This is a genomic window from Christensenella timonensis (genome assembly GCF_900087015.1).
Taxonomy (GTDB): domain Bacteria; phylum Bacillota; class Clostridia; order Christensenellales; family Christensenellaceae; genus Christensenella; species Christensenella timonensis.
This window is the reverse complement of the sequence record NZ_FLKP01000002.1, coordinates 1,031,080-1,146,422: the sequence shown is the minus strand read 5'-3', so window position 1 is coordinate 1,146,422 and position 115,343 is coordinate 1,031,080. Positions and strand designations below refer to the sequence as shown.

Genomic DNA, 115,343 nt, shown 5'->3' with positions numbered 1-115,343 from the left:
GCCCCACAAACTGCGTCATGTACTCCGTCATTTTGAGATCCGCTGCCGCGCGTTCCGCCTCGATCGCGTTGCGTTCCCTCGCACTCGTCTGCGCAGCCACTTCCGGCAGTATTTTATTTAAATGGCGGATATAATTATCGTCCATCCTGCCGTCCAAAACCGCCTTTATGATACGGTGCACCTGCAAATCCGGATAGCGCCTGATGGGCGAAGTAAAGTGGCAATACCTGTCCGCCGCCAGCCCAAAATGCGAGACCGGCTCCGTCGCATACTTTGCCTTTTTCAGGGCGCGCAACGTCACACGGTTTACGATGGCCGCCTCATCCGTCCCTTCCACCTTTTCGAGCACCTCCTCAATGGCGTGCGGGTGGATATTCTGGAAGCCTTTGAGCTTGATACCGAAGTTGCCGAGGAATACCGCCAACTCCTTCATCCGGTCGCTGTCCGGCTGCTCGTGGATGCGGTACAAAAACGGCAGTTCCATATAATAATACTGTTCCGCCACCGTGATATTTGCGCGCAGCATGAATTCCTCGATCAACTTTTCCGCGTCGCCGCGCTCACGGACGCGCACGTCTACCGGTATACCCCTGTCATTTAAAATAATGTCCGCCTCGTCGATATTGAAGTCAATACTCCCCTTCTCAAAGCGGCGTACGCGCAGCTGTTTTGCCAGCACATCCATCTGCCGGATCGTTTCCACGATCTCCGCATACTTCCTCGTTTCCTCCTCATCCCCATCAAGGATACGGTTCACACCATCGTAGGTCAGGCGGTAAGACGAACGGATCAGCGTATTCTCGATCGTATGCGAGACCGTCTCGCCTTTGCCGCTTAACTCCATGATGCATGAAAGCGCCAGCTTATCCTCGCCCGCGTTCAGCGAGCAAAGGTCATTGGACAGCTCCTTAGGGAGCATAGGCACCACCCTGTCCACCATGTAGACGCTCGTACCTCGTTTTAGCGCTTCCTTGTCCAGCGGCGTAGATTCCCGCACGTAATGGCTTACGTCGGCAATGTGCACGCCCAGCTCATAGTTTCCGTTATCAAGTAGCCGCAGGGAGACCGCGTCATCTAAATCCTTGGCGTCCGCACCGTCGATGGTAAAGACCAACCTGTCCCGCAAGTCTGTCCGGCCTGCGGTGTCTTGCTTTTCGCGGGTCAGTTCCTGCGCTTGTTTTTTGCACTTGTCATCGAATTCCGCGATCAGTCCAAACCGGCGCGCATAGGCAAGGATGTCCACACCTTTTTCCCCTGTGCGGCCCAATACTTCCGTTACCTTCCCCTCCGCACTCTTTCCGCGCCCTGCGCGGCGCGTGATCAATGCAACGACCTTCTGCCCGCTCCTAAGCCCTTTGGCCTTCTCCTTCGGGATATAAATATCATCGACATTGCGGTCGTCGCTTACGACAAAAACCGTACCGTTTTTCTTATCGACCGTACCCACCGTGGTGATGGGAAGCTGCGAGAATATCTTGACAACTGCGCCTTCCAGGCTTTTGCCTTCCTCCTGGTGTCTTGCGAGCTTTACAAGGACATCTTCGCCGTTCATCGCACCGTTCTTTTTGGACGGCGGAATAAAGATATCATCCATCCAATCCGGCGTGCGCAAAAAGGCAAAGCCGCCCTGTTTGCAATCGATCTGCCCGCGGAAAAGCCCCACGGTAGACGCAAGCGTATATTTCCCATGCTTTGTTTTTGCGATCCGGTATTCTGCTTCCAGCTCACCAAGCACAGGCAGGAGCGTTTCTATTGGAACATCCAGCGCGTGCGCCAAATCCTCCGGCGTACTGTATATTTTGTTTTCTATGGTCTCCAAGACCCGTTCGCGTATATCCAAATATTTTCCTTTCTTCATCAAAAAAGCACCCGGACATGCGGGTGCTTTCCAAGTTATCCCTTTGTTTACATCCAGTATTTCTGCATCACGCAGAGAAATACGGATAAGATCATAAAGCCGACTGCCGCGAATTTTGTCAGACGCTTGAGCGTCGCATCCAGACCGCGCGCCTTCTTTTTCCCCCACATTACTTCCGCACCGCCGCCGATCGCACCCGGGACGCCTGTTTTTGCGCCCGACTGGAGCAGTACGACTACGATCAGGAATACCGAGAAAGCTACCAACACTATTTTAATTATCAGAGACAGAATCTCCATAACGATACCTCCATATAGAATACGTAACAGCAATATATTAGCACATAGGGGGCATAAAAGCAACTACTTTTTTAATCCGCATCGCAGCAACTCCTCAAGCTGCGCATAGGTGCTTACGCGCACGACCTGTTCCCTGATCCGGGAAGCGCCGCGTATCCCTTTGATATAATCCGCTGCATGCGTACGCATTTGTTTCAAGGCCAGTACCTCGCCTTTGTGCCTGACAGCGATACGCGCTTGCAGCAGGCACATGTCGATGCGCTCTTGCTCCGTCGGCTTCCTGCCGGCTGTCCCTGTTTCCAGCAGTTCGGTGACCTGCCTGAACAAAAACGGGTTTCCGCGCGCACCGCGTCCTATCATGACAGCATCGCAGCCCGTCTGCTCCATCATGTCCACGGCATCCTGTGCGCAGAAGATATCGCCGTTGCCGATCACGGGGATCTGTACTGCCTCCTTGACCCTGCGGATCATGTCCCAGTCCGATTTCCCGCTGTAATACTGTTCACGCGTACGTCCATGGATCGTGATGATATCCGCGCCCGCTTCCTCCGCCATCTTGGCAAAAGCCACGGCATTCTTATCCTGCTCCGAAAACCCGGAACGGAATTTGACGCTCACCGGGACGCTGGCTGCTTTTTTCAGTGCGGAAATGATCTTTCCCGCGAGAAGCGGTTCTCTCATCAGCGCGCTGCCTTCGCCATTTTTGACGATCTTAGGCGCAGGACAGCCCATATTCACATCGATGCCGAAAAGCCGTTCCCCGAACATCGCTTCCACCGTTTGGGCCGTTTGGGCCATCACCTCCGGCTCGCTTCCAAAAAGCTGGACGACCGCTTGCTTTTCCACATCGCTCAACCCCAGCAGCCCGTGCGTATGCGCATTACGATAAGCGATCCCCTTGGCACTGACCATTTCCGTGACCGTCATCTGTGCGCCGCACAAAACGCAGACTTCACGCATCGCAGCATCCGTCACGCCCGCCATTGGCGCAAGATAAACCTTTGGTAACATAAATCCCTTTCAAAAAAACAGGCGCATACCTTTGCGCCCGCAAAATTATTCTTCCGCACCTTCCGCAGTATCCGCCGGGCTCGCCATATCGGACGGCTCACCTGAAGCGGAAACCTTCGGCGATGCACTTGCACTTGGCTGCAGCGCGCCGGTGGGTTCCGGCTCAACTTCCTTTAACAACTTTTGGGAAGTGACCATCCACGCGTTCCCCCTCTTTAAAAGCTTGACCTCGTATTGCCCATTTTTCCACTCCGGCGGCTTTTCGGACGCCTCTTCCGAAGAAATGATCGTCCCGTCTTCCGCGATCATATCGAGCGGGGTACCCGTGATTTCCGTCACGATATCCGTCACCTTAACGGTGGCCTCGTCTTCCCACGGCCATATGATAAACGAATCCACTTCCGTCCGCTGGTAATAATTCAAGATGTCGAATTCGCTGTAGCGGTCTCCGTTCAACTCCGTATCGTTGGCAAGGAAATCGGCAGTGAATAAGCGCTGCAAAACAGCGTCTTCGCTGCCGTCCTTTGAAGGGAGCAAGACCGCCTGCGCACGCGCCGTATAAGCGTCCTTTAAGACCATTTCCACGTTCATCGTATGCATTGCGGTATAAAAGGCAATGACGGCAATCACAATGATCACCACCACAATGGCGATCCGCGACAATACATAAAGGATTCCCTTTGCAGCTTTTACTCCGCTTTCTTTTGCCATACATATTTACGCAGCATTGCTGCTTTACGGGCGGAACATACTGTTCGCCCGTATTCCCCCTTTGTTCAAAGTTGTTTTGCTTTGGCTTCCACCTCGCAAAACCGATTGATTCCTGACGGCCTGAATATGCCAGAGTTTATATTATTTGCTCTCTTTTGGCTTCATCGTTGGGAACAGCAGCACGTCGCGGATAGAAAAGCAATCCGTCAGCAGCATGACCATACGGTCTACGCCGATCCCCATCCCGCCTGTAGGCGGCATCGCATATGCAAGCGCGGTGACAAAATCCTCGTCCATCATGTTGGCCTCGTCGTCGCCTTCCGCGCGCTTTCTCGCCTGCTCCATGAAACGTTCGCGCTGGTCGTCCGGGTCGTTGAGCTCCGAAAACGCATTTGCGAGCTCGCGGCCCGTGATAAACAATTCAAAGCGCTCGGTGAGCCAGTCGCTGCCCGGTTTTTTCTTGGCGAGCGGCGATACCTCGATCGGGTAATCGTAAATAAAGGTCGGCTGGATGAGGTTTTCTTCCACTTTCTGTTCAAACGCTTCATTCAAAAGCACCCCGCGCGTAGGCGTCCCCTCAAACGCGATCCCCGCTTCCTTAGCCAGGCTGCGCGCTTGTTCGTCCGATCCGCAGGCGGCAAAATCAACCCCCGCATATTCTTTGACCGCTTCGTTCATGCTCATGCGCTTCCACGCGCTTCCGAGGTTTATTTCCACGCCCTGGTAAGTGATAACGTCCGAATCGTTTACCTGCTTCGAGCAGTAACGGAACAGCTCCTCGCACAGGTTCATCATGCCCTCATAATCCGTATATGCCTGGTAAAGCTCCACCGTCGTAAATTCCGGGTTGTGCTTGGGATCCATCCCTTCATTGCGGAAGATACGTCCGATTTCGTATACGCGTTCAAAACCGCCTACGATAAGGCGCTTCAAATGCAGCTCCGTCGCGATGCGCAAATACATGTCGATGTCGAGCGTATTGTGGTGCGTAACAAACGGCCGCGCCGCCGCGCCGCCCGCGCTCGTTTGCAGCACCGGCGTTTCCACCTCGATATATCCCTTGCCGTCCAGAAAATCGCGGATGCCCTTGATGATCTTGGAACGCGCGTAAAATACATTTTTAGCCTCCGGGTTTACGATCAGGTCGACATAGCGCTGGCGGTACCGAAGGTCTGTGTCCTTAAGCCCGTGCCATTTTTCCGGCAGCGGCAAAAGCGATTTGGAAAGCAGCTGAACCGTGTGGGCTTTGACAGAAATCTCACCGGCATTGGTCTTGAATACTTCGCCTGTGATCCCTACGATATCGCCGATATCGAATTTCTTATATTCCGCATACGGATCATCCCCCATCACGTCGCGCCGCGCGTAAATCTGTATTTTACCGCGCCCGTCCATGATATGGAAAAAGCTCGCTTTACCCATGACCCGTTTGGAAATGATCCTGCCCGCGACAGATACTTCCTGCCCTTCGAGCGTTTCAAAGTTACTTAAGATATCTTCCGAGGAATATGTTTTTTCAAATACCGTGATCTCGTATGGGTCGCGTCCCGCATCCTTTAACGCCTGCAGCTTTTCGCGGCGCACGCGCAATATTTCAGATAACTCCTGCTGGGTATTCTGTTCCTGCTCTGCCATTTCCTGCTCCTTCTTATCTGTGGATATCGAGAATCTTAAGCCTTACAATGCCCCCCGGCGTTTCCACTTTAACCGTGTTGCCTACTTTTTTACCAAGTAATGCACGTCCAACGGGCGATTCATTGGAGATTTTATTCTGGCTCATATCCGCTTCCGCAGAGCCTACGATCATATATTCGACTTCTTCGTCAAACTCCTTGTCAAAAACCTTTACCGTCGTACCCACATTGACGCGCTGTACGTCTACATCGTCCTGGTCGACGACCGTGGCGTTACGCAGCATCTTTTCCAGCATGACGATCTCGCCTTCGATTTTGGCCTGTTCGTTTTTCGCTTCGTCATACTCCGCATTCTCCGACAGGTCGCCGAATGCACGCGCTGTCTTGATCTCTTCCGCGATCTCCAGGCGCCGTACTGTTTTCAGATATTCCAGCTTTTCTTCGAGTTCTTTTACCCCTTGATGCGTCAAGACTACATCGTCATTTGCCATTCGTCCTATCCTCCTGTTGAGCGCTTTAAAAGCGCACAATTTTCCATTTTTTACATGACATCTATTATATAGAAATTCCGCGCTTTGTCAAGTTTTCGCCTTGGCCCCGGCCAGGAACCTGTCAATTTTTCCCTTCGCGCGCTGCAGCGCATTATCGATCGATTTCTCATGCCTGCCCATGATCCGGGCGATCTGCTGGTAAGACTTTCCCTGCAAATAATAACCCAGCACCTGTTTTTCCAGCTCCGAAAGCATTTTCGTGATCTCTTCTTCTATGTTTGCGTAATCTTCTTTGTCAATGATGATGTCTTCCGGGTTTGTGATCTTTGTCGCCGCGATCAGGTCTACAAGCGTTCGCTCAGATTCCTCGTCATACACCGGTTTATTGAGCGATACATAGGAATTGAGCGGCTTATGCTTCTGGCGCGTCGCCGTCTTGATCGCGGTAATGATCTGCCGCGTAATACACAGCTCCGCAAATGCCCGGAACGATGCCTTTTTCTCCGCATCGTAGTCGCGTACCGCCTTATAAAGGCCGATCATCCCTTCCTGGACGATATCTTCCCGATCCGCGCCGATCAAAAAATAAGAACGCGCTTTGGATCGCACAAAATTCTTGTATTTATGCAGGATGTATTCGAGGGCGTCCGGGTCTTCGTCCGCCTTTAAGACCGCTTCTTCATCGCTGAAACGGGCGTACTTCCCGAAGCCCTGTTCAAGCGCCATTTCCTCCCCCTGCGTATCCCCGCCATGCAATTCATTTTCATCGAACACTTCGTCTTTACGCAAAAAAGTTCTCCTTATTTTCCCGCCATATCCTGCCGGCGCTTTTCGTACATCAGGATGCTTGCCGCACAAGCCGCATTGAGCGACGTGGTCTTTCCCGGCATCTCGATTTTTACGACGACGTCGCATAACTCCTTCGTGAGCCGTGCGACCCCTTCGGATTCCCCGCCGATCACCAGCGCATATGGGCCCTTAAGATCCGTCTTTGCAAGCGGCTGGCCGTCCATATCCGCCGCTGCCATCCATACGTTTTTCTTTTTCAGGTCTTCGATGGTATGGTTGATATTCGTTACCTTGACCACCGGGATATATTGTGCCGCGCCGCACGATACCTTGAACGCCGCCGTTGTCAGGGAGGCCGCCCGCCGTTTCCCGATAACAACGCCATGCGCGCCCAGCGCTTCCGCGCTCCTGATTACCGCGCCTAAATTGTGCGGATCCTGTATGCTGTCAAGAATGACGATAAACGGCGGTTCCCCGCGTTCCTCCGCCAGCGCAAAGATGTCTTCCATCTCGCTGTATGCAAACGCCGGAACCTGCGCCACCACGCCCTGGTGGTTGCCCATATGCCCTTCCGCGCCCATTCCGGCACACAACTCGTCGAGCTTGGCGCGCGGAACCTCCACGATCACCAGCTTACTTCCGCGTGCAAGCATCAAAAGCTCACGGATACTCCCGTCCGTGAGTCCCTGCTGGAAAAAAATCTTATCGATCTGTTCGCCCGAGCGGATCGCTTCGCGTACACTGTTGCGCCCAATGATAAATTCCCTTTGTTCATCCATTGCTTACGTCCTCCAACAGCTTTTTTTGCTTTGCGCGTACTTCTTCCATCTTTCCGCAGCTCATACGCCCTTCTGCGCATTTGCCGCCCACGCACGACGGCCCCGCGTTTTTGAACAGCCCCGGCGCCACCGGCGCCACAAGCGCGAGCATCTGCCACGCAAGCTCGCGTATCTCCCACTGTGCCCGGTTGCAGCAGCGGAGCTCAAAAAAATGCAGCAGCTCGCGCGCGTTCATGGTAATGATCATCTTGGTTTCGCATGCATTGGGCAGTACGAAACGCGCATCCTCATTGGATTTTTCCCCGTTTGCCCCGAGCGCCAGCACCCACTGCTCATACCATTCCTGCATGGTCTCCATCTGCTTTTCAAACCTTGCTACCGCATCTTCTCCCAGAGCCTCGATACTCGGCGGGATGATATAAGAGAATCCCTCCTTTTTCTCGCTTTGGTTTACATACCGCTGCGACTGTACGGAAAAGCTCGCAATGCGGTGGCGCGTGATCTGCGCGAGCAACGCGCGCGAAACGCCTTCCACCCCGAACGAAAAAGACGCATGCTCGATGGGCGACAGGTGTCCCATCTGCGTCAGCCTGTCGATAAATTCCCCGCTTTTGGCTGTTTTTTGTAATTGCTCGATATCCGCGCGCGAATAACAAAGCTTCGCTCCCATGGAGACGATCAGCTCCGGATCGGGCGTGGCCATCAAAAGCACTGTCTTCAACGTCGTTTTTGGCATATCTGCATCCTCTTTTCCCAAAATCTATAAATCAAATTCCAGCGTCCCCAGTATTTCATTTACACGGGCCATCTGGCCGCTTAAGTACAAATAACCGATCACCGCCTCCATGGCTGTCGCGTATTTATAGTCCGCAATGCTCATATTCTTGGGCACGGTCGGGCTTTTGGCATTGCGCCCGCGCATGAACACCTCTTTTTCCGCCTCCGTAAACCGCTCCAGCCAACTGTGCGCAAACGCCGCCTGCGAACGCGCATTGACGAGCCGGATACTCATGGAATGCAGTTTCCCCGCATTTTTTTGGCTGTTTAAGGCGTATTTGGTGCGCACATACAAATCAAAAACACTGTCTCCGATGTATGCAAGCGTCAACGGCGCGACCTGTGCCGCCTTATCTTCGCTCAATCGGTATCCATCCTGCAAACTACCCAGCATTCGCTTTACTCCACTCAAAATATTTGATCCCGTCCACGATCCCGGCTACCACTTGTTCCTGATAAGAAGCATCCTGCAGCTTCTTCTCCTCTTCCGGATTGGTGAAAAAGCCGCATTCCACCGTCACGCTCGGCTGTTTGCCCGGCTTTAATAGGCGGTACCTGCCGCAATTCGGCTTACGCGGCTCTTTTGGCTGCAGCTGTTCGTTCATCACCGTCTGGATACACCGTGCGAGCATCGCGCCCATACTGGAATCCGTATGGTAAAAAATCTGCGGGCCGCAGGCATTTTCGTCCTCAAAGCTATTCTGGTGCACGCCGACGTACATATCCGCCTGTGCATCCGTGATGATCTGCTCGCGCTTTTGCATATCCGCTTCCTTGCGCTTTGTGATATCCGTTTCTTCCGCCGCCGCGATGGGGTCGTCCGTTTCCCGCGTCATCACAACCGTGACGCCTTCCTTTTCAAGGGCGGACTTTAGCTTTAGGGCTATCTCTAAATTGACTTCCTTTTCGTATCTGCCCGTCGAAACGCCGATCGTTCCCACATCCGTATCCCCGTGCCCCGGGTCGACGACAATCCTGAGCCCTTCAAGACTCACCGCGGCAAGGTCAGGCAAGCCTGTCTGCGTTTCCCCCGCGTCATCCGCGCTGCAGGAAACGGACGCAAACAACAACACCCCCGCAAGGAGCAACAGCATGAGTCCTTTCAGCCGCATTTTCGCCTCTCTTTCCGATACGTTATAATTCCATGACGGGCCGTGCGTTCAGATCGAGCCCGGCCCGCGTCCCCTTTTCATATTCATAATACGCACATGACGCGATCATCGCCGCGTTGTCCGTACAATATCTAAGCTCCGGAAAATAAAGGGCGATTCCCGCTTCCCGCGCTCTTTTTTCAAATGCCGTGCGTATCTGCTCGTTTGCCGATACGCCGCCCGCGACCGCAAGTATTTTCGTATCCGTGCGCCGCGCAGCCTCGAAAGTATTTTTCACCAGCGTATCCGCCACATTCTTTAAAAACGAAGCGGCAACATCCGCCCCGTCGTACGCTTCGCCCTTTTGCTCAAAACCGTGCAGCAGGTTGATCACCGCTGTTTTAAGGCCGCTGAATGAAAAATCCAGATGGTCTTCCCCTCGGAAGCTGTGCGGGAAACGGTATTTGTTTTCGTCGCCTTGCTTTGCTAGCTCCTGCAAATTCGGCCCGCCCGGATAGGCGAGCCCCAACACGCGCGCGACCTTGTCGATCGCTTCCCCCGCCGCGTCGTCGCGCGTGCGTCCCAGCGTCTCATAGGTCGTCTCATCTTTTACCCATACGATCTGCGTATGTCCGCCCGATACCACAAGGCACAAAAACGGCGGCTTCAAATCCGGATGGGAGATATAGTTTGCACAGATATGTCCGGCGATATGATGCACCGGGATCAGCGGTTTTTTTGCTGCGTATGCAAGCCCTTTGGCATAGGAGACGCCCGTCAGAAGCGCGCCTACGAGCCCCGGGCCGTTTGTCACGGCGATCGCATCGATGTTTTCCATGCCGCCCGCGCCGCGGATCGCTGTCTCCACCACCTGCGGCAGCTTCAGGACATGGTTGCGTGAAGCGATCTCCGGCACCACGCCCCCGAATTCCTTATGGATCGCGATCTGTGTATACAGGGCCTGCGAAACGACCTGCCGTCCGTTTTTCACAACGGCTGCCGCAGTCTCGTCGCACGAGGTCTCTATTGCCAGTATATTAACGTCCTTCATGCTTTGCCATCCTTTTGTTGATGATTCCCGCCGCTGCTGCCGCACCGACCACGACCGCCAGGAATATGGCCAGGATACGTCCCACCATATCCGCAAAGAAATCCTGCTCAAACATTCGTATCATGCGTGAGCTGGCCGGATCCAGCATCCAGAGGTCGTTGGTGAAAAATACGTGGTGGAAGCTGATCCAGAAGTTGTAAAAATCAGCGGCAGCCCAAATGCCGATACACACAAAAAAGACGAGGATCCCCACCGTCGTCCAAAAATATGCCTGCAATGTCTGGCGCATATACGCCCGCTTTTTCCGAAGGAGACAATACAAAAGCAATGCGCCGCCCACGGAAAACCCGACTGCCATAAACGTGACCGCATGCTGGTAAAGCGCCTTTACATCCACCATATGGGCTTTTTCCCTGTCCGTATAATATTGTTCCCCGCTGCTTACGGGCATGTCGAGCGAAGCTGTTTTATCCTGCAGGTAATGAAGCAGCACGTCCGTCGCCGCATCGAGCTCCGCGCCCGAAACGCCGACATATCCGGCCGTTTCCATTTTTGTATATTCCTGCTTATAAAAAGAGGAATCGAACGCGATCCCCTGCACACATGCGACAATGACCGAAAATACGACCAGTATCGTTGCAATGACGGCAAAAACACGCATAAGAGCGTTTCCTTTTGGCGCCTGCGATTCCTCCATCTATTTATTCTCCTATTCCTTCGATCAGGCACGCACGGATCGGCGAACCGTCTGTATCGATTTTTAAAGGCAACGCGCACAGGAAATACGATCCCGGCTTTACGCGGTTGAGCTTTAAAGATTCCAGCACACAGATCTCCTCTGAAAGCAGGATCTTATGCACCGCATCGTTGCCGATGGAAAGCGCATCCGTACCGATGATACGGATGCCCGCATCCACCAGGATACGCGCGTGGCGCTCGGATATCCGCGCCTCTCCCTTTTCCGAACCTTTGATGAGCAGGCGCTTGGTTCCCTGGGGGATCTTGATCTCTGATTTTTCCACCACGATACAATCGCCCACCAGGTCGTTGAGCGGTATCTCGCGCACCGTTTTGCCGCCGCTTATGACGTGCGCCGGCGCATCGATATGCGTCCCGCTGTGCGATCCCATGCTCAATTTAGAGACTGCATACCCATAGTTATCCACCGTGAAAAACTTCTCCAGACGGATATGCGGATCTCCTTCATATATTTTTGTGTCTTTCCCCAGCTCCTGGGTAATATCTATTATTTTAATTTTTCTACACCTCATACATCTAAAATCTATACCGAATATATAGTACTATTATTATAATTATTTTCATCTTTGTTTTCAACCATTGCATAAATTATTCATAAATCGCCTGTCTCACATTTTCCATAAAAAAAGGAGCTTTCGCTCCCTTTTTGCGGTTTTCACGCACTAATCCCTGTTTGCCTTCTTATAAGCTTCCAGTTTTTCATTCATCTTCCTCCAGTGCTTTTTGTTGACTTGGTAGCAGATTGCCCAAATAAGCACATAAGCTGCGATGAACCCAATATAGTAAAACGCAAGCCACTCGCTGGGCGGCAGCCATCCAAACCATACCATGAGCAGCGTACAGCCCGTAAGCAGGACAACGAAGTGCAGGATCGTACGGATGAGGTAGGTCTTGTTGTTCCTGTCCGAACCGACCCAGATCAACTGGACGAGACCGATAAACAGCCCGAAGATCACATCGTTGCGCAGCTCGCTTAATGGCAGCGCGTCATAACCGAGCACGAGTGTGATACACGTTGAAATGAGCAGCGCGACCAGCAATGCGCTGCTGAACACGGTATAGAACAAATACAGCGGCCTTTTAATTCCTTCCTTTTTCAATCCGATCACCTCCCAATCCCCAATTTTTCCTTAAGCGCCGGTGCATATTGCCTTGATATGACCTGCCTTTCGCCATTTTCAAGCTCCACCTCGATCTTTCCGTTCAGGATCGGATTTAATATCCTCACCTTCGCCAGGTTGATAATCGTCGATTTGTTGACCCGCAGGAAGCTCGTGTTCTTAAAGCGCTCCTCAATTTCATATAAGCGCAGGGCGCAGTCGAACACCTTATCTTTGGTATAAATGAATACCTTGTCGTCCACGCTTTCAAAATAATAAACATCGCCCGGCTCGAATACAAAAGTCTGGTGGTCTATACTGCCGATCACTTTCCTCTGCGTACTGTTTGCAAACGACACGATTTTCAGAAGCTCGTCGTTCATCTGCGCACAGCGGATGACGATCTCATCCTGTTCGTATTTGGGATCGATATCCAAAATAACTTTCATCTGCGCTCCTTTCCTGCAGGTAAGGCCTTGCCTGTTTTCAGTATAGGGAAATAAAAAATACGCGTCAATGCATTTGGGGTAAGCTGCATGACGCGAGCGTTATGTTGCCTTATGCGGGCTTTTTATTTATTGCAGCAGGAATTTTTCCAACGCTTTGATATCCTGCGCGACATAGCGGCAGGTAAAGCCCTTAAGGTCCTGCATCGTTTCAAAGCCGAAGCCCCACAGGACTGCGCAAAAGTCGATGCCTGCTTCCTGCGCGCCCACCGCGTCGTAATCGCTGTCTCCTACCAGGATGCAGTCTTCCTTTTTGGAATCGGTACGCGCCACCGCCTCGCTCACGATATGCCCTTTGGTGGTGATATTGATATCCCCCGACGCACCGCAGATCGCCGCAAACTTGTTCGCCAGCCCCAGGTGTGTCAGCGTTTTGCGCACGATTTCTTCCCTTTTCACGGATGCGACCGCACATACGACGCCCGCGCCGTTCAATTTATCCAGCAGCTCACACATGCCCGGGTATACGTCCACCTCAAACATGCCTTCCCCTGCATATCTTTCCCGATAGATACGTACTGCTTCCGTCGCCATCTCGTCGCTCATGCCGCACGCGTTCACGAACGACAGCTTCAAAGGCGGGCCGATGAACTTTTTCATCATTTCCCTGCCCGGTACGTCCTGTCCCATATCGGTGAGCGTCTTTTGCGCGCAATGCAAGATACCGCGGCTGGAATCCACCAGCGTGCCGTCAAAATCAAATAGTACCGTTTTGTATTTCATATCCAGTTAATCTCCAAAATTTTAACGCTCTCCGGCTCCAGCGAAACGCTTATGAGCCCGGCGTTGATTTCACATTCTTCCCCATCCGGCAGGCAACAGGCGCTCGTAAATTCAAGCTGCCGGAACGTTTCCTGTGTTTCCGCCTGCACCAGCTGTTCCGGTGCGAACAAGTCCACGACCAGGGTCTGCGGCCCCGTGGAGCGGTTGAGCGCCGTCAAATACATGCCGTCGCGTACCACATTGGAAAACGCATCCCTGCCGTTCACGCAATAGCGCAGGATGCCGATCGTATCTTCCCCCTGCCTGTAAAAGGCACAGCTTCCCGTTTTGAGCGCATCCGTTTTGGCACGCAGGTTGGAAAGGTATTTATAATATTCCTGCATCTGCTTGTCGCGCTCGTGGAAGGGTTCCCGGTTGAACGGGTCTAACAACCCGTGCATGCCCGTTTCATCGCCATAGTAGATGCACGGCATACCCGGCAATGAAAACTGGATTGCCGCCGCCATCCTCTGCAGCTGCGCGCCCTTCTTGTCCTGTTCGTCGCTGACCACAAAATGCGCCTGCTGCTCGCGCGTCAGGGAATGTGGGTCTATACGCGTACCCAGCACCGTGCGGATACGCGCCGCATCGTGGCTGGATAAAAGGTTCATCAGCGCATAATACATTTCCTTGGGATAATTCTCATGCTGGGAAACGAGGAATTGCTTAAAGCCTTGTGCGTTGGTGCGCCCCAGCAGGAAATCGATCACGGCGTTTGTGAGCGGGTAATTCATCACGCTGTCAAGCCCCCGCCCGAGGGCGTAGCGCCTGTTCACGCCGTAGCTTTGCTTGGTGGTCGCGTCCTCCCACACCTCGCCGATCAGCGCGTTGTCCTGCGAGAGGTGCTTGAGCTCGCTCCGCATGCGTTCAATGGTCTCGTCGGGCAGCTCGTCCGCCACGTCCAGCCGATAGCCGGAGGCGCCGCGCGCAAGCCATACGTCCATCGCGCTGTCCTCCCCCTCGATCATGTCGCGCACCCAGTCTTCCTGTGTTTCGCGCACCTCCGGGAGCGTTTCAAACCCCCACCAGCTTTTGTATTTATCCGGATATTCGTCGAACTGGTACCAGCTATAGTAAGGGGAATCCTGGCTCTGGTAGGCGCCCAGCGAATCATAATGGCCGTATTTGTTGAAGTATACGCTGTCATCGCCCGTATGCGAGAACACCCCGTCCAATATGACCCTGATGCCGCGCTGCCGCGCCTGCTGCGCAAGCTGCACAAATTCTTCGTTCGTGCCGAGAATCGGGTCGGCGTTCTTATAATCGCCCGTATTGTAGCGGTGGTTGGAGGCAGCCTCCACGATAGGGTTTATGTACAGCGCCGTGATGCCCATATCCCGCAGGTAGTCGAGCGAATCTATGATTCCGCCGAAATTGCCCCCGTAATAATCGCAAGGCTGGTAATATTCCTTGCCGGGAAGCGCCTCATAAACCGGCGGTTCGTCCCAGCTTTCATGCACATATACGTCCCTGCCCATGTCCCGGTGAAAAGCGATGCCTTTTTCAAACGTCCCGTCTTCCCGCCTTCGGAAGCGGTCGGGGAATATCTGGTACATATTGGCGCACTTGAGCCAATGCGGGGTTGTGAACGCTTCGTCATATACCGTCAGCTGATAAGCGGGAGGTATATCCCAATAAGCCTCCCCCACGCCGCAGACCTGCCCCGTATGCGCGCCGTAATAGATTTTCGCACCGTCCGCAAGCTTGAGGCAGAACCAATACCAAAGAACCCCCGGCTCGCCCGGCACCGTATATTCCGTTTGCCACATCCCATCCTGCGGGTGCATTTCTACCGTATGCGTTTCCTGCCCGCAAGCTACCATCAGGTAAGCCGCTTCCAACGAAACGTTTTGGAGGGCAATACCAAGGCGCACCGTCGTCCCGCACGAAACAGCGCCGCCTGGGCTCCTGAAGGTTTCCTTAGCGGAATCGTGGAGGACCTGTTTTGAGAAATCTATGTTCATCATATCACATTTCTTTCAAATGCCAGATTTTATCATTATATTCGTGTATCGTACGGTCTGCCGCAAAATGGCCGGATTTCGCCGTGTTCATAGCCGCCATACGCTTCCATTCGTCCTTGTTGCGGTAAACGGACATCATCGTTTCGTATACCTGTGCATACGGTGCAAAATCGTAAAGCAGGTAGTAGCGATCCGCCCTGTCCATGTCGCCGAACAGCAGGGAGTGGTACAGGTCGGAAAACTGCCTGTCGCTTGCTACCGGCAGCGTGCCGTCTATCATGGCGTTCAGCGCATAGCGCAGGTCTGTGTTCTGTTCGTAATATTCGCCGGGCTTATACGTCCCGTAACGCTCCATCTTTTCAATATCCTGTTCGGATGCCCCGAAGATGAAGATGTTATCGAGGCCGACTTCCTCCGATATCTCCACATTTGCTCCATCCATCGTACCGATGGTGACCGCGCCGTTCATCATGAATTTCATGTTCCCCGTGCCCGACGCTTCAAAGCCCGCCGTCGAAATTTGTTCGCTGATGTCCGCCGCCGGGATGAGCACCTCCGCTTCGGAAACGCTGTAATTCTCAATAAACACCACGCGCAGGATATCCTTCGTATCCGGGTCGTTGTTCACAAGTTTTGCCACCGCTAAAATCAGCCGGATAATATTTTTTGCGCGCGCATACCCGGGCGAAGCTTTCGCCGCGAACAGGAATGTCGCCGGCTCGATCTGTACCTGCGGGTTCGTTTTCCTGAGATGGTAAAGGTGCAGGATATGCAGCGCCTTTAACAGCTGGCGCTTATATTCGTGCAGCCGCTTTGCGTGTACGTCGAAAACCGTACCCGGATCGATCTCGATCCCCTGCGTTTTTTTCAGGTGTGCGGCGAGCCGCTCCTTGTTTTTGCGCTTGACACACATAAAATCGTCGAGGAACGATTCCTTTAAGAGCAGGTCTCCGATACGGTCCATCTCGCGGTAATCCTTTAAGAATCCGTCACCGATATGATCCGCGATCAGCTCTGTTAAGGGCTGGTTGGCTTTTGCCAGCCACCTGCGGTGCGTTACGCCGTTGGTGATGCCCAAAAACTTATCCGGAAATACCGTGTAAAAATCACGGAAAGTACGCGTTTTGAGGATCTCCCCGTGCAGCCGCGATACGCCGTTCACTTTGCCGCACACCGCGATGCACAAATTCGCCATGCGTATCTCGCCGTATGCGACGATGGCCATACTGCCGATCTTGTCCCACTGCCCCGGATAGGCCTGCCACAGGCGGTCGCAGAACTTTTCGTTCAATACCTGTATGATCTGGCAAATACGCGGCAGCAGGGACTGGAACAGTTCCTCGTTCCAACACTCGAGCCCCTCCACCAATACCGTGTGGTTCGTATAGTTAAACATGCGCCCTACGATATCCATCGCCTCGTCCCAGCCCATGCCTTCTTCGTCCATGAGGATACGCAGCAGCTCGGGGATCGCCAATGTCGGGTGCGTATCATTGATCTGCACCGTGAAATAGTTAGGCAGCGTGTGCAGGTCGCCGTAATTTTGTTTGTGCTTGCGCACGATGTGCTGCATCGTCGCGGAGGTAAAGAAATAAAACTGCTTCAAACGCAGCTGCCTGCCCTGCTCGTGGTTATCCTCCGGGTAAAGCACCTTGGAGATGACCTCTGCGAGCTCCCGCTCCTGCATGGCCTGTGCATAGTCGCCCCTGTTGAAATAGTTCATATCGAGGCCGGTCTTTGCTTTGGCGCTCCACAGCCTCAGCGTCGCGGGCATTTTACTCATATAGCCGATCACCGGGTAGTCGTACGGGATCGCCAGTACGCTGTAGCTGTTTTTATAACGGATCTTTAAACCTGTTTCTGTCCAGATTTCTTCGATCTCCCCGCCGAAGCGGACTTCCACCTGTTCTTCGGGCCGCGGGATCTCCCAGACGTTGCCCGCTTCCAGCCAGTTGTCGTTGACCTCCACCTGTTCGCCGTCCAAAATGCGCTGCTTGAAAAGGCCGTATTCATAGCGGATGCTGCACCCGGTAACGGGCAGGTCAAGCGTGGACAGTGAATCCAAAAAGCAGGCGGCAAGCCGTCCCAATCCGCCGTTTCCGAGCCCTGCGTCGCGTTCCTGCTCCTCGATCTCGTCGGGCTTAAGCCCCATATCGCAGAGCACATCGTTATATTCCTTCAGCAGGTGCAGGTTGACCATGTTGTTGACGAGCGCACGCCCCATCAAAAATTCGGCGGACAGATAGTAAAGGCGCTTGAGTCCCTGGTTCAGGACTTGCTTGTTTGCATCCGTCCACTGCTCTACGATCACATCGCGGATGGAAAGCGCGCAGGATTTGTAAATCTGGTCTTTGGTGGCCTCTTCCAGCGTTTTGCCGAAATGCCGCTTCAGTTTGCCCAGTATTCCCTCTTTGATCTCCTCTTTTGACCGTTCATGCGCCATATACCGGCCCCTCCATCATTCTTCATCCCGCCTGCCGCACGGCCGCTTAAGCTCCGTGCTTAACATCTCTTCCGGTTCTTCCTCCGTTTCCGCAAGGCCTACGTCGAGCACTGCGAATACGTCCTGCTCCTCCTCGCCTGCTTCTTCGGGCCGAATATCCGGTTCCGGCACGGTATAATCGTCGACGTGGCTTGCTTCGTCTATCTTTTCTTCGCTGCCGTCCGTTTCCCGCGTGTCGATCTCTTCAGCGATCTGCTGGATCGCCTCTTTTTGCGTATCCTGCCTTTTCAAACGATCTTCTTCCTCCATACTTATCCTATAAAATACTCTTATATAAGCTCGCGTATTCGGCCGCAGACTTATCGAAGCTGTTGTCGATATCCATTGCCCCCCTCATAAGCTTTGCCAGGGCGGGTTTATCCTCGAATACCGTGAGCGCGAAACGGATCACGTTCAGCATGTCATGGGCGTTGTAATTCGTAAAGGAAAAGCCGTTTCCCTCCTGCGAATAGATGTTGTACGGCTGCACCGTATCCGCAAGGCCGCCCGTTTCACGCACGATGGGCAGCGTACCGTAACGCTGCGCGATCATCTGCGAGATACCGCACGGCTCGAACATGGACGGCATGAGCAGGAAATCGCTTCCCGCGTATATCCTGTGCGCCAGCGGGTCGCTGTAGCCGAGGCAAATGGCCGTTTTCTCCGGATAACGCCCCGCAATGTACTTGAAATAATTTTCATATTGCGCCTCCCCGCTCCCGAGCAGGACAAAGGCCACGTTTTCAAACAGCACCTCCTCCAGAACGGCGCGCACGAGGTCGAGGCCTTTTTGCTCCGTCAAGCGCGTAACCATACCGATCACCGGTGTCCCCGGGTTCACATGTACGTCAAGCTCGCCGAGCAATGCATTGCGGTCTTCATATTTACCGGACATATCGTCCTGCGAATACGTTTTTTCCAGGTGCGAATCGCGCGACGGGTCAAACTCCACCGCGTCGATACCGTTGAGTATCCCCACCAGGTCGTCCTTGCGCATATTGAGGATACCCTCCATGCCGCGGCCGTAATATGGGTCGAGGATCTCCCGCGCATACGTCGGGCTGACTGTCGTGATCTTATCGGAAAACAGCAGTCCCGCTTTCATCATGTTGGCGCTGCCGTAGGCTTCCAGGCAGTCGGACGTGAAATACCTGTCGTCCACCTGCAGGATATCGCGCGCCAGATCAAAGGATATCTGTCCCTGGTATTGCAGGTTGTGGATCGTCAGGATCGTCTTTGCCCTACCCTGCGGCGTATCGCAATACTGCGTTTTCAAAAGGAAGGGGATCATCGCCGTGTGCCAGTCGTTACAGTGGATCACGTCCGGCAGGAAATCAAGGTATGGGAGCGCCTCGATCACGGCGCGGCAAAAGTAGGCGTACTGCTCCGCCTCCGCTTCCCCGCCTTTATAGATACAGTCGCCGAAATAATATTCATTGTCGATGAAATAATAGGTCACGCCGTCTTGGACGAGCGTTTCCAGACCCATGTAAAGCGTGCGCCAGCCCATTTGGATGTTCATTGTGGCGATGACCTTCAGCCGATCCCCGTAATTCTGCTTGACGGCGCCGTGCTTGGGCATGATCACCCGGACGTCGACCCCTTGCTTTGCCAAACTGCGCGGCAGTGCGCCGATCACGTCCGCAAGTCCTCCCGTTTTGGCAAACGGCGTTGCCTCCGCGCCCGCGATCAGGACTTTTAAGCTGCTCACACGATCGCCCCCTTACGGATAATGACCGGGAATACCTCGTCGCCGATCAGGCGGCGGCCCTGCCGGATATTGACCGACTTGTCCAAAATCACGTATTCCAGGTCGGAATTGTTGTATATTTCGCTGTTTTGCATTATGATACTGTTTTTGATCTTCGTGCCCTTTCCCACGTAAACGCCGCGGAACAGGATACTGTTCTCCACCTCTCCCTCGATAATACAGCCGTTTGCGACCAACGAATTTTTTACGTTGGATGTCTTGGCGTATTTCGCAGGCACCTCATCCTTGATCTTGGTGTAGATCTGGTTGTCGCCATAGAAAAGGTTTTTTTGGATGCGCGTATCCAAAAAATCCATGTTCAGCTTGTAGTAGGAGGCAACCGAATGCAGGCGCCCCACATAGCCGTCATGCTTGTAGCCCATGATCTTGATGCGGTTTAGGTTGTTCATCAACAGGTCGCTCACAAAATTATATTTCCCGCGCGACATGCAGTCCTCCACCAAGTATTCCAGCAGGTCTTTGCGGATCACATATGTGTCCATGCCCACCTTTTTGGAATCGCTCAGTGCGGCGTTGATCTCCAGGTCTACCACCCGTCCGTCGTCGCTTAAGTGCAGGCGCACATCGTTGTAGCGCTCGCCTTTGAAGTCTTCCGCTTCCTCTTCGTTGTACAACATCGTGATATCCGCCCCGGTATCGAGATGGTAGTGCACCATGTCGTCAAACGCCATATTGTAGATCGTAAACGACCCGGAGAACACGCAATATTGCTGCTTGGAGCGCGAAATATAACTCATCACGCCTTTGATCGCGTCAACCACGCCGCGGTAAGAACCCATGTTTTCCGCGCTGGAAAAAGGCGGCAGGATAAACAGGCCGTCATTTTTACGCGACAAGTCCCATTCCTTGCCCGAGCCCAGATGGTCCATCAGCGAATGATAACTGCGTTGGGCGATCACGCCCACGTTGCGGATCCCTGAATTGACCATGTTGGACAAGATAAAATCGATCGCGCGGTAACGCCCGCCTACCGGCAATGCGCCTACGGTACGCAGGTATACGAGTTCGCGCAGGTTAATGTTTTGTTCGCCCGCATAAATGAGGCCGAAAGTATCCCTTAACATATGACTTCACCTCCAGCCGTATTTTTGACGATCCGCTTGGCGGATATGCTCTCCCCCGCTTCTACGACGGCGCCTTCGCGGATCACCGCTTTGCTGCCCACGACGGCGATGTCCCCGCCCCCGCCGACCACGGCGCACCGCTCGACCTTGACTTCCTCGTCTATGATGCTCATGATGATCTTACTCTTTTCGCCGATCAACGTTTCCTGCATGATGATACTGTCGCGTACCACAGCTCCCTTTTCTACCGTGACGCCCGCGGAGAGGATGCTGTTTTCCACTGTCCCATAGATATAACATCCTTCGGAGATCAGGCTATTCTTGATCTTCGCGCCCTTGTCCACAAAATGCGGCGGTTTATTCGGGTTATGCGAGAAAATACGCCACGGATCGTCATACAAATCGAGTTCGGGATGGTCGTGCAGCAGCTCCATATTGGCTTCCCAGAGGGAAGTGATCGTCCCCACGTCCTTCCAGTACCCTTTAAAGGGGTATGCATACAGCTTTTCCCCTGCGGCCAGCATTTTGGGAATGATATTTTTTCCAAAATCATTGGACGATTTTTCGTCCTTGGAATCCGCGACCAGGTATTCCTTGACCTTTTTCCAGCTGAATACATAGACGCCCATCGAAGCCATGTTGCTCTTCGGCTTTTTTGGTTTTTCTTCAAAATCGATGATACGCAGGTCATCGTCCGTATTCATGATACCGAAACGCGAAGCTTCCTCCATCGGCACTTCGATGACCGCGATCGTCGCATCCGCACCGTTTTCCTCATGGAAAGAAATCATCTGGCTGTAATCCATCTTGTAGATGTGATCCCCTGAGAGCACCACGATATATTCCGGATCGTACCTCTCGATGAAATAAATGTTCTGGTAGATCGCATTCGCCGTTCCCGAATACCATTCGCCCCTCTCGCCCTTTACATAGGGCGGCAGCACGAACGCTCCGCCCGTCATACTGTCGAGATCCCACGACGCGCCCGTGCCGATGTAGGCATTTAATTCCAGCGGCTCGTACTGTGTCAGCACCCCTACCGTATCGATACCGGAATGGATGCAGTTGGAGAGCGGGAAATCGATGATACGATACTTTCCTCCGTAGGTCACGGCCGGTTTGGCCCTGTGCTTTGTGAGCACCCCCAACCTGCTTCCCTGCCCCCCGGCAAGAAGCATGGCAACTACTTTTTTCTTTTTAATCATCGAGCGTCATCCCCTTTTCCTCTTCATTTGCGGCAAATTCGTAGTACAATGCCCCCAGCGGCGGCACTGTAACGACTGCGCTATATTCAAAACCGTTGATTCCTTTTTTCTGTGTAAAGCATTTTTTTGCGCTCTCCACGCCCGAGCCGCCGTATACCTGCCCGTCGCTGTTCAAAAGCAGCTTGAGCTCCCCTTGCGCGGGCATCGCGACCCAATAGTCCTCCCGCACGACAGGCGTAAAATTCACAATACACACCACATGCTTATCTCCTGCGTTGCGCATAAAGGCATATACGCTCCTGTCGCGGTCGTCCACGTTGAGCCACGTAAAGCCGTCCCAGCTGTCATCGATCTCATACAGCGCGCTTTTTTTACGATATATCTTATTCAGCTTTTTAACATACCGCTGCATCCCTGCGTGGGAATCGTAATCCAGCAAAAACCAGTCGAGCTGCTTTTTAAAATCCCATTCGATGAATTGGGCGAATTCGTCTCCCATGAACATCAGCTTTTTGCCCGGATGGGCAAACATGAAGGCATATAGCGTCCGCAGTGCGGCAAACTTCTGCCAATAATCGCCGAACATCTTATCGATCATGGATTTCTTGCCATGTACGACCTCGTCGTGCGAATAGGCCAAAATATAATTTTCCGTAAACGCATAGTACATGGAAAAGCTCATTTTGGTATGCTCAAACTGCCGGAAGTAGTGATCCATTTCCATATACGCGAGCGTATCGTGCATAAAACCCATGTTCCATTTGAAAGTGAACCCCAGCCCGCCGTCGTAAGGCGGCTTAGTGATCATCGGATAGGCCGTGCTTTCTTCAGCGATGGTCATGGCTCCCGCGTAATTCGTCAGCACGACGCTGTTGACTTTCTTTAAAAATTTCACGGCATTGAGGTCGATATTGCCGCCCTCTTCATTGGGCACATAATACCCGTCGCGCGCGTAGTTTAAATACAGCATGGAAGTTACCGCATCCACACGCAGCCCGTCAACATGGTATTTGTCCATAAAAAACATCGCATTTGAAACGAGGAAGCTCACGACCTCCGGCCGCCCGTAATTGAAGATGAGCGTTCCCCACTGCGGGTGTTCGCGCTGTAACACGTTTTCGTGCTCAAAAAGGTGCGTACCGTCGAACTTAGCCAGGCCGTGCTCGTCCTTGGGAAAGTGCCCCGGCACCCAGTCCATAATCACGCCGATCCCGCGGGAATGGAGCTTGTCCACAAAATACATGAAATCCTGCGGCGTCCCGTAACGCGAGGTGATCGCATAAAACGCCGTGATCTGGTACCCCCAGGAACCGTCGTAGGGGTATTCCGCCACAGGCATGATCTCCACGTGCGTATAGCCCATCTCCGACACATAATCCGCCAGCTCGTCCGCTACCTCGCGGAAGCTTACGAAGCGGTATCCCTCTTTTGTCCGCCAGGAACCGATGTGCAGCTCGTAGATGGAAACGGCATCGCTCAACGGGTTTTTCTTGACGCGCCTTTTCATGTAAGCGCCGTCCAGCCACTCGTATCCGCCGATGTCCCATACCTTGGACGCGGTCTGCGGGCGCACCTCACAATGGAAAGCGAACGGGTCGCTTTTGAGAACCCGGCTGCCGTCGTAGCCATGAACCGCATACTTGTAATTTTCCCCGTCCTTCAGCCCTTCGATGAACGCGACCCATACGCCGTTTTTATAAAGCTCCATCGGGCTTGCCGCCACGTCCCAGCCGTTAAAATCCCCAACGACACTTAGGGCACGGGCATTTGGCGCCCACACGCAAAAGCGGTGCATGCCGATTTCTTCCACATAGTGGCAGCCGAAGAAATCGTACGCGCGCTGCGCCTCTCCGGTATTGAACAAATATATTTCATGCTCCGGCAAATACTTCTTCCATGCGTCCCGCATCATGTCCACCTTTTTCGTTTTTATACAGCCTGCTGCAGTCTTTACACGTTATAGATAAACTGATCGTCCTTATCGGAAGCCTGATTTAATTCCTCCGCCTTTTTTTCGTACCCTTCACGTCCCATCAGGGCGAAAGTCGCGATCTTACCCTCCTCTACGCCCGGCTGGTCGAACGCATTGATCTCAAGCAGCTCGCCCGCCGCCGCCGTCGCCATTTCCAGCAAGAAAAACATGGCGCCGATATTGTATGCATCCATCCTGGAAAGCGTGATACGCATATTCATTTTCCCGGATTTTGTGACCGCATATTCCGTTGCCCGCATTTCAGACGCGATCAGCTTACCTAACGTCTGTCCCTGCAAATACGCCGCATCCATCACGTCGATGGGAACCATGGGGATTTTAAGCTGTGTATTGAACTCCTCCACATCCACAAAGGCGATGATCTTGTCAAACGGCCCTTCCGTGTAGAGCTGCACCTGCGAATGTTGATCCGTAACGCCCAGCGCGCGTACAGGCGTCTGCCCCGTATATACCTCGCTGCCGTCATTGCTGTAATGCTTGCCGAGGGATTCCGCCCAAAGCTGCGCATACCATTCCGCCATATTTAAAAGCCCGTCCGCATACGGCATCATAACTGAAATATTCACACCGCTTTCCATGGCCGCGCAATAGAGCAGCGCATACATGTATGCCGGGTTTTCCCAGAGGTTCTCCCTCGTGCACGCTTCGTCCATCGCCGCCGCGCCGCCGAGGAGGGCGTCAATATCGATATTCAGGACTGCCGCGGAAAGCAGGCCGACCGGGCACAGTACGGAAAAACGTCCGCCCACGCCGTCCGGCACGGTGTATGTCTTGAACCCGTACTGGTTGGATATTTTCTTCATGATCCCGTTTTCCTTGTCGGTAGTGATCACGATATTGTCTTTGTAATTGTCACCCAGTTCTTCCTTCAATTTTGCGAGGACGATCATAAACTGCGACATCGTTTCGACTGTATTGCCGCTCTTGGTGATCACGTGGAAGCACGTCTTTTTGACGTCGATCACGTCGAGCAGCGCGTTGATCCCGTCCGGATCCACATTGTCCACCACATAAAACCGTACGCCGCCGCGTTTTTCACGCGGGATTTCATTGTATTTCAGGTGCTTCGTCCCGGTAAACAGCGCCTTTGAACCGAGCGCGCTACCGCCGATCCCAAGCACGACAAAATTTTCAAAATCCGCATTGATGCGCTGTGCCTGTGCCTTCATATCCGCTACGATCTCTTTTTGGTTATACGGCAGCGAGCGCCATGCCATGGAAGCCTTCTTTTCATTCATATTGCGGTGCACCATGGGGATCTTTTCGCTCATCTTGTTGATCTGTTCCTCCGTAAGCCCATGCTTGCCCACGTTCTTTTCCAGCATATTGTTAAAATCAATTTTCATCTTTTATTCCTCCGTCATTTTTTCTTGAATTTACGCAGCCTGCAAGGGCTGTTTTTTACGCTTCCGTTTCGCACGCACGGCCATATATTTCTGTCGTTTCACGCAGGCGCTTTTTCACCTTATCTGTGAACGCCTCCGGTTTCATGCGCCATTTCCAATACCCGAGCGCGCGCCCCGGATAGTTCATGCGCGCCGATGTCCCCAGGTTCAAAATGTCCTGCATCGGGATGATACAAATATCCGCCACACTCATCATTGCCAAGCGGATCAATTCCCACGCCGCCTCGTTTTTTCCACACTCGTGCCCAAGATAGGCAAACAGCCGTTCCCTGCCCTGTTCGCCGAGATGTGTAAACCAGCCTTTTGTCGTATCGTTATCGTGCGTCCCCGTATAGGCGACGCAATGATGCGGATAGTTGTGCGGCAAATATTCGCTGTTTTGCTGTTCAAAGGCAAACTGGAGCACCTTATTGCCGGGGAACCCGCACCGCCCTAAAAAATCCCGTACTTCCTGCGTGATCAAGCCCAGATCCTCCGCGATGATCGCCGGATACGGCACCTCCCGCTTGATCGCTTCGAACAGGTCGTGCCCCGGGCCCTTGACCCAGTGCCCGTCCTTTGGTTTTTTATCCCGCGGGATCTGGTAAAATGATTCAAATCCACGGAAATGGTCGATGCGGATGATATCAAAGAATTCAAAACACCGTTTGACCCGCTCGACCCACCACGAAAATCCGTGCTCTTTCATATAATCCCAGTCATAAAGCGGGTTTTCCCACATTTGCCCCTGTCTGCTGAAGCAATCGGGCGGCGTTCCCGCCACCATACCGTTTGGCAGGAACAGCTCCGGGTGCGCCCACATCGCGTCCGAATCAAAAGAGACATAAATGGGGATATCGCCGATCAGACTGATCCCTTTTCCGTTCGCATATTCTTTTAAAGCACGCCACTGCTTTTCAAACAGGAATTGCGCAAAACGAACTGCTTCGATCTCTTCCTCGTGCTCCTGTGCCAGCTCCATCACCGCCGCCTGGTCACGCCGCTTTACCTTCTCATCCCAGTCAAAATAGCCCCGTGAACGGAATTGCCTGCGAAACACAGCGAAAAGCGAATAATCGAACAGCCAATCCGCGTTTGCATATTTATACCCAGTGAATTCGTCTTTGTACCTCTTGATCCCATTGCGGTAGGCTTTTTTCAGAATGTCGTCTTTGTACATCAGCTGGTTTCCGAAAAGCGCCTTGCCATGCTCATCCGTTACGAGCGGTGCGGCGTCCTCTTTTTCCAGCAGTCCTTCTTCGATCAGAAGGTCAAGGTCGATAAAATATGGATTGTTGGCAAAGGCGGAAAGCCCCTGGTATGGACTGTCGGCATAACCGGTGGGCGGCGTAGGCAGCATCTGCCAGTACGACTGCTTCGCCTCATGAAGCGCGTCGACAAAGTCGTACGCCGCCTTTCCAAGCGTACCGATCCCATACGGAGAGGGTAAGGATGTGATATGCAGTAAGACCCCGCTTCCCCTTTTCATAAGCCATTCTCCATCACTTGATTGGTTACTATTATTATATAGTTATCCCCGTTAAAAGTATAGGTCTTTTCATAAACTTTACATACGCGCCATCGCTTGACATTCGTAAAAAAGGGCGTAAACACTGATGTTTACGCCCTTTTCTTTTGGAAAAAATTGTCAGATTATTTCTATCCCGTCCCTGCTGCGCTCCTTGACAACATACAGCGCCGCATCCGCTTTCTTGTATACCTCTGTAAAATCCTGTCCTTTTTCTGTAAAAGCCGCGCCTACGCTGACCGTGAGTTCGCCGCCCTGCAGTTCAATCCTTTTGCGGAGCTCCGACCTGACCTCCTCGTACTTTTTTCTGACCTGCCGCGTTTCGTGCGCCCCCTTCATAAAAATACAAAATTCGTCGCCGCCCAAACGCCCGACCACGTCGTCCACCCGGAACACTTTCTTCAAAACTTCTGCCGTCTTGATCAGCACCTGATCCCCGACATAATGGCCATACCTGTCGTTGATGCTTTTGAAATGGTCGATATCCAGTATCAAAAGCGCGCCTGCACGGCCCTCTTTCGCCTGTCTTAAATATCCATCCACCTTTTCTCGGCAGGACGCGGCGTTGTAGATATTGGTCAGGCTATCGTTTTGCGCCTGGGCGAGCAGTCGGTCTTTTTCCTCCCGCTCTTCCTGTATGTCCACGATCTTACCGATCGCCATAATCAGCTTACCTTCCGAATCATAAACGGCCTTTGCGGTAATGCGTAGCCAGTGCAGCTTGCCGTCGGGCAGCTTCACCTGCACATCTTCCACGGTACCGCCCTCCTCTTTGAGCTTACCGAAAGCTTCGCTGATATCTTTCCCTTCTCCCGATGCCTCCTGCAGGTGTGCAAAATAATTCCCGACCACCCGTTCGGAATCAAACAAACGCGCGCTTCTCTCTGAGAAGATCATTTCATCCTTTTCGAAGTTGTATTCAAAGATATATTCGTTGGATAAGTCGTATAACTGCCTGAACCGTTCGTTTTCCAGCGCAACCTTCCTGCTGAGGCGCGCCCGCCGCCTGGAAAACAGCGCCAGCAATACGATTACGGCCGCTGCGAGAACGATGACCGCTGCAAGGACTTCCCACGGGTTCGATTCCACATAGTCCGTCCATGTGACTTTGTCCTGCGGCCGGATCGTATTACTGTTCATGATCGACTGCATCGTTTCCGTCGGAATACTGCGTATCGCTTTGTTGATCGTCGAAAGCAGGTTTGCGTCGGCTGGCTTTACGATGCCGAAACATAGCTTCTGCGTCTGGCTGGACTGCGGAATAAGCACGACATTTTCATACCGCGACTGATTGACATAATACTGTACGGCATAACCGTCCCCATAGGTATAATCCACTTCTCCCTTATTGACTGCTGAGATGCATGCTTCCGGAGTGGTATACCATAAAACTACTACCTCTTCTTCGTATCCCTCCGGCAGGATCGTGCCCTCGACCACCGCTACTTTTTTGCCAGTCAAATCACTATTCTCCGCCTTCTTATTGAGGACAAGCACAGACTGCGATGTTATGAACGGCCGCGTTAACGCCGCTCCATATTCAGCGGCGGTATCGTAATCGTAGTTCATCCCTGCGATCATCTCCACATCGCCGTCATTCACCAATTGCATCAGTTCATCGTAATCCGATGCGGTCACGATTTGAAAGGAAAGCCCCGTGCTTTCTGAAATATAATCAAGCAAATCAATCGAAATCCCCTTTGCTTCACCGCTTTGCTCGTCCACATATTGAAAAGGCGCCCTCCCCGTCGTGACGCCCACACGAATGGTTCCGGCATTTTGCACATATTCCTGTTCTTCATCTGAAAGATACAGCTTACCCGTATCGTTTTTGAAGTATTTCTCATAAAGCGTCGTCGCAAAATACGGATCGGCGTCGTTGATCTTCAAAATTGCCGCGTTAAGGCCATTGACGATTTCCGTATCCCCTTTTGTGGCAATAAAATAATATGGCTTAGGCGCAAAATTTGCGACGCTGCGCATGCCCTCAACCGGCGTCAGGTCATTCCCGATCATCGCATCGGCCTGCCCATCGCGGACCGCGTCTTCCGCCCCTTTGAGCGAATCAAAGGAAATAATCTCGGGAGAAAGTCCATTGGCCTCGCAAAATTGCTGCAGCTCGGCATTGCGCGTGACCGCTTTCTCATAGATTGCAATCCTTATATTATCCAGTGTTTTCAGGTTGGTCTCATTGATCTTCGTGTTATCTTCCAGCACATTCAGTGTCGAATATCCCGTCCCATAATTATAGCTCGGATAATCGTACATCTTCGCCAGTTCCTCATTGTAGACGATACCGCCCATCACATCCACTTCACCGCTTTGTACCGTTTCCAGGGCACTGTTGAGCTGCTCGTCGACTTCCCCTGCGAACTGCACGAATTCGAGATCCCAGCCGGTATACTGCGCGATCTCCTGCAAATATTCATAGGTATATCCGCTGTAATTCCCATTTTCGTCAAGCTCGGTCAGGCCGTGCTGGATCGGATACGCGACACGAATGGTATTCTTTTTTTCCTGAGCATGCCCTATAACCGGAAAAAATGCACCTGCCAAAAAGAGCAGCGCAACCATACATGCACATACCATATGTAATTTTTTGGGAATTCCAGTATACATTGGTTATCCTTGCTTTCCTGTACTGCCTCCCATTATATCCCATATAAGCCAAAAGCGCAATTTGTACATACATTTTTTACATCTTAAAACCGCACGTAAAAGTCGGACAAAAAACGGTTCCGCATTTCACTGCGGAACCGTTTTACAAGTCTTTGTTTACGGGATCATATTCCCTGCCGCCCGATACAGCTCGTACCATTCCTGCTTGGTGAGCGGTACCTGCGACCCTGCGCAGCAATCGGCAAGCCGCGCCCGCTTGGTCGTCCCCGTGACGACCTGCATCTTCGCCGGATGGCGCGTGATCCACGCGACGGCGATCGCCGTATTCGGTACGCTGTATTTTTCCGCCAGGCGGTCGATCACCCGGTTAAGCTGCGCATAGTTTTCCTTGTCGCCCAAAAACGGCCCGTCAAAGAATCCCTTCTGGAACGGCGACCATGCCTGTACCGTCACCTCATTCAGCCTGCAATACTCAAGGATACTGCCATCCCTGTCCGTGCTCTGGTCAAGCTTCATATTGACGGACATGCCCGCATCGATGAGCGGCGTATGGGCAAGGCTCAATTGAAGCTGGTTGAACGCAAGCTTCTGCTTCACCGATCCCTGGATCAACTGCATCTGCATGGGGTTCTGGTTGGAAACGCCGAAATAACGCACCATGCCCTTGGCATGCAGGTAATCGAACGCTTCCGCGATCTCGTCCGGCTGCATCATCGTATCCGGCCTGTGCAGCAGCAATACATCCAGATAATCTGTTTTTAACCGCTTCAGGATACCTTTGACCGCTTCTAAGATATGCTGCCTCGAAAAATCGTAATAGGCCCAGTCCCCGGGGCATTTTACGATCCCGCACTTGCTTTGGAGAATCATTTTCTCGCGCTTGTCGTCGTTCATTTCAACCGCTTCTGCAAACAGGGTCTCGCATTTGCCATCGTCGTAAATATCGGCGTGGTCAAAAAAATTGATCCCCTGCTCCTGCGCCGTCTCGATAAGCTTACGAGCATCCGCCTTTGAAAGCTCCGTTAAGTGCATACATCCCATGACGACATTGGATACTTCAAGGTTCGTATTCGGTACTTTAAAATATTTCATACACCGCTCCTTTTGGCCGCGGGCCAGCCGCATACCGCGCTATTTCCCGCAGCACTTCTTATACTTCTTACCGCTTCCACACGGGCACGGGTCGTTCCTGCCCACCGTTTTTTCGCTTTTTGCCTGCCCCGCCATGCGCCACTGCCGCGTGATATCGTCGCGTTTCTCCTGGCTAAGCACACCGTCCCATTCCTTTAGTGTGTATAACCACTTTGCCTTCGCGTCATTCATGTTGTAAAAAAGTTTTTCAAAATCGATGTCCAGCTTGATGGGCGTTTCTTCCTCCAGCTTTTCAACATCGACCTCTTTTTTCAGGCTGGTATTGATCCCGTCCATAAAGCCGCAGAAAACCACCGGCTCCATATCGAATTTGGCTGCAACCTCTCCCATCGTCCCCTCATGCAGGACGCTGGTGTCCGCCAGGATCGTTTTGTAGACCTGCGTTTCCGCCGCAAAATAATCATCCCAAAACGCCTGTTGCTGCTGCGGCGTCTGCGCCATCTGCGCAAGCTGCTGCCATTGTTCGTACAATTTCATTGCTTCTTAACCCCTCAATTCTTGATCCAGTCTCTTGGCTACTTCTTTGATAAAACCTTCCGTATTGACGACCGTCTTTTCTTCCTTTTCCCACAGGAGCGCTAAGTCCTTGGTCATCACGCCTTCCTCGATGGTACGGATGGACGCACGCTCCAATGCGTCGCCAAAGGCTTCCAGTTCCTTGTTGCCGTCCAATTCGCCGCGTTTTTTGAGCGCGCCCGACCATGCGAAGATTGTCGCCATGGAATTGGTGGACGTTTCTTCCCCCTCAAGATGCTTGTAATAGTGGCGCGTCACCGTTCCGTGCGCCGCCTCGTATTCGTAGTTGCCGTCCGGCGATACAAGCACGGACGTCATCATGGCGAGGCTGCCGAACGCCGTTGCCACCATGTCGCTCATCACATCTCCGTCATAGTTTTTGCACGCCCAGATATAGCCGCCTTCCGAACGGATCACGCGCGCGACTGCATCGTCGATCAGCGTATAGAAATATTCGATGCCCAGCGCTTCAAATTTTTCCTTGTATTCGCCATCATAGATCTCCTGGAAAATATCCTTGAACGTGTGGTCGTATATCTTGGAGATCGTGTCCTTCGTCGCGAACCAGAGATCCTGCTTGGTGTCGATCGCATAGTTAAAGCAACTGCGCGCAAAACTGCCGATGGACTTGTCTGTGTTGTACATCCCCTGCGCAACACCGCCGCCCTCGTATTCAAACACAGGCAGCCGCGTTTCCTTGCCGTCTGTTTCAAATACCATCTCGAATTTCGTATTTGCGCTCACGCGGTATTCCGTGTTGCGGTAAACGTCGCCGTATGCGTGGCGCGCGATGGTGATGGGTTTTTTCCACGTCTTGACAGAAGGAGAAATGCCGTCCACAACGATAGGGGCACGGAACACCGTTCCGTCGAGGATCGCACGGATCGTCCCGTTGGGGCTCTTGTACATTTCCTTGAGTTTATATTCTTCCACACGCTGTGCGTTGGGCGTGATGGTCGCGCACTTCACGCCAACCCCGTATTTCTTGATCGCGTTCGCCGCATCATAGGTAACCTTGTCGTCCGTTTCGTCCCTGTATGGGAGCCCTAAGTCGTAGTACTCCGTATTCAGGTCGATATAGGGGGTAAGCAGGTTCTTTTTGATCATGTCCCAGATGATCCTCGTCATTTCGTCGCCGTCCATCTCCACGAGAGGCACAGCCATTTTGATTTTCTGCATCGCAAACTCCTCCTGTTTTTTCGCCGGCGGCTTACTTCTTGATCCCTTTTAGCCCGCCCTGTTTCATCTTGTCCAATATATTGGAATCGAACGCATAGCTGTTGTCATGTTTGTCGCGCATTTGCATCTCCGCGCAGCGTACACACTCGTCGATCAGCTCCTGAAAAGGGATGCCCATCGGTTCGTACAAATAATATGCGAAAGATCCGGGGATCGTATTGACTTCGTTCACATAGACCTGGTTCGTATCCTTATCGATGATATAGTCGATACGCACCACGCCTTTTAGGTCAAGCGTCGTGAAAACCTCCTTAGACATCTGCACGATCTTGTCCGTCTGCTCCTTTTCGATGGGCGCCGGAATCTGGCGCGCAAGCGACTTCATTCCCTTGGACGCGCCCTCGCTGCGCAGGTATTTTTCTTCAAAGTCCAAAAATCCCTGCCAGGAAATCGGCTGCTCCAAAAGGCTCACCTTGACGTCGCCGCCATAACCAAGGACGGCGCTGTTGATCTCCACCAAATTTTCCACCGCATGCTCCGCCAGTACGCGCCGGTCATAAGAAAACGCTATCTCAAGCGCGTTTTCAAGCTCCTGTGCGTTCGTGGCTTTGGAGATGCCGATGGAAGAACCGAGATTCGCCGGCTTCACAAATACCGGATACCCGATCTCCTCCTCCGTCTTTTTGACCACCGCTTGCGGATCGGCGCGGAAGGCGCTGCGCTCGAAATACACCGCCGGCAATACCGGAAGCCCCGCGCCCCTAAAAGCGCACTTCATGACGATCTTATCCATGCCTGTCGCGCTTCCCGTCACGCCCGCGCTGGAATACGGGATGTCCGCAAGCTCCATCAGGCCCTGCAGCGTGCCGTCCTCGCCATGCATGCCGTGCATCGCCAGCATCGCCACGTCGATCTGCGCAAATACCTTTGTCCCGAATTTAGTCGCGTATTTCAGCTCCTTGGTCGGGTGCGGTTCCAAATAGACTTTGGTCAGCTTTTTGTCGTTCGGGTCAAAATCTTTATAGTACTGCGTATCGCGGAGCACATCGCCGCAAAACCACTGGCCGTTGCGCGCAATATAAACGGGAAACACGTTATATTTTTCCTTGTCCGCATTTTCGATGATCTGGTTTCCGGTGATGATGGAGACATCGTGCTCTACGCTCCTGCCTCCAAAGAACACCGCCATATTTTTTTTCATATATAAATTACCTCTCAGCAAATTTTATACTTCATGTCATTACCGTACCTGCCATGCACGTCTGACACAACGCATTCGCGTAGCATCTGGGCAGCAGGCTGTTCCCCTTCTCGCGCCGCCTGCGGCTTGCGCCCATGGGCATCCCTTGCCGTGGCGTCGTTAGCCGAACCATAGGTTCCAGCGACGCTCCCTATTCATTATAATGGTCGGGCAGGTCATTTTCAAACAAAATCACATCGCCCGGCTTTGTCAGGTGTCCCATGACATTCGTCGCTTCACCCAGCGTCTTTGCCACATAGATATTGTCCGCTGCGAAGCCGCTGCGCACAAGCCCTTCATAGATAGGCTTCGTATGCTTTGGCCCGATCAGGAACGCATACGTCGCTACCTGCGCCATCGCTTCGCCAAGCTCAAAATTTTCCTGTGCTTCGCGCTCCCCGAGCTCTACCAGTCCCGGCGTTACCACAAAGCGCTGTCCGCTGAAACACTTCAGCACATCGAGCGCCGCGCGCGTCCCTGCCGGATTGGCATTGAAAGCGTCGTCGATCACCGTGATCCCGTTGCTTGTGGGTACGATCTGCAATCTGTGCTCCACAGGCGGCGCCTGAAGCACACCCTGCCGGATCTGCTCCACCGTGAGCCCCAATTCCAGCGCGACCGCGATACATCCGCAGATATTGAGGATATTGTGCCGCCCCAAAAGCTTCGTTGTGCAGGTAAATTCCCCCTGCGCACATTCGACCGTAAACGTGCTGCCTTCCGCGGAAAACGCAATATCCTTTGCGCGCACGTCAGCTTCTCCTTCATAATCCATCGCGTACAGGATCTTCTTGTGTATCTCCGTATTTTCATAAAGCGCGCGGCAGTATTCGTTGTCGCCGTTGAAAAACGCAACGCCCGTGTCCTTGGGCAGCCCCGCGATCAACTCGTATTTTGTTTTGACGATATTTTCGATGTTGTAAAATGTTTCCAGATGCTGCGGCCCAACGGAGGTCAAAATACCCATCTGCGGATGCACAAGGTCGACAAGCTCCGCAATGTCCCCCACGTGCCGCGCGCCCATTTCCGCAATGAACACCTCATTTGCGTCCGTCATCTGCTCGCGGATCACACGCGTTAAGCCCATGGGTGTATTGTAGCTCTGCGGCGGCACCAGCGTATTGTATTTCTGTTTTAAGATCGTCCCCAAAATAAATTTCACGCTCGTCTTGCCATAGCTGCCTGTGATACCGATCTTGATTAGGTCGTTCCTTGCGTCGATCTTCCGTTTTGCCTCGCTTAAGAACCTGTTCTTGACCCTGTTTTCGGCGGGCGTCATGATCTTAACCGCCAGCGGCGTCATATAAGGCATCAGGATCATGAAAACCAAATACCCGAACGGCGGCAGGAAAAAGTTTATATAGGGGACAAACAGGATCACGCAGCAAATGACCGCATATAAAATGATTTCGCACAGGATCAGGCGCTTGACCCGCGCGGTAAAAACCAACGGTTTTTTGGCTTCCCCTTTGCGCGACTTGACGATATACCAAATTGTGAATACAAAGGCGGCGCCATAGCAGGCAAGGCAGGCGATAAAGAATCCAATATTGGCAGAGCCTGCCGTCGCGAGCAAAGACCAGAAGAAATAGCCCACCAGCGTGATCCATCCGAGAAACATCGGCGGCATCAAAAGCTTCCTGCGGTTTTCCTTCAGTCGGTTTAAGAACCCTTCGTTCTGATAGCTCTCAAGCTGCATGATATGGATATATTTCACCTGTGCTATCATAGATAGTACAGCCCCGGCGATGACTGATCCAAACACCAGATATGTCGAAATTACTACCCACGTCATATACATTGCATCCATTCGCGTTACCCCGTTATTCCCTGAAAAAACTGTTGATGACCGCCATGAACCGGCCAAACTGGTCCAGGTACGAGAAATGCCCCGCATCCTTTAATACGACCAGCCCCGCGTCAGCGATCTCCTTTTCCATCGTCTGCGCCATATAAAGCGGCGTATCCGTATCGTTTTCGCCATAGATCAAAAGCGACGGCGACTTGATATCCTTTAAATACGGCGTCAAATCTTCGTTCACCACATTGACAAACGTTTTCTTCATGCAGTCCGGCAGGTTTTTATAATCGTCGCTGCCCGCATTTTTGATACGTTTGTCCACATCCAGCCCGAAAAACATCGCCGCCTTCTTCATACCCGGCCTTTTGGCAAGCTTTTTGCACAGCTTGTAGGTATAGACCTTCGCATAATACTTAGCGCCGCGCTTTGGCTTGACGCCCGCCGCGTCCACAAAGGCGATCTTGCCTATAAGCTCCGGATACTTCGACGCCAGCAGCATCGTCACCCGCCCGCCGAACGAATGGCAGATGATATCCGTTTTCGCAAGGCCCATCTCACGCATCCATTTCGCGGTCAGCTCCGCATAGTCATAGACCGTCATTTCCTCCTGCGGCATTTCGCTTCGCCCAAAGCCGGGGAAATCCAGCGCGATCACGCGCCTGCGTACCTTTAGGGCATTGATAACAGGCGCAAAGCTTTCGATGCATGCGCCCCAGCCGTGCAGCAACAGGATATCCTTGCCTGTTCCCTCGATCTCATAATGCACCTTGAGTCCGTCTATCGTCTCAAACAATTCAGTAGCCCTCCAGTCCCGGGCCGCGCTCCGTCCACATGACGTAAGCGTCCTCGCCGTTGTTGGAGTAATACCGTTTGCGGATACCGTGGATGGTGAACCCGCATTTCTTATAAAGCCTTAAAGCCGCCTTGTTGGATACGCGCACCTCCAAAGACATCGCATCAGCGCCGTGTTCCTTCGCCGCATGGATCAGCTCGCGCATCAGCGCATAAGCATATCCCCTGCCGCGGTACTCCGGTAAAATACATACGTTCGTGATGTGCGCCTCGTCAAAGATGATCCACATCCCGCCATAACCGATGATTTTTCCGTCAAGCTCGACCACAAGATAGACTGTGTTTTCATTCTCGATGATATCATCGTAAAGCATCGCGTACGACCACGGAAGCTCGAAGCTTGTATTTTCACAGTAATGAATCTGCTCCAGATCCCCGATTTCTGCCCTGCGTATCGATATACCGTTATTTTCCACTGCCTTTTTTCCTCAATCTTTCCGCCTGGCTTTCCCGCAAATACCGCGGGCAAAGGGCATCATAGGCCAAAAGCGCACCGTTTTGCGCCTGTCCATAGGCGATCGCGCATACGGACGACGCCCGCTGCATAATGAACTGCGGCGGCAAAAAAACACTGTGCGGATTATACATCCGAATCTTATCTTCAAACCTAAGCGCCGCGTCACCTGCAAATACGATTTTTTCCTGCGGCAGCCGTTTTGTTACCAATTCCTTCAAGGGCATTGCGCATTCCCCCACAACCGTCTGCGTGCCCCGCTTAGCCGCGGTATATACTTCTTCCCTGCGCGCATCCATCACCGCACACACGATGCTCCCATCCTGCGGCGCGTTTGCCATCAGCGCGTCAAGCGTACTGACCGCTGCGACAGGCTTCCCGGCCGCATGCGCCATTGCGGCACATGCCGAAACGCCGATGCGGATGCCCGTAAAAGACCCCGGCCCCGCGCACACCGCAAACACGTCGATATCCGCGATATCCTTCCCGGCCGCGCGCAATACGTTGTCCACCGCCACCATCAGGGTCTGCGAATGTTTCTTTCCGCTGTCGATATATAATTCCGAAAGCAATAAATCATCTTCGCTTATGGCGACGCTTAATGTCGTCCCGGTGGTATCCATACCCAGTATATTCATGCATCCACCTCTTCAAGCGTGATCTTGCGCCGCGTGTCTCCCATGCGCTCTATTTTGATATCCAGCCTCTTTTGTGGCAGCGCGCCGGGGATCAGGTCTGCCCATTCGCACACGCACACGCCGTCACCTGCCACGTATTCGTCAAAGCCGATCTCAAACAGCTCGTCCTCGTCCGCAATGCGATACACGTCAAAGTGGTACAGCGGCATGCGCCCGCTCTCATATGCGCGCAGGATGGTAAAGGTCGGGCTCACGACCGTCTCCGTTACATGGAGCCCTTCCGCCAGTCCCTTCACAAAGGCTGTTTTGCCCGCGCCCAAATCTCCATAAACGGCAAGAAAGCTGCCTTTTACCAAACGGGAAGCCAGCTTTTTTGCAAAATCTTTTGTCATTTGTTCGTTATCGCTTAAGAACTCCTGCATGAACGCGTTTCATTCCTCATATTATATATCAAAATACTTATGTTATATAATATAGTAAAAACGCGAATTATGCAAGAAGCGCAACGTTTTCTTTGTACCGAAGCAGTTATTCCCCATGTATGCACTGTTTCTTCCCGGCTGCCTGCGCCCCGGGCATACGGAACAATCTTCCGACCGATTTATACAGCGCAAATGTCACCGTAGCGTTGATCCCCGCCTTGATCAGGTTAAAGGGCAGGATCGCCGGCACGATCAACAGCAATACCTGCTCCCGCGGAACGCCCATGAAAAGCGGCGTCATAATGATATTCCAAAGCACCATCATCGCCGTCCAGGCTCCTACGCCCGCTACCAATGCCGCAACAGCGTTTTTCCTCGTTTTATTTCGTTTATAGATGTTACCGGCTACCAGTACAAACGAGCCGGTTGCGAGGATATGCATCGCAATTCCAATCATGCCCGAGGACGCGCTCACAGTGACTCCCTGCAAAACCGATACGACCACTGTAAGCATAAAGCCGATACCCGGGCCAAAGGCGAAGGTCGTAATAAAAATCGGTATATCTGCCGGATCGTATTCGAGGAACGGCAGGAACATCGGTATCCGGATCAGATACACCAGCACGATCGAAAGCGCCGCCATGACAGCGATCGACGTTATATTCCGTGTCGTGAGTTTAGGTTTGTTTTTGTTTTCCAGTGTTTTCATAAAATAAGTACCTCCAATAAAAAATTTCCGCGAATGTAAGCATCCCCGGAAATCATATTGAAAACAATATTCTTCTTTCATCCAGACTTTAACTGTCGGCTGCGGAATTCCACCGCATCGGCTCCCGATAACAGGAGTTCGCAGGCTGTACTGCCGGTAGGGATTTACACCCTGCCCCGAAGATTACATTCACTTTTAAAAAATGATCTATCAAGCATCCACGCCGGAATACTTTACTTTCCCTATACGATCAAAAATACTAATTATGCAGGAAGCGCGCCAATTTCTTGTAGAGCAGGAAAACGACCACTGCGTCGACCGCGAGCTTGAAGGCCGTGAACGGCATCGCAAAGATCAATACATAGCCAAGAAGCGAATCCGCCGCCGGATTGATCGCCTTACATGCCGCGATGATCGCATCCATGGGCATGAGTCCGGTATTGGCATAAAATGGAATCAGTACATAATAATTGAGGATACCCGCTACTACTGCGGCCACCAAGATACCAATCAGGGTACCGATAATCGCAAACTTAAAATTATGCTTTTTCTTGTAAATGAATGCCGCGATGACCACAAACGCCACGCCGATCAAAAAGTTTGCCAGCTCACCCACGCCGCCCGACATGCTGCCGCGGATCAATAAAAACAGCAGGCATTTGATGCCCTGGATAATGATCCCTGCAACAGGCCCCAAGGCAAACGCCCCCAGGAGCACCGGTATTTCCGAGAAATCCAGCTTCAGCCACGGCGGGATGATGGGCAGCGGCAGTTCTACATACATCAGTACGAATGCGACCGCAGCCAAAATCGCTACGCGTGTGATGTACTGCGTTTTCGTGATTTTCCTCTTTAGTGTTGCGTTTTGTGCAAGTGTTTCCATGATAAGGCCTCCAATAAAAAATTTCCGCGAATGCAAGCATCCCCGGAAATCATATTGAAAAACAATATTTTTCTTCTCTCATCCAGACTTTAACTGTCGGCTGCGGAATTCCACCGCATCGGCTCCTGATAACAGGAGTTCGCAGGCTGTACTGCCGGTAGGGATTTACGCCCTGCCCCGAAGACTACATTCACTTTGTATTTATCATACCGCATCACCCGGTACCTGTCAAGGCGGCAAAATTGACAGTAAAAAGCCTTTTATTATAGAATGAATGGTATTGAAATGCAACAAGTCAGAGGATGGGGGTTTTTATGACATTTCCAGAGATTCTTAAGAGTATCAACGATTTTGTTTGGGGGCCTGTTATGCTTGCCCTGCTGGTAGGGACGGGCGTCTTTCTGATGATCCGCCTGCAGTTTCGCCCCCTGCGGAATTTGGGGTATGCGCTCCGGCAGGTTTTTTCAAAGCACAGCATCCGCAAGGCAGACAATACGGACAGCGGCGATATCTCGCCGTTCCAGTCCCTGATGACCGCACTTGCCGCGACGATCGGCACGGGTAATATCGTAGGCGTAGCGACAGCGATGACGCTAGGCGGCCCCGGCGCCCTCTTCTGGATGTGGGTATCCGCGGTTTTTGGCCTGGCGACCAAATACGGCGAATCCGTACTTGCCGTATTTTACCGCGAAAAAAATGCCAACGGCGAAATGTCCGGCGGGCCGATGTTCTCCATCAAAAACGGCTTCAAGGTAAAATGGCTGGGCACTGTCCTTTCCATTGCCTTTGCAGTATTTGCCGTCATCGCTTCCTTTGGGATCGGAAACCTGACGCAGATCAATTCGATCGCCGAGGCTGTTTCCAATACCTTTGCAGTGCCCACGTGGATCACCGGCATCGTGATCGCCGTATTGGTGGGTATCGTGCTTTTGGGCGGCATCAAATCCATTGGAAGCGTTTCTTCCAAGATCGTTCCCGTGATGGCCATATTTTACGCGGTCGGCTGTTTGATCATTATTTTTTCCAACCTCGATCACCTGCCCGCCGGTTTTGGACAGATCATGCAAAGCGCATTTGCCCCGCGTTCCATCTTAGGCGGCGTTGCCGGCTTTACCTTCGCGACCGCCCTGCGTTTCGGCGTTGCGCGCGGTGTGTTTTCCAACGAAGCGGGACTGGGCAGCGCGCCAATTGCTGCCGCAGCCGCCAAAACCGACCATCCGTGCCGACAGGGTTACATCAACATGACAGGTACGTTTTTTGACACGATCATCGTTTGTACGCTGACCGGCCTTGCCATCGCTTCTTCCGGCGTCCTTGGGAGCCTCGCAGCAGACGGCAGCCTCGTTACAGGCGCTTCGCTCACGATCCTCGCTTTCGACAGCGTCATGGGCCCTGTGGGCAGCGGTATCGTAACCATCGGCCTCATCCTCTTTGCCTTCTCCACCATCCTCGGCTGGAGCTATTATGGGGAAAAGAGCCTTGAGTTTTTGATCCCCTCCATGAAGGCAAAATATATTTACCGCGCGCTATTTGCCGCAGTTGTCTTTATCGGCGCGATCACAACGCTCGAGATCGTTTGGGACTTTTCCGACACCGCAAACGGGCTGATGGCGATCCCTAACCTGATTTGCCTGCTCGTCTTGTCCGGCGTCATCGTTTCCCAGACCAGGGATTTTGACGATAAGTTCCTGCAGTACGAAAAACGCGGCAGAAAAAAATCCTGACTGATTGAAAACGCCTGTTCGTTATACTATAATAAAGAGCAGATCAACCGGGATAACCCAGCTGTTTAAGGAGGTCTATTTTGAAAAAAATTACTGCTGTTATAGCATTCATCATTGCGATCATGGTTCCGGTATGCGCGTTCGCACTTCCCTACAGCGACCCCGCGGGGGATTTCAGCATAGAGATACCAGAGGGCAGCGGTACCTATTATTACACGCCCGGCGGGACGAACATGTCGCCGGAGCTGCTCGCATCCATACAGGATAAAAACGAAAACCTCGCGATTTTGATCGCGTCTTATGCAACGGAAACGGATAATGCGCTCAACTATTCCCTCGACGTTACGGAAACGCCGCTCGCCCTCACTGCTTCGACCGGAGCTGCGGGCGCCGACGCGATGGAAGGGATCTCTTCGGACACACCTGCGGAAAGTATGCCCCCCGTTACGGATATCTCCATGTTAAACGACGACCAGGTCAATTTCCTTGTTGCACAGAAGCAGGCTGAATTTGGCGCAGACTATGTCTTTGATCCCCATACGACCGAGCAATTGAACGGCAAAACCGCGATCGTGCTGACCGGCCGCCACGCGGAGGACAACGGATACACAACGAGGATTTATATGCTCGCGCAGAACAATACCAGTTTCAGCGTGACGCTACTCTATCAAAACGACGAGGCCGATACCTATTTGAACCAAGCCATGGTTCCGTTGAATTCCCTTCAATTCAGTACCGCCGCAGCCGCAGTGACCGCTGCCCCGTCGCCGAGCCCCGCGCCGACGCCACAGCCGACCACCGCTGTTGTTGTGACGCCCGCCCCGTCGCCGGAGCCAACTCCTGCACCAACCGGCTTTGCCGCGGTTGGTTCGTTTTTTGCGAACCTGGGCGATAACATCCAAAACGCCTATTATAACGATCCGAATTTCGTATTCTATGTGATCGGTGCGGCAGTCGTCATCGCCGTCGTGATCATCGTTATCCTCCTTATGAAGAGCCGTAAGAAAAAGAGCAGGGGTGGCGACACCAGCAAGCCTGCGCTTCCGGAAGACCATGTCGGCCCTGCGCCCGAAGCACCCAAAACCAGCGCGGAAGAATTCAACGACCGCTATCAGGCGGATATCAGCCGCTATACACAGCAGCCAAGCGGTTATGACCTTTCGGACGTCAGCCGCTATACGCAGCAGCCCGAAGGATCCCGGGTGCAGGAAGCTGATCCCAAAACGCCGGAGGGTTACGATCTTTCCGACATCAGCCGCTATACGCAGCAACCCAAGGGATATGACCTTTCGGATGTCAGCCGCTATACGCAGCAGCCCAAAGGATATAAAAAGAGCACTGCGGATATTTCTGACAGTACCGATGCTCCCGAGCATTACCTGAACCGTGCTTCCGCCGCCACAGACGATCCTGCAAAGACGGACGTTCCGCGCGACCCAAAAGCCCCGAAGGTCGGTTCCCGGGTGGCACGCCACAAAAAGAAATAACAGCAAAAAGAGCGGTGAAATACGCCGCTCTTTTTCTTTTGGAACGCTTGACTTAGCCCTTAAGGTATACTATAATATTTCTTGCTGATTCATTATTCATGCGGTAGTGCTGGAATCGGCAGACAGGCACGTTTGAGGGGCGTGTGTCCATGACGTATGGGTTCAAGTCCCATCTACCGCACCAGCTAAAAGGGGTTCAACCGCGATTGTGGTTTGAACCCCTTTTTTTATTTCCCCATTACATATATAATAAAATAAAACGTTCTGCAAAGGAGTGTAAGTGAGATGGGTAAAAAGATACTGGTACTGACAGGAAGTCCCCTCCGCGGAGGCAACAGCGACTTGTTGGCGGACGCGCTGATAAGGGGCGCGCAGGCAAGCGGGCATACTGCCGTAAAATTTGAGGCGGGAATCAAAAAGATCGGCGGCTGCACCGCCTGCGACCGGTGCTGGGAAGACGGGCATGCCTGCATCGAGAAAGACGATTTCCATGAGCTGGAGCCGCTTTTGGAAAGCTGCGACGTCATGGTTTTCTGCGCGCCGGTATACTGGATGGGTTTTCCTGCGCAGATGAAGGCGGCGATCGATAAGCTGTACGCTTACGGCGGTAAGGGCGGCCTGCGTCCATTGGCTGTGAAGGAAAGCGCTTTGCTGCTGTGCGGCGGCGATCCCACTGCACCGGAATACGATTATGTGTCCCAGGGATATCAAATGATCATCGAATACCTGGGCTGGAAAGACAAAGGCATTGTCTGGCAGGGCGGCGCCAATGAAACGGGCAGCATCGCCCCCGCCGCGCTGCAAAAAGCGGAATCATTGGGCAAAAGCCTCTGATGCTTACTTTACACTTTGTTCATACTTTTTTCATTTTGGCTTCATGAAAGCCGGTTATGATTAGATCATACAAATTCTACCTCGGCCCTACATCCCCACGGGGTTGGGGTAGTCAAAAAATAATGCTGCGGCGTTGACATAAATTTCTTCTCTTGGCTTCCGCTATGGAAGCCTTTTTTCTTCTTAGACTTTTTTCCTTGCATTTGTTACAATGGTTCTATGAACTATGTATACATTCTTCGCTGTTCCGACGGTACGCTGTACACCGGATGGACGAATAACCTTACGAAGCGGATCAGCCTGCATAATGCCGGCAGAGGCGCCAAATATACCAAAGCGCGCCGCCCCGTCTCGCTGTTTTATTTTGAGACTTTCCCCACCAAAGCAGAAGCGATGCGGCGCGAAGTCGCCATCAAGCGTCTACCGCGGGAACAAAAGCTTGCGCTGGCAAAGGATTTTAGCGTTTTACCATGACCGTATGCCTATGCGTTTTGCTTTCTATAATGGCTTTTGCGGCCAGTCCATCTGTTATTTATTTGCACAATATTTCACGCGTGTCTTATTGTAATACCCCTGCAATTATAGTATAATGAATAACGTCAAAATACGCTATTTATCAAAGAATAGCTTTTTTTGTATAACACAGTAAAACGTTTTAGAAGGAAGAAAAAGTATGCCAGCAAGCATAAAAGATGTTGCAAAACTGGCCGGTGTCTCGCAAGCCACTGTTTCCAATGTACGCACCGGTAATAAATATGTAAGGCCGGAACTCGTGAAGCGCGTCAACGATGCCATCGAGCAGCTCGGTTATATCCCAAACCCCATGGCAAGCCGCCTGCGCGGGAACAGGTCTTTTGTCGTCGGCGTCATCCTGCCGACTTTTTACCATCCCTTCCATGCGGGCATCCTCAAAGGGATACAAGACGTTGCCCTCGGCAGCGAATACCTGATCAACGTATATGCAACGGGAAGCGACCTAAAGAGGGAATACGATTCGCTCGTGCGGTTTTTATACAGTATGCCGGACGGCGTCATCCTCTCCTCCTACGCCAATGAACAGAACGATTATGGCCAGGAATGCCTTGATACCATAAGGGAACTTGTCAGCGGCAAAAAAAAGATCCCTGTGATCAGCCTGGAACGCCATTTAAAGATTCCGGGCGTCGAATCGATCCTGTCCGACTACGAGCAGGCCGCCTATGATACGGTGGAATACCTGATCGGCCTGGGCCATAAAAAAATCGCCCACATTTCCGGCCCTATGGCGCGGGATGTGAGTATCAAGCGCTATCAGGGTTATTTGCGGGCCCTCAAAGAGCACGGCATCCCCTTTAACCCCGCCTATGTCCGCGAAGGCTTGTTTACCCCTGAAAGCGGATATGCGTGTACGCGCGACCTGATGCTCAAGACGGACATTACCGCAGTATTTGCCGCCAATGATGAAACAGGGATCGGCGCGATCAAGGCCCTGAAAGATCTCGGCCGCCATATCCCGCAGGACGTTGCGGTGATCGGCGTCGATAATATTTACGCAGGAACGCTCATCGAGCCATCCCTTTCCACTGTGGATGTGCCGGGATACCAGATGGGGCGGATGGCTATGTCGCGTATGCTTGAGTTTACCGACGACCACCAATCCCCCAACTATAAAAAGCCGACCTACCTGAGCACCACCATCATCCCGCGCAAATCAACGGAAGCCGAGCGGGAGACGACCTGGGACTTATACGACTGGTGAGGATAGACCTGACGACAAAAAAGCCGCGGAGCGCTCCGCGGCTTTTTATGGCCTTGTTACATTTTCCCTGATGCATATTGGAGGATGCGCACGGAATTTGCTTCCTTGGAATCAAGCTCTGCGGCGATCTTGCCAGAGAACATGACATAGATGCGGTCGCACATCCCGATGAGCTCCGTCAAATCGGAAGACACCATGAATATGGATTTGCCTGTATGCGATATTTTATTCAGGATATTGTAAAGCTCCACCTTGGAGGCAATATCCAGGCTGATGGACGGCTCGTCCAAAACCATCACCTGCGCCTGTGCTTTCAGCCATTTGCTCAGCGCAACCTTTTGCTGCGTCCCGCGCGACAGCCACTGTACCGTCGTATGCGGCGACACCTTCCTTAAGTCAAGCTTGTCGATATAATACTTTGCATTTTTCTGGACTTTGTTGTGGCTGATGAGCGCCGTATGGATAAACTGGTCCAGCGACGACAGGGACATATTGTACTGTACATCCTGCTTTAAGATCAGGTTGCTCGCGCAGTCCTCCGCTAAGTAGATGATGCCGTCCTTTACGAATTGATCCAGCTTACTGGTCTGCATCGGTTTTCCTTTATAATAACACTCGCCCTTCTCGATGGGCTCAACGCCGGCGATGAGCTTGGCCAGGCTCGACTTTCCCGCCCCCACCAGCCCCGCGATCCCTACGATCTCTCCCTCGCGGATATACAGGCTCGCGTCCATCACCGTTTTCTGCGCGTTAGACACCTTATGCATCTTCATGACCACATTGCCGATCTTCGCCTTTGTTTTGGGATAACGGTTGATGTAATCGTCCCCTGCCATTTCCAAAAGAATATGGTCTACGTCGATATAAACGGAATTATTCTCGATCGGTTTGTCCTCGACCGTTTTCCCGTCGCGCATGATCACGATCCGGTCGGCGATTTCCAGCACTTCCTCGATCTTGTGCGAAATAAAGACGACCGCGATCCCCTCTTCCTTGAGCTTGCGGATGATCTCAAAAAGCGTCTGCCTGTCATAGGACGTAAAAGAGGCCGTCACCTCGTCAAGCACCAGCACTTTTACACTGTAGACAAGGGAACGGGCTATCTCGACCATTTTTTTCTGTGCGATGTTCAAACTCTGCACCGGCGCGTTGATATCGATATCCGTCTGCAGGAAATCGAGGATCTCCCGTGCTTTTTGGCGCTGCAGCTTTTTGTTGATAAACGGCAGGCCCGGATAACAGATCTCATTGCCCGAAAAGATATTCTGTTCTACATTGAATTCATTGATCAACTGGGACTCCTGGTGAATCATCCTGATCCCGTTCTTCTGCGCCTTCACAACACTGTCAACGGCTTCTTCCTGTCCATCCAAGCGGATGTCCCCCGTATAGCGCGGATAACTTCCCGTGAGCACTTTCATTAAGGTGGATTTACCGGCGCCGTTTTCTCCCAAAATTGAGCAGACTTCGCCCTTTTTCAGGTAAAAATCAGCATTGCTCAAGACGTTATTGGTATCCAGCGTCAATGAGATGTTTTTCATCTCTACTATCTTATCGTTCAATAGTATCACCCATCGTATTGTTAAATATCATAAGAAGTCAGGATTTTAATATCCCTTTCGAAAAAGTACTGTTTGTATTTTTCGTCCAACCTTTTATCTGACACATATATTTTGAATTGATCAAGATTTGCAATCTTATGTAACCCAATTTTATCACACTTCGTGTGTTCTGCCAATACCACAACTTCCCGCGAGATATCCACGATCTTCTCGATGATCTCGTAAAGCTCAAAATCGTTGACTGTCACGCCGATGGACATATCGATCCCATCTACGCCGATGAATGCCTTTTGCACAAAGATATCTTCCAGCTGGTTGATCGCTTTCGTCCCGCACGAATACATGTTCCCATTCTGGACGAGCACCTCCCCGCCGATAAAGAAAAGTTTTCTTACGTTGGGCAAGATATCCGGCACCGCATTGATATTATTGGTGATCACCGTCAGGTTGCTGACGGCATGCAATTTTTTTGCCAGCGCCAGACACAGGTTCCCCTGTCCGATAAAAATGGAATCCCCATCCTCGATCAGCGATACCGCAAGGCTGGCGATCTGTTCAATATCCTCTTTTTCCAGCATATCGTCAGATTCGGGCATCGTATCGAAAGCGATTTCGCTTTCCTCTTCCATCAGCATGGCGCCGCCATGCATCTTTTTCAGGAAGCCCTCCTGCTCTAGCTGGTCCAAATATTTCCGTACCGTAACATCGCTCACGTTGAGCGCCGAGCACAGTGTCGCAATATCCACCGTCTTTTGTTCCCGTACGATTTGTTTTAATGCTGCAATTCTTTGTGCTGGAAACACAGTTTTCTCCTTCAGTCCTTTCATAAAGCGGATTTTTTCCGCTCCACGTCATACTTTTATACCTATAATTATATCATTTATTAAACAATACACAATGATTTTAATGAAGCTGTTTTTAGTAAGACACAGGGGAACAGCCCTTGGCTATCACCCTGCAGCTTGCCGATCCAATCAGTTTTACGACAGGTATCAGACGCCGTTCATGCGCGCTACCTGCGGATCCGTATAGATATCCAGATCGTCCCGGTTGTAGGTGGCAAATTCGCTCACCACGCAGCCGTCCTTGCCCCCGCATATCCAGTGTGTCGTATTAGGAGGCATCGTGTACTGGTCTCCTTTTTTTAAGACGATCTCGTGGAAAACCGTAAACGTGTCTTCCTTCCCCGCCGGGATCCTGGCCTTCATTTTCGACTTTTCTACAGGTTCGCCCTCTGTATAGACATAGAGCTCCCCCTCCCTTACGCGGAAGGATTCTTCTTTGCCCGGATAATCTCCGAACGGGGGATGGCGCTGCTCCGGACAGATTTGGTAAGGGAACAGTACCATTTCTTTGGCGCTGCACCTGTCCGTATCCACATAGACATGTATCTGTATCCCGTACGTCTCCAGGTCGTCAAGCCCCATATCCGCGATCTCCAGATTCTGCCGTTCCTCTTCCTTTAGGTAGATGTGCGCTTTGTCGAAATACTCCAGCGCCCTTAACCTTGCTTCTTCCCGTGTCATAGCCTTCCCTTCTTCCCTTAAAGTTCGTGTTCCGTTCTCGCGATGATGCTGTCCTGTACCTCTTCGGCCAGTTCATTGAAGAATGCGCTGTAGCCTGCAACGCGTACCACCAGTCCCTTGTACTTGTCAGGCGTTTCCTGCGCTTCCCTTAAAGTATCTGCCGAAACGATGTTGAACTGTACGTGCCCGCCGCCCAGGTTGATATACGTCATGACCATATCCACCCATTTTTTCATGCCCTCGGGCGTGGATACCGCCATCGGTGAAATCTTCTGATTGAAGATCACGCCGTTTGCGCAGCGGATGTGGTCGATTTTGGAAACGGATTTCATGACAGCCGTCGGCCCTTGTTTGTCTACGCCATAATCCGGCGAGATGCCGTCTGCGAGCGGTTCTCCCGAAGGCTTGCCGTCCGGCAGCGCCGCCGTAGCCATGCCAAACGCCACGTAGGAAGCAACGGGCAGCAACGCAGCCACAAACGGGCCTCCGCGGTAGGTCTCGTATCCTTTCATGGAGTCGAAATAGATATCTGTCGCGATCTTGACCATCTCGTCCGGCGCCGCCAGGTCGTTGCCGTACTTCGGCACCTTGTTCGCCAAAAACTCACGCAGCGGCTGTTCGTTTTTGAAGTTGTCCTTCAAAGCGTCCAGTATCTGGTCCATCGTGTAAAGCTTGTCTTCAAATACGACCTTCTTGATCGCATACAGCGAGTCGCCTGCGTTCGCGATCCCTACGCCAAGAGGGCCTGTCCAGTTGTAACGCGCGCCGCCTGCCGTGACGTCTTTGCCGTTGGCGATACAGTCGTCCACCAGCATGGACGTAAGCGGTGTGGGCGACAGGTCTGCATGCACCATATCGATGATATTGTCCCATTTCACGAGCTTGCTCATGCAGTAGTTCATTTGCTTTTTATATGCTTCCAAAAATTCGTCGAACGTCTTGAACGTACGCGGGTCGCCTGTCGCGGGCGATACCTGCTTGCCGCTGATCCCGCACACGCCGTTGCCTAATGTCAGCTCCACAACCTTGCTCAAGTTGAAGTAACCGCCGTTGCAGCGCCCCCATGTGTTGAGCGGCGTCGTTTCCACGCAGCCCACCGGCACATAATCGCGCGCTTCCTCGAAAGGAACGCCCACGTTCATCATCGCCGGGACATATACCTCGTCGTTGACGAGCTGCGGCATACCGTTGCCCATGCGGATCGCTTCGCAGGTGCGTTTTACGAATTCAAACGGGCTGCCCCTGTGCAGGCGTACCGAGAAGTTTGGCTGCATCAAAAGGATATGCGAATGCGCCTCCAAACAGCGGTAGGAAAGGTCGTTCGTACCGTCCGTACCGTCGGGGCGGATCCCGCCGATCGCCAGGTTCTGGCCCATCGGGTAACCCGCATGGAAAGCGGCGTCCTTTTCACAGTAGATTTTGATCGGCTCCGTAAATTTGATCCAGAAACATTCCAAAAGCTCCTGGGCCTGGATCTTCGTCAGCTTCCCGCTTAAGATATCCTGTTCATAGTACGGATACACATACTGGTCGAAACGTCCGGGCGTGATGGATACGCCGTTGTCGTAAATTTGCACCGCGACCTGCACGAACCACATGCTCTGCAAGGCTTCATAGAAGTCGCGCGCAGGAAATTCCGGGACACGTTTGCAGTTTTCGGACATGCGCAGCAGCTCCGCCTTGCGCTTTGCATTCGTTTCTTTCGCCGCGAGCTCCGCCGTCAGGTCTGCATAGCGGTGTGCAAAAGCGATCATGGAATCGCAGATGGAAAGGCAAGCGTTGTAGAACTTGCGCTTCTGCATGTCCTCCGCTTTCCAGTCCACCAGTTGATCCATTTGTTCGTTGATATCGTTTTTGATGCCGTCAAAGCCCTTTTTGAGCAGCTTTTCATAGGTGAGCGCCACGTGGCCCAGGCCGCCGTCCTCATGCAGGCCAACACTGAAGAGCCCCGCGTCCTCGCGCAGTAAATTAACGTCTTCCGTCATATAGCTCATCATACGGTCAAAGAAAGTCTTGCCGCGCCAATACGATACGATGTTTTCACGGTAGTCCGCGATCTGTTCGGGCGTGATCATGAATTTATCCTGCGCCCTGGTGGGGAAGGTTTCGATCTCTTTATCTACCCAGTCTACAGCGAATTCTGGGAAAAGCGGCGCGCTCCTTCTCTTGCTTGCCTGGTGCCCGCAAATGAGCTCATCGTCAACAACGAACAGGCTCATTTCCTTTAAGACCGCGTCAAAAGCTTTCGCTTTCCTGACGTAAGCGTCTTCCCCTTCCGTTTCCTTGTAAACGCGCGTTACGATATGCGCACGCTCCAGACAGACCTCTGACTGTACGTTGATGAGACTGTCTTTTAGACGCTGGCATCTTTTATATTCCTCCGTATCCGGGGTCATTACATCCTGGATATTCAAAAACATTTCCGTGGTTCCCATAGCGATTGCCTCCTTATGGTTTGAGTATAATATCTATCTGAAATAATTGCCCCCTCTTTGGCAATTACCGTATATCCAAATTCTTCACTTTTATTTTTCCAAGATACAGCTTTGAGACAGGGAGCCTTACGTCCCTGCCTCAAAACCATATCGAACCAAATCTTACTGGTGTTTCTTATTTATAAGCTTCGATGTCTTTCTGGTTCTGTTCGTATGTCTTCATGAAGTCCGCGTATGTTTCCCTCGTCACAACCGTCAGGGGAGTAGCAACTTCGGATTCGTCGATCGTTTCGCCCTTTGCCGCCTTAACAGCGATCTGTACTGCCAGTTTGCCCATTTCGATCGGAGCCTGTACAACCGTTGCAGCCGTTACGCCGTTCTTGGAGATTGCGTTCAGGATTTCCGGATCGTCGTCCACGCCGATGATGTCATAGTCTGTTCTGCCCGCTGCTTCTGTCGCGGAGATAACGCCTACCGCATTCGTTGCGTTTGCGCCGTATACGATGTCCAGCGTTCCTTCCGGATAGGTCTGCGTCAGGTTCTCCATCAGTGTCTGCGCTTCCTGTACGTTCAGGTTCGTCGGATCCTGTTCAACCACTTCGATGTCAGGATACTGTTCCATGATTTCCTGGAAACCAGCCGCACGGTCGGAGATGGATGTGATCTGCGGATAGCCGATGATCAGTACTTTGCCCTTTTCGGAACCGTTTCTTTCTTTTAAGAGCTCTACAGCATATTTGCCTGCTTCACGTCCGATATCCATGTTGTTGGATGCTACATGGGCCACAACGTCGCCCTGCTCGGAACGAACGTCAACCGTTACAACCGGGATGCCAGCCGCATTTGCTTCCAGAGTCGCCGGGGAGATCGCTGCCGAGTCAACCGGGTTTAAGATAAGCGCGTTTACTTTCGTACCGCTGATCATATCTTCAACACCCTCGAGCTGCTTCTGGACATCGCCCGCACCGTCAAGGTCGATGAGCTTAACGCCCTGTGCTTCCGCTTCCTTCTTAGCTGCTGCCAGCATATCCTGGAAGAAGGGGAAGTTGTAGTCCATCAGTGTAAGGCCGATCGTGATGTCTCCATCCGCTGCCGGTGCTGCAGATTCTGCACCTTCGCTGGCTGCCGCGCTTTCGCTGGGAGCAGCTGCGCTCTCAGAAGGAGCCGCCGAGGATTCTTGAGCAGCCGGAGCAGCACAGCCAACAAAAGCTGTAACTGCCATAGCCACTGCAAGTACCAATACCAATACTTTCTTCATTTCTTTTCCTCCGTTTTATTTATATTGCGCACGGTTTCTCCGTGCAAACTTAACTTATTTATTCCCTTTTTCGTACAGGCTGACCGCCACAAGCAGGATGATACCTGTAAATACCTGCTGCCAGAAGGACGAAATACCCAAAATGTTGAAGCCGTTGCTCAACAGCTGCATGAACAGGCAGCCGATGATCGTACCAAAGATGTACCCCTTGCCGCCTGTCAGCGCCGTTCCGCCGAGGACGACCGCCGCGATCGCGTCGAGCTCCATGCCCTGTCCCAATGTCGGCTGGCCGGATGCCAGGCGCATCGTGAGCAGGATACCTGTGAGGCCGGCCGTAAAACCGCTGATCGTATAGACCGCGATCTTCGTCCAGTCTACCTTGATACCGGAAAGCCGCGCACACTCTTCGTTGCCGCCGGTCGCGTATACGTGGCGGCCAAATTTTGTGGAGCTTAAGACGATCCATGCAACCGCTACCACCACGATCATGATGATGACCGGGATCGGGATCGCCCCTACATAGCCCCTGCCGAGCTGCAATGCCGCTTCCGGGATATTCGTGATCGGACGGCCGCCCGTGTAAACGAGCGCCAGGCCGCGCGCCGTACTCATCAGCGCCAGCGTTACGATGAATGCCGGGATTTTTACCTTAGCGATGATGATACCGTTGATAAGCCCGATCGCTGCGCCTACCAACAGCCCCAACAGCAATCCCACCGGTACCGAAAGGCCGTTTGTGGTCATAAACCCTGCCGCGAGCGTTCCCGCCAGGCAGGCAACCGAACCAACCGAAAGGTCGATCCCGCCCAAAATCAGCACGAACGTCATACCGATTGCCACGATCAGCGACGGAGAAGCCTGCCGCACTACGTTGATCAGGTTACTTTCCGTAAGGAACGAATCCGAGGCAATTGAGAGTACTACGAACAATACGATAAACGCACATACGATACTGAGCTGCGGGAAACGTTTGATCTTCCCCCACACCGTATTTTCCTTTGCCAATGCTACTTCCTTGTCCATAATTAACTGAGTCCCCCTTCAATTTGTTCTGTGTTTCCCACCGAATATGACATGATCCTCTCTTGCGTCGCTTCCTGTGCATTCAGTACCGCCTTCATCTCTCCTTCGTGCATGACGATGATCCGGTCGGACATCCCCAGTACCTCGGGCAGCTCGGACGAGATCAGGATGATGCCGATCCCCTGCCGCGCAAGCTCCACAATGATCTTATGTATTTCTTCTTTCGCGCCGACGTCAACGCCTCTTGTCGGCTCATCCAGGATCAGTACGTCCACGTCCCGCGTGATCCATTTTGCGAGCGCAACTTTCTGTTGGTTACCGCCCGAAAGGTTTCCCACGAGCTGCATGATGGACGGCGTCTTGATCCTAAGCTGCCTGACCGCCTCGTTGCATATCTCCGTTTCCTTTTTGAAATTGAGGAAACCTGCCTTTGTGATCTTATCCATGTTCGTCACGCTGATGTTATTCCTGATTTTGCTGTTCAGGTCAACGCCCAGTACTTTTCTGTCTTCCGGCAGATATGCCAGTTTATGCTTCATCGCGTCGTACGGGTTCCTGATCTTTACCTTTTTCCCGTCCACGCTGATCTCGCCGCTGTCATGCTTCATAGCCCCGAAAATGGAAAGCGCCACCTCCGTACGCCCTGCGCCCACCAGCCCGGAAAACCCGAGGATCTCCCCGCGCTTCAGTTCAAAGCTGATATCGTTGAACACGCCTTTTTTCGTCAGCCCCTCGACCTTCAGTACGGTATCGCCGATGGGTACTTCCTGCTTGGGGAACATCTGCGTGATCTCGCGTCCCACCATCGAGGTGATCAGCTGGTCCTGCGTTACCTGCTCGATCGGCCATTCGCCGATGTATTCGCCGTCGCGCATGACCGTGATATAGTTCCCGATCTCAAACAGCTCTTCCATACGGTGCGAAATGTAAATGATCGTTACGCCGTCTTCCGTCAGCTGCTTGATAATGCGGAACAGGTGTTCCACTTCCTGCAGCGTGAGCGACGAGGTCGGCTCGTCCATAACAATGATCTTCGCATCCACGGAAAGCGCCTTGACGATCTCCAGCATCTGCTGCTTGGCAACGCTTAGTTTGCTCACCACGTCGGTGGGATTGATCCCCATCTCGTATCTTTTCATCAAATCCGCGGTGCGCTTCATTGTTTCCTTCTTATTGATGAGCATGCCCTTGGTGATCTCTTTTCCCAGGAACACGTTTTCCTGAACCGTCATATCTCGGCACAGGTTAAGCTCCTGGTAGATCATCGCGACCTTGTTGGCCATCGAGTCGTTCGGGTTGTGTATCTCTACCTCTTTCCCATCAATGAAAATTTCTCCGGAATCCTTGTGGTATGCGCCAGCCAGTATTTTCATCAGGGTAGATTTCCCTGCCCCGTTTTCGCCTATCAGTACGTTGACTTTCCCCTTGTACGCCGAAAAACTGACATCTTTTAACGCATGGACGCCCATGAAGCTTTTTGTTATATTCTTCATTTCAAGTGCTTTTGTGTCCGGCAATTCTTTTCCCTCCTTCAACCATCATTCTTCATCTATTTCACTTTTAAAATGATTACCCGCCAATCCTGACCGTAAGGCCGTAACCTTCCGCCAGCCCTTTTAACCGCTGCATTTCCTGGTCGTCCGGCGTATATGCGTCGTCGCAGTCATATACCATATGCATCTTCTTGTATTTGGACTCTCCAAAACGGTGATATGGCAGCAGGTGCATTTCCCCAACGCCGATCTCCTTTGCAAAGGCCGCTGTCTTTTTGATATTCTCGTCATCGCTGTTATATCCGCCGATCACCGGTAATCGCACGATCATGTCCTTTTTAAGCTGCGCCGCCTTGCGTGCGTTTTCCAGTATCGTCTCGTTGCCGAGGCCCGTCAGCTCCTTATGGGTTGCGCTGTCCATGTGCTTTATGTCAAACAATATCTGATCTACATAATCCAGTACTTTTTTGCCCTTTTCCCAGTCGAACTGCCCGCAGGTTTCCACCGCCAGATGGATGAAATTCCCTTTCAGGCGGATCGCCAGCTGCTCTAAAAATTCGCTCTGCGTGAGCGGTTCGCCGCCCGAGAAGGTAACGCCGCCGTCCGACGTCTGGTAAAACGGATGGTCTTTCATGACTTCTTGTGTCACTTCCTCGACGCTCATGCGTTTCCCCATGATCTCCCGTGCGCCAGTGGGACAGATGAATTCGCATTTTCCACAGCCTGTGCACAATGTCCTGTTCCATGCATCGGGCGTGAGCGCCTTGGTTTCGCAAACCTTGTAACAATGGCCGCAGCCCATACAGTTATCCGCCACAAGGCTCATTTCCGGAAAATAGTTCTGCGATTCCGGGTTTGAACACCATTTGCACTTTAGCGGGCATCCTTTCATAAAAATATTGGTACGTATGCCGTCCCCGTCGTGCAGGCTGTAGCGCTGTATATTAAAAATCATTCCGGTCGGTTCCATGAATAAATTGCCCTTTCGCGTTTCTGATATCGATCCACTCCAGCAGACGGCGTTACAAAAGACAACTGCTATCCTTTTTACCCACGTACACCGTTTTGTCCCGCTGCATATTTATTGTTGTAATCCTTTGTGATTGTTCTTAATGTGATCTGCGTTTCCTGCCGGAAATGTACCCCAGTCAGCCTCCGCTCTCTTTTATGTGCTTATCATAGCAGATTGATTATAGTATTTCAATAGTTTTTTATTATTTTTTAGATTTTTTTATTTTTTCTTTTAATTTAGGCAGGGCGACGGTTTGAATTTCTTTCCATCGCCCTGCCTAAAAATGAAAAAAGTAGTTGTAGGCTTTTTAAATCTGATGTTCTGTCCGCTCTATGATGCTGTCCTGTATCTCTTCAGCCAGCTCATTGAAAAACGCGCTGTAGCCCGCCACACGCACAACCAGCCCCTTGTGTTTTTCCGGATGCGCCTTAGCGTCGCGCAGCGTATCCGAATCGATGACGTTGAGCTGGATATGTGCGCCCCCCAGCGTATTGTATGTTGTGATGAAATCTACCATCTTCTTGTCCGCGCCCTCGCCCTTCAGGGTTTCCGCATTATATTTCTGGTTGAAGATGATTCCGTTCGCACACCGCACATGGTCGATATGCGCCACGGATTTTGCCGCCGCGGTCGGCCCGCTCACATCTACGCCGTTCTGCGGCGAGATTCCATCCGCAATGGGCTCGCGCGCATGCCGTCCGTCCGGCGACGCGCCTGTCATCCAGCCGAACGCCACATAGGAGGAAACCGGCAGCAGAGATGCCACAAACGGGCCGTTCCGGTAACAATTGTACTGTTCCAGCTCGTCTAAGAACATATCCACTGCCAGCTTAGTGATGTCGTCTACTTCGCTTTTGTCATTGCCGTATTTGTCAATCCTATTCCACAGGAAAAGCCGCGTATCCTCATGGCCTTCAAAATCTGTCCTCATCAGGCCGATTAGTTCCTCCATCGTCATCAATTTATCATCGAACACCGCTTTCTTTACTGCATAAAGCGCATCTCCCGCGTTGGCGATACCGATGCCGGAAGGCCCTGTCCAGTTATACCGCGCTCCGCCCGCAGTCACGTCTTTTCCCTGCGCGATACAGTCGTCGATGAGCATAGAGGTAAAGGGGGTGGGCATACATTCCTCGTGCACCATATCCACATAATTGTTCCACGTCACCAGCCGCTGTGTGCAATATTCGACCTGCTTGCGGTAGGCTTCCAATACATCGTCAAAACACGTGAATTGCGTCGCGTCGCCCGACTTGACGGAAACCTGTTTCCCGGAAATCAGGCACTGCCCGTTTGTCAGGGCCAGCTCCACCATTTTGACCAGGTTGATATAACCGCCGTTATAGCGCCCCCATGTGTGGAGCGGAGCCGCCTCGACGCAGCCGATCAGCGCATAATTGCGCGCTTCCTTTAAGGTAACCCCCAGCTTCATCAACGAGGGGATAAATACTTCGTCGCTCACCATCTGCGGCATGCCGCTGCCGCATTTGACCGTTTCTACTACCTTGATCTTAAATTCCTGCGGCGAACGGTTATGCAAACGCACCGAAAAATTGGGCTGCGCCAGCAGGATATGCCTGTGCGCCTCCAAACACCGGTAAGATAAGTCGTTGGTCGCGTCGTATCCAAGCTCGTCCTGTCCGCCTACGATCAAGTTCTGCCCCATTGGGTAGCCTGCAAAAAACGCCGCGTCCGCCTTGTTATAAAGCTTGATCGGCTCCGTAAACTTGATCCATACCGCTTCCAGCAGGCCCTGCGCTTCTGCCTTGCTGAGCGCGCCTGCCAGGATATCCTTTTCATAGAACGGATACATGTATTGGTCGAAACGTCCGGGCGAAATAGAAACGCCGTTGTCGTAAATCTGCGGAATGACCTGCATAAACCAGAAGCTCTGCAGCGCTTCGTAGAAATTACGCGCCGGAAATTCCGGGACATGCGCGCAGTTTTCAGATATCTTCAACAGCTCCTGCCTGCGCTTTTCGTCCGTTTCCCTCTCCGCCATCTCGTGCGCCAATATGCTGTAGCGCCGCGCAAAGGCGATCACTGCGTCGCAAATCATGATACAAGATTCGTAAAACAGCCTCTTTTTCATGGAGTCCGGTTCGTACGGCTTTAATTCCGCCATATACCGCGCGATCTGTTTTTTGATGCCGTCAAAGCCCAATGCCAGCACTTTGTTATAGTCGAACATCAGGTGTCCAAGGCCGCCGCTTTCGTGGATCCCCAGCGTGAATACGCTGGAATCAAAGCGCAGCGCCCGGATATCTTCCGTCATATACTGGAACACGTTGTCTTCCAGCGTTTTTCCTTTCCAATAAGGATATATCCCCTCTAAGAATTCCTTCTTTGCCTCCTGTGGAAATACGAACTTATCCTGTGGACGCGTTTCAAACATGTCAATCTCGTCCTTGATCCATTCCACGGCAAATTCCGGGAACAGCGGCGCGCTGCGCCGCATGGAGGATTGGTGTCCCGCGATCAGCTCCCCATCCAGGATAAAGATGCTCATTTGCTTGAGTACCGCCTCAAAAGCACGTGCACGGCGGGTCAATATGTGCAGGCTCTCCGTCTCCTTGTAAACCTGCGTCACGATGCGTGCCCGCTCGATGCATACATGCGGCACGGTATCGATGAGCGACTGCCTTTGCGCCTGCGTCCTTTTATAGATGCCACTGTCTTTGGAAAGGATGTCCGAACTGTCGATTCCCAATTGCAGCGTACGTTTTTTCAAAATTTTTTCCATGGTTACGCCTCCAAAAAGCCCTTTATTCCATTGTCTTCCTTGTGAATATCATCAAAAAAGTGTTGTTACACCCATAGTATAACAACACTTTTTACATAATACAAGTTTTTATAAGAAAAAATAAGAAATTGAAAGTTTTAGAAAAATATTGTCATCCTTCCTCCCGTTCGAGCACCGAGAACGCCGCCGCCTCATCGATGGCAAGTACGCTGATGATCCCGCTTTTCAGGGAAGACAGAATCGCGTCCGTCTTTTCCACACCGACGGAAACACCCATCACCTGCGGAATCCGCCGGATCGCCTCGTACCCGATACCAATGATGCGCCCGCTGAACTCTTCTGCGCACGGCTTGCCCTGCGCGTCGATCTGTATGCCGCAGATGTCTGCCACCGCGCCTTCCTTTTCCAGCTTTTCCATATCCGTATCACTCAAATAACCGGCCCTGCGCGACGAGCTCAAGGATTTTTGCGCCGCGCCCATGCCGACCAGGGCGATATCTACCTTTGCCGCACGCTCAAAATGCGCCTGGATATCCGGCTCTTTGAGAAGCAGGTCATGCAATTTTCGGCTTTGTACAATGTATGGAACGCGCGCTACATATGCGTCGCCGTTCAACGTTTTTGCGATCCGGCGCGTGATCTCGCTTCCGTCCGTATCGATGCTTTTGGCGCCCATACCGCCTACCAGTTGTACGACGTCCACCGATGTATCCGCCATATGCTTGAACATGGAAGACACATAATAAAGCGTAGTCCCCCACGATACGCCCAGCGTCATCCCCGTTTTCAGGTGCATACGTAAATAAGCGGCAACCGCCTCCCCCAGCTTCATCTTTGTCAGGTCGCGATCCGATTCCGACGGGATCACGATCGCGTCTTTGAGCGCGAACCTCTTTTTCAGTTTGTTTTGCAGCTCCTGGTCTATGGACGAGGTATCGTTGATGTAAAATTCCACGATCTTCTGGTCTACGCATGCCTTCAACAGCCGCGATACATTGGAACGGGAGAGGAATATGCTCTCTGATATCTCCTGCTGCGTTTTACGTTCAATATAGTACATCTTTGCAACCTTGATCAAAAGATCCTTCCGGGACATGATCGGTTTTTCCTGTCCGCCTGCCTTTTTCCTGCCCACTGTTATCTCTCCGCTCTGATTCAAAAATATGTCTTATTCTACTCTGTTTTGCAAATCCCGTCAATTCCCGCGCGGCAGGCATCAAAAAGGCGGCCTCCAGCTCGAAGCCGCCTTTTGCAACAAGATCGGTTTTACTGGATCAGGTAAGTACCCGATACCGTGGCTGATACCTCGATATCCTGCGGCGTTACCTGTGTCGCCGCGCCTTCCGCCCTCGAGTCCATCGTGCCCGCCGCGTATTCATACGGCATCACGTCATTGTCCGCACCCGATTCCGTGATAGAGATCGGGCGCACGATCGTATACCCGCCGGCCATGGCCATCGCCTTGGCTTTTGTACCCACAGACTCCATCGCCTGTGACAACGCCTGCATATATACCGTGTCCCGGTCTTGCACGTCAAACGAAAGGGAATAGGTATAATTGGCGCCTGCCGCTGCCGCCGCATCGATCACGCTGCCCACAGAGTCCACATTTTTCACCGTGACTTTGTAGGTGTTTTCCATCACTGTCTTCTTCGCGTCTTCATAGTCCTGGTAAATATTGATATTTTGCGTCTGTACGTCTTCTTCGCTGACGCCCTGCGCCTTAATCGCCGTAAGAAAGCCCTCGGCGATCCGCGCGTTTTCTCGCTGCGCTTCTTCCGCACTGCTTCCCGTTGTACGTACGCCGATCGAAATATATGCCACGTCCGGCGCGGCTTTCACAGTCTCTGTTGCACTTAAGGTAAGCGTGCTCTGCTCCTGCTGCTTGCTGTCCGGTGTCGCAGAAGCTGCCGCCTGTTCGCCGATCGGCTGTACCTGCTGGGCACACCCGGCCAGCAAAAACGCACCAATACACAAAATGGCAACGGCAGCCAGTAATCCTTTTTTCATAATCGTTCCTCCTCGATTGCGTCTTTTCCCATTAGACGCAGCAAGGGGGATTTATGTTCCATACAGGTCAGACGATCCGTTTTTCCTCCAAGATCCTGCGCAGCTTTTCACGTGCGCGGAACAAACGGGACTTCACCGTTCCCGGCGTAATGGACAATATCTCCGCCACTTCCTCATACTTCAAGCCTTCCATGTCCTTTAAGATGAGTACCGTGCGGTATTTTTCACTCAGTTCCTGCACTGCCGCGCGGATGCTCCTGCCGAGCTCGTTGTTTTCCGCCTGTTCGTCCGGGTTGCCGTCCCTGCTCACAGCGGCGTCCGTATATTCTTCCATGGGTACGGACGGCTTACGCCGGCGGATCAGGTCAAGGCACGTATTGGCCACCACACGGTACATCCATGTGGAAAACGCCGACTGGAACGAAAACTTCCGGATGCTGCCATACATTTTGATAATCGCATCCTGGGCTGCGTCCTGCGCGTCAAAGCTGTTCTGCATGAATTTATACGCAATGTTATATATTTTGTTTTCGTATTTACCGATCAGCGCACAAAAAGCATCGCTATCCCCTTTCTGCGCCTCCAGTATCCACTCTTTTTCCTGCATAACCGCCCTTTGAAGCCGAATGATTTTTTGAAATGATTTCCGCCTTATTATAACATGGTATGGCTGAAATATCAAAACGGTTCCTTCGAGATAATACGCATACGCTCATAAGGTCATGCCGAAGAAATCCACGATTTTTTCCCTGTTTCCCGCAAGGATATAATACCCGGCGCGCGTAGAGCTATCGAGCACTCCTTCCGGGTTAAACGGCTTCAGCGGGCTTTCTGCGGCGATGATGCCGGGGGCGATCCGGCGTATTTGTTCCAGCTGTTCCCGGTCGCCTTCCGTAAGTATGAAGCGTATCGCAGCAACCTCTTCCTTATCCCCCGCGGCCAGTTCCGGCTTCCTGCCGCAGGCCGCATCGATCACCATTTTCAGGAAGTCATATCCGGTGCAAAGCGGAACCAGGTGCGAACCGATACAGTCTCCACCCATGCGCGCCCCGACCTCTATGATACGCACTTCGCCGTCTGGCCCGATTCTAAACTCCGCATGCGAAGCGCCCACGGTAATATCGAGCGCATCAAGCGCACAGGTCACCGCCATTTTGATTTTATCGCTTTCCCGTTCTGTAAATTCCGCAGGCTGCACATGGCCCGTTTCGATATAATGCGGTGCGCCCGTCGTATACTTTTTGGTGATCGCAAGGCATGTGTGCTTTCCCGCAAACGAAATGCTTTCGCAGCTGTATTCCTCTCCCTCGATAAATTCTTCCGCGATCGCTTTTTGCTCGAACGAATATGCCGTCGCGCAGTCCACCGCCTCCATGAGCTCCTGTGGATTTTCCACTTTCGTAATCCCGCGGCTGCCGGAGCGGTCTGTCGGTTTCACAATCAAAGGATAATGCATATCCTGGGGCAGCGACTTGCATTGTACGCCGAGCAGGCAAAAACGAGGCGTGGGGATTCCCGCATCGCACAGTGCTTTGCGCATTTCAAACTTATTCGTCGTGCGCAGCGTGCACACGTCGTTGTTCCCCGCTAGTTCCAGCTCGCGCGCGACGTAATTGACTGTGACCATCGCCAGGTCTGAGGCGATTGAGACGATCCCTTCCGGCTGCATCCCGCGGCATATTCCAAGGATCTCTTCCTTCTCTACGATGCTGACAGGATAAAAAAAGTCCGCTGCCTGTTCGCCCGGGTCGCCGCACTTCCAGGCAAAAACATGCGTTTCATAACCCATCTCTTTTGCTTTCAATATGAGCGGGTTTTGGAATTCTCCCGCTCCAACGATGGCAATCCTTTTCATTTTACCGTACCTTTATGCAAATAGAATTCATAGATGCTCCGTATCACATATTGGATATCGTCGCTGTTCATATCGTAGTAAAGCGGCAGCCGCAAAAGCCGTTCGCTTTCCACCGTCGTATAACGGTCTTCTCCGTGGAAACGGCCAAATTCCTTACCGGCCGGCGCATTATGCAGCGGGATATAATGGAAAGCCGTTTCAATGTATTTGCTCTGCAAAAAAGAAATCAGCTCCGTCCGCTCGCCAAGGTCCTTCACCTTGATATAATACATATGTGCATTGTGCGTACACCCATCGGGGATCACCGGCCGCTCGACCAGCCCCTTTTCGCTTAATTTCTCAAATCCCGTATGGTAATGGTTCCAACTGTCCATACGGCTGCCGACGATTTCTTTTGCCTGTTCTAACTGCGCCAGCAAATAAGCCGCATTGATATCGCTGGGAAGATAGGACGACCCGCAATCCATCCATGTATATTTGTCGACCTGTCCACGGAAAAATTTGCTCCTGTTCGTCCCCTTTTCCCGGATGATCTCCGCTTCTTCCGTATATTCCGGACTGTTGAAAAGCAGCGCGCCGCCTTCCCCCATACTGAAATTTTTGGTTTCATGGAAGCTGAAGCAGCCGAAATCGCCAAGCGTGCCCGCCGCTTTACCGTGATATCTGGAAAGCACTGCCTGTGCCGCGTCCTCCACCACGAGCAGTCCGTGCTTTTTGGCTATCCGGTTGAGCTCGTCCATTTCACAGGGTATTCCTGCATAGTGCACGGGAACGATCACTTTCGTCCGTTCTGTGATTGCATCCTCGACAAGCCTTTCATCGATGTTCATCGTATCTGGTCGGATATCCACAAATACGATCTTTGCACCGCGCAGCACAAAGGCATTCGCCGTGGAAACAAACGTATACGACGGCATGATCACTTCATCGCCCGGCATAATACTGCACAGCAGCGCTGCCATTTCCAGTGCATGCGTACATGACGTAGTCAGAAATACGTTTACCGCCATGCAATGCAGTTTCAGCCATTGGCTGCAGCGCTGTGTAAATTCCCCATCGCCGCAGATCTGGTGATTTTCCACCGCCTTTTTTACATATTCGAGGCTTTTAGGCGCACAAGGCGGGATATTAAAACGAATCATTGATGTTCCATTCTCCTTATTTTTCAGGGGTAAGCAGGTAATAATACGCCGAAATAGCAGTAAACGGCGATCCCTGCGACTGCCAGGCAAATAACTGCCAGGGCAATTGCCACACTTTTTTTATTTTTGCAAATTTTCTCCAGTATCGTTTTGATCCCGACCGTCATAAAAAGCATCAGCGGGATCAGGCAGGAAAGTATGTACCTGCCCTGCGGCTGGTAATCGCTCGTGTATGAATAATATGCGCTCAAAACGACGGGGATCACGATTGCCAGTACCATACAGGTTCCCAGCAGCCATTTCCTGCGTTTCCCGTCCGTGTTCCCGCTCCTTGCAAACCGTACAAGCGCCATGATACATCCTGCCATTCCTACGGCAAAGATGACCGTATAGACCGCATACACCCACACAGGCAGCCAGATATCCATTGCACCGAAGCAGCCAACCATACTCAAATAGGTAAACAGCAGCCAGCCTCTTTGCACAAGCATTTCGCCGAGAGGTATTCCCTGCCGCTGGATAGTTTCAACCATAGAAGGCTTCAGCTTGTCTATCGCATAAAGCTCCTGGTAGTGCTCCGTCGTCCGGAAACCAAGGATATCCCCGTCATAAATGATATAATTGCGGATAAACCACCATGCCGCGATCGCCAAAAACAAACCTGCCACAATATAGACGGATTTGCGGAATTCCTTTTCGCGGAAGCTGCGTTTTTCCAGCAGCAGGTTGGAGGCAAAGAACAGGACTACGCTCAACAGCAAAAAACCATATGCATTGTAATAGGAAAGTGCGCACAGCCCCATACCGATCCCAAGGATCACGCAGCTTTTGACCGGCCACCTGTCCTTTATCCCGCTTACCCAGGCAAGTACGATCAGGGAGGTTGAAAAGATTGCCATCATGTCGTTGTTGATATAGCTGGAAAGGAAGATGAACTGCGGCAAAAACGCAACCAGCACGACAAAAAGCAGGCGGTATATCCTCCGCCCGAACAAACGCGCCGCGATTTTGAAGCTGATCCATACCGTAAGCGTTGCAAAAATAACGTTCACCAAACGCGCCGCCACGACGAGAGTGCCGGGATCGCTTGTATATATTCCTGCAATTTTCATGAACGGCACACCCAGGATCTGGGAAACATATGGCGCAAACCCATAAGAAATTCCCCATTGCGGGTTACGGATCGCTTCCTCCGCCCCGTGCGGCAGGTAACCATTTTCAAAAAGGAACTGCGGGATCTGGTAGCGCATCCCTTCGTCCGGCGCTGCCAGCGGCGGCTGGGCCAGACTCCAGAAAAAATAGAAAACAAAGACGAGCGCCAAAAATATGATGTGCTCCCGCCTGACCACGTCCCAAACTGTTGTTTTCCCCAATTTTGCTGTCATTTTGCCATGTGCCCTTCTGCGCATACCCTGCTTACCGTATTACTTTAAAACCAAATTGTATCTTCTATGCATCATAAATCAAAAAAACCATTTTAACGTTACCACGAACAGGACGCAGATACAACAAAACGGGAGCCGTTTACAGCAAAGTTAAAGAAAACTTAAAAAACTGATGTGCTTACCATAAAAAATCCGTTTTTTTTAAACGGATTTTCCGTTGTCGAAGGCGGGGTTCGCAATGGTATGCTCTTGCCCCGCTTAGCCTCACATGGTATAATTTGGTAATCAAAAATTTTTATGCGAGGCTTGTATGGATAATAAATCGACCACCGACCAGCTAGCCTATGAGCGTACCATGCTGGCGAACGAGCGCACCTTCCTTGCTTATGTCCGCACTTTTATTGGTTTTGTCGCTTCGGGCGCCGGGATCATCATTCTCCTGGAATTGCCCTTTGCGGTTCCTGTGGGCATTGCCTTTATCGGCGCCGGCATCTTCTTTCTGACGGTCGGTATTTGCAGATACCGGCAAAACCGAAAACGTATCAGGCAGTTTTTAAAGTAATCCATATATTCTTCCGCCCCTATCTTTCCAAAGCCCCTATGATGTTCTTCCACAGCGGCGGCGCCATTATAAAAGACAGGAATGCAGGGCCGGTTTATCGGTACCTATGACCGATCGAAAAGCAGAAATCAAAAAGCCTCTAACCGCATGGTTAAAGGCTTTTTATTGGTGCCGAAGGTGGGAATCGAACCCACACGGTATCGCTACCACAGGATTTTGAGTCCAGCGCGTCTGCCAGTTCCACCACTTCGGCCTGAAATGTTGACTTAAAAATGATAGCATAACGGATAGTAAAAGTCAATTGTCAATGCACCGGCAATGATCCAATCTTAAGCCATTCTTCACCTCTTTTTCATACAGCCTTCACATACCGCTTCCATAATGAACACATGATCAAAAAACGGAAACGTTCAGGAGGCGTTCATGAGTAAGAACAAAAAAAACAAGAAGATGACCAAAAAGAAATGGATTGTATTGACCGCAATCATAGCTGCGGCAGTTTTGCTCGCAGTTTTTTTAGTACCTGGCCTCTTCCGGCCGGATGCCAGCGCTATGGCTTCTATCATGCAGACTGCGACCGTTGAAACAGGGACGATCGAAACAACGGTTGTCGGTTCCGGCAACCTCGCTACGCAAGAGACTGCGGATATCAAGATCCCGTCCGGCGTTACTGTGGAAAGCGTCCTTGTGGAAGCGGGGGATACCGTTGCCGAGGGCGATACGCTCGCAACGCTCGATCCTGCGTCTGTAAAGGCGGCGATTTCCGATACACAATCCACGCTTTCTTCGCTCGATTCCCAAATAGACAGTGCCAAAGACGAGAGCAGTTCCAGATATATCACCACCTACGTTTCCGGCCGTATTAAACAGATTTTTGCGGAAGAAGGAATGGACACACAATCAACGATCAACGCAAGCGGTTCGCTGGTCGTACTTTCCATCGACGGTAAAATGAAGGTAACGTTCCAGCCTGCGGCGGCAGATACGGTTTCTTCCGGCAGCAGCGTTGTCGTGACGCTTTCCGACGGCACGACAAAAACAGGTACCGTAACCTCCCTCTCCGCCGGATCGTGTACGGTCACCCTGACGGATAACGGCCCCACGTATGGCGACACGGTAAATATCGCAGCAGAGGATGGAACGCAGCTTGGTACGGGTACCCTTGAAATCAATGCCCCCATCCATATCCTGGGCAACGGGGGAACGGTTGCAAGCGTCGATGTTTCCCTCAATGAAAGTGTCGGCAGCGGCGCTACGCTCATCACCTTACAGGAAGCCGGTGCTTCTGAAGAATACGCTTCCCTGCTCGCGGAACGGACGCAATACGAGGATGTACTACGCACACTATTACAGTATGAGCAGACGAATACGATTACCGCAAAAACGGCGGGAACGGTCAGCAGCGTGTCCATATCAGGCACATCCGATTCTTCTGCAACGGACAGCTCTTCCAGCAGTGCGCAGTCTTTGTCCGCTACGGGAACGCCTGCAGTTTCCATGGCCTCTGGTTCTTTGGAGACAGCAGAAAGTTCCATCCTGCTCCTGTCCGCAGCCGCACAAAGCGGTTCCAATACCATACCGCTTGCCGATCCCTCCACGGATACCATCATTCCCATCAGCGGCATAACCGAAATCTATATCAATAATCCGGTAACCGGCAATACGCCCCAGAGCACCATCATGCCGGGCAACGGCTATACGGGAAGCGTCAGCATTGACGAACTTGATATCATGTCCGTGCAGGAGGGACAGGACGTAACCATCGTCCTAGATGCGCTTCCTGAGGAGACTTTCCATGGTACGGTCAGCAAAATATCCGCTTCCGGCAATATCCAGTCGGGCGTGACGACCTACCCCGTCACCATCACCTTAACGGACGTCGGCGATGCGGCCGTCATGGCCGGCATGAACGCGACGGCGACGATTTCCATCGCCACCAGCGAAAACGTGCTGCTGATCCCGCTCGACGCCCTTCAGGAATCCGGCAGCGAAAAATTTGTACTGGTTGCGGGCAGTCCGGACGGCGAGAGTGGTATGAGTGAACGAAGAACGGTGGAAACCGGCCTTTCGGACGGTACCAATGTGGAGATCACTTCCGGGCTTTCCGAAGGGGAGCAGATCATATATGAACAATCCGCATCCACCGATTCTTCCGGGCAATCCACTTTCCCCGGCGGTGGCATGGGCGGTATGCCGGGCGGCGGTGTAGAAATGCCCAGCGGCGGCGGTATGCCGGGCGGCACCGGCGGTGGCCCGATGGGCAGCTAAGGAGGGCAGCTTATGATCCAGATGAAAGACGTGTCCAAAATATATGAGATCGGGAACGAGAAGCTCTATGCCTTAAACCATGCTTCCCTCCGGATAGCCGACGGCGAATTCGTCGCCATCATAGGCCCGTCGGGCAGCGGAAAATCCACGCTGATGAATATCATCGGCTGCCTCGATACGGCCGACAGCGGCGAATATATTCTGGACGGACAGGAGATCGACGATTATACGGAGGACGAGCTGACGCGCGTGCGTAACTTCAAGATCGGCTTCGTATTCCAGAATTTCAATCTGCTCAATAAATTGAGCGCTCTTGAAAATGTGGAGCTCCCCCTCATCTACCAGGGCGTGCCCAAAAAAGAATACAACCGGCGCGCCGTCGAGGCGCTGTCCCGCATGGGGCTTGCCGACCGTATCCACCACAAGCCCGCGGAGCTTTCCGGCGGCCAGCAGCAGCGCGTAGCGATCGCACGGGCGCTGGTTACGCAGCCGTCGTTGATCTTGGCGGACGAACCGACCGGCAACCTTGACCACAAAACGGGAGTGGAAATATTGGAGCTGTTTTCCGAACTCCATAAAAACGGCAACACGATCGTCCTGATCACGCACGACGACCAGATCGCGCGGCAAGCGCAACGGTGCATCAGGATATTGGACGGCCAGGTTATGGAGGATGTGGGCGCATGATATTACAATCATTCAGAATGGCATTTGCTTCCGTACTGGGCAACAAATTGCGTTCGTTCCTGACGATGCTGGGCATCATCATCGGCATCATGGCTGTCGTCGTACTGGTCTCTATCGTCTCCAGTACAACGAACTCCGTTACTTCCGAGCTTGAGAACCTGGGCGCGAGCACCATCAGCGTATCCGTGACCAGTTCGCGCTACCAGCCCCTGACGCTTTCCGAGGTCACCGGCTTTGCGGACGAATACGAAAGCATCGGCTTTTCCGCGCCCACCACGGCGCAGAACGCCACGCTCAAGGCCGGCGATACGTCTGCCACGGCTTCCGTCGTAGGCAGCGTCCCTGCCTACGCGGATATCAACGACCTTTCCGTGCAGTCGGGCCGGTTCATAAAGTCCCCGGATGTAGAAAACAATTCTGCGGTCGCTGTTGTCGGTACGGACGTGGCGGACGACCTGTTCGGCCGTACAGATATCGTCGGGGAGACCATCTCTGTCGATGGGCGCAGCTTCCTTGTCGTCGGTGTGCTCGAGGATGCGGGCGAAAGCCTGATGGGCTCGGAAAACAGCAACATCATCATCCCCTACACCACCGCCCAGCGTATGTTTTACATCCCGGGCGTGACCTCCTTTACGCTGACGGCCAGCGACGCTACGCTGGTCGACCAGGCGGAGGAGGACGTCACTGCCGCACTGATGGCAAAGTTCAAAGATGAAGATGCCTTTTCCATCATGAACCAGTCGACGATCCTGGAATCCATGGATTCCATCACCGATACGATGGCGCTCATGTTTGGCGGCATCGCGGGCATCTCGCTGCTCGTGGGCGGCATTGGCATCATGAACATCATGCTGGTTTCCGTTGCTGAGCGCACACGGGAAATCGGGATCCGCAAAGCGATCGGCGCGGGACGAAAACGTATTTTGCTTCAATTCCTGATCGAAGCCCTGGTCGTAAGTACGTTGGGCGGGCTGATCGGCGTTGCCGCCTCATGGGGGCTGCTCACGATCCTGTCGGCCGCGCTGGATACGGCCTATACCATGTCCGGCAACATCACGCTGCTTGCCGTGGCCTTCTCGATGGCCATCGGTGTGATCTTTGGGATCAATCCTGCCAATAAAGCGGCGAAGATGGCTCCCATCGACGCGCTCCGGACAGAGTAAGCCGGCATTTGCAAAGACGTGCCTCCGGATAAAATACCGGCGCACGTCTTTTCTTTTGTGTTATAATCGAGAAAAGAACGGAGGAATCGGTTATGAAAAATCCCAAACACATGAAACAGGTAAAGATCACGGTATTAAAGACAACGCTCGACCAGGAGCTGGCCGCTGAATACGGCGTCGATGGCCTGGGCCCATGCCCGATGCTCAAACCCGGGCAGGTCTTTTATGCAGACTACGCAAGGCCCGACGGGCTGTGCGACGAAGCCTGGAAGGCCATCTACCAATATGTGTTTGCACTCGCCCACGGCGCGGAAGATTTCCGGTTCTATTACGGCGACTGGATCAAGCAGCCCGGCATCGCCATCGTAAGCTGTAACGACGGCCTGCGCCCCGTGATTTTCAAGCTGGAAGCAACCGGCCGGGATTCTGCCCCACCGGCTTGACCAGGCCGGTTTTCATATGAAATAATAATTGGTGTCCCATGCGGGAATATAGGGAAAGTGCCGCAGGAATACTTTGTAATCTTCCCGCATTTCTTTTACCAGCAGCGGGATACGGAACAGGTCGTTATTCCTGTGGTATGCGGAAACGAGCAGCTTCGGCTTATGACCCGTAATCGTCCTGCGCGCGCCCAACAGCGCCGCTTCTTCCTGCCCTTCCACATCCATCTTGATATATGTTGCCGCCCTTCCCGCAAGAAGATCGTCGATACGCCGTGCACACACCGGCTTTCCCCGCCCGCCGACCGACGAATTGCGCCCGCCGCGGGTGTCAAAGCTGACCTGCATATCCTTGTCATAGGCAGCGCAGTGATACAAAGACAGGCCGTGCATCCCCCGTGTATTTTTTTCCAGCTTTACAAAGTTCTTTTCATCCGGTTCTATGGCCACGATCCGGCGATAACTTCCCGCATAATGCAGGAATTCCTTTACCGTATCCCCCGTATATGCGCCTGCGTCCACATAAATTTCATCATCTTGGAGCCTTAAAATATTTCCGTATGCCTCCGATGCACTGCTTTCGCAGTCCAGCAGGTAAGAAAGTTTCCCGCTCAATTTATAATCGATCATGTTGGTAAACGTCCTTCTGGACAGCCCGTCAGCCAACAAGCCGTATGCCGTTTCAAAGGCATCGCGGTATTTTTCCAGGAACGCTTTGTCAAAAACGGCTTCCCCTCCCGCAACAGGAACATCCGGCGCATAAAGCTCCTGCTCCTTTGCGATCCTTTTGATACGCTCCATTACCTCCGGGAGCTGCGTCCCGAACGCGACCAGCACGATCATGTCGCCAAACCGTTCCTTTGCCTGCGCATAATTCGTCACCCCAAAGCCCCGGAACGTCTGTCCGCGGCAAAATTCATCGCTGGCAAAGACGCCCGCGGCAGGGATCCCCCGCCTGCCCAGCTCATTCAATATTTTATCCGCGCCGTCTCCCATGCCGTAAAGCACGATCGGCTTTTTTGCCTGCTCCAGCTTTTGCCAGACTGATACCGTTTCCCTGACCTGCATATTGTCCTTTGTTAAATTAATATCTATATTTTAACATATCCACCCGTTTTATGGTATAATGGACAGAATTGGGTAAAAAACAGTAAACGGAGTAAGAAATGATAACAGTAACAAACTTGAGTCTCAATTTCAGCGGAACAAACCTGTTTTCAGGCGTGAACCTCAAATTTACGCCGGGAAACTGTTACGGCATCATCGGTGCAAACGGGGCGGGCAAGTCGACTTTCCTGCGCATCCTGTCCGGCGACCTGGAATCCACGACAGGCGATGTGCACATACAGGAAAACACGCGTATGTCCGTTTTAAAGCAGGATCATTTTGCGTTCGATGAATATACGGTTTTAGAGACGATCATCATGGGCAACCCCCGCCTTGCGGAGATCACGAAGGAGAAAGACGCACTGTATGCAAAGCCGGACTTTTCAGACGAGGACGGCATCCGCGCGGGCGAGCTGGAAGGCGAATTTGCAGAGCTCAATGGCTGGGAGGCGGAATCCGACGCATCCAAGCTGATCCAGGGGCTGGGGCTTTCCGAGGACATCCTCTACCAGCCGATGTCCTCCCTGCCGGATAATGAAAAAATCAAGGTGCTGCTCGCGCAGGCGCTGTTCGGCAAGCCGGATATCATCCTTTTAGACGAGCCGACCAACCACCTTGACGTCGCGAGCGTACACTGGCTGGAAGATTTCCTGATGGATTACGAGGGGACGCTGATCATCGTATCGCACGACCGCCACTTCCTGAACACGGTTTGCACGCACATGGTGGATATCGATTTTGGCAAGATCAAAATGTATGTGGGCAACTATGAGTTCTGGTACGAATCCAGCCAACTGATCCAGAAAATGACGCGCGACCAAAACAAGAAGAACGAAGAAAAGGCGAAGGAGCTGCAGGCATTCATCCAACGTTTCTCCGCCAATAAATCCAAGTCAAGGCAGGCGACCTCGCGCAAAAAGCTTTTGGAGAAGCTTGAGTTTGAAGAAATGCCCGCTTCCTCCCGCCGCTATCCGTTCGTTGGCTTTACGCCCGACCGCGGGATCGGCAAGGAAGTGCTTACCGTCGAAGGGCTTTCCAAGACGATCGACGGCGAAAAAGTGTTGAATAACGTAAGCTTTGTCATGGGACGCGAGGATAAGATCGCGTTCTTGGGAGATACCGAGATCGCAGCGACTACCCTTTTCCAGATATTGATGGGCGAGATGGAGAGCGACGAGGGAACCTTCAAATGGGGCGGGACGACAACGCAGTCCTATTTCCCCAAAGATAATTCTGCATTCTTCGACGGATGCGACCTGAATATCCTCGACTGGCTTCGGCAATATTCAAAAGATACGACCGAAACGTATTTGCGCGGCTTTTGCGGGCGCATGCTCTTTTCCGGCGAGGACGTTTTTAAGCAGGTAGGCGTCCTGTCGGGCGGCGAGCGCGTACGCTGTATGCTGTCGCGCATGATGATGTTCGGCTCCAACGTGCTCGTGCTGGACCAGCCGACCAACCATCTGGATCTCGAATCCATCACCGCTGTCAACAATGGATTGGTGGATTTCAAAGGCGCGATCCTGTTTGCCTCGCACGACCACGAATTCATCGATACCATCGCCAACCGAATCATCCGCTTTACCCCGGACGGTATCATCGATAAACAAGGCACTTACGAAGAATTTATTGAGGAATACGGCGGGAATATCTATTGAATCTTCCCGTGTACAGCTCCGGATATTGCGTTATTCGGAGCAGGTCTCCCCTTGCTTACGGTTCAGCAGGTAATCCATTTCCGCATCAGAAATATCGATGCCGTAGGCTTCCGCCACCCGGTTGATATCTTCCGGCGTCTCGCATTCCTCCAGTGCGCCTAAGATGAGTTCCTTGTTTGTTTCATTTACACGTGCAATCAATTTTTCAAGCATACTGTCTACCTCTTTTTTTTATATGTAGACACAAACCAGCCGCTCTAACCCTCTTTTTCAAACTGACTGTTATAAAGCCGCGCATAAAATCCCTTCCTTGCAAGCAATTCATCGTGTGTGCCCTGCTCTACGATATGCCCGTCGCGCATGACGAGGATACAGTCCGACTCGCGGATGGTGGACAGGCGGTGCGCCACCACAAAGCTCGTGCGTCCTTCCATCAGCTTCTCAAACGCACGCTGTATCTGCATTTCCGTACGCGTATCGATGCTGCTTGTCGCCTCGTCAAGGATCAGCATCGGCGGCTCCACCAGCATCACCCGCGCAATACACAACAGCTGCTTTTGTCCCTGCGAAATATTCCCGCCGTCCTCTGCGATGATGGTGTCATATCCGTCCTTCAAACGCATAATAAAGCCGTGGGCATGGGCCGCCTTCGCCGCGGCGATGATCTCATCCTCCGTCGCACCCGGCTTGCCATAGGCAATATTATCGCGCACGCTGCCTGCAAAAAGCCATGTTTCCTGCAGCACCATCCCATACATACTGCGCATGCTGTTGCGGGTGATCGTCCTGATATCCACCCCATCGATACTGATTTCTCCCTTGTCTACATCATAAAAGCGCATCAACAGATTGATGATCGTCGTCTTGCCGCTGCCTGTGGGGCCGACGATCGCCACGCGCTCACCCGATTTTGTGACCAGGTTCAGTCCCTCGATCAGCTTCCTGTCCGGCGTATAGGAAAAGGATACGTCTTTCATTTCTACGCGGCCGTCGCTTTTTGTCATCACTATCGCGTCCCTTTTGTCCGGCGTCTGCTCCGGCTCATCCAATATCTCAAATACGCGCCGCGCGGAGGCGAACGCGTTTTGCAGCTCCGTCACCACGCCGGATATCTCGTTGAACGGCTTGGTATATTGGTTCGCATAGATCAAAAAGCTGGTCAGCTGCCCGATGGAAATACCGCCTGCGATCGCTGTCAGCGCACCCACGATCCCGACCGCGGCATAGACGATCGCGTTTACGAAACGCGTGCATGGGTTGGTCATGGACGAATAAAACTGCGAGCGCACGCCGAAATAATAAAGCCTGCCATTGATCTCTTCAAATTTCCGCTGCGCTTTTTCCTCATATCCAAAGGCTTTGACGACCTTCTGGTTGCCGATCATTTCCTCCACGTACCCGCCGATCTCCCCGCGCACCTCCGCCTGCTTGCGGAACATATTGTAGGAACGCTTGGCGATAAAGGCCGCTACAAAGAACGAAAGCGGCGTGACAAGGATCACCACCAGTGCGATGGATACATTGATGGACAGCATGAAGAGCAGCGTGCCGACGATCGTGACGATCCCTGTAAAAAGCTGCGAAAAGCCTTGCAGCAACCCATCCGATATCTGGTCGATATCGTTCACTACCCGGCTGATCAAGTCTCCGTGCGGCCGCCCATCGATGGCCCTGAAAGGAACTTCCGTCAATTTATTGAATACGTCTACGCGCAAATCGCGCACCGTGCGGTATGTCGCCTGGTTGGTACACAGGGTCATCAGCCACTGGAACAGGACTGCAAGGCCGATCGCCACGCCCAGCGCCGCCAGTATGGGGAGAATCTTTGCAAAAGCAACGTTTCCCGTACCGACGATCAGATCCACCGCCTGTCCGATCAATACCGGCGCCCATAACGTCATAGCCACATTCACGACCGCACTTATCAGTGCAAATACGAGGAAGGCGGCATACGGCTTCAAATATCCGAACAAACGTTTTAACACATGCCTGTTCATTTGCCCACCTCGTTTCTCTCAAACTGGGACAAACAAATCTCGCGGTATATTTCATTGTCCTCAAACAGCTCGTCATGCGTGCCGATCCCTGCGACTGCGCCTTCGTCCATGACGATGATCTTATCCGCATTTTTCACGGTGGTCGCGCGCTGGGAAACCATGATCACCGTAATCCCGTTTCCAAACCGGCGGATCGCTTTCCTGAGCGCCGCATCCGTCGCAAAATCCAGCGCCGAGGCGCTGTCGTCCAAGATCAGTATCTGCGGGCCGCCCACAATCGCCCGTGCAATGGTCAGCCTTTGCTTTTGTCCTCCCGAAAGATTCTGTCCGCCCTGCTGGATCATCGTATCCAGCGTTTGCGGCAGCTTTTCCACAAACTCCCAGGCCTGCGCTACCTTGAGCGCTTCTATAATCTGCCCATCGGTGGCGTTTTCATCCCGCCAACGCATATTGTCGCGTATCGTCCCAGTAAACAACACCGCACGCTGCGGCACGATACCGATCTCCCCGCGCAGCCCAGGCAACGTATAGTCGCGCACATTTACGCCGTCCATCAGCACGCGGCCCTGTGAAGCATCGTAAAACCGTGGGATCAGGTTGACAAGCGTGGATTTTCCGCTGCCCGTCCCGCCGATCACGCCGACCGTCTGCCCCCTGTAAATGCGCAAGGAAATATCCTTCAGCGCCCATTCCCCGCCGTTGTTTCCATAGCGGAAAAAAACCCGCTCAAATTCGATCTTCGGCGCATCTTCGATCTTTTGAGCACCGCTGTTGCCATTGCCCGCATCACTTAAGCTACTGCTCGTATCCAATACCTCATTGACGCGCGCCGCCGATGCGGAAGCACGCGTAAAAATGATGACCAGGTTGGCCACCACGATAAGCGCCAATAATATCTGCGTCATATAATTGACAAGCGCCACGATCTGTCCCTGCTCCAGATGTCCGGTGTTGACCGCGCCGCCGCCGAACCAGATAATAGCCACGATCCCCAAATTGACGATCAGGTAGGTGAGCGGGTTTAACAGCGCGGATATTTTTCCCACGCGTACTGCCGCCTCCTGCTGCTCGCCGGCTGCCTGTGCAAAGCGCTCCCTCTCCTTTTTCTGTTTGGAGAACGCACGAATGACGCGCGCGCCCGAAAGGTTCTCACGCGTTACCAATGATATCCTGTCCAGAAGCTTCTGGATCGTGTTGTAAAAGGGTACGCTGCGGCTCATAACCAGGTACAGCACCACTGCGATGCCTGCCGCCGCTGCGATAAATATAAGCGACAGCTGTAAATCGATGACCATCGCCATGACCGTCGCGCCAATCACCAGAAACGGCGCGCGGATCACCAGGCGGATGAGCATTGCCACCGCCACCTGCAGCTGGTTCACATCGTTGGTGATACGCGTAATGAGCGACGGCGTACCCAGCTTATCGATCTCTGCGTGCGACAAACTGTTGATGTGCGCAAACAGCTTGTTGCGCAGATCCGTACCGAAGCCCTGCGACGCCTTGGCGGCAAAAAACTGGCAGATGAGCGCGCACGTCAGCCCGATCGCCGCCAAAGCGATCATCAGTCCTCCCATACGCCACACATAGCCGCTGTCCGATCCTTTGATGCCGATATCGATGATATTGGCCATGATCAACGGGACGATCAGCTCCAATATCGCCTCAATAAGCTTGAAAATCGGCCCCAGGATCACTTCTTTTTTGTAATTTTTCAGATATTTTGCGAGCTTTTGCATACCAGTATTATACCACACCAGCAGCCCTGCTACACACGATCCAAAATTACCATATTAACAATAAATATTAAAATTTTTGTACAGCGCGCCCGGCAAATTTATATTGATATTTTTTTAACAAACTGTTTATATATAAATGTAAAATATTTTATTTGAAAGGATTGGTTTATATTATGGCTAGATTTACTTTACCACGCGATCTGTATTTTGGACCTGATGCAATCGAGGAGCTTTCCTGCCTCAAGGGCTACAAAAGGGCGATCATCGTCACGGGCGGAAGTTCCATGCAGAAATTCGGTTTTTTGGATAAGCTTCAAAAGATACTGCACGACGCAGGTCTTGAGACAAAACTTTTCGAGGGCGTCGAGCCCGATCCGTCCGTAGAAACGGTATACCGCGGCGCGCAGGCGATGCGCGAGTTCGAGCCGGATGTGATCGTATCCATCGGCGGCGGCTCCCCTATCGACGCAGCCAAGGCGATGTGGGTTTTCTACGAATACCCGGAAAAGACATTTGATGACATCAAGGATCCTTTCACGATGCCGAAGCTGCGGCAGAAAGCAATCTTCGTAGCCATCCCGTCCACTTCGGGCACGGCGACGGAGGTCACCGCTTTTTCCGTCATCACCGACTATAAAACGTTGATCAAATACCCGCTGGCGGATTTTGAGATCACGCCGGACATTGCGATCCTCGACAGCAACATTCCGCTTACCATGCCGAAGTCATTGACAGCAGATACCGGTATGGATGCGCTCACGCACGCAATCGAGGCTTATGTTGCCGCACTGCACAGCCCATTTTCTGATGCGCTTGCCTTAAAAGCCATCCAGATGATCTATGAAAACATCATGGCTTCCGTAGACGGCAATGAGCAGGCACGGGGCAATATGCACATTGCGCAGTGTATGGCGGGTATGGCGTTCTCCAATGCGCTTCTCGGCATCTGCCACTCGCTTGCGCATAAGACGGGCGCGCAGTTCGATATCCCGCACGGCCGCTGCAACGCGATCCTCCTTCCGTTCGTCATTGAATACAATGCGAAGGCGGTACCTGAACGCCTTGCAGACATCGCAAGGGCGCTCGGCCTGCCGGGCGCAACGTCCCAGCAGCTCATCAATTCGCTTGTGGACGCCATCAAGGAACTGAACGCTAAACTCGGCATCAAGCAGTCCTATCAGGAAAACGGCGTTTCCGAGGAAGATTACTTAAAGGTTGCGCAGTTCATTGCCGAAAACGCGACCGCAGACCCTTGCACGGGCAGCAACCCGCGCCAGACGGATGTAGAAGCTATGCGCAAAGTGCTCGACTGCGCTTTTTATGGCAAGGATGTAGAATTTTAAAAAATTGCTTAAGCATCAATCCTCTTATGAAAGCGGCCGGAAATATTCCGGCCGTTTTCTGTTTCCTTGTCTTTTTCATATTGACAAAAAGCTGTAAGAATAGTATGATTTGTATGAAAAGTATAACAAGTATGAAATGTTGGAATTTGAGGAGCGAATATACGATGGCAGATCAAAAAGGCGGATTTCCGGAAGGGCGGTTCATGGGCACGGTGAAGGTAGGCGAAAAAGGCCAGATCGTGATCCCTAAGACTGCGCGTGACATGTTCGGCATCAAGCCGGGCGATACGTTGCTGCTTTTGGCGGACAGCCGCCAGGGCATTGCGATCGTACGCAACGAGACCTTTGTGGACTACACCAACCAGATTCTAAACACAAGTCCGCTGGGCAAACACGACGAAGAAGAAAAGTAAGGGGTATGATGATGGACGTATTATCCGTATCTGACCTTGAGAAACATTACCCCGCTTTTTCTTTAAAGGATGTTTCTTTTGTCCTGAAACCCGGCAGCATCACCGGTTTCATCGGGCGTAACGGTGCGGGTAAGTCTACCACGCTCAAGTCCCTGTTGAATTTTGTACATCCGGATAGCGGCGATATCCGCTTCTGGGGCAAGCCCTTTTGCGGGGACGAACTCAACATCAAGCAAAAGGTCGGTTTTGTGACCGGCGGAATCGATTATTATCCCAAAAAGAAACTGAAAACGATCACAGAAGTGACCCGCCGCTTCTTCCGCGCATGGGATGATGTGGCTTACCGCAAATACATGCGGCTTTTTGCGCTCGATGAAGAAAAGACGCCCGACCAGCTTTCGGAGGGAATGAAGGTCAAATATCCCTTGGTACTGGCACTTTCACATCATGCCGAGCTTTTGATCCTAGACGAGCCCACCAGCGGCCTTGACCCCGTATCGCGCGACGACCTTCTCGATATTTTCATGGATCTCGTCGAGCAGGAACATATGAGCATCCTTTTTTCCACGCACATCACATCCGACCTTGAAAAATGCGCGGACAACATCATCTACATCAAAAACGGCAGGCTCATCGCCTGCGAAGGAATGGATCCCTTCCTCGCAAGCTACAAGGTCGTCGAATTCCAGAAAGGCCAGCTTCCTGAAAATGCCCGGCAAAAGCTCATTGGCTGTAAGCGCGACCGCCACGGCATGAGCGGGCTTGTAAAGACAGGCGACCTGCCCATCCAAAACGCCCGGGTACGCGACGCGATCCTGGAAGATATTATGGTACACATCGAAAAGGAGGGCTGACCATGAAAAACCTGTTATATAAAGAGCTGCGGCTCGTGCTCCATCCGGTAAACATCATGTTCCTCGCCTTTTCAAGCATGCTCCTCATTCCCAGTTATCCCTACCTGATCGTTTTCTTCTATGTATGCCTGGGGATTTTCATGATGAGCATGACTGCGCGTGAAAATAAGGACGACTACTATTCCATGATGCTGCCCATCCCCAAAAAGGATACGGTCAGGGCGCGGTTCCTGATGGTCATTTTCCTGGAGGTGCTTCAAATCATCATTGCCATCCCGTTTGCCGTACTGAACCACCAGCTGTTTCCTTCCGGTAATGAGGCAGGCATGGATGCAAATATCGCCTTTTTCGGCTTTGCCTTTATCGTGTTCGGTATCTTTAACCTGATTTTTTTCACCATGCACCATAAGGATACCAGTAAGATCGGCATCCCCTTCCTCGTCGCTTGCCTCGGTATCGGCACTGTCATGATGGCGGCCGAGGGTGCGGCTTACGCCATTCCGTTCTTCCACGATTACATCAAAACGATGGTTCCCGGCTTCCTTGGTTACCAGCTTGCCGTACTGGCAGCTGGCATCCTGCTCTATGCGCTTTTGACTTTCCTATCTTATAAAAAATCCGTAAGACATTTTGAAAAAATGGATTTTTGAAACGATACAAAAAGAACCGGCCTTTTAGCCGGTTCTTTTGATTTACCGTCCATATGGGTATTGCGGAATCGCCGCTCCCTTTGCCGCCTCCCTGCGGTCTGTTTCCGCTTTGGCGCTTTGGTATACCTCGAAATAGTAGGGGGTAAAGAACACGCTCATCAGGCTCGACACGAGGCCGCCCACGAGCATATAAAGCGGCAGTCCCCACATCAGCGGATGAAGGATCTGTTCTGCCGTGACAAGCGAATCCATATTGATGCACATTCCCAGGTTCACAAAGAACGGCAGGAAGAAAATAACGGCGACCAGGCCCGTAATGAGCCCCTGTATCACCTCTGCCAACAGGATATGCCCCAGATTTTTCAGGAAGTTTCCCCTGTAGATATAACGAAAACTGCTGAAAAATGCCTTGAAGCCCTGCGTTTGTTCCATGCCCGGTATGTATGAAAGGAACATCTGGCTGAACTGGTAAAACCACCCGATGACCGCCATGATGACGATCGCCGGAAACAGTGCGGAAAAGAGCGTTGCCAGCGCCTCCCATACGTCGGGCGAATAGACCGCCCAATCCACCATGTTCTGAAGGGCTGATACGAAGACCGCCACGACTGCGATGACCGCGATCACCATAGCGAAAACAAAGCCGAAGAGGATTTGTGTCAGGGTTGTCAGCAGGTATTTCGTATAGTTTGCACACGCTGCCTGCCACGCAGCCCGCATGGGCGTAGGCTTTCCGGTGATACTTGTTCCCCGCAGCACCGCCGTAATGAAACCGCTGTACAGAGGGGCCAGGAAAACAGATATGGCAAACATCACCGCGGACGTCCATATCGGGGCGCCCTGCGGCACATAGCCGGCCTGATCCATACGGGTCAGGCTTGTCAATTCACCTGAAGCATTGATCCCATAAAGCAAAAGCACTACTCCGACGTATATGACCGTCGGCACAAACAATGCCACAAAATTCCTTTTTGCCATGCTCCACGCAGAGCTGAACACTTCGCTCAATGATTTTGACATACCTTATCCTTTCACTTTTGCGGGCACAGGGCTTTGCAATACAGCGCGAAAATATCTTCCCTCGTGATCGGTTTTGCATTTTTCTTTTTCATCGCCGCTTCCGCCGCGATCTCCACGAAGCCGCGTATTTCTTCTTCGGTGTACACCGCCGTTTCCCCAATCAGGCCTTTCAGCATTTCCTGAAATCCTCGGATCCCGTCGACTTGGAGCAGCTTACACATCGTGTCCACTTTTTCCTTGTTCGCATCATAAACAAACCCAATATATTCTCCCAGCGTGAGCGCGCATGCGCGCCCGTGCGGGATATCTTTTAAGACCGTGATCGGATATCCCATCGTGTGCACCGCGCTCGTACCGCCGACATAGATCGCGATCCCGCCCAGCGTCGCCGTATAAAGCATCAATGCCCTATCTTCGTCAGTAAACTCGCGCCGCTCTAGCGCTTCCTTATATTTCGCAAAATTGCGGAACGCCTGCTCCGCGATCATGTCATTCGACCACGAATCCGCAAGCAAATATGCCTCCACACTGTGCGAAAGCGCATCCAGCGCCGTATCGAGCATCACGCGCATGGGCAGCGTCTTTAAATAACCGGCATCCAAAAACGCCGCCTTGGGCAGCAGGTCCGGGCTGGAAAACGACTGCTTGGACTCCCCTACCGTGAGTACAGACACCGCCGTCACTTCACTTCCCGTTCCGCAAGTCGTGGGTACCGCTATGACGGGCAGGGGCGTATTCCGGTAAGATTTATCATACATAGCCGACGGCGGCACATCGTTTGCTGCCAGAACCGCCACACCCTTTGCCGCGTCGATCGCACTGCCGCCGCCCACAGCAACGACAAACGAGAATTCCGGTGCATACCCGCACAGCGCCTGCACATCTTCCGGCGTGGGGTTTGCAGGCACGGAATCGAGCACCTTCCCCTCGATCCCTTGCTCGCGCAAAGCATGCAGGATGTCCGCAAGGGAACCGTTTTTTTCTGCCGAGGCTGATTTTACGACCAGCGCCTTTTTACCAAACTGCGAAAACTTCTCCGCATTTTTCCTGATACATCCCTGCCCTACGATGATCTCCGTGGGCACTTGAAACGTGAATTCCATGCTGTTCTCCTTCAAACGGCCTATTTGAAAATAACCCCTTTTTTGAGGATAACGCAGCTGTAGCCTGCGCTTTCGCTCGTTGCCACTACGGCAAAACACTTTTTGGCGCGCTCATAAAACGCAAAGCGCTCAACTTGTTCAAAATCCTTATAGGCGTTGGAAAAGTCCCTGTTTTTGATGATGGATTCAAATTCATCCCATACCTCCGGACGCGGGCTGCCGCCCGGATCCATGACTGCGACAGGCTGCTCCACAAAGACATCCAGCGGGAAAAACTGGAGTACCGCATCAAGAAGGTCTGTCACCGTATGGCCGTCTGCACGGATCACCCGGTTGTCCTTTCCCATGGACTGCGCAGGAAAGTTTACGTCGCCAAAGCAAATCTCATCGCCATGCCCCATTTCCATGATCGTTTTCATCAGTTCCGGGGAAATGATTTCCGGTATTCCTTTTAACATGACATTGTTCCTCCTGTGTTTTTTGATTTCATTATACCACAAATCAGGAAAAAAAATCCCCCGCGAATCTTACGCGGAGGATTTTTCGGCCTGCCTTTACTTTGTGATCGTTACCTTCTGGATATGCCGCGGCGCATCCGGACTGCATCGTTTTGCCTCCGCAAGCCCGCAGGCAAACATCTGGGCCGTCACCACCATATGGAACGGCGCCGTATATTTCGAGCTTTTTTCGACAAGAAGGCACTTGTCCGCATCCTGCGCGTTCTCCGGATCGTCCGTCACCATCAGGATATATGCCCCCAGCTCCGCATAGCGTTTGGCAGCGGCCAGTACGTCCGCCTTCGCCTCGTCGCTCGCGCAATAAATGAATACCGGCAGGTTGTCGGAGATGAGTGCCAGCGGCCCATGCTGGAAATCCGAAACCGCGAACCCGCGTGCATTGGTATATGTCGTTTCCATCATCTTAAGGGAAGCTTCGAGGGCGATCGGGTATTGCAGCCCGCGTCCCAGAACGATACAGCTCTGCATAAAGGTGTACTCCTTTGCAAGTGCCATCACCTCCGGCGCTTTGGCTACTTCTTTTTCGATCCCCTGCGGCAGCACCTCCAGCGCCGCCGCCAGTTCTTTGTTACCCGACCACATAACGATCAGCGTCGCCAGGCAAAACATTTGCGCCGTAAATGTTTTGGTTGCGGCGACGCTCTTCTCCAGTCCTGCCGCGCAATCCAGGTTAAAACGCGCTTCCGCAGCCATGGGGGACTGTGTATTGTTTGTCACCGCCACGGTGATCATGCCGCTTTTGTTCGCGTCCTTCAAAACGCTCAGTACATCCTCCGCCATGCCCGACTGCGATATCCCGATCACCAGCGCGTCCCGGTATACGATCTGCGAGCCATACAGCGTGTTGACCGAAGGTGCGGAAAGGGATACCGGCAGCTTCAAAAGCATTTCGATCAGGTATTTCGCATAGATTGCGCAATGATCGGACGTCCCGCGCGCAGCGATCACCACCTGGCGGATATCCGCCTTTTTGATTTCTTCCAGCAGTTTTTCCAGGGTTCCTTTGTTTTTTTCGCGGATTCCTGCGAGAACGCGCGGCTGCTCCAATATCTCTTCATACATTTTCGTCATAACGGTACCTCCCATTGGTTACTTTCATTGTTGATTCCCTAAAAAACACACCATTGTAAACGTGTACCATTTACAATGGTGTGCTAAAAGCTCAGATCCAATTAAAACCTTTTATACTCTTCATCTTATCTGCTTATTTTCTCACGGACATATGCAATCAGCATGAAGAGCAAAATCAGTCCATATCCAAGCCATTTACCTGCATCGCCCCATCCGAATGCAACGAACAGGTTCGTTAGTGTCTGTAAGACCGCCGCCCCCAAGATAACGCCAATAAAATTTCCTTCACCACCGTTAAGGGAGATGCCACCGACAACGACTGCAGCAATACTCGGCATGACATACTGTGAAGCCATGTCCTTGAACGCCTGTCCCAGGTTGCCAATCAGCAACAAGCCTACAAGCCCTGCAATGATACCGCTGAACATGAAAGCGATCGTCCTTACACGCTTGACATTGATACCTGAAAGGTAGGCCGCCGTGGGGTTCGATCCAACGCCTAACAGCTTCACGCCGATTTTTGTTTTGTACATGATCACCATGATGACTACAGTCGCGATGATCAATACCCAAAGTATGTTCGGGAAAATTCCCGTCATCTTTGCCGCAACCTCATTCAATACCGGAGAAGGCGCGCCTGTGATACTGGAACCGGCTGCATAGACATTGACAACGCCTTGCAGGATATTTGCCATTGCCATTGTAACGACTAACGAAGGCAGTTTTACAAAGTGTGTCAACAGACCGTTTGCAAGACCAACCAGGCAACCAATACCGATTGCAATCAAAATCGCGATCCAGAGATTCTCGTTTTGGCCGTCCATAAACTTTGCAGACAATACGGCCACGAGCGTCGCGATGTATCCGACCGAAAGGTCGATGTCGCCGCCAGCGCTGATCACGAGCATCTGCGCCAAACCAAAGAGCGCAATATACGTCGCAAACTTCAGCATCAGCAAGACTTGCTCAAAGGAAGCAAATGTCCCACCTGTCGTATTTTTAACTACAATTTCACCTACGGCAAATAATATTACGATCAATACCGCCGCGATAACAAGTTTACTATATTTCTGGAATCCTTTTCCCAGCGCTCTTTTCTTTAATATATTTTCCTGCGGATTCATTTAGCTTGCCCCCCTTTCAACAATGCCCTTTCGTTGATTGTTGTATAAATCGTGGAGCTTGCGATTGCCGCAATGATGATGATGCCCGAAACGAGCGACTGATATGCGCTCTCTACATTCGCAACATAGATCAGCTTGCTAACAAGGCTCATGATGATCGCGCCAACGATTGCCATGAATACATTCCCTTTACCACCTGTTAAGGCCACGCCGCCAACTACCGCGGCTGCAACGCACTGCAATGTCAGCGGATCACCGATACGCGCGCTGCCTGCCTGGTTCTGTGCGACCATGAAAAGCGCACAGAAAAAAATGAAGATAGCATTGATCATATACGCTAAGAGCTGTACCTTGGATGTATTAATGCCGCTCTGGTATGCAACCGTACGGTTGGAACCGACCGCATAGATGTAACGGCCTGTCCTGGTCCTGCTTACGCAGTACCATATTACAACTGCCGCAATAATGAGTAACACACCTGTCGGAATCGCCTGGCCAAATGCTTTTAATGCTTCTGGCATGGCCTCTACCGATGCAAAATCATAAAACGCACGCATCCAATTTACACATTCGCCACCTGGTGTCGGCATGATAAACAGCGATGCACCCAGCCATACATAAGACGTTGCAAACGTCGCAATGATAGGTGGAAGCTTTAAGTATCCAACAGCCACGCCATTGACAATACCCACAACCAACATGACCACCAGGCCCATCAATAGAGCTGGAAGGCCAGTCGACGGGTCATCCTTTTTCATGATGCTCGCCATCACGCACATCATAAAGGCCATCGCCGGACCACTTGATAAGTCGAGACCACCTGCAATAATAACGACCGCCTGCCCCATTGCAAGCAGAATCAAAGGGGTCCACGATATGATACTGTTTCTCAATGAAGAAGGCTCAAAGAAGTTTCCCTGCAGAGCCGCGACAATCACGATCATTGCGATAAAAATGATCAGCGTTGCAAATTCGGGCCTGTGCATAAATTTCTGGAAACCATTCCTGTGCGTCATTTCTTTTTCGCTCATTGCACTTCCCTCTCTTCCCGCGATTTTACCTGCAGCGACATTTCAACGATTGCCTCGTCTGAAATCTCTTTTCCCTTCAGCTCGCCGACGATCTTGCCTTCGTACATGACCAAAACGCGGTCACAGTAACTCACAAGCTCGTCGTTGTCACTTGCATACAGGATAACGCTCATATTTTTTTCTTTCACCATCTTCATGATGAACTCATAAAGATCGTGCTTTGCACCTACGTCAACACCTTTTGCCGGGTCGGCAAGAAGCAGCACATTCGTATCGAATGGCAGCCATTTGCCGACAACGACTTTTTGCTGATTACCACCCGAGAGCTTATCTACGGAAAGATCGATCCCCGCAGTCTTGATAGACAGCGTTTTTACGATCTGCTCGCACTCTTCACGATATTTCTTCGTAGGCGTAAAGAGAGGCTGCTTTTTCAGAGCTAATTTTGGGAAAATCATATTTGTGTACACGGAGTCCTTGAGCATCAGCCCTTCCTTCTGGCGATCACCAGGGACAAGCAGTATGCCCTTTCTGACCGCATTCACAGGCTGTGTTAACTTGATTGGCTCACCATCGATCGTTGCTGTGCACTTCGCTTCCTTATAATTACCTGCAAGGGCAAGCATCAGCTCCGTCTGTCCTTGGCCGGCAAGTCCGCCAATACCAAGCACTTCGCCCTTTTTAACTTCGAGAGAAACACCACGCAGATATTTTCCATAGTTCAGATCTTCAATTTTTAATTTATCTTCATTGGAAATCGGCTGGTATTCTTTTACAGTATTGATGCATTCCACATCCCCAGTAATCAGACGTACGATTTCATCAGGATTTTTCTCCTGCTTTTCAAAGTCTATTTCGCCCACATTACTACCGTTGCGGAACACGACGATATCGTCGCACATCTCAAGAACTTCCCACAGACGGTGGGATGTAAAGATCATGGCGACCCCCTGATCGGCCAACTTGCGCATATATTTAAAAAGCGCTTTTACCTGCGCCTGCTCAAGCGCTGCCGTCGGTTCGTCCAATATCAATAATTGCGGATCCTCGGAAATCGCTTTGGCAATCTCAACGATCTGCATTTCACTCGAATCCAATTCACTTACCCGTCTTTCGATATCGAATCCGGGCATAAACTCATTAAGTATTTTCTGGGATAATTCCTTCGCGTCCTTATTATCTAAGAACAACTTATTTTTCTTTTCAAAACTGAGCACAATGTTCTGCCATACCGTAAGATCCGGCAGCAGGCTCAAGTTTTGAAAAGCCATCGAAATGCCGGCTTTTTTTGCGTCAATCGGGTTTTTGTAGCTTACCTCATTGCCGTTATATGTAACCGTACCACCGTCGGCCAGATACACCCCGGTAATGATTTTGGAGATTGTGCTTTTACCCGAACCGTTCGCGCCCAGAAGGCCTGTAATTTTCCCCTTCCTGCACGTCAGGTTACCATTACTTAAAGCTGCGACACCGCCAAAACTTTTCGTTATGTTTTTCGCTTCCAGTAAAACCATCCAAAATTCACACCCTTCCCATCGTGAATTTATTCTTCTGTGTACTTAATTTACGGGAGCAGGCATGATGCCTGCTCCCGTAGTAAGTTTCAGTTCTGCTTTTAATCAGCTAAGATTATTTGAACAGTTCAAGCGCCTGTTCTTCTGTGAAGTACTCTGTCAGCAGATAATCGTCGGACTGATCTTTCAGCTGTTCCCAACCTTCGTCAAAGTTTTCATCCGTATAGAAAGAGTTAACTACATAGTAGTAAATATTTCCATCGAGTTTTGTTTCGTCGAGGTCTTTACCTTCTGCCATGTTGACTGCAAGACGCATCGCGGTTGCACCGATTCCCGGAGGATTCGGCTGCGAGAAAGCTTTGAAGTCAGCACCAGAATCACGCAGTTCTTTCCAAGCCTTGAAGAATGCTGTGCCCGGATCGCCATACATTGCTTTGGGCAGTTTGCCGGCATCCTGGAATGCCTGCAGTACGCCATATGCCATACCATCCTGTGTATACACAATGTCGATTTCCTGACCAGAAGACAGGATCTGTGCCGTAGCTTCTTTTGCCTTTGTCTGATCCCAGCCACCAGGCGTGCTCTGGAGCAGCTTGATGTCAGGATAGTTTTTCAGAACGTCCTGCGTAGCGCGGATACGTTCGTTATTAGCCGGATGTCCGTCAAGACCAGAGATCTCGATGGCATTGCCCTTGCCGCCAGCGCCTTTGGAAATAGCTTCAACATTCTTGGTGTTCCAAGCATAGTGGTCCAGCGTTACCTGCAATGCGCCCGGAGCTTCAGCCGTAGCGTCATACACAACTACCAGCTTACCAGCCTTCTGCGCATCAGCGATAACTTCGGAAAGAGCCGTGTTATCGTTAGGGTTCACCATGATCACATTCACTTCCGGATCGTCTACGAACTGACGAAGGATCTGCGCCTGCTCGTTCGCGTCGCCGTTTGTCGTGTTGTTCACGATTTTATAGTCTTTGATTCTGCCAGCTTCTTTGTACTCATCACCGACTGTTTTCATGTTGTCGATCATGATATCACGCCACGATGTACCGGAAGAACCAGTAGAGATACCGATTACGATGTCGCCTTCAGGAACGATCTTCATAACGCCGCCTGTCTCCGCTTCATCACCGCTCTCATCGGACTGAACCGGCTCGCTTGCGCTCTCGGACGGCGCAACCGATTCAGAAGCCGCAGCGCTTTCGCTTGCTGCAGGTGTTTCGGAAGCTGCCGGCGCTGCCGTACAACCAACGAACATTGCAGCTGCAAGTACTAAGCACATAACAACTACTAAGACTTTTTTCATTTTACTTTCCTCCATAAAATATTTGTTAATTATCCGCTCATGCGGATAAACTGAAATCTTTCTTTGTATTGCTTTGTCAATTGTAAACCACATTTCGTGACTGCGTCAATAGCTGTTTAGTCAATACTTCGATTAAATGTGTAGATATCCTGCTGCAGCGTGATAGAAATTTTAGAGCGGTCTCCGCGCATGAACGACTGCGTCAGCTCATAGGCGTCGCCGGATTCCTGCCGCGTAATACGCTCTACATAAAAACCGCATGTAGGATATTGACATTCCAGCATTTTGCAGATGCTTTCTTCAAACACGATGCTTTCGTACGTTTCCTCTGCGATATAGGGCGAAATCTTCGCCTCATCCCGCAGCGAATCATACAGCGACCCGCTTTCCAAAACTTCTGCGCGCAGCGTCGGATGTACCTTTACAGGCAGGAATGTCGTTTCCAAAAGAAGCGGTTCCCCGTTCGCCATCCTAAGCCGCACGATCTCGTAAACCGGGTCGTTTTCCTCCAGGCCGAACAGGTCGATCAGCCCGTCGGAAGCGGCAATCGTCTTGAATTCCAGAAGCCTCGAGGAAGGAACAAGGCTGGAAGCTTCCATTTGATGAGAGAAGCTGTACACCTGTTCCATTTTCCTCTTCAGCTTTGTCTTTGAGATAAAGGTTCCTTTTCCACGAACCCTGGTCACCATGCCTTCCTCTTCGAGCTCGCCGATCGCGGCCCGGACAGTGGAGCGGCTGACGCCAAATACATTGCAAAATTCTTCTTCTGTCGGCAGTTTGTCGCCCGGCAGGATATTCTTCGAGGCAATATTCCGCTTGATGATCATCATGATCTGGTAATGCAAAGGCAGCTTGCTCTCAAATTGAATTTCGCTGTCAAATATAGGGCTCATGTCCTTCTTACCTCTTACTTCCGTACCACGATTCCTATTGTATCACACAATTCATCATTTTGGTACACTTTTTATCATTTTTTTTCTTATTTCATCATTTTTTCAACATCCATCGGCAGATTGCTCGAAAGGACGTTATTTGCGTTCATGAACAGGCCCTCGTCCAGCATCAGTCCTGCGTCCGCACCATCCGTCATCGCGCCACGCACGTTGCGGATCTTCCTGGAGTCGCCGATGTTGCCTACGAGCACGCCTGCCGCAACCAACTCGTCATACAGCTTCGTGTTGGATGCATATTCGCCGAATACGACAGTATCACATTCTACTTCGTATTTATTGAACTTGCTGTCCATCAGGACAACGCTGCCGTCTTTGATCTCAAGCAATGTCGTCGAGAGCTTCACATCTACCGGGATCTTGATCGGATGCTCTTCCGGCAGTCCGCCGCCGTTACCTCCTGCAAAACGCACTTTCAATACTTCTTTATGTACGTTTTCGATGTGCGGTGCAAATTCGCTGTCCTGTGTCACATAGATGATTTCCTTGCCGCGAAGCGCCAGCGCCTCCGCCGTATCCGTAGCGCCGTAGTGGTTGCCGTAAACAACGACCTTCTGACCAACCTTGGCAGGCTCGCGCTTACCGCACTGCGGCCAGTATTCACAGTTCTTCTTCACGCATACCAGCACGTCTTCAAACTTCACGCCCTTTTCCTTGCCCGGGATATCCGGGATCACCGGATTGCTGCCCGTACCGCACAGTACAACGTCATAACCCTTGAGCATATCGACCGTTGCTTCCGTGTTGAGCTTGATGTTGACGTTCAGCTCTTTCATCTGGCGGCGCATCCAATCCATATACCATTTCATCTTGCCCTTCGGCGGAACCATACAGCATGTACGGAGGATACCGCCAAGCTCGCTGTCCTTTTCATACAGTGTCACGTCGTGTCCGCGCAGGGTCGCGATCCTTGCCGCTTCCATACCTGCGATACCGCCGCCGACGATCGCGACCTTCAAGCCTTTGTTCGCCGGTTTCATATCGAGGAAACGCGTATCGCCGATCGCCGGGTTGACCGCGCAGCGCATTTCGTGCTTGATCATCAGGGATTCGGACCAGCAGCCAACGAGGCAGCTGATGCACTTGCGGATGCTGTCTACATCGCCTGCTTTTGCTTTGTTCGCCCAGTACGGGTCTGCAAGCATCTGGCGCGAGAAACCGACCATATCCGTCTTGCCCTCTGCGATAATCTGGTCGCAATATTCGGGGCTGCGCAGTGTGTGGCTGGTGATGACCGGGATATTGACAGCCTTTTTGATCGCTTCTGCGGAATACGTGTTCCAGCCTTCCGTATAATACATCGGATCCATAACCGTTTCTGCAAGGTCGAAGATGCCGGCCGAGATATCAAGCGCCGCAACGCCCGCTTCTTCCAGCGTCTTTGCGATCTTGATGGATTCGTCAAGCTTCCTGCCGTCGTGCTTCCATTCTTCACCGGAATATCTTACCAGAATCGGGAAGTCTTCGCCACACTTTTGTTTGATCCTGTCGATGATCTCCAGGATGAAACGCATGCGGTTTTCATATTTTCCGCCAAAGCGGTCGTTTCTTGTGTTTGTGGCCGGGCTCATGAACTGTGCGATCATGTAACCGTGTGCAGCATGCAGCTCCACGCAGTCAAAGCCGGCTTCTTTTACGCGCCACGCAGCTTCTGCAAAGCGTTCTGCCAGATCGTATACTTCCTCTACCGTCATCTCGCGGGCGATCTTGCCGTGTGCCTGTCCGCCTGCATAAACGACCTCGTGGCCAGCGCTGCCCGGCAGGTAGGATACCATATCCGAGCAGGAAATCTGCCCTTTTCTCGGGTATGCCGCCTGGCGGCCCGGATGCTGGATCTGTACCGCACATTTTGCGCCGTGCTTCTGCATCGCTTTTGCAAGCATGTGAAGACCTGGGATATAATAATCTTCGTCAGCAGAAATACAGGTTACCGTCGGACGTCCCGTGTGCCTGTTCGGTGTGGAAGCGCCCACGATGATGAGGCCCGTACCGCCCTTTGCGATCTCTTCATGATACCGGATTACACGGTCATTGATGCCGCCATCCGGATCTGCCGAACTAATATCCGTCGGAACATGCACCGTTCTGTTCGGTACGACCATGTTCTTGATTTTGATCGGTTGAAAAATGTGTTCAAAAGCCATCTTTTTTACCTCCGTTTAAAAATAATGAGACTGTGATTAAATTTTACTTCTTAAAAAAACGTTAAATAATTTACTGAAAGTTGGTTAGACGGGGCCAAACCTCGAGGTTTTTATGCTGCATGCGCCTTGGAGGCGCATGCAGCATAGCAATTATGAAAAAGTTATTTCTGCTTCCTGACTTCTTCGATCGTTACGCCAAGCACATCCGGTGTGGAGCGATAGCCAACGCCCATGCGGTCGATGCCCATGTCGATCAGCTTTAGGAAATGTTCTCTCGTGCGGATCCCGCCGGAACCTTTGACTTTGATCTTGCCTTCGCCGGCATCCATCATCGCCTGCACAACCTCCACCGTTGCGCCTTCGCTCTTGCCGCCCGTATAGAAACCCGTCGAGCTCTTGATGAAGTCTGCGCCAGCGCGTACGGCCGCTTTCGTACCTTCCTTGATCTCGTCCAGCGTCAGGGAATCTGTTTCAATGATCACCTTGACTGCCGTACCGTATTTATGGCATACGTCTACGACTGCCTTGATATCCTCTTCCACTTCTTTGTACATGCCGCTGCGCAGCCATCCATAGTTCGCAACGATATCCAGCTCGAATACGTCGCCCCTCTTACAATATTCTTCCGCCTGCATCACTTTGGAAGCAGTTGTCGAAAGACCGAACGGGAAGTCGCATACCACGCAGATCTTCGTATCCGTTCCCTTTGTCAGCTCCGCTGCGATATCGAGGGACGCCGGGTTGATGCATACTGTGATGCAGCCAAAGTCGATCCCTTCCTGGATATACTTACGGATATCGTCCTGTGTAAACTCCGGCTTCAAAACAGACTGGTCAATGTATGCAGCCAATTCCTTTACCGACATCTCGCTTGCTTTCTTCGTAGGTTTCATGATCTTTCCTCCTGATAATATAAATTTTTATCAATATATGAATCCTTATAGTGAGCCCTGATCCAGCCGCGGGAATCGTCCCGCCCTGCCATGCCGCTTCTGCACAGCTTTCTGCGCTTGCCCTTGATGGTTATTGCAAAGATATTTCGTTGTTTGTAATATTTGTAATTTATGTCTTATTTGTATCATTTGTATTATTTGTTCTATTTGTTTGTATTGTATCACCCATCCTTTTGAAATGCAAGCAAAATTTTTCCCTTTTTTTAGAATTCATTTACCCGCATTTTTCACCTTCCCCATGTTTGTTTTTTCGCTTGTTTCATATATAATAAAAAGAAATGAATATTTCAGGTTTTTGCAAAAAACTATTGCAATTATGCCAAACATTTATTATGATACAAATAATACAAATCATATAAATCATACAAAGCGGCATGCGCCACTGGGATATCGCAAAACCTTGAAACAAATACATATTTTAAAGGAGGATCTAAACATGAAACTTGGATTTGTAAGTGCTATTTTACCGGAATACTCTTTTGAGCAGCTGATCGACTATGCAAGCAAGATCGGCATGGAGTGTGTGGAAGTGGCTGCCTGGCCTGTCGGTAAGGCGGAACGCCGTTACGCAGGTGTGACGCACATCGACGTCGCTTCCCTCGACCAAGCAAAAGCCGAATACATCAATAATTACCTGAAAGAAAAAAATGTGGAGATTTCCGCCATCGGTTATTACCCCAACCCGCTCGATCCCGATCCGGCCGTACGCAAAACATCCGTCGACCATATCAAAAAATGTATCGAAGGCGCACGGATCTTGGGCCTTCACAATATGAATACCTTCATCGGCAAAGACCCGTCGTTGCCGATCTCCGAAAACATGAAAGCTTTTAAAGAGATCTGGCCCGACATCATCAAATTCGCAGAGGACAATGACGTCAAGGTCGGCATTGAGAACTGCGCGATGTTCTATTCCATGGACGAATGGCCGGGCGGCAAAAACTTAGCCTCCACCCCCGCTATCTGGACGGATATGTTCTCCATCATCGACAGTAAATATTTCGGGCTCAACTATGACCCGTCCCATTTGGTATGGCCGCAGATGGACTACATCCAGCCTATTTACGATTTTGCGGACAAGATGTTCCATTTCCACATCAAGGACGTAAAATTCTATAGGGACCGTTACAACAAAGTCGGCATGATGGCAACGCCTCTTGAATATCATGCGCCCAAACTGCCGGGCTTAGGCGATATCGACTGGGGCAAGACCATTTCCGCGCTCTACGATATCCACTACAAAGGCCCCGCTGTGATCGAAGTGGAAGACCGTGCGTTTGAAGATACGCTTGAGGACAAGCTTCATTCTATCGAGCTTTCCCAGAGATATATGCGGAATTTTATCTAGGAGCCGGGAATGAACGAAGCGAAGAAAGAACTCTCACAAAAACTGGCGGGCGGCGTTGCGCCGCTCAAGGCACTCATCGGGTTTGACGGTTTCGTAGACGAGATCGTGCATGTGGTGGATAAGCGTATCGATCCTGAAAACTTTTCCCGGATCGATACGATCCTCTCCTACTCCGAGCGTTTGAAAAATGGCTGCGGCCTTTCTACCAATGTAGAAATCGTCGCTGTCCAGAAAAAGCTCGGCGGCAACGGCCCCATTTTTGCCAACGCCCTGAAAAAGCATAACATCTCCCTTACCTATATTGGCTGTGTGGGCGAAAACGGGCACGATCCCGTTTTTGACGAACTGGCGGCAGGCTCCGTGATGATCGGTCTTACAGAGCCCGGACATACGGACGCCTACGAATTCCATGACGGCAAGATCATCGTTTCCAAGATCGAGCATTTTAAAAATGTCACCTGGGAACGGATCATGGAGAAGGTGGGCCTCGACGCATTTGTAAAAATTGTGGACGAAAGCGACCTCATCGGTATGGAGAACTGGACCATGCTTCCCCACATGAGCGATATCTGGCGGAGTTTTCTCGCCGATGTGCTGCCGCGGATGAAAAGCCGCCCGCAGGATAAGCGTTTGTTCTTTGACCTTGCGGATCCGGAAAAACGCAGCGCGCAGGACATCAAGGAAGCCATAGAGCTGATCAATGCTTTTTCAAAAGCCGGTTTCCCTGTTACGCTCGGCCTCAATAAAAAGGAAGCATGCGAGATCGCGGAATTATACGGCGGGCAGATCAGCGACTATCAGGCTTATCCGCTCAAGGAGTTATGCGAAAGTTTAGTAAAGGACATCAGGATCGATTGCCTTGTCATCCATCCCGTAGACCGTGCCTGCTGTTATGCAGGAGGCGCCTACTACGAGGTTGCCGGGCCGTACTGTGAGCATCCCGTGCTCACGACGGGTGCGGGAGATACCTTCAATTCAGGCTTTGTGCTTGGATGGATGAACGGTTATCCGTATCAGCAATGCCTTCTGTGCGGCGTAGGCGCGTCCGGCTATTATGTCCGCAACGCCAAAAGCCCCGACACGGAAGAGCTCAAAAATTTTCTTAATACTTGGGAATGAAATTTAGAAAGGAATGATATTCATGGAAAAAATCAGAACTGGCGTCATTGGAACAGGCTTTATCGGGCCTACACATATTGAAGCGCTGCGCAGGTTAGGCTTTGTGGATGTTGTCGCCCTCGCCGATATCGACGACGCAACGGCAAAAGCAAAAGCGGAGCAGCTTTCTATCGATAAAAGCTACGGGAACTATCAGCAACTGCTGGCCGATCCGGAGATCGACGTCGTACATATCTGCTCACCCAACAGCTTCCATTTCCAGATGGCGAAAGAAGCGCTTCTGGCCGGCAAGCATGTCGTATGCGAAAAGCCGCTCACGATGAACAGCGCGCAGGCCAAAGAGCTGATCGCCCTTGCCAAGGAAAAGGGCCTTGCAAACGCGGTGCACTTCAACATCCGTTTTTACCCCGTCATCCACGAAGCGCGTGCGATGATCCAGAACGGGGAACTGGGGAAAATCTTTGCGGTCAACGGTTCTTACCAGCAGGACTGGCTGTTTAAGGAAACGGACTACAGCTGGCGTTTGGAGCCAAAATTCAGCGGCGATTCCCGCGCGGTAGCAGACATCGGTTCGCACTGGCTGGATTCCGTTGAATTCATGACAGGCATTAAGATCGACAAGGTATGCGCGGATTTCGCGACCTTCTACCCCACCCGCAAAAAGCCTTTAAAGCCGGTCGAGACTTATTCCGGCAAGGTGCTCACGCCCGATGATTATGCAGACGTTCCGATCAATACGGAAGATTACGCGTCCGTACTCTTAAAATTCGATAACGGCGCGCACGGCTCCATGACGGTCAACCAGGTTGCCGCGGGACGCAAAAACCGCATTTGGTTCGAGATCTACGGCAGCAAAAAATCCATCGCGATCAACACGGAGCGTCCCAACGAAATGTGGATCGGCGAACGCGACGAAGCGAACCATGTACTGATGAAAGATCCTTCGCTCATGCACCGTGAAGCGGCGCAGCTGGTCTCCTATCCCGGCGGCCACAACGAGGGTTTCCCGGATACGATCAAGCAATTTGCTACCAAGTTCTATAACTACATCCGCGCGGAGGGTTATAAGACAGGCGCAACACCGGAATTTCCGACGTTTGAAGCAGGCCTGCGCGAGCTGCAGCTGTGCGAAGCGATCGTTGAATCCGCAAAGCAGGAGAAATGGCTTTCCCTGTAAGTTTCCAGGCAAGCAAACAGGCATATGGAAATCATATGCCTGTTTTTTGTTTTGTGCTATAATACAGGTATCAAATCCCGGAGGAATCCTTTATGACGATACGTGAAGAATATGATGCAAGACTCAAAAGGGTGATGGATGCGGCGGCGGTAAGGGAGCCTGACCGCGTCCCCCTCGTGCCCGTATTCCAGGCCTTCCCCATCTATTATGCCGGTTATACGATCCAGGACGCCATGGAAGACTGGAAAAAAGCGGGGGCCGCCTACGATATTTTCTACCAGCATTTCCAGCCCGACCTAGGCTGGGATCCGATCCTCTTTAATCCCACGGCTTACCTCGAGCGTTCGGGGATCACGTGGTATCGTTGGCCGGGTCACGATATAGACGATCCCAACGCTATGTACCAGTATGCGGAGGGTGAGTATATGACCGCCGACGAATACCCGGAAGCGATCCGCGACATGACCAAGTTCATGATGAACAAATGGATGCCGCGCAGCTTTGCGAACTTCCCCGGCCTTGCCAAACTCGATTTCCGCAACGCCATGTGGTTTGGGCATATTGGCACGCTGCTCAATTTCGCCGATCCACAGGTCATCAGTACGCTCGAAGCAATGGTGGAAACGGGTAAAATCCTAAGCGAATGGTTTGCTTACCTCGGCGAATACGGGCAAAAGCTCAAAAACCGGTTTGGCATCCCGCTCATCTATGCGGGCTTTGCCTATGCGCCCTTCGACATGATCGGGGATTCCATGCGCGGTACCGTGCCTATCCTCATGGATATGTTCGACCACCCGCAGGAGCTTTTGGAGCTCATCGATGTGGTCACGGACTATGCAATCGAAGATACCATCAAGGGCTGCAGCGGCAAAGAAACGCCGTTCGTATGGTATTGGCTGCATAAGGGCGTGGACGAATTCATGTCTGACGAGCAGTTCAAAACCTTTTACTGGCCGTCGCTGCGCAAATACATCAATGCCGTGGCCGACGCAGGACTGACTCCCGTCGTTTATGTGGAAGGCGCGTACAACTCTCGCCTCGGCTATCTTACGGAGATCACGCCGGGCAAGGCGATCTTTTCTTTTGAATATACGGACATGGAGCAGGTGAAAAAAACATTGGGCGGACATTCCTGTATCATGGGCAACGTCCCCGCCGTAACGTTAAGCTACGGCAGCAGGCAGGAGGTCGTCGACTATTGCAAATGGCTCATCGATACCTGTGCGCCGGGCGGCGGCTATATCATGGACAGCGGCACCATGATCGACGACGCCAAGACGGAGAATATCGAGGCCATGTTCGAGACGACCCTTACCTACGGCATACGCTGAAAAAGAAACAAACGCCCGTTTTAATAAACGGGCGTTTGTTTTATTATATATAATAGGTAGGAAATTATTCAAAATCAACCAAACAAGTCCGTGGACAGGTAACGTTCCCCGGTATCCGGCAGGATAACGACGATCTTCTTTTCCTTATTTTCCGGCCGTTCCGCGACCCGCATTGCCGCAAACAAAGCCGCGCCGGACGATACGCCGCATAACACGCCTTCTTTGTGGGAAAGCAGCCTAGCCGCTTCATATGCCTCATCCGTATAAACGGTGATCACCTCGTCGATGATATCCCTGTCTAAAATCTTGGGCACGAACCCCGCGCCGATCCCCTGTATTTTATGCGGGGATGGCTTGCCGCCCGAAAGCACCGGGCTTTCCGCAGGCTCTACCGCAATCACCTGTGTTTCCGGCCGTTTTGCTTTGAACACCTGCCCGCAGCCTGTGATGGTGCCGCCTGTTCCCACGCCCGCAATAAAGATATCGACGTCGCCTACCATGTCACGCAAAATCTCCTGCGCCGTCGTCTCCCTGTGCGAGCGTACATTTGCCGGGCTTTCAAACTGGTCGGGCATATAACCGCTTCTTTCATCGCGAATCTCCCGTGCGCGCATGATCGCCCCGCGCATGCCGTCTGCCGCAGGCGTCAAAACCAGTTCCGCACCCAAGGCGGATAATAATCTCCTGCGCTCGATGCTCATGGATTCCGGCATCGTCAGCACCAGGTGTAGGCCAAGGCAGGTACAGATATAGGCAAGGGCAATGCCCGTGTTCCCGCTTGTGGATTCCACGATCACCGTATTTTCACCGACCAGCCCTCTTTCGATCCCGTCCTTCATCATATAATAAGCCGGACGGTCTTTCACGCTTCCCTGCGGGTTGAAGTATTCCAGCTTCGCCCAGATGGAAGGGTTGATGTTATTAAGCTGCAAAAGCGGCGTTTCTCCGATCAGGTCTGTCAGTTTCTTTGCTAATTTCATATCCTTACTCCTCGTTCTTGATAGATTTCACGTCATAAGGCGTTTCCTGATATACATAATAGTTGAGCCAGTTATTAAAGAGCAGGTTTGCATGTCCGCGCCAGCGCACGACCGGCGGTTTGCTGGGGTCGTTGTCCGGAAAATAGTGGACAGGCACAGGCACGTCCAGCCCGCGCGCGATGTCACGCACATATTCTGTCTTGAGCGTATTCGCATCATATTCCGGGTGTCCCGTGACAAAGATCTGGCGGCCGCGCTTTGCCGAAACAAGGTATACGCCGTCGTCTTCAAATTCACATAATATTTCAAGCGCCGGATTTTCCTGTATATCCGATTTTTTGACGTATGAGTGGCGCGAATGCGGCGCCCAGAATTCATCGTCAAACCCGCGCAGCAGCGGCCAGTTGTTCGGCGTACGCTTGTGCAGGTATATCCCGGACAGCTTTTGCTCGCACGGATATTTTTCGATCCCATAATGGTAGTAAAGCCCCGCCTGCGCCGCCCAGCAGATATACATCGTAGAATAAACGTTCTTCCTGCTCCAGTCCATGATCTGCGTCATTTCCTGCCAGTAGGTCACTTTCTCGAAAGGGATTTGTTCCACGGGCGCGCCGGTAATGATCAGCCCGTCGTATTTTTCATCCTTGATATCGTCGAACGTTTTATAAAATGCGTTCAAGTGCTCGATGGGCGTGTTTTTGGAAATATGCGTTGCCGGATGCAGCAGCACGACCTCCACCTGCAATGGCGAATTGGCAAGCAAACGCATCAATTGCGTTTCCGTCTGTTCTTTGGTGGGCATGATGTTTAAGATTACGATCCGCAGCGGACGGATGTCCTGCTGCGTTGCGCGCTCTAAGGGCATTGTGAATATGCCCTCCTGCGCCAGTGTCCGCGCTGCCGGTAATTTACTGCTGATGTTGATAGGCATATTGCATTTCCCCTTTCCTTGCGTATTCAAAACAACGTTTGACTATCATTATATAGTAAACTATAATTATTGTACACGTTTTTATACAAATTGAATCCCGTTTTTTACCGCGGGAATACCCCATAGGAGTATCTATGCTGCAGGAATGGAAAGACAATGGCGCGACGCATCTCGCGCGCGAGATCATGACGATCAATAGGCCCAATATCACGGACGATACGATCAGCGGCTTCGGGATGAAGCGAAAGGTCGCCGCGTTTATCGACCTGGTCAGGAGCGCCATGTACCCTAATATTTACGACAGTAATATCACGAAGGAAGCGGAGCTGCAGGAAACGGTCACGCGCCGCCTGCGTGAAGCCGCCGTGCTGCTCGACTGCATGATCGCGGAGGTTTTGGTGAACCAGTGCCAGCTCGAGCACCGCCACCGCATCGATTGTGACAAATGCAGGGAAACCGCGGAAAAGATCACTGTCCGCTTCATGGAGCAGTTGCCCCGGGTCGCGCGGCTTTTGAATACGGACATCGACGCCGCTTACTGCGGCGATCCTGCGGCGAAGTCCCACGAAGAGATTTTGCTTGCCTACCCTGGGTTCGAGGCGATCAGCATCTACCGCCTTGCCCATATCTTTTATAAACTGGACATTCCCCTGCTGCCGCGTATGATGACCGAGCAAGCGCACAGTAAAACAGGGATCGATATCCATCCGGGCGCTACGGTCGGCGAACACTTTTTTATCGACCACGGTACAGGCGTGGTCATTGGCGAAACATGTACCATCGGCAACCATGTCAAGATCTACCAGGGCGTAACGCTGGGCGCAAAAAGCTTCGAGCTGGATGAAAACGGCCATCCCGTCAAAGGGGTCAAGCGCCATCCCGATATCCGCGACAATGTCATCATCTATTCAGGCGCAACCATCCTGGGCGGCGATACAGTCATCGGCGAAGGCTGCGTGATCGGCGGCAACGTATGGCTCACACATTCCGTGGAAGCATGCACGACCGTCTATAATGCTTCCCCTTCCCCTACGCTGATCACAAACGGGAAGTAACATAAATGCAAAAGGCTTCTATCGCGGAAGTCGCCATCCTTCCATCACAGCAAAGGCGAAAACCCTATGCAAAATGATGCGGCCTCAGGCAGGCCGTATTTTTTATTGACAAAATTTTTTTCTTCTGTTATGATGTACAGCGTCGGAGTAATTAGTACAATATCGTACTAATATTACAGGAGGTTACCATGTCAGTCCCCAACGAAAAACAGTTTTGGAAGTATATCCTTCCTTCTATGCTCACGATGTTTCTCTGTGGTTTTTACGCGATCGTCGATGGCTTTTTCGTCGGCCAGGCCGTAGGCGACTTGGGCCTTGCCGCCATCAATATTGCATGGCCCATCGCATCGTTTTTGCTCGCTGCCGGCACCGGGATCGGCGTGGGCGGCTCTGTTGTAATGTCCACACGTTACGGAAAAAATGACATTTCCGGCTCGCAGAGGGCGTTTGGCAACACCTTTTTTATGCTGTTGGCGGCGTCCGCCCTGATGACCGTGCTGTTTTCCTTGTTGTATATACCAATCCTGCACCTGCTGGGCGCGCGCGGCGAACTGCTCAGCGCCGCCGGGGAGTATGCGCAGATCGTTGCCGCTGGCAGCGTTTTCCAGATTCTCGGCACCGGTATCGCGCCTTTGCTGCGCAACAAGGGCAAGACCATCGCGGCTATGGCCGCCATGGTCAGCGGCCTGGTTACAAACATCATCCTGGATGCCTTGTTCGTCATGGCGCTCGGCTTAGGGATCCGCGGGGCCGCCCTTGCAACTGTGATCGCGCAAGCGCTTGTCGCGTTGGTTGGTTTTATTTTGCTGTACCATAAAAAAGAAAACCGTATCCCGCTCCGCATGTTAAAGCCGGAAAAAGGAACGGTAAGCAGGCTTTTGAAGATCGGACTGTCGCCCTTTGGTATGACGTTCGCGCCCTCCATCGTCATCATCCTTGCAAACCTGCAATGCCTTGCGTACGGCGGGACAGTCGCGGTCGCGGCTTATTCCGTACTGATGTATGTCGTTACCTCGGCGCAGGGGCTTCTGCAAGGTGTGGGCGACGGCGTCCAGCCCCTCCTAAGCTACTTCAACGGCGCAAAAAACCAGAAAGCCATGCAAAACGTTTTCCGGAAGGCACTGGCCACCGTGCTGGTTCTGGGGGTTGCCCTCGCGGCTGCGGCGCTGTTTTTCCGCACGCAGATCCCCGTGCTGTTCGGCGCTTCACCGGAAGCCTCGGTGCTCGTGGAGGCCGCGCTCTTTTTCTCGGCCTTTGCATTCCCCTTCATCGGGTTTTCAAAGCTTTCGTCCTCGTATTTCTACGCGATCGCGGACGTCAGGACTTCCGCATTGGTCATATATCTTGACCCGGCCGTCTTAACGCCGTTGTTTTTGTTCACATTGCCGTTGTTTTTGGGGATCACGGGCATCTGGCTCCTGCTTCCCTGCACGCAGGCTTCCCTGACGGTGATCCTGCTATTGATCTACCGGCGGCAGGCCGCAAGGCAGGATGCCTCCGCGCAACCGGGCGTCCACTTGCCCGGCGCCTTGCAGCCTGGTAAAATAAAGAAAAACAGGAGCAGCGACTATGGAGCATATTGAGCAGATCCGCCGCGAGATCGACGAATATTATGAAAACTGGTTCCGCATCAACCGGGCGTACGACAGATGGGCGCAGCGGCACGGGACATCGGACAATACGTTATTTACCCTGTATACGATTTCCGCCTGCGGGGATCGCGGCTGTACGCAGCGGCACATATGCAATGAGATCCTCCTGCCTAAGCAGACAGTATCCTTCATCCTTTCCAAGCTGGAAAAGCAGGGACTGCTGCGCCGCAGGGAAGACCCTGCTGACCGCCGTAACAACCTTGTATTCCTGACTGCCGAAGGAAAGGCCTATGCCGACCGGTTGTTGTCCGCGCTGGAAGATGCGGAAATACGTGCATACCAGCGTATGAACGCTGCGCAGCGCAAGGCGCTTATGGACGGGTATGCCGCGCTGGCCGCCGCCATCGAACAAAGCTTTGGCACGAAAGAATGACGCATATACAAAAAAGCCCTTCCGCACCCGGCGGAGGGGCTTTCTGTTGGTTCCCGGATGCCCGGGACCTTGAGAAAAGTAATTGTATCATCCCGCTATTGGCGCAGGTACTCCGGATTACCTTTAAAAAAATTTACGATCATATGCGTCACGATCATGTGGATGTCCTCCACTTGTTCGTAGCTTGAGAGCCTTGCCGTCATATTCACCTCCGCGATGCCTGCCAGCTTGCCGCCGTCAAATCCCGTAAGCGCAATGACGTGCGCGCCGTGTTCCCGTCCATATTCACACGCCCGCAGCACATCCGGCGAATTTCCGCTCGCACTGATCGCCAGCAGTACGTCTCCCTCGTTCATCAAATTGACCAACTGTTCCCGGAAAATTTCGGAAAAAGCGATATCGTTCCCGAGAGCGGTGATCTTTTCTACATTATCGCATATGGAAAGGATGCGGAACCTGCGCATATCCGGTTCCTTGACCGCATTTTTCCCAAAATCGCATACAAAGTGGTTTGCCGTACCGGCGCTCCCTCCGTTTCCTAAAACGATCACCTGTTTGTCTTCCAGATATGCCTGCTTCAAAAGCCCGGCCGCCTGCCCAAACTGTATTGGGTCAATCTTACCGATCGCACCGACCAGTCCTTCCCCATATTCTTCCAGATATTGTTGGAACATGTTATTTTCCTTTCTCATCTGCTAAAATCCCGATCCACATCCTATAGTCCTTACTTTTTTCTTTTTCCAGCGACTGTATCCCGCGCTTGCGGCACAGCTCGTCTCCTTCATCCTCATACGTTGCCGTACCGTTCCACGGTTCTATACAAACAAACGGCGCTTCTTTTCCTGCAGGCGTCCATACCCCCAGCATCTGGAAATCCGGGAAGGATACCCTTACGCCCTGCCCACTGCGGCTGTGCACAAGCTCTACCCTGCGCGACTTGAGCGTATCAAATACGAGCGCATCCTGCTCAAACAATCCATACGCAAGTGGGATCACGTCGCCGTCCAGGCGGAAATTATCCGTTTCCTTTTCAATCAGCCGTTTTTTCGCGTTGAGCAGCGGCGTCGTGAGCCTCTCATGGCACGAAAACCGCAGCTCGTAGTCCTCAAACGCTTCCGCCCCATGGAGCGGGCAGCAAAATCCCGGATGCACGCCCAACTGGTAATACATCGTCTTGTCATCCAGGTTTTGCACATCAAATACAATATCGATCCCACTCATACGTAAAACATAGGATACGGAAAGCCGAAATCGATAAGGATACTGCTCCAGCGTCTTTGGGGATGCTTCCAGCGTCAATACCGCCTTATCCCTTTCCTGCAAAACGACTGTGAATTCCATGTCCTTTACAAACCCATGCCGCTCCATGTGGTAGCGTTTGCCTTCGATCAGCGTTTCATTGTTGCGCACATCGCAGACAATGGGGAATAGGATTGGCGCAGATTCCGCCCAAAAGTCCGGGGCGCCTTCCCATATATATTTTGTCCCATCCCCGCCGCGCAGGGAGGTAAGCTGCGCACCGTGCGTATCAATGTCTGCGCACATGCCGCCGTTTGTAAGCCTGATTCGCATAATTCCTACCTGAAGGTCTTGTCTGTCTTTTCGATCAGCCTCTTATACAGGTTGGGAACCGTCTGGTCGTGCCTGCCCTGTATGTAATGGCTCTCTCCCCCGTCCGCGACCGTACGCGCCATGATCGTTTTCCACGGACGGAAATAATACCGCGGGTCGCCTTTGGGCGGCGTTTCATGTACATTCTTTCCTTCCAGATCATGCAGGTCGAATACCGCGGTCGTAAAATGCGTGATCTTTTTCCCGTGCTGGTGCGCTACGTTCCTCGCCATGGAGAGGCACTTCAAATAGACCTCCGGCCCGATGACCGCCGATCCAAAGTCCAAAAATACCCCGTTTTCGAGGTTTGTGATGGACTGTGCATAAATCAGGAAATCCGTATAGGATGCCTGTCCCAGCGCCGCGCCGTCGCAGTTGGGATGTTCATGGATGATGTCGCACCCAATACCCACATGGATCGTCACCGGTACCTGGTAACGGTAGCCCGCTGCCAAGAGCGAATAATCCTTGTATTTGAAATTATTTTCTTCGATCACCCTGCCGATTGCTTCGCCATATCCGATCCCCTCGGCTACCGCGAGCTTCGCGCATTCATTGAGCCCGCCCGTTTCCTGCCACAGGCCGAATTGCCCCTCACTGATATAGCGTGCCACACTCTCAGTTGTCGCGCCGATCATCGCCATCTCATAGTCGTGTATCCCGCCTGCGCCATTGAGCGCAAAATGTGTGATCAAACCGCGTTTCATCAACTCGATGAGCAGTGGGCCGTTGCCTGAACGCAGGCAATGCGCCCCCATGGCCATGAGTACCGTCGCCCCCTTTTCGCGCGCCGCGATGATGCGGTCCGCAAGCAGGTCGATGGTTGGGTGATCCATAGCCGGCTGTACGTCATCCGGGTCAAACATGACCGACAGGTCGATATCGTGTACCCGGTCGCCTAATGGCTTCAAGTGAAGTTTACTCCTGTCAAATTGTTCAAACGGCATTTTATTGCTCCTCTCCAAATAAATATGCTTTAAGCTGCCTGATTCCGGAAAAATCCGGGATGATGATGTCCGCACCTGCGCGGATCAGCCTTTCCCGCTTCCATTCGTCCACCCTGCCGTCGTGGTTCCTTTCGTCGGAGGCTACCCCTACGGCAAAGCCGCCGCTTTCTTTGACGTTCTCGATTTCCACAAAGCCGTCGCCAAAGCCGATCAGCTCGTTTCCATTGAGGTCATTTTCCTTGATGATCCTTTGCACCACCATCTTTTTGGAAAAGCTTTTGTAATCACGCTGCGCGCCATATACCCGTCCCTTGAAATACGGCGTTACCCCCAGGATGTCCGCCTCGTGCTGCGCATATTGCTCGTCTGTGCCGCTTGCCAGGAACATTTCCACGCCATGTCTCTGCAGCATCCCTAAAAGCTCGAAGCTTCCCGGCACGACGCATGCCTTTGGCTCTATCGTCTTTTGTTCCAGCCCGGTGATCCGGTGCTGTACCTGTTCTAAAAGCCGCCTCTGGTATTCGTCCTTATATTCCTGTGCGTCAAGCGGCTTACCGCCGCGTTTTTCAAGCTCTTCCACCAGCGCAAAACACTGGTAGATCGTTTGCTTTCCCGTGTTTACATCCACGAACTCATCGATGCACGCGCGTATCGATTCTTCGCTTTCCCCGCCGCCCAGCGGCGTTGCGCGCATCTCGCCGTAAAAATAACTTTTCATCACGCCCTGCCAGCCCTCGCGGATCAGGCTGATCGTCCCGTCAAAGTCAAACAGCGCGAAGCGGAACTTTCCCTTTTCATATGTACCGTTTATGATTTCCATTTTCCATTCATGCTGCATAAAATACGATCCTCCAAATCAAATACGCGTTGCGTTATTTCTTTCTCCTCTCGCTTGCATATACAAGCAATAGGATGTACAGTACCACGCCGTATCCCATCCATTTGACCGCGTCGCCGCCGCCGAATAGGATAAACAGGTTTGTCAGCACCTGCAGGAACACCGCCCCCAGGACGACCCTCAAATAATTTCCCTCGCCGCCTTTTAGAGATATCCCGCCGACCACCACCGCCGCATAGCTCGGCATCAGGTAAGACGAAGCCATATCCTTATAGGCCATACCCATGTTGCCTGCGAGGATCAGGCCGATCAGTCCTGCAATCGCGCCGCTGATCGTAAAAACGATGCACCGCGTGAATTTAACATTCGCCCCCGAAAGGTAAGCGGTCTTCGGGTTTTCACCCACGCCGAACAGCACCGGCCCGTATTTCGTGTGTTTCATAATGAAATACACCACAAGCACAACCACCACCAGCAAGAATATGATATTGGGGATCGTCGCCGTCGACTGTGCCGCCAACGTCTGCAAAACAGGCGAAGGCGTGCCCGAAATACTCATGCCGGACGCATATACATTGATGATTCCCTGCAGCACGCACGACATGGACATCGTCACCACGAGCGGCGAAAGGTTGAAGTAAGAAATCAGCAGGCCATTGAGCGTCCCGAAAAACAACCCGATGCCAAGGGCGATCAATATCGCCAATACCAGCCCTCCGTTACTGCCATTCATGACCGCTACGCCGAAAATCGCCGACAACGTCGCAATGTAGCCGATGGACAGGTCTAGCGCGTTGCCCCCGCCTGAAACGACGACCATCTGGCACAGGCCGAACAGCGCGGTAAAGGCCGCAAATTTCACTGTCATCAACGCCTGGTTCCAACTGATGAAGTTTCCGACAAACAGCTCTCCGATCACCGACAGCAGGAGGATCAGCCCGATGACCATCAGCGCCTTTTTCTGCGATTTTGCAAAGCGCACAAAACGGTTTTCAGACATCATTACTTTTTGTTTTTCCATGTTATTCCGCCTCCTTCAGCTTTGCTTTCTGGTTCAGGGACGTATACACGAACGATACCATCAGTGCAACGATCACAATCAGGCCGCTCACCAGTGTCTGGTACACGGTGGGCAGGTTTGCAAAGAAGATAATCTTGTTGACGAAGCTAAAGATCAGCGCCCCGATCACCGCGCTTGCGATATCGCCCCGTCCGCCTGCCATGGAGACACCGCCGATTACGGCTGCGGCAATGGACTTTAAGGTGAACGCATCACCCAGCGTATAGTCTCCCGAACGATTCTGCGCCACAAAGAACAGTGCCGTCAGCATGATGCAGAACGAATTAAACATGCACGCAAGGATGCGCGTACGCGCCGTATTAATCCCGCTTGCATAGGCGCTTTCCTCGTTTCCGCCCGTCGCATACAGGTAGCGCCCAAAGCGCGTCCTGCTGATGAGCATCCAAATCACGATCACTGCGATCAATATCCAAAGCGAGGGCGGTATGACGTTGCCCAGGTTCTGTATCCATTCCGGCATCCCATTGACCATGGAAAAATTATAGAATCCCTCTACCCAGTTGACGCACTCGCCGCCCGGACGCGGCAGGATAAACAATCCCGCCCCCATAAAGATATAAGACGTTGCAAAGGTCACGATAACCGGCGGTACGCGCATAAAACCGATCGCAAAGCCATTGAGCAGGCCGCACACCGCTGCTGTAATAACCACCAGCACAATCGCCGTTATGCTCGTCGACGGGTCGCCGGCCTTCATCGTCGCCGCCAGTACGCACGTCATCAGCGATAGTGCCGCCCCGTTCGATAAATCCACCGCACCCGAAATCATGATGACCGACTGTCCGATTGTCATTAGGATCAGCGGGAAAAAAGCGTTCGATGTGCTGACCAGCCCCTGCAGCGTAAAAAAATTGTTCTGCAGGCAGGCTGTAATGATAATCATCACGACCAGGATCATAATGCTCGGGAAATTTTTAATCGACGTTATTTTTTTCAAACTGATTTTGTCTTTCATCCCTATACACCCTCATCCGTTATTCTTCGGCGGATTTGACTCCGCTCATCGTCGCGGCGTATATCTTGTCTTCCCTGATATCGTCGCCGCAGAGTTCCGCGACAAACTGCCCCTCAAACATGATCAGCACGCGGTCACAGTATTTGATCAGCTCCTCCGCGTCGCTCGCATAAAGCACAACGCTGGCGCCGTCTTTTTGCGTCATTTCCTGGATAAACCGGTACATATCTTCTTTCGCGCCGATATCCACGCCCTTCGCAGGGTCGGAAAGAAGCAGCACTTTAATATCAAAGGTCAGCCATTTTCCAATGACGACCTTTTGCGCATTGCCGCCCGACAGGGTCGCTACCCTGGTATTTAAGTCCTTGGCCACGACCGACAGTTTCTTGACCGTCTCCTTGCCTTCTTCCCTGTACTTTTTCTCCGGGATAACCAACGGGTGTTTTTTCTGCGCCAGCTTGGGATAGACAAAATTGTCATAGACGGAATGCTGCAGGAACAGGCCTTCTGCGTTCCTGTCCCCGGGCACAAGGAATATCCCTTTAGAGATCGCGTCCGCCGGACTCTTCATCTTCAGCTCTTCGCCGTCCATCCGCATCTCCTTCACATTGGGCTTGGGATAGTTCCCCGCCAATGCGAGCATCAACTCTTCCTGTCCCTGCCCTGACAACCCGCCGATTCCCAGGATCTCGCCCCGCTTTAGGTTAAAGGAGATATGTTTTAAACGGTTTGTATAGTTTAAATCGCTGATCTCCAGTATTTTATCTTCCGGCAGGATACGCGGACATTTTTCGCATACCTGCGTTTCCTTCTTCTTGCCTGTGATCATCCTGACGACCGCATCCGAATCCCGTTCCTCCCGTTCAAAATCCAGGCTTCCGACGTTCCGCCCGTTTTTAAACACCGAAACGGTATCGCACATCTCCATGACCTCCTTCATACGGTGGGAGGTAAAGATCAGTGCGATATCCTTTTTGACCAACTTACGCATGTATGCAAAAAGCCGTTTCACCTGTTCGATCTCCAAAGATGCGGTCGGTTCGTCAAGGATCAGGAGTTTGGGTTCCTCAATCAGCGCCTTTGCGATCTCGACGATCTGCATTTCGCTCGGCCCGAGCTGGTATACATATTTGTCGATATCCATGCCCGGCGACAGCTCGTCAAGGAGTGCTTTCGCTTTTTCCTTGGCCGAAGCGTTATCCAGGAAAAGGCCTTTTTTCTTTTCGCATCCAAGAGCGATGTTCTGCCATACGGTCAGGTCCTCCACCAAACTCAAGTTTTGGAACACCATCGATATCCCGTTTTTTTTGGATTCCGCCGGATTGGAAAACGCCGCCTTTTTTCCGCAGTAAAAAATTTCTCCCCCGTCCGCACGGTATACGCCCGTGATGATCTTGGAAAGCGTACTTTTTCCGCTGCCGTTTGCCCCCAAAAGCCCCGTGATCCTGCCCGCCTCGCACTTGAAATCCACATGGTCGAGTGCAACGACGCCCTCAAAGCGCTTTTGTATATTTTTCACTTCCAAAACAGTCATATTTTTCACCAGCCTTATTCACCTTTGTCCGTGGTACAAACTGATTTTGATCCGTATTTGATATGGGGAAGTTTTTTCCTTCCCTCTGGCCTGGAATGCTTTGTTTCCGCCCGCCCATTCCCCGTGGCGCCGGCCAGGACGCCAATTCGGGCAGAAAATCCGTACCATTGCCCGGACGCGTTTTTTGCGCGCCCAGGCTGATAGTACGTTCGGGCTTACGCCCTGCTTAGTGGCAATTATTTAAAGTACTGCTGCAAGTCTTCTTCCGAGATATATTCCGTCATCATATAATCGTCCGGCTTATCCTCCAAAAGCGCCCATCCTTCATCGAAATTTTCGTCCGTATAGAAGTTCTGCACTTCATAGAAGAACGTGTTTGCATCGTTGACCATCTGCAGAGCATCGTCCTTGAATTCTTTGCCCTCGTAAAGGTTGACCGCTACACGGAAGCCTGTACCGCTGATTCCCGGAGGATTCGGCATTGCGCACGATTTGAAATCCGCACCGGAGTCACGCAGTTCTTTCCACAGCTTGAAATACGCTGTTCCCGGTTCACCGACCATGATCTTGGGCAGCTTGCCTTGGTCTTTGAAGGCCGAAAGTACGCCATAAGCCATGCTGTCCTGTGTAAATACGATGTCCGGCGTCACACCGCTGGCGATAATCTGTGCCGCCGCTTCTTTTGCAACCGTCTGGTCCCATCCGCCCGATGTTTCGGAAACAATTTCGATACCCGGATAGTCTTTCAACACATCGTCCCTTGCCTGCAGGCGTTGGATGTTTCCAGGATGGCCGTCAAGGCCATAGATGTCGATTGCCGTTCCTTCCGGCATTTGTTCTGCAACAAAGCTGACCAGCTTATAGTTCCAGTCGTACGGGTTTACCTGCACTGTCACGACATCGCTCGCCGTGCATGTGCCGTCATAGCTCAAAACGAGGATGCCCGCGTCCTGCGCTTCCTTGATCACGCCGTTGAGCGCATCGCTGCTGTTTGGGTTCAAAAGGATGATGTCCACGCCCTGCGAAATAAAGTCGCGGATAATGTTGGCCTGTTCCGTCGCGTCGCCGTTCGTCGCATTGTCAACGATCTTATAATCTTTGATGCGGCCGGAAGCCTTATACTCGTCGCCTACTTCCTTTAACGCCTGTGTCATCGTGTCGCGGAATGTCGTCCCGGAAGAACCGGTGGAGATTCCCACAACAGGAGCTTCCTTATCCCCGGCAGGAGCCGCCGCAGACTCGCTTGCCGCTGCGGATTCCGATTCAGCCGGAGCCGCAGAGGATTCCTGTGCCGCCGATGATTCGGCGGGCGTGCTGTTGTTACTGCAGCCCGCAATGACTGCGACTACCATCACAACACATACCAAAATACATAGCACTTTTTTCATTTAACTTTCCTCCTTAATATAATTGATATACCTGACAGGCATAACACAGCGTGCCTGCCAAAACGATTATTTTTCCTATGCCCCGATCCCGACCGCGTATTTCACGGTTATTTGCCGAATTTCTCTATCGCGTCTTCCACGATCTTCTTCGCACCCTTCAGCCCAAAACGCGTTGCGCCCAGCTCGTATGCCTGCAGCACAGGTTCTAATGTGCTGACCGCGCCTGCCGCTTTCACTTTCACTTCCGGGTCGGAGTATGTACGCATCAGCATCAAGTCGTGGTGAGTCGCACCGTCATAATAATAGTTGCCGTTCGCGTCCTTTTTATAGCAGTAGCCTGTCGATGTCTTGACAAATCCCACCTTATATTTGCTGCAGATCCGGCACAGTTTGATCTTTTGTTCGTCGCTCGTCAGCATGTCGTTTTCAAAGATCACCTTCAGGATCGCGTTATAACTTTTGACAAGCGCATTGAGTTCGCGGATCTCACTGTCGACATACGCCCAATCCCCGCTGATCACCTTTCCGATGTTTACGACGACGTCCACTTCTGTCGCGCCGTCCCGCAGTACCTGCTCCGCTTCGGCCAGCTTGATTTCCGTCGTGCTGTTGCCGTGCGGGAATGCCACCACCGCCGATACCAGGATGTCCGTCCCCGCCATCAGCTCTGCCGCACGCCTTGTGTGGTACGGCTTTACGCACACAGCCCCCACGTTATACTTTTTGGCCACTGCACATTCCGCTTCAAACTCTTCGTCGCTCATCGCCGGATGCAGCAGCGAATGATCCACCATCTTCGCGATTTTTGCCGAATCCAGCCCCTCTGTGCTCACTTTTTGGAAACTTGCCTCATCGATCTTTACTTTCTCATTCATCTTTTTCCCCTCCGCTATTCTGTTATTTTTACCGCTTTGTTCTGTTCTGAAGATTCGTATGCGCTGAACACGACCTTGAGCGGTTCCATTCCGTCCCGTCCGCTGATCGTCGCGGGCTTCTGTTCCACCATGCAGGATACAAATTCATCGATAATCCCCGATTTCACCTGTACGATGTTATTGGGAATCTCGCCGACCTTGTAGTAATCCGCCGTCCCGTCATTGCGCTCGATCACGACCTGGTATTCCGGGTTGCCATAGATCGTCATCACGCCGTTCTCGCAGTAAAAGACCGTGCTGCAATCCTCCATCTCGTATGTCCAGCTCACGGTGATCGTCCCTGTAGTTCCCTTCTGTGTTTTGAGCACCATAACGGCATTGTCTTCCACGTCGATCAGCTCACCGTCCGCGTTACGCTTATTGAGCGTTTCCACTTTGGCAAACACTTCTGTAAATTCGTCGTCCATCATCCAACGCACCATATCGATCTTGTGGATACCGAGGTCTCCCAAGCACCCGAACACGCTTACCGCTTTTTTGAAAAACCACGTTTTCCCCTTATCCTGTGCCCAGTGCTCACACCCCGGATGTCCAAATGTGGATTTGAAGGTGATCACCTTGCCGAGCATTCCCGACGCGAGCAGTTCCTTTGCTTTGATATGTGCGGGCGCAAGCCGCTGGTTTTGCGCGATGAACAGCATTTTCCCCGTCTCCTCCGAGGTACGGATCATCTCCTTTGCCTCTCCCAGCGAAACCGCCATCGGTTTTTCACACATCACGTCCTTGCCCGCTTTCAATGCCTCGATGGTCATTTGCGCGTGCGTTGTATTCGTCGCCGCCACGATTACCGCGTCGATCGCCGGGTCGTTGATCAATTCTTTGTAATCCGTATATGGGGTCGCCCCATATTCCCGGCCCAGCTCCTCCGCCCGCTCCCGGACGACATCGCATACCGCGCCGACCTGCGCATACGGGTTGTCCAAAATTTCCGGCAGATGCCTTCTCCTGACAATCGTTCCGCCGCCGATCACTCCGATTCTAATCATACTATTTACCGCCTCTCCTGATATTCTTGAAATCTTTTGATTAATTTTTCCCTTGTAGCCGTTCCGGTTACGCCGATCTGCTCCACAATGATGGACGCCACCAGGTTTCCGGTCAGCGCCGCTTCTTCGAGGCTTGCGCCTGCGCACAATGCGCAGGCGATCCCCGTCAGCGCGGAATCTCCCGCGCCGCAGATATCGACCGGCCCCTCCACACGGAATGCGCGGATCGTTTTGACCTCGCCTTCCGTATATACCTTCATGCCGAGCTCTCCGCACGATATGAACATGGGCCGTGATGTATCCTTACCCGCCTGCTTCATTGCATCTTCCACGCTGCGCCAATGCGCCTCGCCTTCCTGCACCTTAAAACCCGCCGACCGCAATATTTCAAGGTCGTTGCATTTTACGATCACATCGTGGAAATCCGCGATATGGAAACGCGAATCCACGAACACACCCGCTTTCCCGTTTTTGCCGATCTCTGCCAGCGTTTCAATTACGCGCGGCGTAAAAACCCCGCACGCGCCGTTGGGAATTTGCTCTAGGCACACGAACGCGTCTACCTTATCTTCCAGCGCCTTTAAATTCGCGATGATGCGTTCTTCCGTTTTCCTGCTTGTCTGCCTGCGGTTCTTGATATCGATGCGGTGCGTCTCTTCCATCCGGTCTTCGTAATCAAAAAATGTTTTGGTATACGTCGGTGTAAAGATACTGTCGTCGCTCACCATGTAGTCTGTATCGACGTTTGTTTCCCGCAGTCCTTTTTTCAGGTCAAAGCCTTCCCCGTCGTTGCCCGTCAGCGCAAGCGCATAAATTTTACCTACGCGCAGCGCGCTCAAATTGTTCGTGACCACGCCCGCCGCGCCAGGAACGCAGCTTCTCCGCGCGACCTGGTACGCGGTCAGCCCTGTTTCCACAGACGGCTCGTCAAGCTTTCTGTCGATATAAAATATCCGGTCGAGGAATATATCCCCTACCACGGCGATCCGTACCTTATCAAACCCGTTTACGATGTCTAAAAAACGCTTCTCATCCATGGCCTGTCCCTCAAACGATATATTGCGACATATAATTTTTTGAGATACGCAGCGAATCCAGCACATCTTTTTCGCTGCCTTCAAACGCCCTGTCTTCTACCTCGATGAACGCACTGCCAACAAACCCGATGTCCGTCAAGGCAGATACTACCCTGCCCCAGTCAATGTCTCCCAGTCCGGGCAGCTTAGGCGCATGGTATTCCAGTGGATCTGCAAAAATCCCTACGTCGTCGTACTTGTCTTGGTAAAATTTCGTATCCTTCAGGTGTACATTCACGATCTTTTCACGGAATTCGTAGATGGGTTTGATATAATCCATCCTCTGCCACGCAAAATGAGATGGATCGAAAGTGATACCAAAGTACCCGCTGTCGATAAGGCTGAACATCTCCCGCCAAATTTTGGGCGATACCGCGAGGTTCTTTCCCCCCGGCCATTCATCCTGCGTAAAATACATCGGACAGTTCTCAAAGGTCACGATCACGTTATGGTCTTCCGCAAAACGGATGATATCCGGCCAGTACCGCTTGAAAAGCTCCATGTTTTCAGCAATCGGCCGCTTATGGTCTTTACCGATGAAGGTGTCGATTGCCCGTACGCCCAGCTTTTCCGCTGCTGCGATCACCTTTTTGATGTGTACGAAATAGGTTTGGCGCAGTCCCTCGTTATCCACAAGCGGATTCGGGGAATAGCTGAGGGAACCGATCTGTACCCCTTTTTCCCCGGCATATTGAAGGATTCCCTCAGCCCTTTCCTGCGTCAATTGATCCACGTCGATATGCGTGACCCCCGCATACCGCCTGTCTGCTTTGCCCACCGGCCAGCATGCTGCTTCTATCGACTTCAGCCCGATGGATGCGGCAAAATCGATCACCTCTTCCAGCGGTTTTGCCCCTAAGATCGCCGTATTCATTCCCAGCTTCATCGCCATCACCTGTTTTCCGTAGAACGGCCGTTCGTCAGTACGCCGTTCGGGTTCATGAACATGTCCCCGTCAAGCACCAGTCCGGCGTTCGCGCCGTCTGTCATTGCGCCGCGTACGTTGCGTACCAACTTACTGTCTCCCATATTGACCACCTTTAGCCCAGAAGAGCGCAGTGTATCGAACAGTTTCGTATTCTCCTTTGTTTTGCACAGAACCACCGAATCACATGGAATGGTGAATTTCTCAAGGTCACGTCCGATGCACACAACCTCTTTATCGCGCACTTCCAAAACCGTCGTTTCCGTATAGACCTTCACCTTATGCTTGTAGGGGACGCCTTCCAGCCCGCGCCCATTTTTCATATCAAACCGGCGCTTGAGCACTTCCTTGTGGATCGGCTCGATATCTTCCCCCAGCTCTTTGTTTTCAGTAATGACCGTGACTTCCTTGCCGCGCAGGCCCAGCGCCTCCGCCGTATCCGTCGCTGCGTAATGGTCGCCCCACAGTACCACGCGCTGCCCGACCTTTGCTGCCGCAGGCTTTCCATCCTCCGGCCAGTAAGGACAATTTTTGGTGGAGCACACCAAAATATCGTTGAATTTCACGGCCTTATCCACGCCCGGGATGTCCGGGACTACCGTCTCTGCTCCCGCAGCGCACAATACGGCGTCATATTTTTTGAGTTCCGCAGGCTTTGCTTCTGTGCGCAGCTTCACGGTAACGCCCAGCTTTTCGATCTGCCTGCGCAGCCAATGCAAATACCATTTCATCTTGTTCTTGGGCGCTACCATACAGCACAGCCGCAGCACGCCGCCAAGTTCGTTGT

General features: G+C 52.1%; 106 protein-coding genes, 2 tRNA genes and 2 riboswitches (2 of these 110 only partly in view). Of the genes, 23 read left to right on the top strand and 85 right to left on the bottom strand.

Annotated features, from left to right (window positions below):
- The 39 genes from rnr to BN6471_RS06765 all read right to left on the bottom strand — a co-directional run.
- A protein-coding gene (rnr, locus tag BN6471_RS06950) for a ribonuclease R (protein ID WP_066646967.1) crosses the window boundary here: on the bottom strand, positions 1–1,858 show its 5' portion. It extends 248 nt beyond the left edge of the window; 1,858 of the gene's 2,106 nt are visible here — the first part of the coding sequence; it begins with the start codon at positions 1,856–1,858; its stop codon lies beyond the left edge, outside the window.
- 47 nt (positions 1,859–1,905) lie between these two features.
- A complete protein-coding gene (secG, locus tag BN6471_RS06945) occupies positions 1,906–2,157 on the bottom strand; it encodes a preprotein translocase subunit SecG (protein ID WP_242861850.1) in 252 nt (83 codons plus the stop codon).
- A 63-nt stretch (positions 2,158–2,220) separates the two neighbouring features.
- Positions 2,221–3,168 carry a tRNA dihydrouridine synthase DusB gene (gene dusB, locus BN6471_RS06940; RefSeq protein ID WP_066646966.1) on the bottom strand — a complete coding sequence of 316 codons (948 nt, stop codon included), beginning with the start codon at positions 3,166–3,168 and terminating at the stop codon, positions 2,221–2,223.
- A 45-nt stretch (positions 3,169–3,213) separates the two neighbouring features.
- On the bottom strand, positions 3,214–3,879 hold the full coding sequence (locus BN6471_RS06935; RefSeq protein WP_066646964.1) for a hypothetical protein: 666 nt from the start codon (positions 3,877–3,879) through the stop codon (positions 3,214–3,216).
- 141 nt (positions 3,880–4,020) lie between these two features.
- A complete protein-coding gene (lysS, locus tag BN6471_RS06930) occupies positions 4,021–5,514 on the bottom strand; it encodes a lysine--tRNA ligase (protein ID WP_066646961.1) in 1,494 nt (497 codons plus the stop codon).
- Positions 5,515–5,527: 13 nt separating this feature from the next.
- Entirely contained in the window at positions 5,528–6,004 is a 477-nt protein-coding gene (greA, locus tag BN6471_RS06925; protein WP_066646958.1) for a transcription elongation factor GreA, read from the bottom strand.
- An 87-nt stretch (positions 6,005–6,091) separates the two neighbouring features.
- Positions 6,092–6,730 (bottom strand): RNA polymerase sporulation sigma factor SigH, encoded by a 639-nt coding sequence (gene sigH, locus BN6471_RS06920; protein WP_066649895.1) that lies wholly within the window; start codon positions 6,728–6,730, stop codon positions 6,092–6,094.
- A 74-nt stretch (positions 6,731–6,804) separates the two neighbouring features.
- The gene (gene rlmB, locus BN6471_RS06915; RefSeq protein ID WP_066646957.1) at positions 6,805–7,572 is read right to left on the bottom strand and encodes a 23S rRNA (guanosine(2251)-2'-O)-methyltransferase RlmB; all 768 of its coding nucleotides are present in this window, start codon (positions 7,570–7,572) and stop codon (positions 6,805–6,807) included.
- Positions 7,565–8,308: an FAD-dependent thymidylate synthase gene (gene thyX, locus BN6471_RS06910; RefSeq protein WP_066646954.1), complete on the bottom strand. Its 744-nt coding sequence runs from the start codon at positions 8,306–8,308 to the stop codon at positions 7,565–7,567. Before thyX ends, rlmB begins: the two co-directional genes overlap by 8 nt.
- A 24-nt stretch (positions 8,309–8,332) precedes the next feature.
- Positions 8,333–8,743 carry a Mini-ribonuclease 3 gene (locus tag BN6471_RS06905; RefSeq protein WP_082903384.1) on the bottom strand — a complete coding sequence of 137 codons (411 nt, stop codon included), beginning with the start codon at positions 8,741–8,743 and terminating at the stop codon, positions 8,333–8,335.
- Positions 8,733–9,461 (bottom strand): N-acetylmuramoyl-L-alanine amidase family protein, encoded by a 729-nt coding sequence (locus BN6471_RS06900; protein ID WP_066646952.1) that lies wholly within the window; start codon positions 9,459–9,461, stop codon positions 8,733–8,735. The genes BN6471_RS06905 and BN6471_RS06900 overlap by 11 nt, the downstream gene beginning before the upstream one ends.
- A gap of 22 nt (positions 9,462–9,483) precedes the next feature.
- The gene (tsaD, locus tag BN6471_RS06895; RefSeq protein WP_066646948.1) at positions 9,484–10,491 is read right to left on the bottom strand and encodes a tRNA (adenosine(37)-N6)-threonylcarbamoyltransferase complex transferase subunit TsaD; all 1,008 of its coding nucleotides are present in this window, start codon (positions 10,489–10,491) and stop codon (positions 9,484–9,486) included.
- Positions 10,478–11,188, bottom strand: coding sequence for a TIGR01906 family membrane protein (locus BN6471_RS06890; RefSeq protein WP_066646945.1), 711 nt, complete (start codon positions 11,186–11,188; stop codon positions 10,478–10,480). Before BN6471_RS06890 ends, tsaD begins: the two co-directional genes overlap by 14 nt.
- A 4-nt stretch (positions 11,189–11,192) precedes the next feature.
- Positions 11,193–11,762, bottom strand: a complete 570-nt coding sequence (locus tag BN6471_RS06885) for a cyclase family protein (RefSeq protein WP_082903383.1) — start codon at positions 11,760–11,762, stop codon at positions 11,193–11,195.
- Positions 11,763–11,912: 150 nt separating this feature from the next.
- Positions 11,913–12,350: a DUF3021 domain-containing protein gene (locus BN6471_RS06880; protein WP_162270190.1), complete on the bottom strand. Its 438-nt coding sequence runs from the start codon at positions 12,348–12,350 to the stop codon at positions 11,913–11,915.
- 5 nt (positions 12,351–12,355) lie between these two features.
- Positions 12,356–12,799 carry a LytTR family DNA-binding domain-containing protein gene (locus BN6471_RS06875; RefSeq protein WP_066646940.1) on the bottom strand — a complete coding sequence of 148 codons (444 nt, stop codon included), beginning with the start codon at positions 12,797–12,799 and terminating at the stop codon, positions 12,356–12,358.
- Positions 12,800–12,925: 126 nt separating this feature from the next.
- Positions 12,926–13,579, bottom strand: coding sequence for an HAD hydrolase-like protein (locus BN6471_RS06870; RefSeq protein WP_066646938.1), 654 nt, complete (start codon positions 13,577–13,579; stop codon positions 12,926–12,928).
- Positions 13,576–15,585 carry a glycoside hydrolase family 13 protein gene (locus tag BN6471_RS06865; RefSeq protein ID WP_066646933.1) on the bottom strand — a complete coding sequence of 670 codons (2,010 nt, stop codon included), beginning with the start codon at positions 15,583–15,585 and terminating at the stop codon, positions 13,576–13,578. The genes BN6471_RS06870 and BN6471_RS06865 overlap by 4 nt, the downstream gene beginning before the upstream one ends.
- A gap of 1 nt (position 15,586) precedes the next feature.
- Positions 15,587–18,025, bottom strand: coding sequence for a glycogen/starch/alpha-glucan phosphorylase (locus BN6471_RS06860; RefSeq protein WP_066646928.1), 2,439 nt, complete (start codon positions 18,023–18,025; stop codon positions 15,587–15,589).
- Positions 18,026–18,040: 15 nt separating this feature from the next.
- Positions 18,041–18,316, bottom strand: coding sequence for a hypothetical protein (locus tag BN6471_RS06855; protein ID WP_066646926.1), 276 nt, complete (start codon positions 18,314–18,316; stop codon positions 18,041–18,043).
- A gap of 25 nt (positions 18,317–18,341) precedes the next feature.
- The gene (gene glgA, locus BN6471_RS06850; protein WP_066646924.1) at positions 18,342–19,775 is read right to left on the bottom strand and encodes a glycogen synthase GlgA; all 1,434 of its coding nucleotides are present in this window, start codon (positions 19,773–19,775) and stop codon (positions 18,342–18,344) included.
- Positions 19,772–20,899 (bottom strand): glucose-1-phosphate adenylyltransferase subunit GlgD, encoded by a 1,128-nt coding sequence (glgD, locus tag BN6471_RS06845; RefSeq protein WP_066646921.1) that lies wholly within the window; start codon positions 20,897–20,899, stop codon positions 19,772–19,774. The genes glgA and glgD overlap by 4 nt, the downstream gene beginning before the upstream one ends.
- Positions 20,893–22,101, bottom strand: coding sequence for a glucose-1-phosphate adenylyltransferase (locus BN6471_RS06840; protein WP_278287592.1), 1,209 nt, complete (start codon positions 22,099–22,101; stop codon positions 20,893–20,895). The genes glgD and BN6471_RS06840 overlap by 7 nt, the downstream gene beginning before the upstream one ends.
- A complete protein-coding gene (gene glgB / locus BN6471_RS06835) occupies positions 22,097–24,013 on the bottom strand; it encodes a 1,4-alpha-glucan branching protein GlgB (RefSeq protein ID WP_082903381.1) in 1,917 nt (638 codons plus the stop codon). Before glgB ends, BN6471_RS06840 begins: the two co-directional genes overlap by 5 nt.
- A 41-nt stretch (positions 24,014–24,054) precedes the next feature.
- Positions 24,055–25,443, bottom strand: coding sequence for a glucose-6-phosphate isomerase (locus tag BN6471_RS06830; protein WP_066646913.1), 1,389 nt, complete (start codon positions 25,441–25,443; stop codon positions 24,055–24,057).
- A gap of 55 nt (positions 25,444–25,498) precedes the next feature.
- Positions 25,499–26,971 carry a 4-alpha-glucanotransferase gene (gene malQ, locus BN6471_RS06825; RefSeq protein WP_066646910.1) on the bottom strand — a complete coding sequence of 491 codons (1,473 nt, stop codon included), beginning with the start codon at positions 26,969–26,971 and terminating at the stop codon, positions 25,499–25,501.
- A gap of 159 nt (positions 26,972–27,130) precedes the next feature.
- Entirely contained in the window at positions 27,131–29,629 is a 2,499-nt protein-coding gene (locus BN6471_RS06820; protein WP_066646908.1) for a diguanylate cyclase, read from the bottom strand.
- A gap of 156 nt (positions 29,630–29,785) precedes the next feature.
- Positions 29,786–30,721 carry an aldo/keto reductase gene (locus tag BN6471_RS06815; protein ID WP_066646903.1) on the bottom strand — a complete coding sequence of 312 codons (936 nt, stop codon included), beginning with the start codon at positions 30,719–30,721 and terminating at the stop codon, positions 29,786–29,788.
- A gap of 39 nt (positions 30,722–30,760) precedes the next feature.
- Positions 30,761–31,258 (bottom strand): SEC-C metal-binding domain-containing protein, encoded by a 498-nt coding sequence (locus BN6471_RS06810; protein ID WP_066646901.1) that lies wholly within the window; start codon positions 31,256–31,258, stop codon positions 30,761–30,763.
- Positions 31,259–31,264: 6 nt separating this feature from the next.
- The gene (locus BN6471_RS06805; RefSeq protein ID WP_066646899.1) at positions 31,265–32,476 is read right to left on the bottom strand and encodes an NADP-dependent isocitrate dehydrogenase; all 1,212 of its coding nucleotides are present in this window, start codon (positions 32,474–32,476) and stop codon (positions 31,265–31,267) included.
- Positions 32,477–32,507: 31 nt separating this feature from the next.
- Positions 32,508–33,677 (bottom strand): D-alanine--D-alanine ligase family protein, encoded by a 1,170-nt coding sequence (locus BN6471_RS06800; protein WP_066646895.1) that lies wholly within the window; start codon positions 33,675–33,677, stop codon positions 32,508–32,510.
- Positions 33,678–33,708: 31 nt separating this feature from the next.
- The gene (locus BN6471_RS13025; protein ID WP_162270189.1) at positions 33,709–33,849 is read right to left on the bottom strand and encodes a hypothetical protein; all 141 of its coding nucleotides are present in this window, start codon (positions 33,847–33,849) and stop codon (positions 33,709–33,711) included.
- A gap of 18 nt (positions 33,850–33,867) precedes the next feature.
- On the bottom strand, positions 33,868–35,511 hold the full coding sequence (locus BN6471_RS06795) for a UDP-N-acetylmuramoyl-tripeptide--D-alanyl-D-alanine ligase (RefSeq protein ID WP_162270188.1): 1,644 nt from the start codon (positions 35,509–35,511) through the stop codon (positions 33,868–33,870).
- 28 nt (positions 35,512–35,539) lie between these two features.
- Positions 35,540–36,310 carry an alpha/beta fold hydrolase gene (locus BN6471_RS06790; RefSeq protein WP_066646889.1) on the bottom strand — a complete coding sequence of 257 codons (771 nt, stop codon included), beginning with the start codon at positions 36,308–36,310 and terminating at the stop codon, positions 35,540–35,542.
- A 1-nt stretch (position 36,311) separates the two neighbouring features.
- Positions 36,312–36,785, bottom strand: a complete 474-nt coding sequence (gene rimI / locus BN6471_RS06785; RefSeq protein WP_066646886.1) for a ribosomal protein S18-alanine N-acetyltransferase — start codon at positions 36,783–36,785, stop codon at positions 36,312–36,314.
- Positions 36,775–37,461, bottom strand: a complete 687-nt coding sequence (gene tsaB / locus BN6471_RS06780) for a tRNA (adenosine(37)-N6)-threonylcarbamoyltransferase complex dimerization subunit type 1 TsaB (RefSeq protein WP_066646882.1) — start codon at positions 37,459–37,461, stop codon at positions 36,775–36,777. The genes rimI and tsaB overlap by 11 nt, the downstream gene beginning before the upstream one ends.
- Entirely contained in the window at positions 37,458–37,883 is a 426-nt protein-coding gene (tsaE, locus tag BN6471_RS06775; RefSeq protein ID WP_066646880.1) for a tRNA (adenosine(37)-N6)-threonylcarbamoyltransferase complex ATPase subunit type 1 TsaE, read from the bottom strand. The genes tsaB and tsaE overlap by 4 nt, the downstream gene beginning before the upstream one ends.
- A 106-nt stretch (positions 37,884–37,989) precedes the next feature.
- Positions 37,990–38,592 carry an ECF transporter S component gene (locus tag BN6471_RS06770; RefSeq protein ID WP_066646878.1) on the bottom strand — a complete coding sequence of 201 codons (603 nt, stop codon included), beginning with the start codon at positions 38,590–38,592 and terminating at the stop codon, positions 37,990–37,992.
- A gap of 65 nt (positions 38,593–38,657) precedes the next feature.
- Positions 38,658–38,780, bottom strand: a riboswitch (FMN riboswitch).
- A gap of 71 nt (positions 38,781–38,851) precedes the next feature.
- Positions 38,852–39,475, bottom strand: coding sequence for an ECF transporter S component (locus tag BN6471_RS06765; protein WP_066646875.1), 624 nt, complete (start codon positions 39,473–39,475; stop codon positions 38,852–38,854).
- A gap of 66 nt (positions 39,476–39,541) precedes the next feature.
- A riboswitch (FMN riboswitch) is annotated at positions 39,542–39,664 on the bottom strand.
- Positions 39,665–39,789: 125 nt separating this feature from the next.
- On the opposite strand from BN6471_RS06765, the gene BN6471_RS06760 reads away from it, so the two are divergent.
- From BN6471_RS06760 to BN6471_RS06735, 6 genes are all read left to right on the top strand, one after another.
- Positions 39,790–41,199: an alanine/glycine:cation symporter family protein gene (locus BN6471_RS06760; protein ID WP_066646866.1), complete on the top strand. Its 1,410-nt coding sequence runs from the start codon at positions 39,790–39,792 to the stop codon at positions 41,197–41,199.
- Between the two features lie 80 nt (positions 41,200–41,279).
- Entirely contained in the window at positions 41,280–42,686 is a 1,407-nt protein-coding gene (locus BN6471_RS13020) for a hypothetical protein (RefSeq protein ID WP_066646864.1), read from the top strand.
- Positions 42,687–42,786: 100 nt separating this feature from the next.
- Positions 42,787–42,870: transfer RNA gene (locus tag BN6471_RS06750), tRNA-Leu, on the top strand.
- 101 nt (positions 42,871–42,971) lie between these two features.
- Positions 42,972–43,520 carry a flavodoxin family protein gene (locus BN6471_RS06745; protein WP_066646862.1) on the top strand — a complete coding sequence of 183 codons (549 nt, stop codon included), beginning with the start codon at positions 42,972–42,974 and terminating at the stop codon, positions 43,518–43,520.
- 219 nt (positions 43,521–43,739) lie between these two features.
- Positions 43,740–43,994 carry a GIY-YIG nuclease family protein gene (locus BN6471_RS06740; protein ID WP_066646858.1) on the top strand — a complete coding sequence of 85 codons (255 nt, stop codon included), beginning with the start codon at positions 43,740–43,742 and terminating at the stop codon, positions 43,992–43,994.
- Between the two features lie 199 nt (positions 43,995–44,193).
- The gene (locus tag BN6471_RS06735) at positions 44,194–45,258 is read left to right on the top strand and encodes a LacI family DNA-binding transcriptional regulator (protein ID WP_066646855.1); all 1,065 of its coding nucleotides are present in this window, start codon (positions 44,194–44,196) and stop codon (positions 45,256–45,258) included.
- 56 nt (positions 45,259–45,314) lie between these two features.
- On the opposite strand, the gene BN6471_RS06730 is transcribed toward BN6471_RS06735, so the two are convergent.
- The 15 genes from BN6471_RS06730 to BN6471_RS06660 form a co-directional block, all read right to left on the bottom strand.
- Positions 45,315–46,820, bottom strand: coding sequence for a sugar ABC transporter ATP-binding protein (locus BN6471_RS06730; protein WP_147553997.1), 1,506 nt, complete (start codon positions 46,818–46,820; stop codon positions 45,315–45,317).
- Between the two features lie 20 nt (positions 46,821–46,840).
- On the bottom strand, positions 46,841–47,623 hold the full coding sequence (locus BN6471_RS06725) for a DeoR/GlpR family DNA-binding transcription regulator (RefSeq protein WP_162270187.1): 783 nt from the start codon (positions 47,621–47,623) through the stop codon (positions 46,841–46,843).
- A 189-nt stretch (positions 47,624–47,812) separates the two neighbouring features.
- The gene (locus tag BN6471_RS06720; RefSeq protein ID WP_066646848.1) at positions 47,813–48,346 is read right to left on the bottom strand and encodes a cupin domain-containing protein; all 534 of its coding nucleotides are present in this window, start codon (positions 48,344–48,346) and stop codon (positions 47,813–47,815) included.
- Between the two features lie 17 nt (positions 48,347–48,363).
- A complete protein-coding gene (locus tag BN6471_RS06715) occupies positions 48,364–50,781 on the bottom strand; it encodes a glycyl radical protein (RefSeq protein ID WP_082903378.1) in 2,418 nt (805 codons plus the stop codon).
- A gap of 175 nt (positions 50,782–50,956) precedes the next feature.
- Positions 50,957–52,039, bottom strand: coding sequence for a sugar ABC transporter substrate-binding protein (locus tag BN6471_RS06710; RefSeq protein WP_066646847.1), 1,083 nt, complete (start codon positions 52,037–52,039; stop codon positions 50,957–50,959).
- A gap of 54 nt (positions 52,040–52,093) precedes the next feature.
- Positions 52,094–53,062, bottom strand: coding sequence for an ABC transporter permease (locus tag BN6471_RS06705; protein ID WP_066646843.1), 969 nt, complete (start codon positions 53,060–53,062; stop codon positions 52,094–52,096).
- Between the two features lie 2 nt (positions 53,063–53,064).
- Complete coding sequence (locus tag BN6471_RS06700; protein ID WP_242861848.1) at positions 53,065–54,579, bottom strand: sugar ABC transporter ATP-binding protein; 1,515 nt, start codon at positions 54,577–54,579, stop codon at positions 53,065–53,067.
- Between the two features lie 52 nt (positions 54,580–54,631).
- On the bottom strand, positions 54,632–55,510 hold the full coding sequence (locus BN6471_RS06695; RefSeq protein ID WP_162270186.1) for a glycyl-radical enzyme activating protein: 879 nt from the start codon (positions 55,508–55,510) through the stop codon (positions 54,632–54,634).
- Between the two features lie 364 nt (positions 55,511–55,874).
- Entirely contained in the window at positions 55,875–58,310 is a 2,436-nt protein-coding gene (locus BN6471_RS06690; RefSeq protein WP_066646838.1) for a glycyl radical protein, read from the bottom strand.
- A 151-nt stretch (positions 58,311–58,461) separates the two neighbouring features.
- Positions 58,462–59,445, bottom strand: coding sequence for a sugar-binding transcriptional regulator (locus tag BN6471_RS06685; RefSeq protein ID WP_066646837.1), 984 nt, complete (start codon positions 59,443–59,445; stop codon positions 58,462–58,464).
- A gap of 131 nt (positions 59,446–59,576) precedes the next feature.
- The gene (locus tag BN6471_RS06680; protein WP_066646831.1) at positions 59,577–60,320 is read right to left on the bottom strand and encodes an SIMPL domain-containing protein; all 744 of its coding nucleotides are present in this window, start codon (positions 60,318–60,320) and stop codon (positions 59,577–59,579) included.
- A gap of 67 nt (positions 60,321–60,387) precedes the next feature.
- Positions 60,388–60,927, bottom strand: a complete 540-nt coding sequence (locus BN6471_RS06675; RefSeq protein ID WP_066646829.1) for an RNA polymerase sigma factor — start codon at positions 60,925–60,927, stop codon at positions 60,388–60,390.
- A gap of 105 nt (positions 60,928–61,032) precedes the next feature.
- On the bottom strand, positions 61,033–62,175 hold the full coding sequence (locus BN6471_RS06670) for an ATP-grasp domain-containing protein (protein ID WP_066646825.1): 1,143 nt from the start codon (positions 62,173–62,175) through the stop codon (positions 61,033–61,035).
- Positions 62,172–63,317, bottom strand: coding sequence for a dTDP-4-amino-4,6-dideoxygalactose transaminase (gene rffA, locus BN6471_RS06665; RefSeq protein ID WP_066646822.1), 1,146 nt, complete (start codon positions 63,315–63,317; stop codon positions 62,172–62,174). The genes BN6471_RS06670 and rffA overlap by 4 nt, the downstream gene beginning before the upstream one ends.
- A gap of 23 nt (positions 63,318–63,340) precedes the next feature.
- Entirely contained in the window at positions 63,341–64,702 is a 1,362-nt protein-coding gene (locus BN6471_RS06660; protein ID WP_066646817.1) for a phospholipid carrier-dependent glycosyltransferase, read from the bottom strand.
- Between the two features lie 310 nt (positions 64,703–65,012).
- Between BN6471_RS06660 and BN6471_RS06655 the strand changes: the two genes are divergently transcribed.
- Positions 65,013–65,264, top strand: coding sequence for a YidH family protein (locus BN6471_RS06655; protein ID WP_066646811.1), 252 nt, complete (start codon positions 65,013–65,015; stop codon positions 65,262–65,264).
- A gap of 166 nt (positions 65,265–65,430) precedes the next feature.
- On the opposite strand, the gene BN6471_RS06650 is transcribed toward BN6471_RS06655, so the two are convergent.
- A tRNA-Leu gene (locus BN6471_RS06650) sits at positions 65,431–65,517 on the bottom strand.
- A 170-nt stretch (positions 65,518–65,687) separates the two neighbouring features.
- On the opposite strand from BN6471_RS06650, the gene BN6471_RS06645 reads away from it, so the two are divergent.
- The 4 genes from BN6471_RS06645 to BN6471_RS06630 all read left to right on the top strand — a co-directional run bounded on the left by BN6471_RS06645 (position 65,688) and on the right by BN6471_RS06630 (position 69,825).
- Entirely contained in the window at positions 65,688–67,532 is a 1,845-nt protein-coding gene (locus BN6471_RS06645; RefSeq protein WP_066646808.1) for a permuted SH3 domain-containing protein, read from the top strand.
- 12 nt (positions 67,533–67,544) lie between these two features.
- Positions 67,545–68,219, top strand: coding sequence for an ABC transporter ATP-binding protein (locus tag BN6471_RS06640; protein WP_066646806.1), 675 nt, complete (start codon positions 67,545–67,547; stop codon positions 68,217–68,219).
- A complete protein-coding gene (locus BN6471_RS06635; RefSeq protein ID WP_066646802.1) occupies positions 68,216–69,382 on the top strand; it encodes an ABC transporter permease in 1,167 nt (388 codons plus the stop codon). Before BN6471_RS06640 ends, BN6471_RS06635 begins: the two co-directional genes overlap by 4 nt.
- A 110-nt stretch (positions 69,383–69,492) precedes the next feature.
- Positions 69,493–69,825 carry a TIGR04076 family protein gene (locus tag BN6471_RS06630; RefSeq protein WP_066649881.1) on the top strand — a complete coding sequence of 111 codons (333 nt, stop codon included), beginning with the start codon at positions 69,493–69,495 and terminating at the stop codon, positions 69,823–69,825.
- Between the two features lie 12 nt (positions 69,826–69,837).
- On the opposite strand, the gene BN6471_RS06625 is transcribed toward BN6471_RS06630, so the two are convergent.
- Positions 69,838–70,890 (bottom strand): FkbM family methyltransferase, encoded by a 1,053-nt coding sequence (locus BN6471_RS06625; protein ID WP_066646799.1) that lies wholly within the window; start codon positions 70,888–70,890, stop codon positions 69,838–69,840.
- A 98-nt stretch (positions 70,891–70,988) separates the two neighbouring features.
- Between BN6471_RS06625 and BN6471_RS06620 the strand changes: the two genes are divergently transcribed.
- The gene (locus tag BN6471_RS06620; RefSeq protein WP_066646797.1) at positions 70,989–72,587 is read left to right on the top strand and encodes an ABC-F family ATP-binding cassette domain-containing protein; all 1,599 of its coding nucleotides are present in this window, start codon (positions 70,989–70,991) and stop codon (positions 72,585–72,587) included.
- Positions 72,588–72,617: 30 nt separating this feature from the next.
- On the opposite strand, the gene BN6471_RS06615 is transcribed toward BN6471_RS06620, so the two are convergent.
- Genes BN6471_RS06615 through BN6471_RS06605 form a run of 3 tightly spaced genes read right to left on the bottom strand, consistent with a single transcriptional unit; the run spans position 72,618 to position 76,323 of the window.
- Positions 72,618–72,800, bottom strand: a complete 183-nt coding sequence (locus tag BN6471_RS06615) for a hypothetical protein (protein WP_066646794.1) — start codon at positions 72,798–72,800, stop codon at positions 72,618–72,620.
- Positions 72,801–72,844: 44 nt separating this feature from the next.
- Complete coding sequence (locus BN6471_RS06610) at positions 72,845–74,584, bottom strand: ABC transporter ATP-binding protein (RefSeq protein ID WP_066646789.1); 1,740 nt, start codon at positions 74,582–74,584, stop codon at positions 72,845–72,847.
- Positions 74,581–76,323: an ABC transporter ATP-binding protein gene (locus tag BN6471_RS06605; RefSeq protein WP_066646786.1), complete on the bottom strand. Its 1,743-nt coding sequence runs from the start codon at positions 76,321–76,323 to the stop codon at positions 74,581–74,583. The genes BN6471_RS06610 and BN6471_RS06605 overlap by 4 nt, the downstream gene beginning before the upstream one ends.
- 173 nt (positions 76,324–76,496) lie before the next feature.
- Here BN6471_RS06605 and BN6471_RS06600 point away from each other — a divergent pair, with 173 nt between their 5' ends.
- The 4 genes from BN6471_RS06600 (at position 76,497) to BN6471_RS06585 (ending at position 79,583) form a co-directional block, all read left to right on the top strand.
- Positions 76,497–77,666: an iron-containing alcohol dehydrogenase gene (locus BN6471_RS06600; protein WP_066646782.1), complete on the top strand. Its 1,170-nt coding sequence runs from the start codon at positions 76,497–76,499 to the stop codon at positions 77,664–77,666.
- A 164-nt stretch (positions 77,667–77,830) separates the two neighbouring features.
- The gene (locus tag BN6471_RS06595; protein ID WP_066649872.1) at positions 77,831–78,079 is read left to right on the top strand and encodes an AbrB/MazE/SpoVT family DNA-binding domain-containing protein; all 249 of its coding nucleotides are present in this window, start codon (positions 77,831–77,833) and stop codon (positions 78,077–78,079) included.
- An 11-nt stretch (positions 78,080–78,090) separates the two neighbouring features.
- Positions 78,091–78,933: an ABC transporter ATP-binding protein gene (locus tag BN6471_RS06590; RefSeq protein ID WP_066649869.1), complete on the top strand. Its 843-nt coding sequence runs from the start codon at positions 78,091–78,093 to the stop codon at positions 78,931–78,933.
- A 2-nt stretch (positions 78,934–78,935) separates the two neighbouring features.
- Positions 78,936–79,583: an ABC-2 transporter permease gene (locus BN6471_RS06585; protein WP_066646780.1), complete on the top strand. Its 648-nt coding sequence runs from the start codon at positions 78,936–78,938 to the stop codon at positions 79,581–79,583.
- A 42-nt stretch (positions 79,584–79,625) separates the two neighbouring features.
- Here the strand turns inward: BN6471_RS06585 and BN6471_RS06580 are convergent, their stop codons facing one another.
- The 11 genes from BN6471_RS06580 to deoC (BN6471_RS06530) form a co-directional block, all read right to left on the bottom strand.
- Positions 79,626–80,603 carry a hypothetical protein gene (locus BN6471_RS06580; RefSeq protein ID WP_066646777.1) on the bottom strand — a complete coding sequence of 326 codons (978 nt, stop codon included), beginning with the start codon at positions 80,601–80,603 and terminating at the stop codon, positions 79,626–79,628.
- A gap of 11 nt (positions 80,604–80,614) precedes the next feature.
- Entirely contained in the window at positions 80,615–81,706 is a 1,092-nt protein-coding gene (locus tag BN6471_RS06575) for an iron-containing alcohol dehydrogenase (protein ID WP_066646774.1), read from the bottom strand.
- A 20-nt stretch (positions 81,707–81,726) separates the two neighbouring features.
- Positions 81,727–82,164: an RbsD/FucU family protein gene (locus BN6471_RS06570; RefSeq protein ID WP_066646771.1), complete on the bottom strand. Its 438-nt coding sequence runs from the start codon at positions 82,162–82,164 to the stop codon at positions 81,727–81,729.
- Positions 82,165–82,260: 96 nt separating this feature from the next.
- On the bottom strand, positions 82,261–83,295 hold the full coding sequence (locus BN6471_RS06565; RefSeq protein ID WP_066646768.1) for an SIS domain-containing protein: 1,035 nt from the start codon (positions 83,293–83,295) through the stop codon (positions 82,261–82,263).
- Between the two features lie 125 nt (positions 83,296–83,420).
- Positions 83,421–84,419 carry an ABC transporter permease gene (locus BN6471_RS06560; protein WP_066646760.1) on the bottom strand — a complete coding sequence of 333 codons (999 nt, stop codon included), beginning with the start codon at positions 84,417–84,419 and terminating at the stop codon, positions 83,421–83,423.
- Complete coding sequence (locus BN6471_RS06555) at positions 84,416–85,435, bottom strand: ABC transporter permease (RefSeq protein ID WP_162270185.1); 1,020 nt, start codon at positions 85,433–85,435, stop codon at positions 84,416–84,418. The genes BN6471_RS06560 and BN6471_RS06555 overlap by 4 nt, the downstream gene beginning before the upstream one ends.
- 11 nt (positions 85,436–85,446) lie before the next feature.
- Entirely contained in the window at positions 85,447–86,964 is a 1,518-nt protein-coding gene (locus BN6471_RS06550) for a sugar ABC transporter ATP-binding protein (protein WP_066646756.1), read from the bottom strand.
- Between the two features lie 115 nt (positions 86,965–87,079).
- Positions 87,080–88,267 carry a substrate-binding domain-containing protein gene (locus BN6471_RS06545; RefSeq protein WP_066646754.1) on the bottom strand — a complete coding sequence of 396 codons (1,188 nt, stop codon included), beginning with the start codon at positions 88,265–88,267 and terminating at the stop codon, positions 87,080–87,082.
- A 116-nt stretch (positions 88,268–88,383) separates the two neighbouring features.
- The gene (locus BN6471_RS06540; RefSeq protein WP_066646752.1) at positions 88,384–89,160 is read right to left on the bottom strand and encodes a GntR family transcriptional regulator; all 777 of its coding nucleotides are present in this window, start codon (positions 89,158–89,160) and stop codon (positions 88,384–88,386) included.
- A gap of 86 nt (positions 89,161–89,246) precedes the next feature.
- Positions 89,247–91,361 carry an oxidoreductase gene (locus BN6471_RS06535; RefSeq protein WP_066646750.1) on the bottom strand — a complete coding sequence of 705 codons (2,115 nt, stop codon included), beginning with the start codon at positions 91,359–91,361 and terminating at the stop codon, positions 89,247–89,249.
- A 161-nt stretch (positions 91,362–91,522) separates the two neighbouring features.
- Complete coding sequence (deoC, locus tag BN6471_RS06530) at positions 91,523–92,254, bottom strand: deoxyribose-phosphate aldolase (RefSeq protein ID WP_066646747.1); 732 nt, start codon at positions 92,252–92,254, stop codon at positions 91,523–91,525.
- A gap of 496 nt (positions 92,255–92,750) precedes the next feature.
- Between deoC (BN6471_RS06530) and BN6471_RS06525 the strand changes: the two genes are divergently transcribed.
- From BN6471_RS06525 to BN6471_RS06510, 4 genes are all read left to right on the top strand, one after another.
- Positions 92,751–93,662: a sugar phosphate isomerase/epimerase family protein gene (locus tag BN6471_RS06525; protein WP_066646744.1), complete on the top strand. Its 912-nt coding sequence runs from the start codon at positions 92,751–92,753 to the stop codon at positions 93,660–93,662.
- Between the two features lie 9 nt (positions 93,663–93,671).
- Entirely contained in the window at positions 93,672–94,781 is a 1,110-nt protein-coding gene (locus BN6471_RS06520; RefSeq protein ID WP_066646741.1) for a carbohydrate kinase family protein, read from the top strand.
- A 22-nt stretch (positions 94,782–94,803) separates the two neighbouring features.
- Positions 94,804–95,958, top strand: coding sequence for a Gfo/Idh/MocA family protein (locus tag BN6471_RS06515; RefSeq protein ID WP_066646739.1), 1,155 nt, complete (start codon positions 94,804–94,806; stop codon positions 95,956–95,958).
- Between the two features lie 92 nt (positions 95,959–96,050).
- Entirely contained in the window at positions 96,051–97,289 is a 1,239-nt protein-coding gene (locus tag BN6471_RS06510; protein WP_066646738.1) for a uroporphyrinogen decarboxylase family protein, read from the top strand.
- 74 nt (positions 97,290–97,363) lie between these two features.
- Here the strand turns inward: BN6471_RS06510 and cysK are convergent, their stop codons facing one another.
- Together cysK and metA are read right to left on the bottom strand one after the other, a co-directional pair.
- Entirely contained in the window at positions 97,364–98,269 is a 906-nt protein-coding gene (gene cysK / locus BN6471_RS06505; RefSeq protein WP_066646736.1) for a cysteine synthase A, read from the bottom strand.
- A gap of 4 nt (positions 98,270–98,273) precedes the next feature.
- Positions 98,274–99,200 carry a homoserine O-acetyltransferase MetA gene (gene metA, locus BN6471_RS06500; protein ID WP_066646729.1) on the bottom strand — a complete coding sequence of 309 codons (927 nt, stop codon included), beginning with the start codon at positions 99,198–99,200 and terminating at the stop codon, positions 98,274–98,276.
- 134 nt (positions 99,201–99,334) lie between these two features.
- Here metA and BN6471_RS06495 point away from each other — a divergent pair, with 134 nt between their 5' ends.
- From BN6471_RS06495 to BN6471_RS06485, 3 genes are all read left to right on the top strand, one after another.
- Positions 99,335–100,255, top strand: a complete 921-nt coding sequence (locus BN6471_RS06495) for a serine O-acetyltransferase (RefSeq protein ID WP_066646725.1) — start codon at positions 99,335–99,337, stop codon at positions 100,253–100,255.
- A gap of 188 nt (positions 100,256–100,443) precedes the next feature.
- Entirely contained in the window at positions 100,444–101,838 is a 1,395-nt protein-coding gene (locus BN6471_RS06490; RefSeq protein ID WP_066646724.1) for an MATE family efflux transporter, read from the top strand.
- Positions 101,825–102,280 carry a MarR family winged helix-turn-helix transcriptional regulator gene (locus BN6471_RS06485; protein WP_066646723.1) on the top strand — a complete coding sequence of 152 codons (456 nt, stop codon included), beginning with the start codon at positions 101,825–101,827 and terminating at the stop codon, positions 102,278–102,280. Before BN6471_RS06490 ends, BN6471_RS06485 begins: the two co-directional genes overlap by 14 nt.
- A gap of 95 nt (positions 102,281–102,375) precedes the next feature.
- Here the strand turns inward: BN6471_RS06485 and BN6471_RS06480 are convergent, their stop codons facing one another.
- The 13 genes from BN6471_RS06480 to BN6471_RS06420 form a co-directional block, all read right to left on the bottom strand.
- Entirely contained in the window at positions 102,376–102,972 is a 597-nt protein-coding gene (locus BN6471_RS06480; RefSeq protein ID WP_082903375.1) for a D-sedoheptulose-7-phosphate isomerase, read from the bottom strand.
- A complete protein-coding gene (locus BN6471_RS06475; protein ID WP_066646718.1) occupies positions 102,956–103,852 on the bottom strand; it encodes an aldose 1-epimerase family protein in 897 nt (298 codons plus the stop codon). The genes BN6471_RS06480 and BN6471_RS06475 overlap by 17 nt, the downstream gene beginning before the upstream one ends.
- 5 nt (positions 103,853–103,857) lie before the next feature.
- The gene (locus tag BN6471_RS06470; RefSeq protein WP_066646716.1) at positions 103,858–104,838 is read right to left on the bottom strand and encodes a GSU2086 family protein; all 981 of its coding nucleotides are present in this window, start codon (positions 104,836–104,838) and stop codon (positions 103,858–103,860) included.
- A gap of 1 nt (position 104,839) precedes the next feature.
- The gene (locus BN6471_RS06465) at positions 104,840–105,676 is read right to left on the bottom strand and encodes an HAD family hydrolase (protein ID WP_204213236.1); all 837 of its coding nucleotides are present in this window, start codon (positions 105,674–105,676) and stop codon (positions 104,840–104,842) included.
- A gap of 34 nt (positions 105,677–105,710) precedes the next feature.
- Complete coding sequence (locus tag BN6471_RS06460; protein WP_066646714.1) at positions 105,711–106,697, bottom strand: ABC transporter permease; 987 nt, start codon at positions 106,695–106,697, stop codon at positions 105,711–105,713.
- Between the two features lies 1 nt (position 106,698).
- The gene (locus BN6471_RS06455) at positions 106,699–107,712 is read right to left on the bottom strand and encodes an ABC transporter permease (protein ID WP_066646713.1); all 1,014 of its coding nucleotides are present in this window, start codon (positions 107,710–107,712) and stop codon (positions 106,699–106,701) included.
- Positions 107,713–107,731: 19 nt separating this feature from the next.
- Positions 107,732–109,246: a sugar ABC transporter ATP-binding protein gene (locus BN6471_RS06450; RefSeq protein ID WP_066649865.1), complete on the bottom strand. Its 1,515-nt coding sequence runs from the start codon at positions 109,244–109,246 to the stop codon at positions 107,732–107,734.
- 236 nt (positions 109,247–109,482) lie between these two features.
- Complete coding sequence (locus tag BN6471_RS06445) at positions 109,483–110,634, bottom strand: substrate-binding domain-containing protein (protein WP_066646708.1); 1,152 nt, start codon at positions 110,632–110,634, stop codon at positions 109,483–109,485.
- A 107-nt stretch (positions 110,635–110,741) separates the two neighbouring features.
- Positions 110,742–111,509, bottom strand: a complete 768-nt coding sequence (deoC, locus tag BN6471_RS06440; RefSeq protein WP_074025760.1) for a deoxyribose-phosphate aldolase — start codon at positions 111,507–111,509, stop codon at positions 110,742–110,744.
- A 14-nt stretch (positions 111,510–111,523) separates the two neighbouring features.
- Positions 111,524–112,555, bottom strand: coding sequence for a Gfo/Idh/MocA family protein (locus BN6471_RS06435; protein ID WP_066646707.1), 1,032 nt, complete (start codon positions 112,553–112,555; stop codon positions 111,524–111,526).
- A 5-nt stretch (positions 112,556–112,560) separates the two neighbouring features.
- The gene (locus BN6471_RS06430; protein WP_066646705.1) at positions 112,561–113,592 is read right to left on the bottom strand and encodes a bifunctional heptose 7-phosphate kinase/heptose 1-phosphate adenyltransferase; all 1,032 of its coding nucleotides are present in this window, start codon (positions 113,590–113,592) and stop codon (positions 112,561–112,563) included.
- Positions 113,593–113,602: 10 nt separating this feature from the next.
- Positions 113,603–114,517: a sugar phosphate isomerase/epimerase family protein gene (locus BN6471_RS06425; RefSeq protein ID WP_066649861.1), complete on the bottom strand. Its 915-nt coding sequence runs from the start codon at positions 114,515–114,517 to the stop codon at positions 113,603–113,605.
- Positions 114,518–114,522: 5 nt separating this feature from the next.
- Positions 114,523–115,343, bottom strand: the end of a protein-coding gene (locus tag BN6471_RS06420; protein ID WP_204213234.1) for an oxidoreductase. The gene runs 1,279 nt beyond the window's last position; the window shows 821 of its 2,100 coding nt (coding positions 1,280–2,100); the start codon falls outside the window, past its right edge — the gene reads right to left on this strand; it ends in the stop codon at positions 114,523–114,525.

Coding starts and splice junctions, on each gene's coding strand:
- secG (WP_242861850.1), bottom strand. CDS start 2,157: ATGGAGATTCTGTCTCTGATAATTAAAATAGTGTTGGTAGCTTTCTCG.
- dusB (WP_066646966.1), bottom strand. CDS start 3,168: ATGTTACCAAAGGTTTATCTTGCGCCAATGGCGGGCGTGACGGATGCT.
- BN6471_RS06935 (WP_066646964.1), bottom strand. CDS start 3,879: ATGGCAAAAGAAAGCGGAGTAAAAGCTGCAAAGGGAATCCTTTATGTA.
- lysS (WP_066646961.1), bottom strand. CDS start 5,514: ATGGCAGAGCAGGAACAGAATACCCAGCAGGAGTTATCTGAAATATTG.
- greA (WP_066646958.1), bottom strand. CDS start 6,004: ATGGCAAATGACGATGTAGTCTTGACGCATCAAGGGGTAAAAGAACTC.
- sigH (WP_066649895.1), bottom strand. CDS start 6,730: ATGGCGCTTGAACAGGGCTTCGGGAAGTACGCCCGTTTCAGCGATGAA.
- rlmB (WP_066646957.1), bottom strand. CDS start 7,572: ATGGATGAACAAAGGGAATTTATCATTGGGCGCAACAGTGTACGCGAA.
- thyX (WP_066646954.1), bottom strand. CDS start 8,308: ATGCCAAAAACGACGTTGAAGACAGTGCTTTTGATGGCCACGCCCGAT.
- BN6471_RS06905 (WP_082903384.1), bottom strand. CDS start 8,743: ATGCTGGGTAGTTTGCAGGATGGATACCGATTGAGCGAAGATAAGGCG.
- BN6471_RS06900 (WP_066646952.1), bottom strand. CDS start 9,461: ATGCGGCTGAAAGGACTCATGCTGTTGCTCCTTGCGGGGGTGTTGTTG.
- tsaD (WP_066646948.1), bottom strand. CDS start 10,491: ATGAAGGACGTTAATATACTGGCAATAGAGACCTCGTGCGACGAGACT.
- BN6471_RS06890 (WP_066646945.1), bottom strand. CDS start 11,188: ATGGAGGAATCGCAGGCGCCAAAAGGAAACGCTCTTATGCGTGTTTTT.
- BN6471_RS06885 (WP_082903383.1), bottom strand. CDS start 11,762: ATGAGGTGTAGAAAAATTAAAATAATAGATATTACCCAGGAGCTGGGG.
- BN6471_RS06875 (WP_066646940.1), bottom strand. CDS start 12,799: ATGAAAGTTATTTTGGATATCGATCCCAAATACGAACAGGATGAGATC.
- BN6471_RS06870 (WP_066646938.1), bottom strand. CDS start 13,579: ATGAAATACAAAACGGTACTATTTGATTTTGACGGCACGCTGGTGGAT.
- BN6471_RS06865 (WP_066646933.1), bottom strand. CDS start 15,585: ATGATGAACATAGATTTCTCAAAACAGGTCCTCCACGATTCCGCTAAG.
- BN6471_RS06860 (WP_066646928.1), bottom strand. CDS start 18,025: ATGGCGCATGAACGGTCAAAAGAGGAGATCAAAGAGGGAATACTGGGC.
- glgD (WP_066646921.1), bottom strand. CDS start 20,899: ATGTTAAGGGATACTTTCGGCCTCATTTATGCGGGCGAACAAAACATT.
- glgB (WP_082903381.1), bottom strand. CDS start 24,013: ATGCGGGACGCATGGAAGAAGTATTTGCCGGAGCATGAAATATATTTG.
- BN6471_RS06830 (WP_066646913.1), bottom strand. CDS start 25,443: ATGAAAATTGATTTTAACAATATGCTGGAAAAGAACGTGGGCAAGCAT.
- malQ (WP_066646910.1), bottom strand. CDS start 26,971: ATGAAAAGGGGAAGCGGGGTCTTACTGCATATCACATCCTTACCCTCT.
- BN6471_RS06820 (WP_066646908.1), bottom strand. CDS start 29,629: ATGTATACTGGAATTCCCAAAAAATTACATATGGTATGTGCATGTATG.
- BN6471_RS06815 (WP_066646903.1), bottom strand. CDS start 30,721: ATGAAATATTTTAAAGTACCGAATACGAACCTTGAAGTATCCAATGTC.
- BN6471_RS06810 (WP_066646901.1), bottom strand. CDS start 31,258: ATGAAATTGTACGAACAATGGCAGCAGCTTGCGCAGATGGCGCAGACG.
- BN6471_RS06805 (WP_066646899.1), bottom strand. CDS start 32,476: ATGCAGAAAATCAAAATGGCTGTGCCTCTCGTGGAGATGGACGGCGAC.
- BN6471_RS06800 (WP_066646895.1), bottom strand. CDS start 33,677: ATGAAAAAAAATATGGCGGTGTTCTTTGGAGGCAGGAGCGTAGAGCAC.
- BN6471_RS13025 (WP_162270189.1), bottom strand. CDS start 33,849: ATGGTTCGGCTAACGACGCCACGGCAAGGGATGCCCATGGGCGCAAGC.
- BN6471_RS06795 (WP_162270188.1), bottom strand. CDS start 35,511: ATGACGTGGGTAGTAATTTCGACATATCTGGTGTTTGGATCAGTCATC.
- tsaB (WP_066646882.1), bottom strand. CDS start 37,461: ATGAATATACTGGGTATGGATACCACCGGGACGACATTAAGCGTCGCC.
- tsaE (WP_066646880.1), bottom strand. CDS start 37,883: ATGCAGGAGTTCTTAAGCGATAACGAACAAATGACAAAAGATTTTGCA.
- BN6471_RS06770 (WP_066646878.1), bottom strand. CDS start 38,592: ATGAAAACACTGGAAAACAAAAACAAACCTAAACTCACGACACGGAAT.
- BN6471_RS06765 (WP_066646875.1), bottom strand. CDS start 39,475: ATGGAAACACTTGCACAAAACGCAACACTAAAGAGGAAAATCACGAAA.
- BN6471_RS06760 (WP_066646866.1), top strand. CDS start 39,790: ATGACATTTCCAGAGATTCTTAAGAGTATCAACGATTTTGTTTGGGGG.
- BN6471_RS06745 (WP_066646862.1), top strand. CDS start 42,972: ATGGGTAAAAAGATACTGGTACTGACAGGAAGTCCCCTCCGCGGAGGC.
- BN6471_RS06740 (WP_066646858.1), top strand. CDS start 43,740: ATGAACTATGTATACATTCTTCGCTGTTCCGACGGTACGCTGTACACC.
- BN6471_RS06735 (WP_066646855.1), top strand. CDS start 44,194: ATGCCAGCAAGCATAAAAGATGTTGCAAAACTGGCCGGTGTCTCGCAA.
- BN6471_RS06720 (WP_066646848.1), bottom strand. CDS start 48,346: ATGACACGGGAAGAAGCAAGGTTAAGGGCGCTGGAGTATTTCGACAAA.
- BN6471_RS06715 (WP_082903378.1), bottom strand. CDS start 50,781: ATGGGAACCACGGAAATGTTTTTGAATATCCAGGATGTAATGACCCCG.
- BN6471_RS06710 (WP_066646847.1), bottom strand. CDS start 52,039: ATGAAGAAAGTATTGGTATTGGTACTTGCAGTGGCTATGGCAGTTACA.
- BN6471_RS06705 (WP_066646843.1), bottom strand. CDS start 53,062: ATGGACAAGGAAGTAGCATTGGCAAAGGAAAATACGGTGTGGGGGAAG.
- BN6471_RS06695 (WP_162270186.1), bottom strand. CDS start 55,510: ATGATTTTTAATATACAGCGCTACAGCCTGCACGACGGGGACGGCATA.
- BN6471_RS06690 (WP_066646838.1), bottom strand. CDS start 58,310: ATGGAAAAAATTTTGAAAAAACGTACGCTGCAATTGGGAATCGACAGT.
- BN6471_RS06680 (WP_066646831.1), bottom strand. CDS start 60,320: ATGAAAAAAGGATTACTGGCTGCCGTTGCCATTTTGTGTATTGGTGCG.
- BN6471_RS06675 (WP_066646829.1), bottom strand. CDS start 60,927: ATGCAGGAAAAAGAGTGGATACTGGAGGCGCAGAAAGGGGATAGCGAT.
- BN6471_RS06670 (WP_066646825.1), bottom strand. CDS start 62,175: ATGAAAAGGATTGCCATCGTTGGAGCGGGAGAATTCCAAAACCCGCTC.
- rffA (WP_066646822.1), bottom strand. CDS start 63,317: ATGATTCGTTTTAATATCCCGCCTTGTGCGCCTAAAAGCCTCGAATAT.
- BN6471_RS06660 (WP_066646817.1), bottom strand. CDS start 64,702: ATGACAGCAAAATTGGGGAAAACAACAGTTTGGGACGTGGTCAGGCGG.
- BN6471_RS06655 (WP_066646811.1), top strand. CDS start 65,013: ATGGATAATAAATCGACCACCGACCAGCTAGCCTATGAGCGTACCATG.
- BN6471_RS06645 (WP_066646808.1), top strand. CDS start 65,688: ATGAGTAAGAACAAAAAAAACAAGAAGATGACCAAAAAGAAATGGATT.
- BN6471_RS06640 (WP_066646806.1), top strand. CDS start 67,545: ATGATCCAGATGAAAGACGTGTCCAAAATATATGAGATCGGGAACGAG.
- BN6471_RS06635 (WP_066646802.1), top strand. CDS start 68,216: ATGATATTACAATCATTCAGAATGGCATTTGCTTCCGTACTGGGCAAC.
- BN6471_RS06630 (WP_066649881.1), top strand. CDS start 69,493: ATGAAACAGGTAAAGATCACGGTATTAAAGACAACGCTCGACCAGGAG.
- BN6471_RS06625 (WP_066646799.1), bottom strand. CDS start 70,890: ATGCAGGTCAGGGAAACGGTATCAGTCTGGCAAAAGCTGGAGCAGGCA.
- BN6471_RS06620 (WP_066646797.1), top strand. CDS start 70,989: ATGATAACAGTAACAAACTTGAGTCTCAATTTCAGCGGAACAAACCTG.
- BN6471_RS06615 (WP_066646794.1), bottom strand. CDS start 72,800: ATGCTTGAAAAATTGATTGCACGTGTAAATGAAACAAACAAGGAACTC.
- BN6471_RS06610 (WP_066646789.1), bottom strand. CDS start 74,584: ATGAACAGGCATGTGTTAAAACGTTTGTTCGGATATTTGAAGCCGTAT.
- BN6471_RS06605 (WP_066646786.1), bottom strand. CDS start 76,323: ATGCAAAAGCTCGCAAAATATCTGAAAAATTACAAAAAAGAAGTGATC.
- BN6471_RS06600 (WP_066646782.1), top strand. CDS start 76,497: ATGGCTAGATTTACTTTACCACGCGATCTGTATTTTGGACCTGATGCA.
- BN6471_RS06595 (WP_066649872.1), top strand. CDS start 77,831: ATGGCAGATCAAAAAGGCGGATTTCCGGAAGGGCGGTTCATGGGCACG.
- BN6471_RS06590 (WP_066649869.1), top strand. CDS start 78,091: ATGGACGTATTATCCGTATCTGACCTTGAGAAACATTACCCCGCTTTT.
- BN6471_RS06585 (WP_066646780.1), top strand. CDS start 78,936: ATGAAAAACCTGTTATATAAAGAGCTGCGGCTCGTGCTCCATCCGGTA.
- BN6471_RS06580 (WP_066646777.1), bottom strand. CDS start 80,603: ATGTCAAAATCATTGAGCGAAGTGTTCAGCTCTGCGTGGAGCATGGCA.
- BN6471_RS06575 (WP_066646774.1), bottom strand. CDS start 81,706: ATGGAATTCACGTTTCAAGTGCCCACGGAGATCATCGTAGGGCAGGGA.
- BN6471_RS06570 (WP_066646771.1), bottom strand. CDS start 82,164: ATGTTAAAAGGAATACCGGAAATCATTTCCCCGGAACTGATGAAAACG.
- BN6471_RS06565 (WP_066646768.1), bottom strand. CDS start 83,295: ATGACGAAAATGTATGAAGAGATATTGGAGCAGCCGCGCGTTCTCGCA.
- BN6471_RS06560 (WP_066646760.1), bottom strand. CDS start 84,419: ATGAATCCGCAGGAAAATATATTAAAGAAAAGAGCGCTGGGAAAAGGA.
- BN6471_RS06555 (WP_162270185.1), bottom strand. CDS start 85,435: ATGACGCACAGGAATGGTTTCCAGAAATTTATGCACAGGCCCGAATTT.
- BN6471_RS06550 (WP_066646756.1), bottom strand. CDS start 86,964: ATGGTTTTACTGGAAGCGAAAAACATAACGAAAAGTTTTGGCGGTGTC.
- BN6471_RS06545 (WP_066646754.1), bottom strand. CDS start 88,267: ATGAAAAAAGTCTTAGTAGTTGTTATGTGCTTAGTACTTGCAGCTGCA.
- BN6471_RS06540 (WP_066646752.1), bottom strand. CDS start 89,160: ATGAGCCCTATATTTGACAGCGAAATTCAATTTGAGAGCAAGCTGCCT.
- BN6471_RS06535 (WP_066646750.1), bottom strand. CDS start 91,361: ATGGCTTTTGAACACATTTTTCAACCGATCAAAATCAAGAACATGGTC.
- deoC (WP_066646747.1), bottom strand. CDS start 92,254: ATGAAACCTACGAAGAAAGCAAGCGAGATGTCGGTAAAGGAATTGGCT.
- BN6471_RS06525 (WP_066646744.1), top strand. CDS start 92,751: ATGAAACTTGGATTTGTAAGTGCTATTTTACCGGAATACTCTTTTGAG.
- BN6471_RS06520 (WP_066646741.1), top strand. CDS start 93,672: ATGAACGAAGCGAAGAAAGAACTCTCACAAAAACTGGCGGGCGGCGTT.
- BN6471_RS06515 (WP_066646739.1), top strand. CDS start 94,804: ATGGAAAAAATCAGAACTGGCGTCATTGGAACAGGCTTTATCGGGCCT.
- BN6471_RS06510 (WP_066646738.1), top strand. CDS start 96,051: ATGACGATACGTGAAGAATATGATGCAAGACTCAAAAGGGTGATGGAT.
- cysK (WP_066646736.1), bottom strand. CDS start 98,269: ATGAAATTAGCAAAGAAACTGACAGACCTGATCGGAGAAACGCCGCTT.
- metA (WP_066646729.1), bottom strand. CDS start 99,200: ATGCCTATCAACATCAGCAGTAAATTACCGGCAGCGCGGACACTGGCG.
- BN6471_RS06495 (WP_066646725.1), top strand. CDS start 99,335: ATGCTGCAGGAATGGAAAGACAATGGCGCGACGCATCTCGCGCGCGAG.
- BN6471_RS06490 (WP_066646724.1), top strand. CDS start 100,444: ATGTCAGTCCCCAACGAAAAACAGTTTTGGAAGTATATCCTTCCTTCT.
- BN6471_RS06485 (WP_066646723.1), top strand. CDS start 101,825: ATGGAGCATATTGAGCAGATCCGCCGCGAGATCGACGAATATTATGAA.
- BN6471_RS06480 (WP_082903375.1), bottom strand. CDS start 102,972: ATGAGAAAGGAAAATAACATGTTCCAACAATATCTGGAAGAATATGGG.
- BN6471_RS06475 (WP_066646718.1), bottom strand. CDS start 103,852: ATGCGAATCAGGCTTACAAACGGCGGCATGTGCGCAGACATTGATACG.
- BN6471_RS06470 (WP_066646716.1), bottom strand. CDS start 104,838: ATGCCGTTTGAACAATTTGACAGGAGTAAACTTCACTTGAAGCCATTA.
- BN6471_RS06465 (WP_204213236.1), bottom strand. CDS start 105,676: ATGCAGCATGAATGGAAAATGGAAATCATAAACGGTACATATGAAAAG.
- BN6471_RS06460 (WP_066646714.1), bottom strand. CDS start 106,697: ATGGAAAAACAAAAAGTAATGATGTCTGAAAACCGTTTTGTGCGCTTT.
- BN6471_RS06455 (WP_066646713.1), bottom strand. CDS start 107,712: ATGAAAGACAAAATCAGTTTGAAAAAAATAACGTCGATTAAAAATTTC.
- BN6471_RS06450 (WP_066649865.1), bottom strand. CDS start 109,246: ATGACTGTTTTGGAAGTGAAAAATATACAAAAGCGCTTTGAGGGCGTC.
- BN6471_RS06445 (WP_066646708.1), bottom strand. CDS start 110,634: ATGAAAAAAGTGCTATGTATTTTGGTATGTGTTGTGATGGTAGTCGCA.
- deoC (WP_074025760.1), bottom strand. CDS start 111,509: ATGAATGAGAAAGTAAAGATCGATGAGGCAAGTTTCCAAAAAGTGAGC.
- BN6471_RS06435 (WP_066646707.1), bottom strand. CDS start 112,555: ATGATTAGAATCGGAGTGATCGGCGGCGGAACGATTGTCAGGAGAAGG.
- BN6471_RS06430 (WP_066646705.1), bottom strand. CDS start 113,592: ATGGATGAGAAGCGTTTTTTAGACATCGTAAACGGGTTTGATAAGGTA.
- BN6471_RS06425 (WP_066649861.1), bottom strand. CDS start 114,517: ATGAAGCTGGGAATGAATACGGCGATCTTAGGGGCAAAACCGCTGGAA.